The sequence below is a fragment of the Helicobacter magdeburgensis genome, assembly GCF_000765825.2.
Taxonomy (GTDB): domain Bacteria; phylum Campylobacterota; class Campylobacteria; order Campylobacterales; family Helicobacteraceae; genus Helicobacter_C; species Helicobacter_C magdeburgensis.
The window spans coordinates 1-115343 of record NZ_JRPE02000001.1; the positions used below are offsets into that span (position 1 = coordinate 1).

Sequence of the window (115343 nt, forward strand, 5' to 3'; positions counted from 1 at the left end):
AAAAAAGTTTGAAAAGTATAGTAATCAAACTTTGAGAAAAACAGAGAAAAATAAGAAAAACAACATAAATAAATGCTATAATAGAAAGAAAATAGATTTAAAGAGGTTAGTAATCGTGCAACTTAACGATTTTTCTTATGCGCGCTTTAATATGAGTGTAAGCGAGTTTAAAATACTCCTTGCTATGTTTGCAACGCTTGATTCTGTAAATCAAAGCGAATTTATAGAGCAAGAAGTTACAACAAGAGAATTAGCAGAAATTTTACAACACGAGAAAAACATAAATAACGAATCCTATTTATACGATATTATGCAGAAATTAGCTGAAAAAACCTATTTTAGCGATAATGGAGAATCTGCTATTGCTGTTCCATTTTTTAAATATATTAAAAAACAAGATGATAAAGCATTTTTAAAATTTAAATTTAATGATACGCTTAAGCCTTTTTTGCTTGAGCTTAGGCGTGATTTTGTAAAATTTAATTACACAGAAATCAAAGACTTACGAAGCTTTTATAGCATACGACTTTATATAATGCTTTTAACAGAGCTAAGGCAGAATCGGCAATGCTTGGTAATCGATTACAAGACATTGTGCGATACTTTGGGTTTGCCACGACATAGAGCCGAACGAAAAGATTTTGGAGTGTTTAATCAAAAAATCCTCACAAACTTTAGAAAAGATATGCTACTTAATGCTTTTAATGTGGAGTTGCTAGACATACAAACCGAAAAAGTAGGCAAGAAAGTAGATAAGCTTATTTTTACCTTTGATTATAAAGGAATAAATAAGCGATTAGAGGGGCAGAATAAGCGACTAATGGCGCGATATAGGAATATCGCAGATAAGGCAAGATACCTAATCGGAGAATCTCTCTCAATGGGTAAAGCAAAAGATTTTAGGAATGTGTGGAAAATCATAGACACAAGTCATAATGAAAATGGCGTTTTTATCCTTGTGGAGAACTGGAGAGCTTACCGCGTAAAAATCCCTTGCAGGGACTGGAATGCGGTAAAACATATAGAGCATTTGTGTAATACCTACAAAGCGGCTCTATATACAAGGCTTACATTTGGAGATATAGAGGCAATGAGCGCGGAGAAGCTAGAGTTATACGAAAAGGGCAAAGCCTTAAAATCACTTTTGAAATAAAGGGGCAAAAGAAATGATTATCACCATAGAAAACGCGAACAAAGAGTTTTTGAAAGCAGTGCGAGAAATGGCTAAGATTGCAAACCTCAAAGTTAAAGCCACAAAGACAGAAGCGGATTTAAGCAAAGCCGACACACAGAATCTTAAAGAGATTTACACGCAATACAAGCGCGGAGAGCTAGAAACCATAAGTTTTAAAGAGCTTGACAAACAAGCACAAGCACATTTAAAGAACTTAAGGGCAAAATATGCAAATTAGTTTCAATAAGCATTTTAGCACTTCTTTAAATGCTATTTTGGAATATATCGCACAGCATAGCCCTAGCAATGCAGAATCTTTTTATAATGAGCTTATGGCAAAAATCCACGCTTTACCCTCAAGCCCAAAAGCTTACAGAAAGAATCCACAAATCAACCAAGAGGACATAAGAGACCTTATATACAAAGGCTATGTGATACCTTTTGCCATAAGTAAAGATTGTATTACGATTCTAGCAATTTACAAAAGCAATCTTTGGAAACCTACAACCCCTAAAAAATAACCCCCCTTATTATTCTATTGTCGCTATTCGTAACACATTGAAAAATGTAGATTTGCGCAAAAAATTCACATTGAAAAAAGTAGAATAACTGCCCATTTTCACATTGAAAAAAGTAGCGCACACATTGAAAAATGTAGAATAGCAAAAATTAAGCTCGTAAAATAGGACTTTGTAAGCCTCGTAAAAAGAGTTAAAAACATCATTAGTTAAAAAGAGAGCCGCACAGAAAATTAAGACTTTGTTAAGGTATTGATTCAGTTATTCTTAATGTTTTCAACTCAAAAAACGCACACATTTTGCCCTTAAAACGCTCAAAATGTTAAAACCATACCTTACACTTACAGAATCCAATGTTTGGCTTTTAAAAGGGGAAAAAGAGTGTTTTATAGAGTGTATTACAAATTAAGCGCGGGAGGCAAAATCAACGAAGCCAAAGCCAAGCTAAAAAAAGATATAGACAATATGCAACGCGACTTTAAAAAGCCAAAGCACCATAAAAGGCGAAGCGAACGACAAGAAATGCTAAAAGAGCTACAAGAGAACCTAGAGAAGCAAATAGCAGAGCAAAGCCCCACAGAATCCGCCCCAACACAAAAGAAAGGAAAGCCATTTATGCCACCTAAGCCAAAGGCACAAGGCACACCCTTACAAAGTAAGCATTTTCAAAAGAAAGATGAAGCTATGCGCTTTATGAAACAGCATTACGAGATTATGGAAATAATGCTTATCTATAAGCACACGGATAAATACGGTTGGGAGATGATTTTTGATAAATACACGCCAAAAGACTTTTAAGGAGTAGGAAAATGAAAATCGCAAAAAAATTACCTAGTATCGCTTTTTGCTTAAGTGTGGGACTTAGCACTGCTCAAGCAAACTTTCCTGTGATTGATGTTAGCTCAATTGCTCAAAGCATATTGCAATATACGCAAATGATACAAGAATTTACAAGATACGAAGCAGAGCTTAGGGCTATGGGAATCGACACAGGCAGAGTCGGCAAAATTTTGCAAGATATAGATTCTATGAGTGATGAAATGATAAGCGGGATAAAAAAGGCAAATGAAATCCCAAGTGTTTTTACGCAAATGTTTGCAGAGATAAACGAGAATTGCGAGTTTTTAAGCAAAAATGATAAATTTAAAGAAGCGAGGGAAAAGCTAAGTAAGGGAAAATACAAAGACAAGGACGAGAAAAGCAAAGCGGTTTTAAGCTGCTTAGGAGTGCTTGAAAATCCTATGGATATGATAGACATAAAAGATGAGCTTAGAAAAAAGGCAGATGAAGCCCTTAGAAAGAAAGACTACAAGGCATACGAGGAAGCAAAAAAAGATTTACAACGCATAAAAAATACACAAGAATACATACGAAGTAAAGCCACAGACCAAAAGCTTACGCAATGGGCGGAATTTTATAAACGCTTTGATTCAGAGCAAGAGGACAAGAACAGCATTTACAACATCAAAAACATAAGAAACAAAGTAAGTAAAATAACAGAAAGTGCTAAAAAAGCGACTAACCCCCAAGAAGTAGCAAATACCACAAATGCACTTTAGAACAGATTTTACAGCTCTCTATGGTGCAATATGAAATGTCTATGAACTCAAATAATTTCATCATAGAGTTTCTAAGTAAGGAACAGGAGGAAAAAAGAGAAAAAGCAACAAGGAAAAACGAAAAAGAGCTCGTAGATAAAAGCGAAAAGGAGTTTTCAAAGCTTTTTGAAAATGATACATTCTCTAAGTTTAAAGACGAGGTAAGGTATAACGAAATAGGCTTACCCATTATGTTTGAATAGGGGGAGAGCCAATGAGTAAGAGTGAGATTCTAAAAGAATACGAGGATATTTTTAAGCGTGTAGGCAAGATTAAAGATGAATCTTTGCAGAAAAAGGCGCAATCCTTGCAAAGCTCACTTAACTTTTTTAAATCTAAACCCGCGCAAAGCTCCATACATTTTAACAGCACCAAAGGCAAAGGCGCAAGGAAAAAGCCAAGTAACGCGCGACTTGCCTACGAACACAACACGCGCACACTCAATTTTACAGACAGCAGAATCGCAAAGGCAGAAAAGAATCAAGATTTAGCACAAATAGGAAGCCCTATTTACGCGCTAGACACGCCAGAAAGAAACGAATATAAGGGCATTACAAGAGATGAATTTTTACAATTAGAGATGAGAGCGCGCGAGGACTACCGCAAAGCGTGGGGGCAATCTATGCAGAAAAAGGCGCAAATCTTTAAAGAAAGCATTGTGAATCTCCAAGAACACCACACAATGCAAGACCTAGAGAATCTAACGCAGAGGCTCAAAAAAGAATATAACTTAAATGCTTTACATATCGCAATACACCGCGACGAGGGGCATATAAATAAGCTCACGCACGAAAAGCAGTATAACTATCACGCGCACATCATTTTTTTAAATTATGATTTTACAACGCATAAAAGCGTATTTAGACAATTTAGCAAAAAGGACTTGTCGCGTATGCAAGACTTAAACGCGGAAGTCTTAGGAATGCAAAGAGGCAAAAAGCACAAGAGAGAGCATATAAACAGATACCAGCTAGACCACAAGGCAAATAAGATTCTAGAAAATATCCACAAACTTACAAAAGAGATAAAGCAAGAGCTAAAACATCATCAGAGCCAAGAATTTAACGCAGAGGCAAAACTCATAGAGTTTTTAAAGGCAACAGAGCAAGGCAAAGAACAGATTCTACAAAGCATTAATGATAGCCAAGCCCACGCGATGAATAAGCTTTTAGCACAAGCCAATAATGCAGAGCTTCCAACAGAGCAAGAGCCAAAAAAGCTTTTACGCTTAAGGAGTAAATGGCAGTATAAAGCCCAAGAGGCAGAGCAGGGCAAAGAATCGCAAACAGAGCCAACAAAACCTAAGCTTTCCCCTTTTAAATCCAAACCAACACAAAGGAGCAAGACAATGGAAAAAGACTTAAGAGAACAAGAGCTACAAGAAGCGCGAGAACAAGAGCTACAAGAAGCAGAGCAAGAGGCTTTAGAATCTAGCTTTAAAGCTTTTGAAATGGGAACAGCAAACAGGCAAGAAATGGTGCTTATCATTGAAAATCAATCCAAAGCCTTACAAAAACTTGCTAAAGAGCATAAGCTAGAAAAGCAAGATAAGCAAAAAGTAAAGGATTTTTGCGACATCGTGAAAAATAAAGAGTATTTAGAGAGAAGCGACACGGAGCTCAAAAACTTTACGCAAAACATCATAAACTATAAAAGAAAGCTAAGCGCAGAGCTAAAAGGACAAGAAATGGAGCAAGGTATTACAAAAGCCTTTAGCACCGACTTTGATTTATGCAAAACACCAAAGGCAAAAGAGCAACACGCCGAGAATATCCTTAAAAATTATGAGGAGCAGTATAAAGATATTGATAAGGCAATATCCATAATGCAAAAAGCAGAAGAAGGTATTAAAAAACAGCAGAGCCAAGAAGCAAAGATACATCAAGAGGAGAACAACGAGGCTAAAGAGCAAGAAGGAGATTCTAGCACACTTGATAGAGCAGTGAATGAGATTCAAAACTCAAGGAATGTTTTTGACTTCTTAAAGTGCTTATATGACCTAGAAAAAGGTATGTATGAGCTAGGCATAGGGAAAAAGCCAAATCCTCAAGAATTTAGCAAAAAGCTTAATGAGATGAAAGACAAAGCCCTAAGCAATGATTTTATAAAGCAGAGCCTTAATAAAATCAAAGAATGCAAGGACAAGATACAAGACTTCTCTAAGAATATAAAGCTTGAAATAGCATTCGCAAGGCAAATAAACAAAGATATTGACTTACACGATTACAGCACACACAAAGACACAAAGCAAGAATATGTAAGGCGCATTGACAAGAAATTAGAATCCGCACTCAAAGAATGCCCCAATATCAGAATAGATTACCCAAAAATGTATAAAAGGGCAGAGGAGATTACAAAGAATCGCGATAAGAGTAAAAACCAAAACAAAGGAGTAGAGAGATGATAACATTTACAAAAAAAATAATCCAACTTCAGAACGAAATTAATAGTTTAAAAATTCTTTTGGAGAAAGAGAAAAAGCATAAAAGATATTTTGAAATAGAATTAAAAAAATTAAGAACGCGATATTTTAATTCTAAACAAAGTAATCCGACAATCATAATAAAAGAATATGCAGAATAAGAAAAAATAAAATGCAAAAAGAAATTATACAAGCATACAAAACTTGTCCGAAATGGAGTGATAACGAAATGGAGGACAACAAACTAGCACCCCAAAAAAAATTTTCAATTTTTTTTAAAGTGCTGTTTGTTAAAATCTCAAAAAGGACCAAAACTTTTTTGAGATTTTTTAGAAAAGTTTGCTTGAAAATTTTTGCAATCTCTTTGATTTGTTTTTTAATCAAAGAGCCAAAACTTTTACAAACTTTTTCTCCTCCATTTCGTTATACTTTTTTTAAAAGGTTAAAATGTTATGGGTGAAACAAAAGGGGAGTTTCAATTATTTTTAATACTCTATGCAGAGTTTAAAAAAATTGAATCGGAGAGTGGGCATAAAATAATCCAAGACAAAGAGAACCCATATCATTTTTTTATTTTAGATTCTAATGAGAACTTTTTAGAAAAATTTTCATTAGAAGAATACATAAAGGAGCTACAAAATGACAATACCTCTACAAGAAAGAGCGGGGAAAGAGATAGTTATACCCAAAGAGAGGAAAGAGAGAGCGGCAGAGCCATTGGACGAATTAGAAGCACGATTGAAGAGAGAAGCAGACGAAGCAGAGCAATGGGCGAGGGAAGCCAAAGCATAGGAGCAACAAGTAATAGAGTTGGAAGAATCCATACTCTCACGCCTAGAATCAGAATCCACGAGCTCACAAAGTTAAGACAAGCCGAGCAAAAACTTACAGAGCTAGAAAGGCAGAAAGCAATCGATACATACAAGCAAATGCAACAAGATACAAGCATAAAACAGATAAACGAGCAAAATAGAGATATACAAGCAACAGAGCAGGGGATACAAGCAGAATCTACAACACAAACAAATGATTCTGCTCCCTTGCAAACACGATTAGATAGAAATTTAAGAAATTACAGCAAGAGCCAAGAAGCTAAATATCTTGTGCGTTGTAATGCTCTAGTAAAAGAAGTTAAAGACAAAGGCATTACATTAGATTCTAAAAGCCTCAAACTTTTAGAAAGTTTCAATAAAAAAGCACAAGATAAAATAAAAGGTTTAAGCAGATGAAAAACTTTTATTTGTTTTTAAGCTTTTTTATGATTAGTTACTTTTTTAATTTTTGTTTGAAAAGTGTTTTTGCTAGTAAAGCTCTACACTTTTCTAAAATATCGTAAATAAGGGGTTTATAGTGTATAATAATGGAAAAAAGTTTGAAAAGTATAGTAATCAAACTTTGAGAAAAACAGAGAAAAATAAGAAAAACAACATAAATAAATGCTATAATAGAAAGAAAATAGATTTAAAGAGGTTAGTAATCGTGCAACTTAACGATTTTTCTTATGCGCGCTTTAATATGAGTGTAAGCGAGTTTAAAATACTCCTTGCTATGTTTGCAACGCTTGATTCTGTAAATCAAAGCGAATTTATAGAGCAAGAAGTTACAACAAGAGAATTAGCAGAAATTTTACAACACGAGAAAAACATAAATAACGAATCCTATTTATACGATATTATGCAGAAATTAGCTGAAAAAACCTATTTTAGCGATAATGGAGAATCTGCTATTGCTGTTCCATTTTTTAAATATATTAAAAAACAAGATGATAAAGCATTTTTAAAATTTAAATTTAATGATACGCTTAAGCCTTTTTTGCTTGAGCTTAGGCGTGATTTTGTAAAATTTAATTACACAGAAATCAAAGACTTACGAAGCTTTTATAGCATACGACTTTATATAATGCTTTTAACAGAGCTAAGGCAGAATCGGCAATGCTTGGTAATCGATTACAAGACATTGTGCGATACTTTGGGTTTGCCACGACATAGAGCCGAACGAAAAGATTTTGGAGTGTTTAATCAAAAAATCCTCACAAACTTTAGAAAAGATATGCTACTTAATGCTTTTAATGTGGAGTTGCTAGACATACAAACCGAAAAAGTAGGCAAGAAAGTAGATAAGCTTATTTTTACCTTTGATTATAAAGGAATAAATAAGCGATTAGAGGGGCAGAATAAGCGACTAATGGCGCGATATAGGAATATCGCAGATAAGGCAAGATACCTAATCGGAGAATCTCTCTCAATGGGTAAAGCAAAAGATTTTAGGAATGTGTGGAAAATCATAGACACAAGTCATAATGAAAATGGCGTTTTTATCCTTGTGGAGAACTGGAGAGCTTACCGCGTAAAAATCCCTTGCAGGGACTGGAATGCGGTAAAACATATAGAGCATTTGTGTAATACCTACAAAGCGGCTCTATATACAAGGCTTACATTTGGAGATATAGAGGCAATGAGCGCGGAGAAGCTAGAGTTATACGAAAAGGGCAAAGCCTTAAAATCACTTTTGAAATAAAGGGGCAAAAGAAATGATTATCACCATAGAAAACGCGAACAAAGAGTTTTTGAAAGCAGTGCGAGAAATGGCTAAGATTGCAAACCTCAAAGTTAAAGCCACAAAGACAGAAGCGGATTTAAGCAAAGCCGACACACAGAATCTTAAAGAGATTTACACGCAATACAAGCGCGGAGAGCTAGAAACCATAAGTTTTAAAGAGCTTGACAAACAAGCACAAGCACATTTAAAGAACTTAAGGGCAAAATATGCAAATTAGTTTCAATAAGCATTTTAGCACTTCTTTAAATGCTATTTTGGAATATATCGCACAGCATAGCCCTAGCAATGCAGAATCTTTTTATAATGAGCTTATGGCAAAAATCCACGCTTTACCCTCAAGCCCAAAAGCTTACAGAAAGAATCCACAAATCAACCAAGAGGACATAAGAGACCTTATATACAAAGGCTATGTGATACCTTTTGCCATAAGTAAAGATTGTATTACGATTCTAGCAATTTACAAAAGCAATCTTTGGAAACCTACAACCCCTAAAAAATAACCCCCCTTATTATTCTATTGTCGCTATTCGTAACACATTGAAAAATGTAGATTTGCGCAAAAAATTCACATTGAAAAAAGTAGAATAACTGCCCATTTTCACATTGAAAAAAGTAGCGCACACATTGAAAAATGTAGAATAGCAAAAATTAAGCTCGTAAAATAGGACTTTGTAAGCCTCGTAAAAAGAGTTAAAAACATCATTAGTTAAAAAGAGAGCCGCACAGAAAATTAAGACTTTGTTAAGGTATTGATTCAGTTATTCTTAATGTTTTCAACTCAAAAAACGCACACATTTTGCCCTTAAAACGCTCAAAATGTTAAAACCATACCTTACACTTACAGAATCCAATGTTTGGCTTTTAAAAGGGGAAAAAGAGTGTTTTATAGAGTGTATTACAAATTAAGCGCGGGAGGCAAAATCAACGAAGCCAAAGCCAAGCTAAAAAAAGATATAGACAATATGCAACGCGACTTTAAAAAGCCAAAGCACCATAAAAGGCGAAGCGAACGACAAGAAATGCTAAAAGAGCTACAAGAGAACCTAGAGAAGCAAATAGCAGAGCAAAGCCCCACAGAATCCGCCCCAACACAAAAGAAAGGAAAGCCATTTATGCCACCTAAGCCAAAGGCACAAGGCACACCCTTACAAAGTAAGCATTTTCAAAAGAAAGATGAAGCTATGCGCTTTATGAAACAGCATTACGAGATTATGGAAATAATGCTTATCTATAAGCACACGGATAAATACGGTTGGGAGATGATTTTTGATAAATACACGCCAAAAGACTTTTAAGGAGTAGGAAAATGAAAATCGCAAAAAAATTACCTAGTATCGCTTTTTGCTTAAGTGTGGGACTTAGCACTGCTCAAGCAAACTTTCCTGTGATTGATGTTAGCTCAATTGCTCAAAGCATATTGCAATATACGCAAATGATACAAGAATTTACAAGATACGAAGCAGAGCTTAGGGCTATGGGAATCGACACAGGCAGAGTCGGCAAAATTTTGCAAGATATAGATTCTATGAGTGATGAAATGATAAGCGGGATAAAAAAGGCAAATGAAATCCCAAGTGTTTTTACGCAAATGTTTGCAGAGATAAACGAGAATTGCGAGTTTTTAAGCAAAAATGATAAATTTAAAGAAGCGAGGGAAAAGCTAAGTAAGGGAAAATACAAAGACAAGGACGAGAAAAGCAAAGCGGTTTTAAGCTGCTTAGGAGTGCTTGAAAATCCTATGGATATGATAGACATAAAAGATGAGCTTAGAAAAAAGGCAGATGAAGCCCTTAGAAAGAAAGACTACAAGGCATACGAGGAAGCAAAAAAAGATTTACAACGCATAAAAAATACACAAGAATACATACGAAGTAAAGCCACAGACCAAAAGCTTACGCAATGGGCGGAATTTTATAAACGCTTTGATTCAGAGCAAGAGGACAAGAACAGCATTTACAACATCAAAAACATAAGAAACAAAGTAAGTAAAATAACAGAAAGTGCTAAAAAAGCGACTAACCCCCAAGAAGTAGCAAATACCACAAATGCACTTTAGAACAGATTTTACAGCTCTCTATGGTGCAATATGAAATGTCTATGAACTCAAATAATTTCATCATAGAGTTTCTAAGTAAGGAACAGGAGGAAAAAAGAGAAAAAGCAACAAGGAAAAACGAAAAAGAGCTCGTAGATAAAAGCGAAAAGGAGTTTTCAAAGCTTTTTGAAAATGATACATTCTCTAAGTTTAAAGACGAGGTAAGGTATAACGAAATAGGCTTACCCATTATGTTTGAATAGGGGGAGAGCCAATGAGTAAGAGTGAGATTCTAAAAGAATACGAGGATATTTTTAAGCGTGTAGGCAAGATTAAAGATGAATCTTTGCAGAAAAAGGCGCAATCCTTGCAAAGCTCACTTAACTTTTTTAAATCTAAACCCGCGCAAAGCTCCATACATTTTAACAGCACCAAAGGCAAAGGCGCAAGGAAAAAGCCAAGTAACGCGCGACTTGCCTACGAACACAACACGCGCACACTCAATTTTACAGACAGCAGAATCGCAAAGGCAGAAAAGAATCAAGATTTAGCACAAATAGGAAGCCCTATTTACGCGCTAGACACGCCAGAAAGAAACGAATATAAGGGCATTACAAGAGATGAATTTTTACAATTAGAGATGAGAGCGCGCGAGGACTACCGCAAAGCGTGGGGGCAATCTATGCAGAAAAAGGCGCAAATCTTTAAAGAAAGCATTGTGAATCTCCAAGAACACCACACAATGCAAGACCTAGAGAATCTAACGCAGAGGCTCAAAAAAGAATATAACTTAAATGCTTTACATATCGCAATACACCGCGACGAGGGGCATATAAATAAGCTCACGCACGAAAAGCAGTATAACTATCACGCGCACATCATTTTTTTAAATTATGATTTTACAACGCATAAAAGCGTATTTAGACAATTTAGCAAAAAGGACTTGTCGCGTATGCAAGACTTAAACGCGGAAGTCTTAGGAATGCAAAGAGGCAAAAAGCACAAGAGAGAGCATATAAACAGATACCAGCTAGACCACAAGGCAAATAAGATTCTAGAAAATATCCACAAACTTACAAAAGAGATAAAGCAAGAGCTAAAACATCATCAGAGCCAAGAATTTAACGCAGAGGCAAAACTCATAGAGTTTTTAAAGGCAACAGAGCAAGGCAAAGAACAGATTCTACAAAGCATTAATGATAGCCAAGCCCACGCGATGAATAAGCTTTTAGCACAAGCCAATAATGCAGAGCTTCCAACAGAGCAAGAGCCAAAAAAGCTTTTACGCTTAAGGAGTAAATGGCAGTATAAAGCCCAAGAGGCAGAGCAGGGCAAAGAATCGCAAACAGAGCCAACAAAACCTAAGCTTTCCCCTTTTAAATCCAAACCAACACAAAGGAGCAAGACAATGGAAAAAGACTTAAGAGAACAAGAGCTACAAGAAGCGCGAGAACAAGAGCTACAAGAAGCAGAGCAAGAGGCTTTAGAATCTAGCTTTAAAGCTTTTGAAATGGGAACAGCAAACAGGCAAGAAATGGTGCTTATCATTGAAAATCAATCCAAAGCCTTACAAAAACTTGCTAAAGAGCATAAGCTAGAAAAGCAAGATAAGCAAAAAGTAAAGGATTTTTGCGACATCGTGAAAAATAAAGAGTATTTAGAGAGAAGCGACACGGAGCTCAAAAACTTTACGCAAAACATCATAAACTATAAAAGAAAGCTAAGCGCAGAGCTAAAAGGACAAGAAATGGAGCAAGGTATTACAAAAGCCTTTAGCACCGACTTTGATTTATGCAAAACACCAAAGGCAAAAGAGCAACACGCCGAGAATATCCTTAAAAATTATGAGGAGCAGTATAAAGATATTGATAAGGCAATATCCATAATGCAAAAAGCAGAAGAAGGTATTAAAAAACAGCAGAGCCAAGAAGCAAAGATACATCAAGAGGAGAACAACGAGGCTAAAGAGCAAGAAGGAGATTCTAGCACACTTGATAGAGCAGTGAATGAGATTCAAAACTCAAGGAATGTTTTTGACTTCTTAAAGTGCTTATATGACCTAGAAAAAGGTATGTATGAGCTAGGCATAGGGAAAAAGCCAAATCCTCAAGAATTTAGCAAAAAGCTTAATGAGATGAAAGACAAAGCCCTAAGCAATGATTTTATAAAGCAGAGCCTTAATAAAATCAAAGAATGCAAGGACAAGATACAAGACTTCTCTAAGAATATAAAGCTTGAAATAGCATTCGCAAGGCAAATAAACAAAGATATTGACTTACACGATTACAGCACACACAAAGACACAAAGCAAGAATATGTAAGGCGCATTGACAAGAAATTAGAATCCGCACTCAAAGAATGCCCCAATATCAGAATAGATTACCCAAAAATGTATAAAAGGGCAGAGGAGATTACAAAGAATCGCGATAAGAGTAAAAACCAAAACAAAGGAGTAGAGAGATGATAACATTTACAAAAAAAATAATCCAACTTCAGAACGAAATTAATAGTTTAAAAATTCTTTTGGAGAAAGAGAAAAAGCATAAAAGATATTTTGAAATAGAATTAAAAAAATTAAGAACGCGATATTTTAATTCTAAACAAAGTAATCCGACAATCATAATAAAAGAATATGCAGAATAAGAAAAAATAAAATGCAAAAAGAAATTATACAAGCATACAAAACTTGTCCGAAATGGAGTGATAACGAAATGGAGGACAACAAACTAGCACCCCAAAAAAAATTTTCAATTTTTTTTAAAGTGCTGTTTGTTAAAATCTCAAAAAGGACCAAAACTTTTTTGAGATTTTTTAGAAAAGTTTGCTTGAAAATTTTTGCAATCTCTTTGATTTGTTTTTTAATCAAAGAGCCAAAACTTTTACAAACTTTTTCTCCTCCATTTCGTTATACTTTTTTTAAAAGGTTAAAATGTTATGGGTGAAACAAAAGGGGAGTTTCAATTATTTTTAATACTCTATGCAGAGTTTAAAAAAATTGAATCGGAGAGTGGGCATAAAATAATCCAAGACAAAGAGAACCCATATCATTTTTTTATTTTAGATTCTAATGAGAACTTTTTAGAAAAATTTTCATTAGAAGAATACATAAAGGAGCTACAAAATGACAATACCTCTACAAGAAAGAGCGGGGAAAGAGATAGTTATACCCAAAGAGTGGAAAGAGAGAGCGGCAGAGCCATTGGACGAATTAGAAGCACGATTGAAGAGAGAAGCAGACGAAGCAGAGCAATGGGCGAGGGAAGCCAAAGCTTTGGAGCAACAAGTAATAGAGTTGGAAGAATCCATACTCTCACGCCTAGAATCAGAATCCACGAGCTCACAAAGTTAAGACAAGCCGAGCAAAAACTTACAGAGCTAGAAAGGCAGAAAGCAATCGATACATACAAGCAAATGCAACAAGATACAAGCATAAAACAGATAAACGAGCAAAATAGAGATATACAAGCAACAGAGCAGGGGATACAAGCAGAATCTACAACACAAACAAATGATTCTGCTCCCTTGCAAACACGATTAGATAGAAATTTAAGAAATTACAGCAAGAGCCAAGAAGCTAAATATCTTGTGCGTTGTAATGCTCTAGTAAAAGAAGTTAAAGACAAAGGCATTACATTAGATTCTAAAAGCCTCAAACTTTTAGAAAGTTTCAATAAAAAAGCACAAGATAAAATAAAAGGTTTAAGCAGATGAAAAACTTTTATTTGTTTTTAAGCTTTTTTATGATTAGTTACTTTTTTAATTTTTGTTTGAAAAGTGTTTTTGCTAGTAAAGCTCTACACTTTTCTAAAATATCGTAAATAAGGGGTTTATAGTGTATAATAATGGAAAAAAGTTTGAAAAGTATAGTTTTCATAACTAAATTATGTTATAATCCCAAAATGTCTTTCAATATCTTTTAAAGAAAACTTTAAAAATTCAAAGACTTCAAGGATTTAATAAACCAAGAATCTAATAAATTAAGGATTTAATAAACCAAGAATCTAATAAATTAAGGCAAGGGGCTAAACCAAAATGAAATATCCCTTAAATTATAAAGATGAGTTTTCGCAGACATTGCTCTTTTGGATTACGCGTTTTATCCGCTACAAGCTTACGACATTATCTAATCACCAAGTGTTAAACAAAGAGATGATTTTACAGGCGATTAACGCCCTAAGTAATGATGAGATTAGCTCCATACATCAGCTAGAATCTTTGTGTAAAAGTGTAAGAAAAGCCGGTATGATAGGGATAAACACCTACTCTACCCCACTGCTTAAGCTCTACACTTTCCTAACACAAACACAAGGGCATTTTCACACTATGGAATCTATTGATGAAGAGGTGCTAAGTGATTTTTTGAGCGTTGAGACAAGTACGCTTTCAAATGCGAGTAAGAAAAACTACCGCATCGCACTCATCGGGCTTTTTGGCTATATTGATAAGCAAAATGAGTTTGAGGGCAAGTCCTATGTCTATGACATTACGCTAAAAATCACCGCTCTGCAGGGCAAAAGTGGGCAAAAGCTCCCTGCGTATTTAAACCAAGATGAGCTAGAGCGATTTTTACAAGCCATTGATGAGGCAGAGCTTGGAGAAAAGGTTGCTGCGAGAAATAAGCTTATTATCAAACTTATCGTTTATACGGGCATTCGCGTCAGCGAGACTTTGAGCCTGCGTAGGAAAGATATATATCCGCACCTTGATTGCTATATTATTCAAATTCGGGGCAAGGGCAATAAGCCGCGTGTGGCGATGATACGCCAAAGCCACATACAAAATCTGCTTGATGTATGGCTCACACAGCGTCCATCTTTTGCCCCTTTGCACGATTTGCTTTTTTGTAATACAAAGGGCAAGGCTCTTACACAAAGCTATATCTATCAAAATGTAGAAAAGATTCTAACCCAAGCGGGAATCCGCAAGGAGAAAAATGGCGCACATATGCTGCGGCATTCCTTTGCTACCCTACTCTATCAGCAAAAACACGATCTTGTTATGGTGCAAGAAGCTTTAGGACACGCCGATTTGAATACAAGTCGCATTTACACGCATTTTGATAGTGAGCGTTTGCGTGAAGTGGTGGGCGTTATGGATACTTTGAGTGATACGAGCGAGATGAGTAACACAGGCACTTTGAGTGGGGAATCTTTGAGTGAAAAGGCGTTGGGTGAAGACGGCTTGGGTGAAAACATTACAAATCAAAAGGAGAGAGAATGAAAAATCAAGCAATAAGGCAGATTCTATATATTGGGCTTATCGGTGCGTTTGCCCTTAGCCTATGGCTGTATAATAATGAGCTGTATGGCGATGTATTTCGCTTTATGCTTATTCCGCTTGGGATTATATGGCTCATTCAAAAGCGATTTATTCCGCTTAGAGCGTTGCTTGTGAGTTGTGTTATCATCTTTGGTATTGCCTTTGGGCTGAAACTAGCCTTTAACTATGCGGCACATACTTTTATGGATTCTGCGTGGATAATGGATTTTGTTGAGATTGCAAGGCGTCCTATCAATGGCGAGTTTAAGGGATTTCCTAGCGGACATACTGCCTCTGCTTTCATCGCTGCGGCGTTGGCTTGGCGGTATTTGGGTGTGTGGTGGGGTGTGTATCTTATTATTTTGGCAGGATTTGTTGGGTATTCAAGGATTTTAAATTTATGGCACACGCCCCTGCAAGTTTGTGCTGGAGCAATTTTGGGCTTTTTTGGGACACTGCTTGTGCTAAAAACTATGAATAAATACCTTGACAAGCACTCAAGAAAAGGGATATAATCCGCCCCTTTAGATTCCGCTTAGAATCTTAAATGGGGCTGATTGGCTTTCGACAGGAGCAAAGAGGCTTAGGTGCATGTGAGCTGGTAAGCTCTAAAACTACCACAATTCATAAACGCAAACAATACAAATTACGCTCCAGCTTACGCAAAAGTAGCGTAAGTTAATCGCTTTTTGGAGCCGGTTTAAGACATTCTATTCTAGCTAGAATCTTAAGCTGTCATTCCCTGCTAGATGCTCTCCTTTCCACACCTTGAGTAAGGAGAAAAGATTTAGGTTGCTTGTGGATTTTGCCTTGGGGTGTTGGGTAGCCACAAAAAGATGTCAATGCCTACTAAACATGTAGATTCTTAAGATTATCTTACTTTTGGACTGGGGTTCAACTCCCCACAGCTCCACCATTTCCCACAATAAAAAATCAATGTGAGTTTTTAAGTATGTCAGTGAATCTGGGCGGATTTGCGGATTCTGTATGCTTTTGAGCGACACGCACTTGAGCAGGTTTTGGCACTTTTGCTACCGATAAATGGCTTATGGCAGACTTGGCAATCTTTCTTTGCTTTATCAAGGCTTTTAAGCAGTGAAACCACTTCGCTATGGGTGAGTGAGTGTTTGCAATAAGGACATTCCATAGTTTCTCCTTTTGAGCGAATATAAGGATTGTAGCAAAATAATGCTACAAAATTGCAGAATTATATCACATTTTACAAAGTGTATTGCAACATTTTATAAAATGTGATACACTCCCAGCTTTTAATCTCAAAACTAAAGGCTTTTTATGACATATTTTTCACTTTTTACCCCATTTACATCAAAACACAAATCGCACAAGATTCTAGCTCGTGTAGGAATCCGCACAGGAATCTATATAGGACTTATTTCTTTGTGTGCGAGTTATGCCCTTGCTGATGAAAGCTACTCTGCTGAAAGTCGCTCTACTAAACTCTCCCCGCTTGTCTCTATCGCTCACCCCACAAATAATGCTAACATTAGCGTGGTTGATGATAGCTTTGTCCGCAATACACAGGCGAATGATTTGCGTGAAGTGTTTGCTAAAGATGCGGAGATTCAAGTCGGCGGTAGCTCAAAAATCGCCCAAAAACTCTACATTAGGGGTTTTGAAGATAGAATGTTTCGCATAAAGCTAGATGGCATCACACAAGGGGGGAATCTCTTCCATCATCAAGGCAATTTGCTCTTTAGCCCCTATCTACTAAAAAGTATAGAGATAGAAAAGGGCTTGGCAAGTGCAGAATATGGTGCAAACGCCCTTGCTGGTGGAATCACCATTACCACAAAAAACGCCTTTGACTTACTCGGGGTAAATCGCAATTATGGGGCGTATTTTTCAATTGGCGGACAAAGCAATCGCGGCGTAGATTCAAGCGTGGCAACCTATGGCAAAATAACAAATAATCTAGGCTTACTTGTAGGCTATGACTTTAATAACACGCCCTATTATCGTGCAGGGAATGGCTCTAAAGTCCCCTCTTCGCCATTTCAAGCCCATAACGCACTTTTTAAACTCACCTTTTTGCCAAATGAAAACCACAGCCTTAATCTTAACTATCACTTCAATAAAGTAGATTCTACCGCTCCTTTTGCGGCAAATGTCATCACGGGGCAGAATCCTGCGTTGTTTGATAACGCCTTGCTTTCGCATAGTGCAAGTCTTCAGTATGCCTATGCTTTGGGAGAGAGATTTAAGCTTGAATGGAATAACTACTACTCGCACAAATCCCTTAAACTTTCATCAAAGGCTGCCGCCACAGCACAAAGTGAAGAAGAGGGTGAAATGGATTTAAGCTTACAGAATCTTGGGAGCGATTTAGTGCTAAGACATAGCTTTGGGGAGCATAGCTTTAAATATGGGCTAAACTATCAGCTTATAGCCTCTCAAGCACATAATTTGGAAGGACACGACCTAGCACACGGCAATCGTGGGAAAGAAATGGGGACGGTATATGGGGGATTTGTAGGATTTAATTTTAATATGCTAGATTCTCTAAGTCTTGATCTTGGCTCTCGTTATGATGTGTATAACTACCAAGATAAAATCTCACAAACGCACAATACTCAAGGCTTTAGCCCTTATATCTCGCTTTTTTATGCCGCTACAAATGATTTAAGCTTTAAGCTCACGCATAATTATAACACACGCGGTGCAATGCCCCTTGATGTCTCACTCCTTGCTAATCCCCACTCCCTTGTCCGCCCAAGGCTCAAAGCAGAGGGTATGTATAATACGGAATTAAATATGGACTATGACAATAGTGTGTTGAGTTTGCACGCAAGTGTGTATTATCAATATCTAAAAAACTTTATAAATAGCTACACAAATAGCGGAGCTGAACACGACCACGGAGCAGGTGGTGGAGGCACACACGCACACGAAGATATGTATAGAGCAAATACTGATGGGCATATTGAGATTCTAGGCTATGAGGCGAGTGCTGGGCTTGATTTTTCATTTATAGATTTTCATATCGGCTTAGCTCAAAGTATGCCAAAGTATAATAATAAGCTCATTACTGATACTTTTGAGTTTGCCGCTGTGAGTGGGAGAAGCTACTATGCAAGTGTGGGATTAAGACCTTTTAGCTCATTGCCGCAGTTTCAAATTCTATATTTAACACGATTTGTTGAGGGGCTTAAATATCAAGGCTACAATCTCTACTATAACGACATTGATTCTGTGGATAAAAAGGGCTATAACACACATAATATTTATGTAAGCTATGATGTGAGTAAATCTTTGAGTGTGCGTTTAGCGTTTTTGAATATTACCAACCAAACCTACACAAACCCTATGAGTCCAAGCAAAGAGCTATTTGCCAAAGGCGGTGGAACCCCCCTTTATGAGCCCGGCTTTAATACAAAACTACAAGTCGCACTCTCCTTTTAGGAAAAATAGAATCTAAAAATACATTCTTTTGGTATAATCGCCTACTTTAGATTACAAATAAGGAGTTTAATAATGAATCTCTCAAAAGTATCAGTAGGCGAAAACCCCAACAAAGTCAATGTCATCATTGAAATCCCCTATGGTTCAAATATCAAATACGAAGTGGATAAAGATAGCGGCTTAGTTGTCGTGGATAGAGTGATGTATAGTGCGATGTTTTATCCAGCAAATTATGGCTTCGTCCCAAATACTCTAGCAGATGATGGCGATCCTGTTGATGTGCTTGTGCTAAATCCCTATCCGCTTCAAGCTGGAAGTATGATTGCTTCAAGGCTTATAGGTGTGCTTGTTATGGAAGATGAAAGCGGAATGGACGAAAAGCTTATCGCTGTGCCTGTTTCAAAGATTGATCCAAGCTTTGATAAGATTCAGTGTTTAGATGATTTACCCCAAATCACACTTGATAGAATCAAAAACTTTTTTGAAACTTATAAGACTTTAGAGCCAAACAAATGGGTAAAAGTCAAAGAATACCAAGATAAAGCTACCGCTCAAGCCATACTAGATAAGTCAATCAAAGCCTACAAGGGCTAAATCCATACGCCAAAATTAAAAGGATTTTGTATGTTTCAAAAGATTCTCATTGCCAATCGTGGCGAAATAGCCGTGCGTATTATCCGTGCGTGCAGGGATTTACACATTAAAAGTGTGGCGATATATGCAAGGGCGGATAGAGACTGCCTCCACGTGAAAATGGCAGATGAATCTTATGAAATAAGCGATGATCCTTTGCGTGGATACTTAGATGCGGACTTGATTGTTGAAGTGGCACTAAAAGCCGAGGTTGATGCCATTCACCCCGGCTATGGTTTTTTAAGTGAAAACGCGCATTTTGCTAAAAAGGTGCAAGAAGCGGGGATTACTTGGATAGGTCCAGATTCTAAAACGATTGCTAAAATGGGCGATAAGAATGCGGCGCGTGAAATTATGCAAAAGAATGGAATCCCCATTGTGCCGGGAACGGAGCCGCTCAATAATTACTCAACCCAAGAGATTGCCAAAATCGCACAAAAAATCGGCTATCCTGTGATTTTAAAAGCCAGTAGCGGTGGCGGTGGGCGTGGCATACGCGTTGTTGAAAAGCAAGAGGATTTGATAGAATCTTTTAATGCGTGTAAGCGTGAGGCAATGGCGTTTTTCAAAAATGATGATGTATTTATGGAAAAATATATTGTCAATCCCCGCCATATTGAGTTTCAGATTCTAGCGGATAATTATGGGAATGTTATCCATCTTTTAGAGCGGGATTGCTCTATCCAACGCCGCCATCAAAAGCTTATAGAAATCGCACCTAGTCCGCTGATTAGCGATGACTTGCGCAGGAGAATGGGAGCTACTGCCGTAGCCGCAGCCAAAGCCGCACAATACACAAATGCCGGAACGGTTGAGTTTTTGCTTGATGAAAACAACACCTTTTACTTTATGGAGATGAATACACGCATACAAGTAGAGCACGGCGTTACAGAAGAGATAACAGGCTATGACTTGATAGGGCGACAGATTCGCATAGCACAAGGTGAGATTTTGGATTTAACCCAGCACGACATACGCCCACAAGGCTTTGCGATTGAGGCTAGAATCAACGCCGAAGATGTGGCAAATGACTTTGTGCCAAATCCGGGCAAGATTACCACCTACTACCCTGCCCTAGGACCTTTTGTGCGTGTGGATAGCTGTATTTACAAAGACTATGTGATTCCACCTTTTTATGATTCTATGATAGCAAAGCTTATTGTGAAAGCTTCAAGCTATAATCTAGCAGTGAATAAACTCTCTCGTGCTTTAAGTGAATTTACCATTAAGGGTGTGAAAACGACCATTCCATTTTTGATGAATATTTGTAATGACAAGGACTTTAGGCGGGGGCATCTTGATACTTCCTATATTGAAAGTAAGATTAAAGAGCTTATGCCAAAGCCTGAATCTAAGCCAGAAGATGATGTGGTAAGCGTCATCGCAGCAGCTTTGAGTGCAAGATATGGGGCTTAAGAGAATATGAAAAATGTCTATCAAAACACTTCACTTTTAGATAAAAGGGCTTGTGAGAAGTTTTCTCTCACACCTGAACTCCTTATGGAAAATGCCGCTAGTGCCTTAGAATCACTCATTGCTAAAATCACACATAAAGGCAGCGTGATTACTATCCTTTGCGGTGGGGGCGATAATGGCGGCGACGGTTATACAATGGCTAGGCGTCTAAGTGGGGAATACAACATTAGAATCTACCAAGTCAAAGAGCCAAAATCGCCATTATGTGTGAAAAACTATGAACGTGCAAAGTCGTGTGAAGTAAAATTTATTAAAAAGATTCTGCCCTGCGATGTCGTGGTGGATTGCATTGTAGGCAGTGGGCTTAAGGGGGAATTAACGCGTGAAATTGTAGAGACTTTACATAACGCTCAAAAAAATGCTCGTTTATGTGTGGCGTGTGATGTGCCAAGTGGTTTAAGTGAATCTAGCACTCCTGCTTTTAAAGCTCATCACACGCTTTGTATGGGAGCGATAAACCTTGCTTGTCTTAGTGATAAGGCAAAAGATTTTGTGGGGCAGATTCATATTGGGAATCTTGGCATAAGTCAAAATCTCTATCAAATCAGTTCAAATATCAAGATGCTAGAATCAAGTGATTTAAAGCTCCCACACAGGAAGATTCAAAATACACATAAAGGCGATTTTGGACATTTGGGCGTGTTTGCTGGAGAAAAGCTTGGTGCTTGTATATTGAGCGGACAAGCAGCTTTGCATTTTGGGGTTGGGCTAGTGAGCGTGATAGCAAAGCAGAATCTAAATACTTCTTCTACACCCCTTGCCTCTCTGCCCTTTACTTTAATGCAAAGCCCAGATGTGCCGCAAAATGCTACGGCATTAGCCTTGGGTATGGGGCTTGGCGTGGAAAACTCTAAACTCGTTTTAGAATCTCTTATAGATTCTGCTTCTAATGCCTTTACTTTGCCCTGCGTGCTTGATGCTGATGTGTTTCATACACCAAAGATTAAAGATTTTTTAGACACAACGCTAAGTCAGCAGAGTTTAGACTTTTCACGCGAGATTGTTCTAACGCCCCACCCAAAGGAGTTTAATGCCCTTTTACAACATTGTGGCTTGGGGGAATATAACCCTAACAAACGCATTCAATCTATGCTAGATTTTACGCAAAAATATCCACACACAACGCTTTTACTCAAAGGGGCAAATGTCTTTATCGCTAAGGGACAAGAGATTTATATTAATCCGCTTGGTTCTAATGCCCTTGCTAAAGGTGGGAGTGGCGATGTGCTAAGTGGGCTTATTGCCGCTCTTTTAGCCCAAGGGTATAATGGGCTAGATTCAGCCCTGCAAGGCACTTTAGCTCATAGCATTGCCGCACAAAAATGCTTAAAGCATATCGCAGACTTTGGACTTACCCCAAATCATCTATTACAAGCCATTAGCACACTGCGTTAAAATACATTACAAAGGATTATTATGACTGATACATTGCAAATAGGAAAACACACCTTTACTTCGCGTCTTATCGTGGGGAGTGGGAAATACAAGGATTTTGCCAAGACAAAAGAAGCGACTTTAGCAAGTGGAGCGGAGATTATCACCGTGGCGGTAAGGCGTGTGAATATTATGGATAATAAGAGTGAGAATCTGCTAGAGACTTTTAAGGACACACAGATTCAGTTTCTGCCAAACTCCGCAGGGTGTGTGAATGCTAAAGAGGCTATTACGCTTTTTCGCCTTGTGAGAGAAGCCACAGGTATTGATTTTATCAAGCTTGAGATTATTGGCGATACGCAAAAAACGCTCTATCCCGATGTGCTTGAAACGCTTAGTGCCACGGAGATTCTAGCTAAAGAGGGCTTTTGTGTGCTGACTTATACAAATGATGATCCCATTATGGCAAAAAGGCTTGAAGATGCTGGGGCAAGTGCGGTAATGCCCCTTGCTGCTCCTATTGGCAGTGGGCTTGGGATTCAAAATCGCTATAATATTGCCTTTATCAAAGAAGCCATCAAAGTGCCATTGATTGTTGATGCGGGTGTGGGTTGTAGCAGTGATGCGAGTATTGCTATGGAGCTTGGAGCTGATAGCGTTTTGACAAATACAGCTATCGCACAAGCACAGAATCCTACGCTTATGGCAGAAGCGATGAAATACGCCGTGCAGGCTGGACGCTTGAGCTACCTAGCTGGGAGAATCCCACGCAAAGCCTATGCGAGTGCGAGTTCGCCCATTGATGGAATGGCAAATCTAGGCTAGATTCTAAAAAATATGTGGTGATAGAATCTAGGCTTAAAAAATAAAATATGAAAGATAAGCTTTTTACCCAAGATACACACAAGCAGTTTGAGTTTGATGCACAAGTAGCAAGTGTATTTGACGATATGCTTGAGCGTTCAATCCCACATTACAGGGAAGTGCTGGATTTGATTGTGGATTTTTGTATGCTGAATCTAAGTGATAGGATACAAAATGTAAATACGCAATCTCCGCTTATTTATGACTTGGGCAGTTCCACAGGTAGCACACTTCTAGCCTTGTATCACGCCCTGTATAAGGAAAATAACAATATGAACGCAAAGTTTGTGGGTATTGATAATTCACAAGCGATGATAGAAAAGGCAAAGCTTAAGGCGGAGGCGTATGAGGCTAAGATTAGCTTTGAATACGCAGATTTGTTAGAATATGACTTTTTGCCCTCACGCATTATTCTTGCCAATTATATTTTGCAGTTTATCCGCCCTATGCAGCGGCAAAACCTGCTCCAAAAAATATATGATTCTTTAGAATCTGGTGGGATTCTTGTTGTGAGTGAAAAAATGACAAGCCATCATAGAATCCTTGATAGGCAGATGATAGAGCGGTATTTGCGGTATAAAAGGGAGCAGGGCTACACGCAATATGAGATAAGCAAAAAGCGTGAGGCATTAGAAAATGTGCTTATCCCATTTAGCCTTGAAGAGAATATGGCATTGCTAAAAAATGTCGGTTTTAGCGGAGCTGAAGTGCTGTTTAAATGGGTGAATTTTGGGAGTATTATTGCAATAAAATAAGTCTAAAATTTATTTTAGAATCTAAAAACCCCGTTGCGAAAGTATTTTTAGGTAGTTTCAAGGGTTGTGTAGAAACTTGCACGAGAAGCTACCTGTGGTGGTAGTGCCGATGCACAAGAAGCAAACTCCCTTGAAAATGCCAAAAAGACGATGCAGGTTGTAATTACTCGTGTCGCAGGGCGTCAATGGGATTAAGCTTTGAAGCGCGTCTTGCTGGGAGATAGCCAAACAAGATTCCAATAAAAGCAGAAAACAAAAAGGCAACAATGGCTGTTGGCACATCAAAAATAAATGGAATCTCCATATAATAGCTTAATCCAAGTGAAGCAAAAAACGCCCATATAATCCCAATCAAACCACCAAAGGAGCTTAGTGTAATAGATTCAATCAAAAACTGCATAAGCACTTCACTTTGCAACGCCCCAATCGCCATACGCGTCCCAATCTCCTTTGTGCGTTCAGTAACGGAGACTAGCATAATATTCATAATGCCAATACCCCCAACAATCAAACTCACCCCCGCTATCATACCCAAAAGCCCTGTTAGCCTTTTTGTCGTGGAAGTAAGTGTTTGCTCAATTTGCTTAGTATCCATAATCTCAAAGGAATCTTTCTCACCAACGCGGACATTCCTTACTTCACGCAAAGCCTGAGTTAAAGCAGGAAGCATTTCGCTAGAATCTGCACTATCCTTTGCCCTAAGCATTAAGCGATTGACAAAAAAGAGTGAGTTATTCCCTGAAACAGAGCGTAAAAACGCCTTCATAGGCAGTAAAATCACATCATCTTGATCATTTCCCATACCGCCCTGCCCTTTAACGCCTATACATTCACATACAATGTTATTTAAGCGGATTTTCTGCCCGAGCGGATTGCTCTCATTAAAAAGATTTTTTCGCACAGATTCACCTATCAAGCAGACATTACTCCCTACACGATATTCATTTTCTTCAAAGCCCCTGCCTTCACTGCTATCCCATTGCGTTACTTCAAAAAAGCCTTCCGTTACGCCTTGAGCCTGTGTAGTGGTATTTTGAGATTGAAACTGCAAAACAACTGAACTTTGTGAGATAGGTGCAACGGCTTGTATATACTCTTGTGTAAGGGCTTGTAACTTTTGGGCTTCTTGCAGGCTAAAATTACGGCGTAAATTTGCCCCACTTGGATTCATAGCCCTAGCTGGAAACACAAGCAAAAGATTGCTTCCTAGTGAAGAAATTCTATCTGTTATCATTTTGGTTGTGCCATTGCCTATGCTAATCATCACAACAACCGCCCCAACGCCAATAATCACGCCAAGCATTGTCAAAAATGCGCGTAGAAAATTCCGCCTTATCTGCCGAAAGGCTAACATAAAGGCATTGAGTATCATAAATCCCCCTTAGAATCCATCTCTAAAGTATCAGTAGTTATAGAATCCGCCCTTAAAGATTCAGCCTTTTGAGCGTTTAAAGTATCGCTTTGTGAATCTGCTACCAACTTACCATCTAAAAAATGCAATTCTCTCTTAGCATATCTCGCCATATCCGGCTCGTGCGTTACCATAAGAATCGTAATACCTAAACTTTGATTTAAGCTCTTTAGAATCTCCATTATCTCCACACTTCTTTTGGTATCAAGATTGCCTGTTGGCTCATCGGCAAGTAAAAAAAGTGGCTCCTGTGCGATTGCCCTAGCGATAGCCACTCTTTGCTGCTGTCCGCCACTTAATTTTGCACTTGTATGCTCTGCCCATTCTCTAAGCCCTACTTTATCAAGGGCTTTCAAGGCTATCTCTTCACGTACTGCCTTTTTCACCCCACGATACATTAGGGGCAGCTCCACATTTTCAAGTGCCGTTGTGCGGGGCAGGAGATTAAATCCTTGAAAAATAAAGCCTATATAATTGCGGCGGAGCAAGGCACGTTCATTGTGAGATAAGCTAAACACATCTATATCCCCAAAGTGATATTCTCCACTACTCCCCACATCAAGTGTGCCTAGAATATTAGCAAGGCTTGATTTGCCCGATCCACTAGGACCCATAAGGGCGACAAACTCCCCTTTATCTATCTGCAAACTCACGCCATTTAATGCTTCAAACGCACTCTCTCCCTTGCCATAAGTCTTATGTATGTTTTTTAGGACAATAAAATTATGAGATTCCATATCTCTGCCCTACTTCATATTCACATTTGTAATGATGGGCGTTGTCTCATCAATGCCACTTAGAATCTGCGTAAAACTCCCATTGCTAATGCCTAGCTCCACGCTCACAGATTCTGCCTTGCCATTTTTTAGAATCCACAAAGTCCCTGTTTTTGTATGATCTTTTTGTTTGCTATGAATCTGTGCTTTTGGGCGGGGTGGCGGAGCAAACATACTCCCAAGAGATGAACTAGTTTTTTTTACCCCCACTTTTTGCAAGGATTTATTTAAGTCAAAATACAAAGCCGAGCTTGGCACAAGCAGAGCATTTTCCGCCTTTGCGGTAATAATATCAGCCGTAGCACTCATATCGGGGCGTAAAAGCAAGGATTTATTATCCACTTCAATTTTAGCACGATAAATGACAATATTAGAGCTAGAGCTACTAGAATTACTAGAGTTTGAACTTGTTGTGCTGCCATCACCTGAACCAAAATTCACACGATTAACCTTTGCGTGAAAGATTCTATCCGGATAAGCATCAACACTAAAAGTAACCTCCTGTCCCTCTTTAACCTTGCCAATATCTGCTTCTGAAATACTCGCATACAGCTGCATTTCTTCTAAATTTTCAGCCACCTTAAATAAAGTTGGTGCTTGAAAACTCGCCGCCACACTCTGCCCTACTTCCACATTGCGAGAAAGCACAATACCATCAACGGGGGATATGATGATAGAATTTTTTAAATCAATCTTAGCACTTTCAATACTTGTTTGAATCTCCACAATGGAAGCGCGTTTAATATCCACATCAGCTCTTGCACTTGTATAATTTGTCTTAGCATTTTGTAGCTCCAAAAGTGAAGGTGAAGCTCCATTAGTCGCATTATATAGCTCTTGTAATCTATCATAATTCCACTTTTTATCCTTTAAAGTTTGCTCGCTTGCTTTGAGCTGGGCTTTAGCGGAATTAAGCTGTGCGGTGTATTTAGCAATCTGCTGATTGATACTATCAGGATTGATACGCGCTAGAATCTGCCCCTTTTTGACTTCATCATTTTCTTCTACTAGCACTTCAAGCACAAGCCCGGATATAACACTGCCGATTTCCACTTCATTCACAGGGGAAAGTGAGCCAGAAGCTGAAATGCTTGAGTGTATATCACCCCTTGTTGCGTGTGTGGTTTCAAAGCTAATTTTTTCTTCAAATAGCCACCATACAAGCCAAGAGCTTACAATGATAGCCACTAAAACAACGATGATAATGCCCCACGCTAATGGAGTAAGCTTTTTTCTTATTTTTTTTGGTTTCAATGTTTGGTAGAGATTCATTGTTTTTCCCCTTTTGATAAAGTGTCGGTTTGCGTGTTGAGTTGAGCTGAAGTATCTAACGCAAGATTCCCGCCTAATGCTTTAAAAAGCGTAATGAGTGAGAGAATTTCTTGTGTCTTTGCGGTAAAAAGCTGTGTTTGCGAAGAAAGATAGGTGTTTTCCTGCGTTAAAAAATCATTTGTATCAAGCAATCCGCGCGTATTTTTAGCCCTATTGCTTTCATAGGCTTTTATTGCTACTTCATAGGCATTTTGCGTATTTTGAGTTTGTCGTTTTTTAGATTCTATATCAAACAAAGCATTTTCAATTTCACCCAAAGCAGTGTTAATATTATTTTGCAAGGTGTAATACGCCTCTTTACTTAGCTCCTTTTGGATAAGGTAATTTTGCTTTAAAGATGTGCGATTAAGAAGCGGGGCGGTAATGGAATTTGCGATTTGAAACACAAGCGAGCCTGCCCCTGCACTACTATATAGAATCTCGCCCACAGAGCCACTTAGAGAAATGCTAGGCAATCTTGCAGCTTTTGCGTTAGTTTGCTTGTAAAGTTGGGAATGCAGGGTGTATAGGCTAGATTCAATATCGGGGCGGGAGAGCAGAATCTCACTTGGCATTTTATCTATGTAAAAAGTCGTAATTTGCGGAAAAGCATAGGCAGATTCCATAAAATCTATATGTTTATATAGCTCACCAGATTCAATATTGAGCAACACAAGCAGGGCGTTTTTATTTTGTTCAAAGGTGTAAAGTAAGCTCTCATAATTATTTTTTTGTGTCGTGGTATTTGCTACAAAGCTTTGATATGTCGCAATGTCAATAAGCCCAACTTGCAGTTTTTCTGCATTGATAGATTCTATATGTTGAAGATTTTCAAGCGTGTTTTTGGCTAAATTTAGGGCATTGGCATTTTCACGCAGTGTAAAATACAAACTTGCCACTTCGGCAATGAGTGAGATTTGTGCGTAGGCAAGGTTACTTTGAGCGGTAGCATAGTCTTTTTTACTTGATTGTCGCAGGGCATTAAGCTTACCAAATAAATCAATCTCCCAGCTCATACCCACACTTGCATTTATAGAGTTTGCACCCGGGCGAATCATCGTGCTTTGCGAAAGGGTGCGTCTATCAATATAGCTTGAGTTAAGAGAGCCATTGATTGTAGGCAGCATACTTGCTGTGTTGATTTTCACTTGCGATTTGGCTTGTTTGATACGAGATGCCATTGTTAGCACATTGGTGTTGTTTTCTAGAGCAATATAAAGCAGGGAATGAAGTGTCTTATCATCAATAAGGGCTATAAATTGTCTTAGGCTAAAAGGCTCATCATCTGTGTGATTTTGGGGAGATTCTAGATTCTGTTGCGTTTTAGAATCTTGTGAATCTTTAATAAGTGAAGGGGCGTTGCGAAATTGCTGTGGGATATGCGTTTGCGTAGCAGTCTCTTCAAGGCTTGGAATCTTGGTGCTACACCCTGCAAAAATACAAACAAGCAAGATTCTGCTAAACACTCTAAAATGCGTTTTATAATATGCTGCTTTGCCCACTAGAATCCTTAATAAAAAATAAAGCTTGGCATACTACTGAAAAAATGTGAATTTTAAGTGAAGTTGTATTTTAAAGCAAACTCTAAGTTTTAGGAGGAATGGAGCAATGAATGTCTTACATTTCCACCAAAGACTTGGACTCGGCATTAAAACGAGAGCTTGTTCTAGCAAAAACTTATAAACTCTTACTTCCTTACTTCAAAGCGTATAAGAATCCAAAAATCTTTTTGTTTCTTATGGGTTTAATTGAAAAATCATCTCTAAGAAACACACGAAGCGTAATTTTCAATATCCTAGACACTTCCTATGAGTTTGATATTTGCGAAAAAACAATCAAATCTTGGCTCAAGCAATTAGAGAATCTTAAATTGCTTAAAACACAATCTAGGAAAAATCAGCTTTATGCGGTAGAGCTTTTTGACTATGAAGCTGCAATCTCTAAGGCAGAAAATGCGGAGACAGAGCAAAAACAAACTCAAAGCACTTCATCTTGTGGAATCAATCTTCCAACTCCAACAACAGAAATGCCAACGAGATTCTACAAGAATATACAAAACATCATCAACAAAATAATCAAAACTCAAGGGCTGCAAGAGAAGAAATTTAAGCTTGATGAAGAGCAATGGAGATTAGCCCCAAATCAAACAAAAACAAAAAGCTACAAAAAGGTCATCATTGAATTTGAAAACACACATAATTCACAATTTATAGCACTTCTTACCTACGAGCAAATTACAGGCAAGAGTCTTCCTAGTCTTTCACACCCCTATCATCAACAGATCATTAGGGCGAATCTCAAAAAATCACTCAAGCTGATAGCAGCTTAATCTTAATTTCAAAGGAGAAAAAAATGAGACCAATCACAATGCAAGGACAAGATAGAAAATCTTTAGTGTTTAAATTTTTAGTTATTGCTACTATTTCAATGCTGCTCCCAGAAGTTGCACTATGTGCTGACTTGCAAAGTATGACAACAAAAATATTTGGCTGGATTAAAACTGCACTTACAGCAGTTGGAACATTGGTAATTGTTGCAGTGGGTATTTATTTCCTTAAAAATCTTGAAAGATGGAAAGAAATATTCTTAATGTGTGTAGGAATTATTGGTGCAACCCTACTTATTATGAATGCGGATACTATTTCTCGCTGGGCATTTAATTAAAGGCAAACGATGATAAAAATTAATTCAGTAGCTACCGAAAACATAAGGGAGCTGACAAAAAAAGAAAAAGTTTTGCGGCTCAACCTAAAATCTTGGGTAATTGCTATAATGAGTGGCTTAATAACACAACCACACATTGGAATTTATGCCTTTGTGTTGTTTGCTTCCATTCTTATATTTTTTTACATTGCAGAGTTTTTTGATGATGACATTGTAGATATTGCCTTATCAAATCTACAAATGAAAACAGGTATCCCAACTTATCTTCCATAGGAATAAAAATGATAAAACTTAAAACAATAGCAAAAAGAGTAAATGGCAGAATCCTAGCAAATACATTTTCCATTCTTGGACATATCATAGGCTTTGTATTTGTTGTAATGCTTGTAAGTTTTGCATACTACATAGTAATGCCAAATCAAAGTGATGTAGGTTTAGGAGCATATCAAAGCATTATAGATTCTTATGACAACAAATTAAAAAAGGTTGATGATTTTCTTGAAAAACTCTCTTTGCAAGATGAAATCATATCTCTAGAAAAAGAACTATATAGTATTAATAATGAAAATCAAACATTAACCGATAGCAAGGCAAAATAATGAATATTACAGAAAAACTTAAACACAACATCGCTAATTTGATATTCTGCCTTACCTAATCAATATTCAATATGCGAAGAGAACAATATTTCAGGAATCTATGATGAAAATTTTCTCATTACCAAAACTGAAAATTTTGTTGGAGCTATTGAACTTGAAGGTTTTAATTATAATGCTGTTACCGACCAAAGACTGATAGACTTGTCAATAGATAGGATAAATTCTCTTAACACATTAAATGATACCATAGAAGCAAGAATTGTGGTGCGTAGAAGAGAGATGACCTACAATAGAGAGTATGAAATAGATAATATCTATGCCAAAAAACTGATTAATCAGTGGGAAAATAATCAAAAAGTATTTGTTAATTCTTATATGATTATTTTTGAAACAAAGAATACAGGCACAAAAGGCTTTTTTGAAAAGAAAAAGCTTGAGATGACAACATCAATCACAGAGGATAGCGATAACAATATTACTTATGTCAATAAACTAACTATCCTTAAAGCTACCATTGAAAGATTCATACAAACGCTTTCTATCTATGAACCTAAAATGCTTAATTCCACAGATATTTTGCGTTTTTATGCTGAATATATTAATGGTGTATATATTCCAGTCAAAGCTCACAATGGACTATTAAGCGATAGCTACATAGGCAGCCTAGTGAGCTTTCATAAAGATTATTTCATACAAGATTTTAACGGACATAAAATCTTTAATCGCTTTATTGGCATTAAAGCCTACGATACAGAAGAAATAACAAGCCTTACAATCAGCAATATCTTACATTCTCATTATGAGCTTGATTTTTATTTGAGTATAGATTCTATTTCAAAAGAAAAAGCCCAAGCAAAAATCAAGCAAAAAATGAAACTTGCTCCAAGCTTTGCTAAGGCTCAATTACACGATTTAAAAGAAATGATAGATTCTGATAGGCTTTATATGCAAAACCTATCCTATACCATTCTCATTAAGGCAAAAAGCAAAGATGAGCTGAATGAAGCAAGCGGCACAATCTTAAATGAACTCAAAAATGCAGGGCTGATTGCTGTAAATGAAACACTCAATCTCCAACCCACATTTTTTAGTATGTTTCCTAACAAATCATTCCTTAATGCACGAAAACGCACACATACAAGCAAAAGTATCAGCACAATGATTCTATTTGAAAAGGAATATCTAGGCAAAACCAAAAATAGCTGGGGCGATACACCTGTTACCTTACTTAAAAATCAAAGTATGTCGCCATATCTCTTTAATTTTCACGCAGATGAAACAAAGCAGGTTGTGGGACACACTATGATTGTGGGCGGCACAGGTGCAGGGAAAACCACACTTGTTTCATTTTTAATGGCAAATCTCTTTAAATACGATATAGACTTACTTGCCCTTGATAGATTGAATGGACTTTATAGCTTTACAGAGTTTTTAGATGGGGAATACAATAATGGAGAGGATTTTTATATTAATCCCTTTACATTGCCTGATGATACAGAATCTGTAACATTTCTTACTTCTTGGCTTGTGTCAATGATAGGATTAAATCCTGAACCAACAACACAAGAAGAAGCCGAGAAACTAAAAAGCATTGAATCTGTTATTAGAAACTTGTATCATCATCTCACACCACAAGGACACGGCTTCTCACTTAAAGATGTTAAAGAAAATATCACAAAAACAAACGATCAGCATATACCTTTGCAACTTGAGAGATATTTGCAAAACCCACTTTTCAATAAAGAACACGATGCCCTAGAGTTTAAGAAAAAGCTCACTACGCTTAATATGGACTTTATCATTGAAAATGAAAAAGATGCAGGGCTTATCGCTCATTATCTCTTTCACAAAATGATATATCGTGCAAAAAACAGCAATAAAGGCTGTTTTATCTTTATTGATGAGTTTAAAAGCTATCTTTCAAACCCAACTTTTAATGAGCGAATTGCTTTGACGCTCACTCAAGCACGAAAGGTTAATAGTGTGCTTGCTATGGCATTTCAAGATATGCACCAGCTTGATAATGTTAAAAATGCAGAATCCTTTGTAAGAAACCTAGCTCATATTATCATATTCCCTACTTCAGACATTGAGATTTTTGCCAAATACAACATTCATCTTGCTGATAATGAGATTAACTTCCTTGTCAATACTGGACAAAATGAAAGAAAAGTATTGATTAAAAATCTCATAGACCCAACAAAGAGCAATATTATTGATGTGAATCTCGCACGACTTGGCAAATATCTAAAAATCCTAAGTTCAGATTCTGATACCGTTAATACTATCAAAAAACTTAAGGTTCAACACCCTAATTGGAAGGAGATGTTCTTAAATGCCTAATGTATATAACTTTATTATGGATTTATTCCAAAGTATTGCAAGTAGCTTTGGCACAAGTCTTACAGCCTCACTTGTGAATGTTTTAAAGATAAATATTCTATTTACAGCCATTGGTATGATAATTATCATTACATTTGCAGTCAAAAAAATGCAAGATAATGATCTTTTCACAATTAAAACAATGATTGCTATTGTCTTAATGCTTTGCTATCTCGCATTATTTAATTGGGCTATGCACAATCCACAAACTTATTTTCAATATTTTAGTTATCTTATAGATTATCCCTCAAATGCCATATCAAAGCAGATTCTAGGAGCAGTCGCACACATACAACCCCAAGCAAGTTCAGGGAACTTTAATGGAGGTATAGATGTGCTTATCCAACAAGCTCTTAATGTAGGCTTAAAGCTTTTAGACAAAGTCAATATAAGTATTGGCTTTACAGGTATGCAAGGCACACTCTCTCAACTCATTGCAGGACTTGTATATTTCTTATGCACCATTATTTTTACAATCCTTGTTTTGTTTATCATTATCGTAGCTTCACTTCAAGTAATGATTTGGAAAAGTTTAAGCATTCTTATTGTGGCTCTTGGATTCTTGCCTCAAACAAGAGGATTAATAGGCAAATACATAATGTTTCTTATCACACTCACAATGTATAAGCCTATGGTGCTAACTATCGCATTCTTTAATACAAAAGTTTCTGAATATGTGCTTACACAAATGCCTGATGATAGTGCATTTAAAAATGCAAGTATGATAGAAGTATCAGGACATCAAGCCACAATAGTAGGCTATATAGCTCTAGGTATTATAGGCTGCTTTATATGTGTGTTTCTAGTCAAACAAGTCCCAGATTTTCTAAGCAATATTATGGGATCAAGCACAAGTGTAGGCAAAGGTATGGCAACAGCTGCCACAGGAGCTATGGCATTAGCAACAGGTGCAGCTGCAGCAGGAAGTGTAGCAAGTGCAACATCTCCAGCTAAAGCAGCTTATCAAGCTGCAGGTGGAGGATTAGGAGGTATAGCCAATGCCGCAGCAGGTATTGCCACAATGGGCTTATCTAATAAACTAGGAGGCAACAAATTAGGAGAAAAAGCAAATGATGTAATAAATAAAAGTAAGGCAGGTAATTTTACAAATAATGCCCTCTCAAAGGGTATATCAGCAGGAACAAACGCTGTTAAAGGCTTAGGTAATAAACTTAGTGGAAAAGGATAAAAAATGAAACATATACTCACAACTCTCTGTTTAAGCTGCGTTATTTTTGCACATTTTGGATGTGCGGCTATGCGAGATTCTAAAAGATACGAAATGAAAAAAAGCCCTTGTGCTTGTCTTGACTTACCACAAACAAAAATTAATGGATAAATGTAATGAGTGAAGAGATTAAAACCCAAGAATCACAAGAAAAGTCTCAAGAAAGCTATATTGATATAGAAAACACCTTTCAAAAGACACAAGAGCAAAAACCAATGCCTAAGTATCTTGAAAGTCTCAAAAGTAAGCTTAAAAAGATGAACACGCCTCATCATATTAAGCTTGAGACAATATTTGACACGATTCAAGATGCCAATAGCGTTTTTGCTGCTGAAAAAAAGACTTATGATTTTGTTATTAATCTCAATAAATTGCTTATTGCCATTGTTGTGATTGAGCTTATACTCATTATCACTCTTTTTCCCTTAAAAGAAAAAGAGCCTTATCTCGTGGGATTTTCAAACGCCACCCAAAACTTTGTGCATATTGAAAAAGCTAATGAAACCATTACAGCCAATGAAGCCCTTATACGAAACTTGCTTGGCTCTTACATCATCAATCGTGAAACCATAAATCACTTTGATGATGAAGAACGCTATGAAGTGATTAGAATGCAAAGCACAGGCAAAGTGTGGAAAGTGTTTGAAAATATCGTAGCACAAGAAAATTCAGTCTATGGCAATAGTCATCTCACAAGAGAAGTAAAGATTGTAAATATTGCCAAATGGAAAAATGGCTATGCCAATGCCGAAGTAGCCATTACCCTGCTTTCACAGGGCATTATTCAAAGTCAAAAACGCTACAAAATCACAATAATGTATAAATTCAACACTATTGATATTGATTTTGATAGCTTACCAAAAAACCCAACAGGCTTTGAAGTGCAAGAATATGCGGTAACAGAAATTGCAACCATTAAAGAGCTTGAAGAAGAAAACAAAGTAGATCCTAAAACGCAAAAATCAAAGATTAAAAAAGCAGATAAAAGCGATAGCAACGATTTTTTAAGGCAATACCAATACAACGACAGCTCTCAAAGACAAAATAATGATCCAAAACCACAGCCGCAGAATCTACCCACACAAAGCAATGCTAATCCTATAAGCAATGAAGAGTATTCAAAGCTTACAGAAAGGGAAAAAAGGCAGATTTTGCTTAAAGAGATTCAAGAGATGAAAGAAAAGCAAAAACAAAATCAAGACAATAAGGAGGAACAGCAAAGTCAAATACAAGAATCACAATCTCAAACCCCACAAAACCAAAATAATGGGGCTAAACCAACCCCAAATCCATTTTCATAAGGAGTAACAATGATCGGTAGTATGTTAGTTGGCACAATAATTGGAGTAGGCTTTTTTACATATAAGCCACTCTTTAGCGTGTTAAAGAAAAATAAGTTTTCATTCAAGGCAGCTTACAATGATTATAAGGAAAATCAAGAGACAAAAGAAGCCTTTAAAACATTTGCAGCAACGCAAATGGATAAGGTTAAAAGGCTTGTAGGCTCTATTAATGACAAAACACAAAAGAAGTTTGGCACAAGCACACAAGACCAAGAAGATACTTCTTCTCCTAGTCAAACACATAAATTAGAACCTGCAACCCAAGATGACAATAAGGCTACACAATCTCAAAATGATAATGTAGATACAACACAACAAGACACACAAAACAACAACGAACAAGAAAATACCAACAAATCACAAGAGAATACAAATCAATCAAAGGAATAAAAATGAGAAATATTTACCGCTATCTTTTAGTTTGCATTTTTGCAGTCTCCACTTTTGCTGAACCATCTCCATTCAGTGAGCCACAAAAAAATACTTTTGTAGATGAAGATGGCTCGGTATTTGCCGATGAAGATTTTCAAAATCGTGAAGATTCAAGTAGTGAAAACAACAAAATGATGTTTTTAGATTCAGTGCAAAAGCATTTTTGGAATCCTAAACGCAAACCACAGGATAATACGGTAAATATTATCCATAGAGATGGCGACACGCATAAAATACGCACAAGATACGCAATGACAACCACTATTGTGTTTGATAATGACAAAATCGCACAAGTCATTTTTGGCGACCCACAAGGCTTTGAGCTTAAAGAGCTTGGCAAAGACAAATGGGATTTAAGTAATATTATTACTATCCGCCCAAAAATGATAGGCATAGATACAAATCTCACAGTCATTGGCGAAAGCGGCACAATTTATACTTTTTATATCTTTTCAACCCATTTTACCAATAGAAGAGACCCAGCATTCACGGTGTTTGTAAGCAAAGATAGAAGTATCAGCAAAATTGCTATGACAAATCTTGAAGAAGATGAACACAACAAAAAGGCTAAAAACAAAAATAAAAACATATATAAACGCATTGAATACGAAGCCCTAGAAGAGGATGATGGCGAATTTATCAGCATAGGCGATAGGGTAAATAAGATTCAAATAGAAAAAGCCAAAATAAAAAGGGGCTATGTCCAAGTGCCAAAAGCCACACGAAGCTGGAAGACATTATGGCTACTCAAAGAAGAAAGCCCAATGTCAGTAAGAATGATGCCAATAGATATATTCAACGACAATGATTATACCTACTTCAAATTTGATAGAGAGGATGCAATGTCTAAATTCCCTGTTCTCTTTAAAGTCGTGGATGGATATGATAATCCTGTAAATGTCAAAATCGTAGGCAACTACATCATTGCTGAAGATCTAAGCGAAAAATGGACTTTAAAAATGGGAGATGAATACATTTGCATTAGAAAAGTAGATAAGCCACTTATCGTAAAGGAAAAATTCCCTGATGAAGATGTAAGAACCATACCAAAACAACATAATGAAGAGGAAAAACAAAAAATACTTCAACTCCAAAAACAACAGCTCCAAAAGAATGCAAAGAAACAAAAGCAGGAGCAACAAAAGGCAAAACAACAAAAAAAGAGTGCGGAATCTCAAGATTCTAGCTCTCAAATTCAAAATAACAAAGCCAAAGGCACAAATGCAGGGGCAAACGAAGCAGAAATCAATGAGCAAATCTACAATAATAGTAAGCGTTTAAGGGAATTAGAGCTGTTAAAAAAGGCAAAAGAAAGAGAAGAGAAACAACAAAGGGCAAAACAATAAATGAATCTTATGGGGCTTTTAAAAAATAAGTTTTTTATTATTTTTATCATCGTTTTTGTGGGGCTGTTTATTGTTTTGGCGGCTCTAAGTGAGAATGATGAAGATATTGATGAGATTGAAACCAAATTTCCGCTTGAAGATTATTTGTTTCAAGATTCTAAGGCTAAAGAAATAGAGCAACTTAAAAAAGAAAAGGAGGAATTAGAAAATAAAAAAAATTACACGCAAATAGATGCGGATATGAAAGCAATGCAAGAGGAGTTAGCCAAGCAACAACAATTATTAGCAATGCAACAAGAATTAGAAAAGAAAAAAAGACTAATGCAGGATTTAAAAGATGCACAAGGCAACAATATAGAGCTTGATGAGAATGGTAACCCCATACTTTATGATAAAGACGGAAATAGAATCTACCTTGATGAGCAAGGCAGACCCTATACCTTAGATGAGAATGGCAATAGAAAATATCTTAAACCTGAAGAGAAGATATATTCCCAAAGTGGCGTGGAAGTCAAACGAGATGAGCAAGGCAATCTAGTTTTCTATGATAAGGATGGAAATAAGGTTATTGTAGATGATGGCAAAAGAATTACCACCGATAAGAATGGTAACAAGATTATAGAAGATGAAAATGGCAATTTTATAACACAAGACAAAGATGGCAATGTCATAGGCAGGGGAAAAAGAGACCCATTTGGGAAAGATAAAGATAAAAATTCACAAGAGAATGCAACAAATGAAAATGGAGCAAATAATCAAAAAAATCCTTATTTATTCTATGATGAGGACGGAAACCTTATAGGCGATGCCGTAGCAGTTGAAAATCAAAAGTTTGATAGCAAAAAAGCCTCTCCAAAACAACAAAAAATTAATAATTTACTTGCCTCACGCTTTGAAATGCCGCAGCCTGAAGAGCCACAACAAAATAAAGAATACGGGGTAGATAGTTTTACAAATCTAGATGCCAAAGATGAGGGATCAAATGAGCATAAATTATTAAGAACAATTACAGCAGATAGAATGATTCCTGCCTTTTTAGTGCGACCCATATCCTCACAAATAGGCGGCAATGTGGTAGCACAAGTTGAAACCAATATCTATGGAGCAATGGGGAGAGCTGTGCTTATCCCTAAAGGCTCAAGAGTTATTGGCTTTTATCAAAACAATAATAAGATAGGAGAATATCGTTTGCAAGTTATTTGGACACGCATTATCACGCCTCAAGGCATTAACATTATGCTAACAGATGCCAAAAGTGCTGATGTGAAAGGTTATAATGGCTTGGTAGGAGAAGTGCATAGCCGCAATTTTGAACGCTATGGCATACCACTTAGCCTTTCTACCCTATCAAATGGACTTCTTTTAGCGGTTAATGCTATGAATCAGAATCCAGACAACAAAACAAGCAATACAGACATTGCAAACGCATATATGCAAAGTCAAATCCTATCAGGTATGCGACAAGATGTTTCTTCAATCATTCAACGCATAATCCAAGAGCAAATTAAGATTCAGCCCATTATCACAATTAGAGAGGGATCACGAATCTTTATTGCTCCAAGTCAGGATATTTTTATCCCCATACCAAAAAACAATGAAACTCTCGCAAGATTCTTCAATGAAGTTAAAGAGGTAGAAAAACCAACTTCAGAGGAAGATCCTTATGAAGATTCCATTAGATAAAAGGAGATATTAATGAAAAAACTACTTCTAGTTTTAGTGTCAGCCCTAAGTTTAGCGTATGCTAAGATAGACATTACCCTTGAAGATGAAATAAGCTTTAGGAATGCAAGTGGCACATTGACTGCCAATATTACATACGATAATCAAAAAATGCAAGGCATTGGCACATATCGTGTCAATAACAAGAAAGTCGTCTTTAGCATTGATAGATTAAGCCAAAATGGCAGACTTTTTACCCTTAAACAACCTCCCAGCATAGTGAGGCAATTAAAAAGTGAAAATGCAAAGCTGCCAAAAGGCTCTCTTATTACATTAAAAGGGGAAAATCCTAATGAGCTTAAAGAGTTTGCAACAATATTGCAAAATGATGCTAAAGGGGAAAGCAATAATCAAGCAGCTAAAAAAGCTCAACAATCTCAACAAAGCTCAAGCCCTCAAGGCTCTCAAGGCTCAAGTGTAGGAAATATATCTGTGGGAGGGCAAACTCCCTCCGGACAGATTCCATATCTTCCTATTAGCTCAACTACAACAGGCGATGATGGCACACAAACTGATTCAAAGTGGAGTGCTCAATATTGTAAAGTGCCTGAATTTTTAGAAAATCAAATCAAATTATCAATCGTTGATAAAGATGGGAATTGTGTAGAGAAAATGGCAGTGCGAGATGATACAAAATGCGAGTATCGCTTTGATTTTGTAAATAGTAAAGCCATTAAACAAACACAATTCTACTATGTAGATAATGAAAACAAGGTGCAGACTGTGGGCGATTGCGTGGATTTAGTTGGAGATGAATACAGAGTGGATCTCTACAAAGATGACACACGATGTGAGCTAGAAACCACAGATAAAGATTATGGAGGCGGAAAGGGAAGCTTTTTTGTAACGCAGATTCTCTTTCGTGGCATTGATGGACTAATCCACGAGGCAACAGATTGTATCGCCTATGGCAATATCAAAGAAGAGCTAGTGGATTATGAAAAAAATGACAAAACCAAAAAAGCAAGAAGAATAGTCAATCAATACTATATAGATCCATACACAAAAGAGCAACACTACATTACAAAAGGCGTAAAAACTGATGCGGAGTTTGACTATGTAGAAAAAGCTTGTGGCGATTGGGAAATGGATGATGTGCTTTTACAAGGTAAGAAAAGGACAGAAATTACATTTTATGACCAAGTAGATTATAAAGAAGTGCCTGTTACAAGCTGTGATTTTTCAGTGCAAGGGGGCAAAAAGAGTGAATACATAATGAAATATCAAGATTTAAGCTCTACTTACAAAGAGAAAGAATTAAGCAGGACAAAGAAAGATTTTGATATTACAAGAGTGCATATGCAAAGTGTAAATAATAAAGCTTGTAAATGGTGTTCATCAAATTGGGATTGCAATATTACGGATAGAAAGACTAGCAAATGGACAACTACCTATGTTTTAAAAGATGTAACTTCATACAAAGTGTATTTGCGACCTGATGGTAGTGAATACAAAAAAAACCAAGATCCAAGCGGAGAAACCTTTAAAAAGACATTTAGAGAAGTAGTTATGGGGGAAAATACGATTGGGCTTGATGAAACATTCCTAAATTATTATGAGCTTAACGAGGGATTCTATGAGGATAATCAAATCAAACTTAGCAAAGAATTTAATGATTGGATTACCAATAATTATCAAAAAGGGGCAAGCTGCAGTGATATAGACAACCGATATGAAAGCTGCTCTTGCTACAACCACCAAATCCACTACAAACTACCCTAACATAAGGAGGACAAATGACATAAGAATCACATCACAGACTCGGTTTCAATAGGCAAAAATCTAAACAAAGGAGTAACAAATGGAAGAGTTAAACAACATAGCAAATAGTCGTGTATCCACAAATGAGATTAATGCTCTTATGGAGGATATTAATGTGAAAAAAAGCAAGTTTAGCACAATGATTGTGATAGAAAAGGAAGTCAAAGAGCTAAAGGCTTTACAGGACAAGGTTGAGAAAAAGTATGCACGCATTAAAAAGCTTAATGAGCAAATACAACTCTAAGGATAATTATGCGTTCAAAAATACTTGAAACCCTTTTGGGAAAGCTTGATAAATATTTATCAATGGACATCAATGAAATTGCCTTTAATCAGGAAAAAGAGCTTTGGATTGCCAAAAATGGCGTGTGGGAAAAAATTGTAGATGAAGAGTTTGATGAGCGTTTCTTGCTTAACTTCTGCGAGCAACTTGCCACTGCTAGAAACTTATTTTTCAATATTGATGTGCCGCATTTATCTTGCTCTATCCCAAATTCTAGGTATCGTGTCAATGCTTTGCACCCAAGCATTACAGCCAATAATTGCATAAGTATTAATATAAGAATCCCAAGTGATAAAAAATTCCCACTTGAGAATTTTAAGATTAATCCACAATGCCCTTATACCTATGATGACCTAAAAGGTTTCATACGAGATAGAAAAAACATACTCATAAGCGGAGGAACAGCAACAGGTAAAACAAGTTTTGCAAACTCTTTGCTTGATGAGATTCCACTTGAAGATAGGATAATCACGGTAGAAGATTCTCCTGAACTACACATTCATAATCTCAATAAAGTGCAAATCGTTGTTTCAAAAAACGAAGCCACAAACTACACTTATGAAAAAGCATTAAATGATTGTGTGCGTATGTCGCCTGATAGATTGCTACTAGGAGAGATTGATACAAGAAACACAATGCTATTTTTAAGGCTTAATAACACAGGGCATAGCGGCTCAATCAGCACACTTCACGCCAATAGTGTAGAAGATGCTATCCACGCTATTACGATGAATGCTAAGTTTAGCGGAGCAGAGGCAACAAATGAAGCGATAGTAGAATATTTTATTGCTGCTATTGATTATGTGATTCAAATTAAGAGAACGGAGCAAGGAAGAGAAGTCCATAATGTGCTTGATGTCAAAAAAGATTTAGCAAATATTCTAAAAAATAGCAAATAAGGAAACATAATGAGAGAATCTACATTCAAATCAAAATATATTACAGGAAAAAGACTAAATATACTTATCAGTAAAGATGCGTATAAAGCATTAGAAAAACAGAAAAAACAAATTAACACAACACGATATATAGAGCATTTGCTCATCAAAGCCGATGAGAATCCAGAGAGTATAGCACAAAGCTTTGATGAACAAAACAAATATCTAGATCAAATCACGCAGCTTATTAACTTCAATAAAAAACTCTATCTTGATATTAATGCCACATTTAGCAATCTTAATCAAATTGCTTATCGCTTAAATCTCGCAAATCTTAATGACCCTAACGAACTCAAAGCTCTAGCAGATAACAAAGAGTTTTTACTTGATACCAAACAGAATCTCATAGATACCAAAGAAGAGGTAATAAGCCTTAAAGAACTTCTAAAAACTTTTCTTAAGACAATGGAGAGGGCAAAAAAGAATGCTCAACCACTCTATCCTAAAGAGCAACCCATAGAACAAAAAGGAGAAGACAATGCAGTTTCTAATGAGTAAAAGATTTTATCCCTTATATTTTCTATTAGCAGTTATCAGTGTTCCTGCTACATTCTTATATTGTTTGCATATTTTCTATGCCATTAATGATTTTTGGGAGCTTATAGACTTTGCAGAACTCATTATTGATAATATTGGACAACGCAGTATGAAGTTTGATGTTTATCTCGCCATTGGAGTATCATTCTTCCCACCTATCTTTATTTTTATGTTTCTTAAACCCAAAAAGAGCCTTGATTCTCACGGCAAAGCAAGATGGGCTAATCAGCACGACATAGAAAAAAGCGATTTTCATTTAAATAAGCTTATAAAAGACTTTTTTGGCTTACTCAATCCCTTAAATTTCACGCCACAAAAATATTGGAAAGCTTTTAGGAGATTTTTGGATTTTGGATTTGTAACAACCACACCTATGCTTGATACAAACTTTAGCAGGGGCGGTTTTCTATTAGGTATTTATAAAGACTTATGGAAGCAAAGAAAAGTCTATTATGATGCCCCTCTATCAGCACTTATTGTAGCACCACCCGGAGCTGGTAAATCAGCAGCTGTGGCAATACCCAATCTATTGAATTTACCTACAAGTTGTGTGGTGCTTGATATTAAAGGAGAGCTTTGCGATCTCACAGCTGGTTATAGACAAAAGGCGTTTAATAATGAAATATACATCTTTAACCCACTAGGCAAGGATAATAACCTTAAATTTAATCCTTTTGATAATAAAATCGTAAAAAAACTAGATTTTAATGCTAAAAAACGCCTTGTAGATGAGATTGCCAATACAATATTCGTAGAAGAACAAGGCAGCGATCCGCATTGGATTGCAAAAGCAAGGGAGCTTTTTATATTCTATGCCCTTTATGATCTCTGCACCAAAAATGAAAGTAATTTTTTTGATATTGCCACAGCCCCTGTTAAAGACTATAAACCTCTCATAGAAGAAAAGTCTCCTTATTATTCAAAGCTTTGGGATTTTAATGAAAAAACTCAAAAAAGAGAGTTAAACCTTGATGCAAATCCTGAAAAGCTTTTTTACTCGCAATGTGCTGACCAAAAATATGCAGATGTTAAGAATCCTTTAAATTGGGAAGATGAAAGCTTTGAGCAGATTCAAGCCAATAAAGAAAAAGGCATTGAAACACTTGATGAAGTTGTAAGAAACTATGCAAGAGCGTGGGCAAATGCCGCTGATGAAGAGTTTTCAAGTATCAAATCTACATTTAATCGTGTAATGAGCGTGTTTGCAAGTTATCAAGTAAGAGATGCTACAAATGCTATGAGCTTTGAATATGATGACTTAAGAAGCAAGAACATTACACTCTACATTAAAATTGCACAAACTGATATTGATACGCTTAAATCGCTTATCCGTGTGCTTTTAGAATCTATTGCCAAAAATCTAATGACAAAAGAGAGTAAAAAATTAGACGAGAGAATTTATCTCGTGCTTGATGAGTTTATACGCTTTGGGAAAATGCCATTTTTGTTAGAAATGCCAGCTCTTTGTAGAAGCTATGGCATTGTGCCGCTCTATATCACACAATCCTATGGATTGATTAAAAAATACTACGGCGAAGATGATTTAAAAACAATGACTGATACCATTGCCTTTCAAATCCTTTTTAAAATGAATGATGCAGATTCTGCGGAAAATGTCTCAAAACAAATAGGCAAATACACAAGAGAAGCAAGAAGCCATAGCACCAAAGATGGAGCTATCGCATTTGGAGGCACAAGTAGCTATTCATTAGAGGGAACAGAGCTTATTACCGCTCAAGATATTTTAAATATCCCAAATGATGAAATCATTATCCTTGTATCAGGGCATAAGGCAAAGCCCATTAAAATTAAAGCTGCTTATTACTTCAAGGAAAAAGATTCTTTAAGAAAGCTAAATTGGAAGTTTGACCCCACAAATGGAAAACCTATTGAAAAAGAAAACAAACAAACTCAAATCATTGATATGAAAGAGAGGGCAATAGAATCTCAACCTACTCTACCAAATCCACAAGCAATACAAAACACACAAGAGCCACAACAACAAACCCAAAAGGAACAAGAACCACAAATCACAGAACAAGAACAAGAAGCTATAAAACAAGCCCAAGAGGAACAAGCCCTCTATGAGTATGAAAAAGCCCTGCAAGAGCAAGAAGCATTAAAAGATAAATCACAAGAGGATTTACAAAAAGAAATGCAAGCCCTCTTAGAAAAGCAACGCAAGGAATATGTCTATAAGATTGAAGATAAAGATATAAATGCAGTCTTACAAGCTCCATTGAAAAAAGATTCTTATATCCCCAAAGAAACTTTTATCAATATTCAAAAGGAAACATATACCCTGCGAGAAAATGGCTACAAACTTCAAATCACAGATGAGCTTATAAGAGAAAGAATACAAAGGATTGAGAATGATAAAGCAGAGTAACAATATAGGGCAATCCACTCCCTTAAAACAACAAGAATCCCATAAGCAAAATAAAGAGTTTTTGCAATATGCTAAAGACTTTGCAACACAAATGCAAGAGGAAGTAAAAAAAGAGCAGGTAAAACAAAATCAATCTAAGATAAAGGAGATAAAATGAAGTTAGCAAATTTTGATTTTAGGATTTGGGATAATAGAGAGCAATGTTATCTCAATGAAAATTATTTAGAAAATAGCCCATTTCAAGCTATGGGACTTGTGAAAGCACATAAAAGCTCTTTTTTTGGACACAATTTTGATAAAGTGGCTCTATTTTCTGCTGGAGAAGATAAGGAGTGTGGTTTTGGTTGGAATAGTGGAGACGATGATGATAGTTACGAGTTAGAATTATGGAGTGGTATAAGAGATAAAAATGGCAAAAAGATATACGAGGGGGATATTGTTTTGATACAAGAGAACAAAGAAGCAGAATTTTTTCCACTTTACCTAGATGATAAACATAGAAAAAGAGATATAAAGTTTCTAATCTCACAACCTTTCATAATAAAACTTACAGAATTAGAACCTTTTGTATTTGATGCCTATGATATTACTACTCAAGGAATTGCCTATCCACTAGAAAAAATTAGAGATTTTGTTTTTGAAGTCGTAGGCAATATCCACGAGAATCCAGCATTACTCCAAACAAGTCAAAATGAATAATTTCTATCTCTATATCAGCTATACCCTTGTTTTTATAGCAACACTTTTGCCATTTTTTCTATCTATTGGTATGTGCTACTCATTTTTTAGAGATAAGACACTATCTCATAAAAAAACCCATACTTCACGCAAGAAACACATAAAAGCTAAAAAAGGAAATAACAATGATAAATCGCATTAAAGCCGCATTTGGATTTAAAAAAGATAGTAATCAAGATTCTCCACAAAAAGATTCTAACAATCCACAAAATCAACAATATAAACAAAATTCAGCCAAAGATGGCAATGATTTTGCTAAGATATTACTTGAAATTTCAGAGCAGGAGCAAGCTAATGAATATGCAAATACAAACACAACAGCCACACAAGAACGCACACATTTCAATGCCAACGGAAGAGGGCTTGGAAGACTTGAGACAAGCCATACTCCTAGCACGCAACAACCCAAAACTATTAGCATTCCTAGAAGCAGAGATTCCTCCACACATAATGGAAGCAGTAGTGAAATATTCACAGCAGCTGGCAGACAGGGAAGAGCAGCTGGCAGACGAAGCGGAGCGATTAGCCGATATGGCGGAAGCATTGGAAGAAGAAGTGAGGAGTATAAGGCAATCTATCAAGAAGCGGATGGATTCACAACAGCAGAAGCTAATCAACTCTTAAGAAGTGAAGAGAAATCTCAACTTCTTCATAAACAATACCAAACTCTTACCGAGCTTATAGCAAAAAACTTAGAAAACAATAGAGAAATATCACAAGAAATCAAAAGACAGCAAGGCATAAGGGCTTACAAAGAATTCCAAAGCCTTGAATCTACAAAAATCTCCCCCCAAGAATCACACACTCAAAATAACACTTCACAACAAGATAAAAAGCCAAGTAAAAAACCCAAAACCCACACAAGATAAATGTTTTATTTTTTAAGGGATAAAATGCGTTGGAATGGCGTATTTTAGGGGTTTGTGGGCTTTGATTTGTAATATAATACACGCATAAAAACAAAAGGAGCAAAGCAATGTTAAGTAAATACAGAATCTTAAAAGGACATCTAAGAGAAAGGGGCGTTTGTTTTTTACTGCCAAGTGATGAAGCAAAAACGCTAAGTGAAATTGTAAGTGATGGGCGATGGGACAAATACGATCCTATCGTATCAGCTATTGATGAAGATGGGGACTATGTTTTAATTGATGTTAGGAATGGTGGCAATGCTGTTATGGCGACATTACAACAAGCAGAGCAATACGTATTGTAGAAGCAAATTCATAAGGAGTAAAAGATGGTAAAAGTAAATGTGGGAGCTGAAACCCATTTCTTTTTTCAAACAGAAAAAGAAATGAGAGACTTTGCAAAATCAATAGGACTGAAGATAGTGAGATATGCGAAAGAAAAATACTTTGTTGATTATGCCGATAGCGATTGCTTTTACACAGCATACAAAACAAAACACTTTAATGGTGTAATGGATTGGGTAAAAGGAAATTACGCTATCTACAAACATTATGTGAAAAAGAGCTAATGCTCTAAATTGGTAAAAGGAGAAAAAAATGAGTAAAGCAAACACAATAAGAATCGTAAATGAGTGTAAATCACAAGGACAGGATTTTGAGTTTTACCCCACAACCGATGAGATTCTCTCTTGTTTGGTGGATTATTTTAACAAACAAGACATTGACTATCAAAAAGATGGCATTAGAATAGATTCTATTTTAGATTTAGGAGCTGGTGATGGGCGAGTGCTTGAATATTTAGAAAAGCATATCAATCAAGTAGATAAATGGCGTAATGAAACTTTAAAGCCTAAAACATTCTATGCTATGGAAAAATCACAACCGCTTATTAAAGTGTTATCAAGCCCTAGCAAAAACATTACCTTACTAGGAACTGATATTTTAGAATCCACACTCATTGATAAAAGGGTTGATTTAGTCTTTTGTAATCCGCCCTACTCACAATTTGAGCTTTTTACAAAAAAGATTTTACAAGAAGCCAACGCTCATTGTATCGCCCTAGTAATACCGCAGCGATGGAAAGAGAATCTAGAGCTACAAGCAATCATTAAAGATAGAGAGCTAAAGCTTGAGATTCTAGGCAGCTTTGATTTTAAAGAAGCAGACAGGGAAGCAAGGGCTAATGTGGAGTTATTGCTTTTTACAAACAATAAAAAAGAGGATGTGCAATTTTCACAATGGCTAAAATCACATTTTCATTTAGATAATGTAATTGATGGTTATCGTTTAATGTATTATGAAAAAGAAAAGCAAGACAGGGAAGAGCGTATCTCTCAATCTCTAGTAAAGCACGATTTGGTTGCCGCTCTGCTTAATGAGTATAACGCAGAGATGAAGAAACTAGCAAAGAGCTTAGAAGCTTTGTCTTGTGTGGATAAAGCCTTATTGATGGATTTAAACATTGATAGAAACAAGCTCTTAGAAAGCATTAAGTTTAAGCTAAAAAATATAAAGAATATCTATTGGGCGGAAATCTTTGATAAGCTAGATTCCATAAGAGATAGATTCACTACACACTATAAAAAGGCAATTTGTGAATCTGTGGTGGCAGAAAAGAATATTGACTTCACGCAGGGTAATATTTATATGATTCTTATTTGGCTTATTGAAAATGCTAATGGCTATATTAAGTGTGGTATGGAGGGATTGTTTGATAGCTTTTCACAAAGGGGGAATGCTATGGAGTATAAAAGCAATCAAAGATGGCGTAAAGATGAATGGCGTTACACAAACGAGCAACTTATCAATGAGCCTAGAAAGCTTGATTATAGAATCGTGCTAACTTGTTTTGATTGGAAAGAGCTTTTAAATGATATTAGGGCTGTTGCGTTGCAATTAGGTTTTAATGTGCCAAGCACTTTTTTGCCCCATATTGAGAAGCCTCATAGTGTGGAATGGGACGAAAGTGGCTTTTATGGTAATACGCACACGATGTATTATAAAGGCGATAGGACAGAAATACTATGTGAATTTAAGCCTTATAAAAATGGCAATATACACATTAAATTTAACAAAGACTTTTTTGCTAAATTTAATATCGCTGTGGGTAAAGGCAGGGGTTGGATTAAGGATAAGAGCGAGACAAAGGCTGAGTTTAAAGGTGTGAGTGATGCACTCATAGATGAAGCGTTTGTGGCAAGTAATGGCTTGTCAATAGCTTATAGTAACCCTTTTGCTTTGTTAGAGCAATAAGGGCTAAGAATAGGAGGTAAAAATGTCAAAAAATGTATGGGTGGAAGCTGAAATTGATTTAGGAGATTTGCTAACTCGTGATTTATTAAGTGAAATTGCAGATAGAGCGGAGAGAAATCCCTCTATCCTTGATGAGTTGGAAGATACTTTGTCTCGTAGAAATGCAAGTAAGATTCTAGAGACAATCTCAAGTTTGCATTCTTGGAAGAATCAAAACTATGCAAGAGAAGTATTTGAAAGGTTGGATTCTAGTTTGAATCTTAAAGATTGGATTCTAAAAAATTATGGAGGTAACAAATGAATGAGACAAAAAAAGCTCTTTTAGAGAAACTAAACAAAGGCTTGGAAACAAGCGATAGAGTGCAAATTGCAAAAGCTTTATGTGGCTCTTTGAGATTTGATATTACAGAAGCAATGCACCAAGATAAAAGACAATACTTCCTTGAAGTAACACAAGGAGAGATTCTAGGCATTACAGATAATGGGTTAATGCTAGATTATACTTCAAGCTTTTGTGAGCCTTGTATTGCCTTGTGGATTGAAAGCAAAGAAGAAGCGGTGGAAAAGGTATGTGGGCTAATTAATCTTTTAAAGGAGAAAAAATGATTAGTTTAGAATTTGATTGCCCAGAATGTGGAAATATGAACGAGCATAATGTAAGGCTAGAAAATTATGGGGAATTTATAGACCAAGATAAAGAAACCCCATTTTTTGTGCCGGTAAATTGTGAGAGTTGCTGTGCTAGGCTACACATAAGGCTAGAGTTAAAAGTTAAAGTAGCCCCATTTACTTGCGGATAACAAGTTTAAAACAATGAGGGCTTATAGAATCTATATGAGAAAAGGAGAAAAAAGGAGTGTAAATGAAGTTAAAAGACTTTGATTTTAGGATTTGGGACAAGGGCGAAGACTAGATAGAGATAGCATAAATGGTATGAGTATTGGCGAGACAGAATATAAAGTATTCTTTGCAGATAAAAGTATGCAGACTTATGTTTGTGAATAGTAATTAAAAGCAAAGGCAATACCTAAATTAAGAAGATAAACTAAAACTATTAAGTAAGGAAAACAAAATGGATTCAATCAAATATTTCTTTTTAAACATCACTGAAGCAGAATGGCTATTTTTAAGCTTTGTGGCTTTAGCATTGTTTATATGTATCTCTTATCAAAAGATTTACTTACATAAGAACAGCAAAGAAACAAAAAGGCTAGATTTCATATTGCAATGTGGAAGTATATTTTTTGCCATAATGTTTGCAAGTATGGGAATGCTATTCACGGAAAAGGCAAGTAAGGACTATAAGCAAGAATTGCAAACTCATTATTCTAAAACAATGCTTGATTATATACAAAGCAATATGCAAGAGAGTGGCACATTTGGCTTTAAACTTTGTGATGCAACACATTATCAAGGCAAAGAATGCACGAATTATTTAAATTTCTTAGAAGCAAGTATTGTAGGCAGTCCGCATACTTTGCATAATGAAGAGATAATCCATAAAGGACATTACTACCTTGCCATATTACTATTTGGCTTTGTAGGCTTAGGAGCAATACTTTTTATGTCTCTATTGAGATTCTATCCCACACCAAAGGAGTCTAAGATGTGAAAAACCCTTTGAGTTTCTTTAGAGAAAGTGGATACAGCTTAAGCTTGTCAAAAAAAAAAAAAAACGCTATACTAAGGCGATTAAAGTAAATCAACACAACAAGGAGAATAAAAAATGAAAGTTTCAAAAGCGTTAGTAGCATTAAGTCTTATAGGCAGTTTAGCAAGTTTTACATTTGCAGATGATATAGATTCTGAAATTGCAAAGCTTAAAAAGGAAAATGAGCTTTTAGAATTACAAAAGAAAAATCAAAATCTTAAAAAAGGTAGTGGTAGCTCATCTAGCTCACAAGATGGATTGGCAAGTGAATTGACAGGGTGGTTTGTAGGAGCAGAGCTTGGGTGGAATCCGAGTGTTACAAATTATATGAAAGCGGAAATGAAAGAAACAGGTGTAACCAACTATGCAACTCTAAATTCTAGCACCTATGCCTTACCTATCAATCTAGGTTTTGGGTATCAATGGTATCCTTGGGATAATGCAGGATTCAAATTTAGGGGTTATGTAGGCTATGCAAATTATAATGCCAAAGCAGATTCTAATGAAATGAATATTTCAAATACACAATCACAAGCCATTCATTATGGACTTGAAGCAGAATATCTTTATGACTTTATTGTAAGTCAAACACATACTTTTGGACTAAACATAGGCACAGGGTATGAGTTTGGAAATTTCTTTGGACAAAAGCAAATTGTAAAAGGCAATGGGCTTACAATGACCGAAAACCTTAAATCCTACACTTCATCAAGCTGGACTTCAAGCATAGGAATCCATTACTTCTATAATATCAATCATCAGTTTGAGCTAAAATACCGCTATCGCTCGGGCTATGGATATGATGATGGAGGAAAGACAACAATAGATTCTACTGAAGCAAAATACGCTTCTACACCCAAAGGCTCAATTATCTTTGCTTACAATTATAAGTTTTAGAATCTAAGTAGCCTACCTTATCCTTGTATGGTAGGTTTTACTCATTGTTTCACATACTATCGCAATTCTGTATAAAGTAGAATACTAGGACTTATTGACACATAAACAAAAAAAATATAGAATAATCGCCAAATGGAGAGTAAGACAATGAAAGCACAACAGATAGCAGAAGCATTTTTAAATAAAATACCCATAGAAGCAGTAGAGAGTGGTGAGGGTATGCACAAGGTAAAATTGCAAAAACTCCTTTTTTTTGCACAAGAGGAGTTTTTATACAGACATAATAAACCCTTATTTGATGATAAAATAGAGGCGTGGGAACACGGACCAGTGATAAGAGAGGTGTGGAATGTATATGCTGAAATTCCACATTATATTATTAAAAGTGTCCCGCAAGTTGTAGATTTGCCACAAGAAGCACAAGAAGTGGTAGATGAGATTTGGGCAAGATATGGTGAAAAAGACACTTGGTATCTTAGGGACTTAAGCCATTCTTATGAAATATGGACAAACAAGCGAGATTCGCAGTATGATGGGCGAGGTGAGATTACATTAGATGAGATTTTGCAACACAAAAAGAAATGCGAGAGGGAGAAAAAAGAGGCAGCAGAATATATTAAAAATTTAGCAAAAGAACTTGTATGTTAAAGAAGTTTCAAAAGCACGAGTTGGATTCATTAGAGTCCGCCCTAGCCCAAAGCATAGAACAAGCACATACTCTTTTGCGGTATGATTGTGAAAAGGTATGCTTGTGTGTTTGTCTTTTAGCAGGTTATTTTTCAAATAAATTAGAGAGAAAAATGCAAGATGAGATGCTTTGTAATCTTTTTTGGAAACATATCGTAGATGAATTTCATTTTGAGATTAAAGAAAACTTGCTCTTAGAGGTTACGCAACTTAGAGAAAAAAACTTAAAGATGACATTTGAAAATTTAAAGCAAAAGTATTGTGTAGGCTAAAACTTATCTTTGACTTTTATGCACCTTGTAAAAGTCCTATGATAAAAGTTATCCTATTTTGTGTTCTTTGTTTTGAAGCATTGTAACCTACCTTGTATAGTAGGTTTTACTCATTACTTCACATTATTATCGCAATTTTATATCTTTAAGGTTTGGAAGCTTATAAAATAAAAAGCTAAGTAGGGGCTGGATAAGACTTACTCACGCCCCTTAGTTAAGCGTGAGTATTGGATAATCTAAAATCTTAGTAGCACTTGACTACTATAAAACATAGTAGTATAATGGCAACTAAGATTTGTTTGGAAATCTTATCCATAGCAACCTCCTTTATAAAGAAGTAGGTTGCAACTCAAGGGGGTGCTTGCCCCTTGAGGCAACCCCTAGTGCTATTATATCTCACTTTTCTTAACTTCAAATTCCCTTGTTTGCTTGTTTGTATTGTTTTTTTGTGATTCTCATCTCTTATTCATACACATCTTTTTCTCCCTTATATTTATGCAGTTTCTTATGATTGTAAAAATGGCTAAGATATGTAAAACTTTACTTTACAAGGATTGCCAATGCCTCTTATCATCATAGAATCACCCAACAAAGTAGAAAAGATTAAAAAAATTACAGGCTATGAAGTCATAGCTACCATAGGGCATTTTATGGACTTAAAAAGCTTTGATATTGACAAAGACTATAAGCCAAACTTTGAATATGCAGAATCTAAAAAGAAACGCATAATGAATGCTATCCAAAAAGCTAAAGGACAAGAAGTGTATATCGCCTCTGACCCTGATAGAGAGGGATATGCCATAGGCTATATGTTTTTTGAGAAAATCAAAAATGTAGCAAGTAAAATCTATCGTGCAGAATTTCACGAGATCACACCAAGTGGCATAAAGCAAGGGCTTGAGAATGCTAAATTATTTGTAGATACAAATTTTAACTATTATCAATCATTCCTTGCTCGTAGGGTGTCTGACCAACTCATAGGCTTCCTTTTAAGCCCATATCTTACAAAATCCTTGCAATATAATAAAATGCTTAGTGCTGGTAGAGTGCAAACCCCTGCTCTTGGACTTATCACAAAAAGAGAACAAGAGATTAAAGACTTTGCCGCTTTAAGTGAGGAGCAAAAACAAGAATTTGGTATTGTAGCTAATGCTAATATTGATAATAAGCTTATTAGCTTTAAACATATAAGCGATGATTTAAAAGAGTTGCGATTCCAAACACAACAAGAGGCTCAAAATGTATGTGATGAAATTGTCTCTATGGATAAGGCTTTGATTGATAAGATTGAAATAAACAATACTTCAAACAAACCTGCAAAGCCTTTTACAACAAGTAAATTGCTTAAGGCTGCAAGCAAAGCCCTATCTCTCCCCACAAAAGATATTCAAAATCTAGCCCAAGAGTTATTTGCTGCAGGGCTTATAACTTATATCCGCACGGATTCTGAATACATCTCTCCTGAATTTTTAAAAGAAATGCAAGGTTTTTATTCAAGCATATACCCTAACACATATCAATACACAGAGTATAAAGCAGGTAAAAACTCTCAAAGCAGAAGCACACGAAGCTATAAGAATTACACATTGCCACCGCTTTGAAGAATGTGAGAGCTTGTGTCAAAAGGAGAATCTAAAAGATAATCATATTGCCCTTTATAAGCTCATCTTTCAAAACACTATCCTTTCACAATCTAAACCTGCCATTTATGAAAAAATGAATGTAACACTGCGTGTAAAGATGAAAATGTTTAAAACAAGTTTCAAAAAACTTATTGATGAAGGCTATTTGGGCGTATTTGGCAAAAATGAAGCTATCAATGAAAATGGGGATAGCGAGAATGATGAGAGTGAAGAATCTCTTCATTCATTCCCTTATAAGCAAGGCGATATGATAGCCCTGCAAGATATAAGCATTAAAAGCATTAAGAAATCCGCTCCAAAACGCTATTTAGAAGCAGACTTCATAGAAGTAATGGAAAAATCAGGCATAGGCAGACCAAGCACCTATGCGACATTTTTGCCTTTATTACTCAATAAAGAATATATTGAAATCAGTAAGGATAAGAAAAGGGAGATTATTCCTACAACACTAGGAATGTCAGTAACTCAATTCTTTTCAAAGGATAATAATGCGTGGCTTTTAGATATTGCCTTTACAAGAGATATGGAAAATGAGCTTGATGAAATTGCAAATGGCTCAAAGAAGTATCTTGATTTTATGAAAACCATTCATTCAAAAATGAATTTTATGCCCCTAAAAGCAGAATCTAAAGAGAAAAAAGACTATCCCCCAAGTGAAAAGCAAATAAAGTTTTGTAAAGACATATCCACCACCCTTAATATCCCATTGCCTGATGGACTTGAAAAAGATTATCGCATTGCAAGGAAATTTATAGATGAGAATGCTTCAAAAATGCCAAAGAAAGAGAAAAAAGGATAATAAATGAAAAGAACTAAAAATCAAAGTGAATTATCATACCTTGCTTATAAACTTATTCCTATTCTTGAAAGAGAGAGGACTAAGAATAAGCAAGACTACCATTACCGCTATCTTGTAGGCACTTTGCGTTATATTCTTAACAACTTTAATGCTACACATAAAGACATTAAACATAGAAGAAAACATAATGGCTCAAGATTTAACTAAGCTCCCACTTCATCAAATCCTTATGGCTAATGGATTTACACTTCATAGAAGCAAAAGCTCAATAAACTATCCTATGCTATGCCATAAGGAGAGTGATTTAAAGCTTGTTGTGTCTAAAAAGGGTGAGAATTACCTTTATTTTAATCCTCACGATCCTTTAGATAAGGGTAATATCATCTCTTTTGCAAGAATCCACAATAAAGATATAAAAGAATTAGTAGCAAACTTTGATCAGTCTATCAAAACAGCCCCTACATACAATCACTTCTTTTGCGAATCTCAAGTTAAAATGAGTGAGATGAATGCAGCTAAGGCATATAAAAAGTTTGCCCCAGCTGAAGTGAAAGAAAACAAGCTTTTAGCAATGCGTGGATTTGATAAAGACTTTATCACTCAATATCAAGGCTGTATTAAAGAGGATTCTTATCACAATCTTATTATTCCAAATTATAAATTTCAACAACTTGATAAAGAGCTTACAAATGGACAAACAAAAGAAATGTTAGCAATATGTGGCTATACCAAACGCTTGATATTGCCAATCACACAAGATAAAATGGGCAATGCCCTTGAAAAGCCACTTAAAAACATTCAGTATGGTAGCAAAGGCATAGAGATACTAAATATCACTAAAGATTCTAAAGATATAAAGCATATCATCATTACAGAATCTATCTTTGATTCACTAGCCCTTACACAAATCAAAGATTATAGCCCAAATCAAACACTGCTCTTATCAACAGCAGGGACTTTTGGAGATGGTATCAAACAAAGTTTAAAACACTTGTTAGAGCAAGTCCCTAATGCTCAAATTATGCTTGGGTTTGATAATGATGAAAAAGGCAAAGATTTAAGTAAGAATATGTCAAATTTCATACTTGAGATAAAAAAGCAATTCCCTATCACTTACACACCTTTCAGTAAAGATTGTAATGATGATTTAAAATTGCAAAATATCACTTCCCTTAAAGAGCTTAATAAGCAAACCTATCACGATTGGATTGATTTACAAATATACAAATACAAAAGAGAGCCAAATACACAAAAGAGAGCAGATATACTTCAAAAGATTAGAAAGGCTGATAACCTTATGCCTATTCCACAAGAGAAAAAAGATATTTTTAATAAGATTCCAAAACATAAAACTATCAAATCACTCTAGAATCTTATATAAGAAGCTCTCTGTTTAACTTCATTCTTATGAAAATCTCATCTATTGAAATAGAAAAAATGCCTTTATTTTTTAAGGGATAAAATGCGTTTAAATAGCGTATTTTAGGGGTTTATGGGCTTTGCTTTGTAATATAATACACGCATAAAAACAAAAGGAGCAGAAAAATGGGTAACCGATGCGTAATCACAAATAAGGAAAAAACAAGAGCCATTTACCAACATTGGAATGGTGGGAGAGATTCTATTGAACCTTTACTTAATGTCGCAAAGGATTTAGGCAAAGGCTTTGATGGGCTTGTGGAAGTATCGGATAAGGTTTTTGATGGTGAAGAAATGAATTATGAAGAAGCAGATAAAGATAACTATGACAATGGAGTCTATGTGATAGATGATGAGTTTAACATTGTGGAAAGGAAATTTTTGAGACGGAGTGAGCAAAATTATCATAATCCGTTGTGTATGGAAATTTTCATAAGGCTTAGTTTGGAAATGGGAGCTATGAAAGAGAAAGAGATTGAAAAGATAATGTCGCTAGTAGATAACTTTGCGTTATACACTCTAAAAGGAGAGTAAAGATGAGAAAAAACAGAGCAAGAGCTATGAATCAAGAGCTAATAGCAAGGCAAGTGATGGCTTTTCTAGCCTCGCTTGAATGTAGAGATGAGTTTCTTATAAAAAAGATAAAAAGAACAAAGGAATTTAAAAGCTTTGTTTATCAAAAAGAAGTTTTGGATTGTATTCCGCAACTTCCATATTTTAAGTGTTTTTAAAAGGAGTTTGAGATGATAAAGGCACATTTAGTAAAAGAATACAGCGTTAAGTATGGGAGTGAGTTTTATATCTCACTTGATGATTTTACATCAATGCTTGAAAAAATGGAGATTGATTATTTTCATAATGATGAAAGCCCATTTGTAGAGATTGTGCAGAACGATTTACTGAACCTTGCAGAAGATAAGCTCACAAAAGCAAATGAGAATGAAAGAGAAATGCTTAAAGATTTAATCCATATTGCAAAAACATCTCGCTACACACAAACAGATGGTTATGTAAGGATAGATTGGTTTTAAGGAATCACAAATGAAAGTTACAAAACAAGACTTAGAACAATGCGTTGCATTTTTATTGCAATGCGATATTATGGCTTATCATCATAATGGAAAGGTATTTGTGGATGTAGAGAATGACACAAGCAGCCTAAGCCTTGAGATTAGCAAAGATAACATTTTACACCTATCAAGGCTATATGATGAGGGAAAATTGGCAAATTAAGCAAAGATTTGCCATAATAAACGAGAATCTAGACTAAAGGATTAACAAAATGAAGCATTTAACGCTAAGTCAAAGCTCAATGCTAGTTATTGAGAATTTTATCAATAAACATTTTCACATTAAAGATGAAACACAAAGACAAAATACCATACAAGATGGCATTCAAATGGCACAAGCTATTCTGCAAGATATAGACAATGAAAAGATTCTTACAGCCAATGAGCTTAAGGAAGAGGCTATTGAAAAAATCAAAGGCGAACTTGCCACAAAGGACTTTGTGCGTGCTGAAATCACTGAAGCTAAACAGGAACTTAAAACTCAAATCACTGAAGTCAAGCAAGAGCTAAAAGCTGATATACAGAACTTAAGACTTGAAATGGCAGAATTTAAATCAGGTATGATTAAATGGATTGTAGGCGTTGGTATATCGGCAGCTCTCATTTCAACAAGTGCAAATGCTACCCTTATAATGTTTTTACTCCAACAGCTTAAGCCCTAAATAATACAGAGCTTACACTCTTTTTATTCTTCCTTTTGTTTTCTTAGATTCACGCTCTACTTGTTTTTACTCCGCTTTTATACACATCTTTTTATCCCTTATATTTATGCAGTTTCTTATGATTGTGTTTTGTTTTAGAATTGCGATATTTTGACAAAAGGACACAATATGGCAATTACACTTGATGAGATTCAAAGCGATGAAATGATTAATGAGTTTAAGCGTTTTATGCACTTTTTAACTCCAAAAGATAAGGATATTTTTCTTAAAAAACTTATGGAGGAAATAGAAGAAGCTAAAAAGCGTGATTTTGAAGAGCAGATAGAAGCTCCAAGTGAGCAAAATACTAAAGAGCAACAGCAAACAGATGAATTTATTACAGATATGCAACAAACAATCATAGAAGAATCTCAAAATATCACTAAAGATTCCACGCAAGAGATTAAAGAAGAAGTAAATCAATCTACGCAAACACAAGAAGCCCAAGAATTAATCCAAGAAGCTAACACAGACACAATAGAGCAAAATCATCAGCCATTAGAACAAACACAAAATCTTAGCTTTGAAGATAAGATTCAAAATGCCCTTGAGAATATTGCTGAATCTCATCATAAAGAATTTGAAGAAATGGGTATTGTGCAAAACATTAAGCAAGGCGATGAAGTCTATAAAGTATATGATAATGAATTTATTCTCCCCAAAGAAGAAAAAGAGCGATTAAAGCAAGAATATGACAATGCTCCAAATAAAGAGCAATGGCAGCCAAATATCGCCTTTGATATTACACAAGCCAAAGCAAAACATCAAGATTCACAAAATTTTATTAATAGCTTTATGGAAGAAGTCAAAAATGAAATAAATCCAAATGCACGATCAATGGAGCAAGACAAGAAACTTAACCCCAATACTTACTTCACAGACCTTATAGATTGGTTTGATAAAAAGAAAATGGAAAACCTTAATATGCCTATTAGCAAGGAAGACTTTAAAAAAGAATTTTATGAGTATTGCAAAAATGGTATGAGTGAAAATGAGATGAAGATTCTGCTTATCTTGCAAAATAAAGAACCCTCAATCTTAAGCAAAGAACACAAAGATATGCTAGAACAAGGCTTAAAATATAATCTAAGCAATAATAAACTTTTAGACAAAGGCTTAGAAACAGCCATTACGGCAAGTGTAGGCGAAAATGTAACAAATAATGCAGTCAATGATTTTGTAAAGACAGCTATCAAAATGGAAAAATCAGACAACGCCCTAGATAAGCGTATGAGCGAGGGAGTAAATCAAAAAATCGCCCAAAAGATAAAAGAGCATTCCCCAAATCTCTTAACAGAGAATGCAAAAAAGCTAGATGCTATCACTAACAATAAGATAGATACTCTTACACAATCTCAATCACAAGGCAAAAGCAAAGGTAGATAATGCAAGAAAACAAAACATCTCAAAACACAAACCAACAAGATTCACAAAATCAAAATCATTCAGCCAAAGATGGCAATGATTTTGTTAGAATATTAATTGAACTTTCACAACAAAGACAGGAGAAAAGCAATGAATATGCAAATGCAAACACAACAGCCACACAAGAACGCACACATTCCAATACCCACAGAGGAGGGATTGGAAATGCTAGTCAAACTGATTTACCAAAACCGCCACAACCCCGAACAATTAGCATTCCTAGAATCAGAGATACCTCCACATATAATGGAAGCGGCAGCAGAATACTCGGAGCGGAAAGCAGAAGAGGAGGAGCGATTAACGAACGAAGCGAAACAATTAACGAACGAAGTCAAGAACTTGCGAATACAAGTGCAGAACTTCAGGCAATCACTCAAGAAGTAGCAGGATTCACACTCGCTGAAGCTAATCAGTTTTTGGAGCTACAAGATAAGCTCCAACACTATAAAAAAATCCACACAAACCTTGATAAACAAAAAGCCCTGCAAACTTACATAGATAATCAAAATATACTATCCCCTTTGGCTAACTCTTCACAGCAGCAAAAGCAAGAGGATAGTCAAATCAAAGACAATTCACAACACAATAAAAAATCTCAAAGCATAAAACATCGTAGGTAACATAAACACAAGGAGAAAAACAATGCCTAAGAAACACATCACTCTTATCTTATCAATCCTAACAGCATTTGGTATTATTGCTAGTCAATTCAGTGGCTATAATCTCGCCTATCTAAGCGGAGAAAGTATAGAAGCAAAGGTGCTTAAAATCTATGATGGAGACACAGCCACACTCTCACATAATGGCAATACGCTTAAAGTAAGGCTTTATGGCATAGATGCCCCTGAACTTAAACAAAAATTTGGCGTAGAATCTAGAAATAATCTCAAAAAACTCTGCCCCATACAATCCAACATACAGCTTCAAATAAAAGACAAAGATAAATATGGGAGAATTGTAGGCATATTAAAATGTAATAATCAAGATGCTAATGCTATGCAAGTAGCTCAAGGCTATGCGTGGGCATATAAGGAATATTCTTTAGCTTATATCCACTTAGAATTGAAAGCAAAGCTAGAATCTAAAGGCTTATGGAGTGAAGAAAACCCCATAAAACCAAGTCTATATAGGAAGCAAACATCTCAATACAAACAATGGGCAACAGCTCATATTCCACCTGAAGATTTAGAATAAGTTTTTAATTTAAGGGAATTAATGCTTGTGAATGGCGTATTTTAGGGGTTTTTGTGCTTTGCTTTGTATTATAATGCCTCTTGTCTTTAAAAGACAGATTCACAAAAAAAAGGAGTAACAGATGGAAGTTAATCAACAAGATTTAGAAAAATGTGTGTCATTCTTATTGCAACGCAATATTATGGCTTATCATCATCAAGGTAATGTGTTTGTGGATATAGAAAGTGATTGCGATGGTATTAGTGTGCAAATCACAAATGATAATATCTTACACTTTGCGGAATTGTATGATGAATCACAAAAACACAAAACTTCAATTCTTGCAATCTAATTTATACACATCTTTTTTACACAAAAAAAGATGTGTAACAATAAAATCGGCAAAATAGCTATAATCCCAGCGGGATAGTAGTCCAAAAACAAATCCCCCCTACTATCTCACAAATCAAATAAGGAGCAATAGCTATGGTGCGTTTATTGATGATTTGCATATTAAGCATTTTTCCTATGAGGGCTTATTGTTTAGGTGCTTCAATCGTGGAATCCCCCTCGCTTTTAGCCCAGCTTGTGGCTCAATATCAAAAATATGTAGAAATGATAGAAAAAGCTCAGGCTCAAGTGGATAAGCTTAATGCAATAAATGATGTAATGAACAAAGCAAATTCTCTTATGGAAAAAGATGGTTTGAAAATTGCCAATCCTATGGAAGTTATAGAAAATCTTAATAGCACAATAGAATCTATTAAATACAATGCAGAGCGGTTAAAAAGAACGGCTCAAGATTGGGATATAAGTCAAAACATTAGAAGAAGAAATTTACAAGAAAAATGTCCCTTTTTAGATTTAGAAAGCATAGATCCTGAAAGCACAAAAATAGAACTCACAAAGGTAGGAGAAGAAACACCATTACAAGCCGATATAAATGCAATGCTTACAGAATTTACAGATATTACAGCACACGATATATCCTCAATTAACAACAGCATTAAAGGTTTGCCTTTAGCAATGCTTATGTGTGAGAGATTAAAAAATTATGAAAATGCTATTAAAACCGCAGAGATAGATAATAAAATGAAAGAATCTCTTTTAAATGGAGATTTTGAAGAGTATAAGAGACAAGAGCAAGAAAAAATTAAGCAAATCGTAGCTCAAGATAAGAAAGAGCAAGAAGAAATGGAAAAAAAACTTGCCCCACTTAAAATAAGAATGGAGCAAATGAAATATTCTCTAGGAGTAACAGATCCAAGCCTAGCTTCAAAACATAATGTGGAATATTGTAGAAAAACAAAAAGCGGCGGTTGTGATCCTATCTTACTAAGCCTTGATTATGTAAAGAATAAAGAAAAAGAGATGTTAGAAAAAGCCAAAAAGAACTCTAATGGCGATAAATCCCAATCTCAAGCTGATAGAGAATTTATTATGATTGATTATTTGCGTGAAATTGCCACTCACATATCCTTTCTTAATGAAACAATGGCAATGACAGCAAATATTGTAGCAGAGAGAGAAGAAAAAATGGCAATGCAAGGTAAGAATAAGCTTGATGATGAAAGATACAAGGATAAAACACAAATTTTGCAAGAGCAAATCAATCAAAATGCAAATGCGGTGCTATTAAGTGAAAAACAACCAAAACTTGATGAATTTGGCTTCCCCTCATTCTAATAAGAGAAACTATAATGAGTTGTTACCTAGGATTAAGCAAAAGAAATGATGAATACTACACTCCTGCATATGCAGTTAAGGCATTATTGCCTTATATCAAAGAAAAAAGCACAATATGGTGTCCTTTTGATAAGCAATGGAGTGAATTTGTAAGAATCTTAAAAGAAAATAATCATAAAGTCATATTCTCTCATATAGATGAGGGAAAAGACTTTTTTCATTATGAACCACAAGAATCTTATGACTACATCATTTCAAACCCTCCATTTTCTAAGAAAAGAGAGATTTTACAAAGACTAAATACACTCAATAAACCCTACGCTATGCTTTTACCGATTAATTTACTTAATGATAATTACAGCAATGTGCTAGATTCTAGTCTTGAACTTATCATTTTTGATAGAAGAATAGAATTTAAAGGCAGAAATATCAATGGCAATCACATAAGCTTTAAAACAATCTATTTTTGTAAAAACTTCCTTAATCTCCCTCACTCTATTGTCTTTGCTCCGCTTAATAGAAATAAAGAAGATGAGAATCTTAGCTAAGGCTTTATACACATCTTTTTCTCCCTTAAAATTATGCAGTTTCTTATGATTGTAAAAATAGCTACACTTCATTATCCCAATTTTAAAAGGAGTTTCAAATGAATGAAGTTGTAGAACTTAGCCAAACAGATGCGGCACAGCTCTATGCGTATGGCGTTACTCTTATCAGTGATGATGAGTTAAGAGACAAAAAAGATGCAGAGAATCAAGCCTTGCTTGAAGAACTCAATCTTGATAATTAATTAAAGGAGAATAGTATGAGTGCAGTATATGAACAACAAAGAGAAGCTATTGCTACAAATGCGGTAGCAACAATCGCTAAAAGTATTAAGGAGCAGTATGCACCTTTTTTCAAACATCATAGTGCGGATTCCTTTCAAAGGGCGTATAATCCAAGCACAGGTAATAGCTTTGAGGGATTAAATTCTTTAATGCTAGATATTAAACAAGCAGAAAAGAAATATCCAAGTAATGAGTGGGTAAGCTTAAGTGATGCCAAGTTTTTAGGTGCAAAACTTGAAGAGATTAATGCCATTAAAGAAAATTGGCAAGACAAGGCTGTGAAAATTCAGTATATTCAAAAGAACGAATATGTGAATGTGCTGAAAAAAGATGAACAAGGCAACCCTATTCCATTGCTTGATAAGGATAATAATCAAAGAATAGGCAAGAATGGAGAGCCTTTATATCAATTTGAGATGATTACTCAAAAAGATGCAAAAGGTAATGCGGTTATCAATCCAAAAACCAATGAACCCTACCTTAAAATCAAAACCGAACTTGTGCCGCTTAAAGAGCCAAAATTGCAAACTGAGCTTATGTATAACATTGCAGAGTTTCCAAGTCTAGCTCAAAAACTTAATCAAGTCAAAGAGGTATGGAATAAAATGGCTAATGGCGAACAGGTTAATGGCAATAATATTGCAGGATTTAACAAGTTTAAAGAGCTTAATAAAGAAAAGGAGTTTTCTCACATTTACAAGAATCTCAAAAATTATGAAGCAAAAGTTTCTAAAGTCATTTTGCAAGACATAGAATCAAGACTTAATCCTGTAACCGCAGAGCAGATTCAGCAATACTTTAAAGCACAGAATCTTAAAGTGAATTATCAAGTGCCTAAAGGGCTAAATGAAAGGCAAAAACAAGAAGTGCAAAAGCTTATTGATAATGGTGCAATTAATCTAGATTCAAAACAGCAAGAGAATGCAAAAGAAGTCAAAAACACGGAGCAAAAAGAAAGTAAGGCTCAAGAGCATACACAAGAGAAAGCTCAAGAAAAGGCAAATAAACCAAAAAGTAAGGGAAGAGGCAGATAATGAATAACATCAGCATTAATGGACATCTCACAGCAGATGCCCAAATCAAATACATAGGAAGTAAAAACACGCCTTGTGTGAGTTTCTTAATAGGAAAGAATAGAAGTTTTACTAATGAGCGTGGTAATATTGAAAAAAAGGCAATGTTTTTTGAAGTGATTGTTTATGGCAATTATGCTCAAAAACTTCACCCCAGCCTTAAAAAAGGCTCAAATGCTTTTATACAAGGCTCTCTTAATTGGGAATCTTGGGAAAAAGATGGGCAAAAGCATTCTAAAGTCAATATTATCGCTCAAAAAATCTATGTCTTTCAAAAATTAGAAAATAAAGACATACAAACACAGCCAACATATATGCAAAACTCTCAAGATTCTGACAATGACAATACTGCTTCTACTAGCAATCAAATTGTTATTGATGGAGAAGAGTTTCTGCAACAAATGAATAACACACAATCTCCACAACCTTAAAATTAGCTCATATTAAGATAGGAATCCCTATCTTAATTTAAGGGGTTTAATGCGTGTGAATGGTGTATTTTGCCCCTACTCTCACTCTCTTTGCCGATATAATAACTCCAATACATTACACAAGGAGTTAAAAAATGAAACACTCACAACAAAAATCACAAACACTAAGTGAAAAAGAAATCATTACCCTTTTAGGAGAATTTTTTGTGCTTAAGGCTAAAACATATTCACAAAATTCTGTTACAGATAAGTATAAATTGGCAATTTATCTTTCAATGAAACATTCCTTTAATTCATTTGCACAGCTAGATAAATTTTGTAGTGATTGTGTGAGATTGGGACTAATAAGCACACAGAATCTTAAATGTATCACGCAATTTATAAAGCACTTTGTTACAAGGAACACGCACTTTCAGCCAACAATGCCAGAGCAAGAATATATTCATTACTTTTTTAATCTCACAAAGCGATTAAAAATTTCAACCATTAATCAACATTATAGAATGATTAGTCTATTTTTGCGGTTTTTAGCACAAAAAGGCATTAACACAATAAATCTTAAAGGGATTCATATGAGTTTCTTAAAAGATAAGAAGCTCCCCTCATTTTTAAATGATTTTCAATATAAGCAATTCTTAAATGAAGTCAAAATGCTTAAAGAGAATACTCTCAAAGATAAGATTCACAAACTTGCCCTTTTGTTTGTAGCCTACACAGGCATACGCAGGAGAGAGTTAGGACATATTTGCAAGAATGATATACAAGAAAACGCCACGCAATATATCATTAAGATTAAAGGTAAATGCTCCCAAGAGCGTTTTGTATCTATTAAAAAGAGTTTTGTGGGGAATTTGTTAAATGATCTTTTGGAGCATAGGGAGAATATGGGGCTAAATCATCAATATGTATTTAGTTATAAGAAAGATAAAGCCAATTTGCATATTCAAACCCCAATGAAACCCATTTTACAAAAAATCAAAGCGGTGCAGATAAGGGGTAATAATCTCCATTTATTGCGACATAGCTTTGCCTCATTTGTATATAGAGAATCTAGAGATATTCTTTTAACACAAAAGGCACTAGGACACGCTTCACTCAACAACACACAGATTTATGTGCATATGAATGAAGATGTGCATAATCAGGTGTCTAATTTCTTTTAATATATTAATGCTATTGTATTGTTTTGTATTATATTGTTGCTTTATTAAACAATATTATTATATTTATTTTATGTTATTATATTATGTTAGATTATTTATAATATAACATAATATTTTTATTTAAATATATTAATATTAATAATATTATGTTATAATACATATAATATAACAAAAGGAGTTTCATATGATAAACATAGATTTGCAAAATGACATTGCAGAAATCAAGCAGCCAACGAACAAAAAGGAGCTTTTCATTCTAGAATCTGAAATGATGTATATACTCGGCAATTATTTAAATGCAAAAGAAGAGTTTGAGAATAAAACTTTTGAACCACAAGAAATAATGCAAATGCTCCAAACCAAAATCATAATGGCAAAGGCATTTTTTGCAGGAATTAAAGAATCGCAAGACAAGAAAACAGCAAACCAATAAAGGAGTGAAGCAATGATAATTACCATAGCAAACCAAAAAGGCGGAAGTGGCAAAAGCACAATCGCTATTAATGCCGCTACAAAACTTTTAGAACAATCAAGTAAAGTCTTATTGCTTGATACAGATTCACAAAAAAATTGCGAGGGATTTACCAATATTAGAGAATCCCAAGAAAAACAGGATTTAAACCTGCCTTATTTTACTCTCTCTAATAGAAGTGGAGACATTACTCAAAGCTTAAAGCAAAGTGTGGAATTGTATGAATACATTGTGATTGACACAAAGGGTAGCGATTGTGTGGAGTGTAGAAAGGCTATGTTGTATGCGGACAAGCTTGTTATTCCAACAACCCCTAACCAACTTGACTTTGATGTGCTATGTGAGTTTGTGGAGAGAGTAAAGGAAGTAAAGGATTTTAATAGCAACCTTGAAGTGTATGTTGTTATTAACAAGGTAAGCCCCAATCCCTTTTTAACAAAAGAGCTAGAAGACTTTAAAGAAGCCTTGCTTGATTTATGCAAGGAAAGCTCCTTAGATGATATTCATATTTGTGAAAATATCATTTATGATAGAATCGCATATAAAAGGGCTATAAGTGAGGGCTTAGGCATTAATGAGTATAATGATGAAAAAGCAAAAAGTGGATTTGAAGCAATGTTTAAAGAAGTGCTAACTACTTCAGGGGAAAAGAATGATAGCCTATAATACAAAATTCCTAGAGATAAAAAGTTTTATCTCAACGGAACAAAATGCCTTTTTACAATCTCTTACACAAGGGATTTGTATGCAGGAATTATTAGAAACAATGCGAGATGAAAAGTCTATTATGCACAAGCTTTGCTTTGATTTCATCTACACTTCGGCAGTTATTGAGGGTAATACCTATACAAGAGGCGAGGCACAAACACTATTTGAAACACGCAAGCCTATTAGCTCTAAAAGCATAGATGAAGCCAATATGCTTTTAAATATCAAATCCGCTCTTGAGTATGTCTTAGAGCAAAAATCGCCTATGACAAAGCATAGTATTAGAGAAATTCATCAAATTCTCTCTCAAGGCTTACTGCCTAAAAAAGCTCAAGGTGGAGTAAGAAATATTGCTGTTACCATAGGCAATAGCGATTATATCCCTTTGCATAATCCCCAAGAGCTAGAAGTGCAAATGGATAAAATGCTCCAATGTTACACGCAGATTCACAATCCTTTTGATAAGGCAATTTACATTCATAACAATATTGCTTATTTGCAATATTTTCAAGATTGTAATAAGAGATTAGCAAGAACCTTGCAGAATCTAAGCTTACTTAATGATGGATTGCCTTTAATCTCTTTTAATGCCCTAAGGGCAGAAACAGAAATAAAGGCTCAATACAAGGATTGTATGCTATGCTATTATGAAAAAGGAGATGTAAAGCCTTATGCAGATTTTTTTGTAGCAGAATATACAAAAACGCTTGAAAATATCCACGCTATCCAAAATATCCACAAACAAACCCTACCTAAAACAACTAAACCCAAACACAAAGGCAAAACACGATGAAATATAATAGAAAAAACAAACTTGAGCAGATAAGTCAGCTAGAAAACAACCAAGAAGCACAGGCAATGACTACAAACACGCAAGATAATGATTTTAAAAGCTCTTTTACAAACTCTGCACCCACAAAAACACAACCCCAAATAGAACAAAAAATAGAGCAAAAACAAAGTGGTAAAAAGAGAATCTTTACTTTTTCTATCAACGAAGAGCTAATGGGCGAGATTGATGAGTTTTTAAATGAGTTTGGAGAAAGGGGAGAATCTAAAAGTAGCTTTACAGAAGAAGCTCTAAGAGCATATCTATCAATTAAAAAGGCAAATATCAAAGATCGCTTACTTGATAAAATAAAAAAACTTAATTCTTAATGCTTTTTCTTATAAAGAAAGGGAGCTTTTCTTAGTGTGAGAGACATCTTTATCTATCCCTTTACTTGCCCACTGCTTATCTTGTTTCATATCATCTTGCTTTATTGCTTGATTAGAATCTTGCGTGAGAGCATTATTTGTAGGCTTTATATGTTCTTGTGAAATCTTAGCTTGTATTTGCTCTTTAGCTCGTGTTACATTTTGTTTCTCACTTATAGTGGCAGAAGAAACAAGCTCTATGCCATATCGCTTTTGAAAACGCATAATAGCTTTAAGTGAAGATTCATAAAAATTTATTTTCTTATTCAATCTTACGGCAGCACGAGCAAAACTCATACTATCAAGCGTTCTATCTTGTTTTAAAGATTCAAGTGCGGATAAAGAATCTTCAATTTGCTTAGGCAACTTTTGCAAATGAATACGCATAAGCTCAATAATCTGCTTTTCAAACATTACTAGCTCATCTATGCTCTTTTGTTTCTTATCCCTTAAGCTTTGATTATCGCTAAAATCTATACTTGAGACAATGCCTTTATAAAAAACCAATTTTGAATAGCTAGAAGATAGCTTAAAAACATTGCTTTTTTCGTTAAAATTACTTAGCCCCTCTATGACCCCCTCATTAACATTAGAAAAATTGTTTTTAAGGCTATTCTCGCTTTTTGTGATAGCCTTTTGTGTATCTCTTAATTTTTGGCTTAATTCCACTGATAAATATTTCTCATATCCAACAAAAGACTTTACAAAAGCCTTTTGCTTCTCTTTCTCTTGAAAATTCTTTGAAAATGTATTGAAATTAGCTTCCCAATCTAAAAAATGTCTCAATGCAGAATCTAAATCCGCAAGAGCTTTTTTTAATCTTTCTTGCTCTTTAGTATCTTCTAAGATTTGTGCTTGTAAAAGTTGCTGTTTTTGGTGTAACAATGTGGGGTTTATGTTTTGCAGCATTAAAGATTCAATCTTTCTTTCTACATTGCCAAGATAAATATTTTTATTTTTAAGAGATTTAGTAACAGCGTTTAACTTTTGAGAATAGCCCTTGTGCCTATTTGAAAAGTCAAAAATTGCTCTTTTGTAGTTTGCCATAAAGCCAAGTTCTTTGCTTGAATCTTTGATTGCTTGGAGTTTCTCTAAATTATCTATCTTAGAATCCAGCATATCTTGTCTAAAACGCTTATCAAATTTCACTTCATTTGTATAATCAAGCTTCCCCCTTGAGTATGTAAAGAGATTGTATTTAAAATCTTCTCTTAGCTCTTCATAAAATTGAGCTATATCATTTTTTTGCCAAAGTGAAGTTTCTTTTTTGTAAAAATATCAGTCTTGTTTAGAATGATATGAATATGAGGCTTGTTTTGATGAGAGTGGGGTATCATTACCCATTTGTAAGTAGGAAAATAACTCTGCATAGTTTGTCGTGCAGATTCGGTAAGTGTGTCAAGGACTGATTGAGAATGTGATTCATTCAAAGAGAAAACAAGATGCAGGGCTTCATTTGTGTTGGGATTTGATGAAAAGTCTTGCTCCCAATCTCGCATAATATCATTGACATTAACAAACTCTCCCAAATAATCAATTCCCACTTGATCATCACTATGGCTAATCGTATATTCAAGGGCATTTTTTAAATGAGCCTTTTTCATATTGCCAATATTTTTGATAACAACATTTTTCTTTGCGAATGCGGAAGTGGATTGAGAAGAAAATAAAGTTTTGCCTTGTCTTATGTTTGAAACAAAAAAGCTTTTAACCTTAGAGCGATAAACTTCTTGTGTTTTTCTAGCCTTTCTAAAAGAAACATACTCAAAGAGTTTGCTCTCTTTGTAAGGATATTCAGGAGGCAATTCAAGCATTACCCTTTGAAAATCATCTGCCATTTTTTGTCCCTTATAAAAGAATAAAAGACCCCAAAGACATTTTCAATTATTGTCGCTCCAAAAACATTAGAGATTTTATAGATAAAAGGCAAAAGAAAAGCAAATAAAATCAAAAGAAGTAAAGTCAAAAATCCAAAAAAGTGCAGGATAACCCTAAGAATGTGTATAAATACTCATTCTGTCCGCACAGGGCGGAGTTTCAAGTCAATTTATCAAAAAATGATAAATTTTAGGGATACAAGGCAAAAAGTTTCCAAACTTTACTAGCAAACTTTGCAACCACACAACAAACAAAATCACAGCCAAAATTCACAATCACACAATAAGAGAAAAACAATTTCACTTTGAGTTATTGAACTTAACTTAAGAGCAAAATTTTTTATCTTTAAAGCAATCTCTCACTCACTTCAAATCATCTGTGCTTTATCTTTGAAAGCTACTATCTTACACTCGCTCTCAAAACAAAACTCATCTCTCACTTCAAGTCAAAATATTGATAACTTAGAATCTAAAATGCTTTTCACTCATTACACATAAGAAAATGAACTTGAAAGCAAATACAAAGACATTAAAATTTATTTTTTGTCTTTTTCACTTAAGAGCCTATCTCAAATTACAATCTCAATCTTTTAATCTAATTTTCTATTTTTACTCTCTAACTTAGAATCTAAAACTTATTAACCTTAGAAGCAATATGAATTTAAACTCTACTCTTTCCCTTATATATTATAATTAGAGGCGGTGGAAAATAAATTCCAAAAGTTTCAATAGCCTTTAAGAAAAGAGAGAGAGAAGCAAAGAAAACAAAGAGCTAAAAAATTTAAGGGATTGAAGTGGGATGGATTTTAAGTTGTTTTAAGGAAAAGATTTTTAGAATGGCGAGAAATTTTTTAAATCTCCTAAAGCTTACAAATTGCTTAAAAATTTAATTTTAAGTGAAGTTAAAAAAAATACAATATGCGTCCTCTCAAAATTTTACTATAAAAGGAGTGTAATGAGATATGTTTATTCAGTTTTAGTGCCATTATGGCTGATTTTAATGACTGCGTGTTCTCATCAAGGGGCTTTGCAAACTTTCAACGAACACTATTATGGTGGAGAGGATACAAAGGCTTATGAATACGCAAAATCACAAGCAGGTAAGGACGGAGATGTCTTATGGAATCTGCAAGCGGGCGTCAGTGGCTTTGGCTCATCACAAGAAGATACTGCAACTTTGCTAGAACAAGGAGAGGGATTATTTAGCAAATATGAATCTGAAGGCTTGATGGGTGGCTTATTTGGCAATGTAGGTGCTGTGCTTGTGAATGAAAATGTCAAAACCTATCGTGGTAATATCTATGAGGGCGTTTTATTTAACTACTACAAAGCATTAAATGCTATGGAACTAGGAGATTATGCTTTGGCTCGTGTAGAATTCAATAGGGTAAATGATAGACAACGCAGGGCAAAGGAGTATTTTAGAAAAGATATTAATAAAGCAATGGAAGAAAGCAAGAAGGAAAATGCTTCAAATGAGGATCTTAAAAATATTGATGCTGGACATACCAAGGAAAGCACAGCTTCTATTTTAGAATCTCAATACAGCAACCTTAAAAACTTTAATATCTATGAAGGCTTTATTAATCCTGCTGTAAGCTATGTCTCAGCTTTATTTTTTATGAGTGAGGCTGACTACTCAAAAGCGACTGATTTATACAAAGAAGCCTATGGAATCACACACGCTTATGTCATCAATCAGGACTTAGAAGTAATGAACAAACGCAAAAGGGGTGATAAAACAAAATACACTTGGTTTATTATAGAAGATGGTAAAAGTGCTTCACTTGAAGAGCTATCCATTGACTTACCTGCATATCTTGTAAGTGAAAGTGTTTTGCACGTAGGCGTGTCAATCCCACAACTGAAAGAGGGTATCCCAAGTGCAAGTTTATACCAAGCAGTGAGTTATACAGACAAGAGAGAATACAAGGCTTTTGAAGTAAGTGATACCGATGGTGTTATTGCAAATGAGTTCAGTGAAAAACTCCCTTTTATCCTTACTCGTGCTATAAGCTCTGCCATCTTAAAGGCAACGACACAAGCAACTTTAAATAATGTGGGTGGCGATCAGTTTGGTGCGGCTGGAGCGATTGTAGGCTCGCTTGTTGGAGCGGCTTATTCTGCAGCTACAAATAATGCTGATGTGCGTATTACAACAGCTTTGCCAAAGCGAGTTCTAGCTCTGCAAGTGCCAAACAACACTTCAGACTTTACACTTCAGGCTGATGGTAACACATTGTATGAAGTAAGCTTTTCTTGCAAAAAAGATACAGAAAGCGAGAAAAAAGCAAGTAATGTTATTGTTTTGTGCGATAAAAATGATAACATTCTTTACCTGCGTTCAAAAGGTAAAAATCCAACTTATCAAATTCTAAAAGGAGGAATTAATGAATAAGAAATTAGTAGCGTGTGGAGTGGCTCTAAGCGCACTTCTCATAGCTGGTTGTGGTGGCGGACCTGAATATGTAGATTCTTCAAATTCTAAGGCATATGCGAGTATGGGCTTAGACTATCACGATATTGAAAAAGCAGCAAGTGATAGTGTGCAATCGCTTCTAAGCAGTGCTCAAGTGCGTGAAATCTCACAAGGTGGGAAGAAAAGGGTCGTTATGATTTCTGGCGTAATTAATGACACTATGCAGACGATTGATACCGACCAGCTTAGTCGTAAGATTACACGCGATATGAGAAATAGCGGTAAGTTTGTGCTTACTCTAGCTCAAGGGGCAAAGACTGAAAAGGGTATTGATATGGCAAGAAATGCACGTGATAATGATGAGTTTGATCAACGCACAACCATAGAAAAAGGCAATCTAAAATCTGCCGAGCTTTCACTCTCTGGGAAAATCGTGCAGAAAAATACAAAAGTTGGCTCAAAGCAACGCACAGATTACTTTTTCTTACTCACACTGACCAATCTTAAAGATGGAACTGTTGTTTGGGACGATGAAGTCAATATCATCAAGCTTGGCTCAAACTCGTCGGTAACTTGGTAAGATTCTAAAACTTAAAAACAAAAGGAGATAAAATGAATACAAAGGCAAAATTGTTAGCAGGAAGTGTTGTAGCGGCGTTATTATTAGTTGGCTGTGGTGGCGATAATGCACTTGGCGTTGGTGGAAAAAGCATAGATAAAAAGGCTCTTAAAGCACTTAATCTTAAGGGTGCTCCAAATTGGGTGCTTAATGCTGGACAAGGCGATATGAGTGCTATTGGAGATGCGGAAATTGTAGGTGGAGATTTAGGCTTTGCGCGTAATGAGGCTCTTGCACTAGCTAGAGATGAAATCGCACGACAAGTTTCAGTAAGCGTTAAAGGCTCACTTTTAAATGCTAAAAGCAAAACTAAAAGTGATATGGGCGATGCGAGTATGCAATCTATCACAGAGCAAATTACAAAACAAAGCACAGATACAATCCTAAGTGGGACAAAGCAAACTGACACTTGGATAACTGATGATGGCTCACGCATTTTTGTTCTTGCAAAGCTTGATGAAGGTAACAAAGCAAAACTTGAAGCAAATGTAAAAAAGCAAATTAGTCAAAACAAGCTTATCCCCAATGATATGAAGCGAGAAATGCTAGAAAACCTTGATTTAAGCTCTAGTGCTGAATAAAGATTGGTGAGATATGCGACTAATAGGTATCTTAGCAATAGGAGCTGTTTTTTGGTTGGCTGGTTGCGGTGGCGATTCTCCTAAGCAACCTGCTTGGTTTGGTAAAAACGCACAAAGTGAAGCTTTTATGATTGGCTTTGGTAGTGCTAAAACGCTTGATGCTGCTAAGGCAAGAGCGTTAAGTGATATAAGCAATCAGCTTAGTGTGCAAGTGAGTTCGCAGTTCAAATCACACACACAAAGGCAAGATTCTCATATTACGCATAGTGCGAGTAATGAAGTCAAGCTTGATACGGCTGGGATTGAGCTAAGTGATGTGAGCTATGTCAAAGATGAGTTTAAAGACAATCAATATTTTGTCCAAGCTCAGATTCCAAAAGCTTCGCTCATTAAGCAGTTTCAAAACTCATTCAACAAAGAGTATGGCACTTTAAACTTTAATAGAATGTCTCAATGCAGTAATATTTCAATCAAAGACAAAACGCGTCTAGCATATGCGTTAGATAAGCTTAGTCTTTATGGAATGCTTTTGCACTCACTTGGTGTGAATACAAGGGATCTTTCAACGCTTGAAGATACACTCTCAAAAAACTCACCCTTGCCTACTGCAAGACTTCAGATTCAGGGTGCAGCGGGGGATATTGTGGCAACAGAGCTTGAAAAGGAGTTGGGAGAGTTCTACAATTTTGATGCGGAAGCGGAAAATGTGATTAATGTCAAGCTTAAGATGAATCTTGTTAATGGAAATACGATTAAAGCTGATGCGATTATGACTATTTATGATTGCCGCAAAAATGCTGTATTTACAACAAGTGTGAGCAACACACATCAAGGCAACAATATTGATGATTCTCTTAGCTTTACTGCTAAACGCATAGGTGTTCAGCTCTACAAAAAACTTCAAGAGTGGGTAGAGGGATAAAACTCTCTAGGCATTTTGAAATGGCTTCTCCTTGTGGGGAGCCAAACTGACTTCTTTTTGACTATGGCATTGCTCCAAAGATTTTAGATTTACTAACGCTCATTACAGAGACTTATCCTTACAAATTCCATACAAAACACAAATACTCTAAATCCCACCCTGCACTACTTATATTGAAGTAACTTTGTGTTTTTTTGGTTTAAATATAAAGAAGACTTCCAAACAACGCTTATCGCACTATTTAGAAAATAAAAAGCCTGAATCTATCCGTTAAGATTCTAAATAAAATTCTAAAACTTAAAAAATCCCGCCATTAACGCTATCAACAAATCTCATCTTATTCACAACAGAATCTATAAGCCCTTTCATCTCTTTGCTGTGATTGTCATTTGCGGCGATTTTTTCAAATTCATCAAAGCTTAGTTTTGAAGAATTGTTTTTAAGATAATCCATTGCCACTTTTTCATTACTATTAATCAAACCCTCTTGCTTGAGCGTCTTTGCAAGATTCTCAAAAGAAGTCTTATCTTTGAATCCACCTTCTAGCTCACCGCCAATTTCTTTAGCCTTTTTTAGCTCTTGTGATGGGGAAAATTTATCCTCAATTCTCTTGGTAATATCTGTATATTGCAGGGAATGCGTAGCCTTATCTCTATTATGGAGACTATCAACACCATTAATATCCTGCTCACTCTCTCGTGTTTTATTGGCATTTTGAGGTTGATTAGCAACATTATAAATATTAGCTAGTAGTCCTTGCACACCACCGTGATTAGCTTTTGTAATATCCACTTGTAATCTCCCACTACATAATAAAATCTAATATAAATAGAATCTAAGCAAATAACATTCCTAAAAATCCCAACCCTTGCGTGATTGATCCTGCTTTATATCTTGCCCCTCACTCTCATTTCTCTCTTCCTGTTTGCTGACATCTTGCCCTTGAGATTCTGCTGAATCTAGCAAAATCAAATAAGCCTTATCAATCTCCTTAAGGCGCGTCAAAGAAGTGTCTTGAAAGCTTTTATTAATATTTTTGTTATCAAAAATATTCTGCTTTGTTTGTTTGATGAGTGTGTGATACTTTTCATTTAAACTCGCTTTATCTAGCCTGTTTGTATCTGTAATCTCAAAAATAGCCCTAGCCCGCTCTATATCCATCTTCAGCTCATCGGCATACTCTTTTTCAAATGTGTTATATATGCTATTAAAATCATCGTTAGCTATCTCAAAATACGCTGCAATATCAATAATCTGCTCCTGTTCAGAATCTTCAAGCTTCCCATCAGCATACGCAAGAGCGAATAAAAACTCCACCACCTTCAACCGCTTCTTATACTCGCCCTTTGTCAAAGCCACATAGTTTTCACACAATTCATCAAGCTCAACATTTGGTGTTTTTTCTTTTTCAACAATCTCTTCTAGCTCTTCCTTGCTAAGCTTAGGATTCTTAGATTCAGATGCCATATCGCTTAGTATCTCATCTAAAAGCTGTTTCTCCAAAGGACAGATTTTATCATCACTCCACACCACTCGTGCAATAATCGCCGCAAGGATTGAAAACTCGTTTGATTTAATTTTACTCTCCCAAGTATCCTCCACCTGATAAGGATTATCAAAATTTATCGGTGTATTATCCGTATTACCAAAGCCAAATGATGTATTTTGTGGATTTTGGTGTAATGGGTTTTTGAGATAATCCTGCAAAGTGTTATAAAGAAAATATATCACAACTCCAGCGATAAGTAAAAGCACGATCTCCATAGTGTATTATCCTTTGTGTGAGTTTGGCAAATATTGTAGCAAATTTTACTTTAGCGTTTGTTAATACGCTTTTCAAAATCCTTTTTAAGCTTTTCTTCTTGCTCTCGCTCGGCTTTTCTCAACCGCTTAAGCTCTTCAATCCGCTCATTCTCAAGAGCGATTTTCTTTTCCCTACTATCGCGGATTCTCTGCATATATTCCTCGCGCCTTTTTGGGTCCTGATAGCGTATAGGCTTCATAAATAGCACTCCCACGATAATGAAAAAAAACACCAACGCCATTGCCGCATCTTCTCCGCCAAAGTGATACCAAGTCGCTCCAACAACCGCGGCAAGAAGAAGTTTCCAAAAAGCCTGCATTAAAACATCTCCACTTTTTGCTGATGATGGTTAAAGCCAAGTTTTTTATGATCGCTCTCTCCAAAAGCAAGGAGCAAAATTTGAGATAAAAACACAATAGGTAGAGCAATGTTATCGCGATTATACGCTTTGCAAAGCTCTATGCGTTTAGAATCTAGCAAATCAAATTGCCCCAATGAATAAGAAAGGATAAAATCCACACCCAAATCTGCCAAATCAAAAAATAGCTTTGCTCCATTATGCAACGCACTTTGTGGATTATTCTGCAAAAGATGAGTGTAATATTGCAATGCAAGTGGATTTTCAAGCATTTTTAAATCAATTTTTTCATAGATTCTGTGATTTGTGCTTTTTGGTAAATGTCCTTGATACGCCCCACGCACGATAATAGAGCTAAAGGGTGAAAATCTCTTTTGAATAAGATTGTCAAACTCCAAAGTATTAAGCAAATCGGGCAAATAGCTCATCTGCACCTTGCTATCATAGAGCAATTTAAATTGATATAAAAAATTTGTCTCAATATCACGCATAAGTGCAGAATCTGATTCTATAAGTGTCTTAGCATACAACGCATTAGCATAGGCATCTTCTTCAGCAAACACAAGTGTAGCATTAAGCGAGTTTGCTAAGGCAAGATTGTAGGCGACATTACGCACTAAAATGTCTTTTTGTGTAAATCTAGCAAAATATCCACCACAATCAGGCAAGGATTCTTTTGGTTTTAGCACTTCAAGTCCTAGTCTTGCAAACAACTCATTTGTGCTACTTAACAACGCCTTTGCATTTTCATATCTATCATATATAATATATTTCATTGCTTAGATCTCCTTTAGTGTATGCAAATGAGCAAATTGCTTATGTTTTGTAGAAAGCACAAGGCTTATAAGCTCCCACATCTCTTCATCAAGCGTATTTCCGCGTGGATACACCATATCTGCTAAATTCACAAAGTTTAAAATCCCACTTTGAGGTTGGACAATCCACTCCAAAAGCTCATTTAGCTTTTCTGGGTGGCGGGAAAGTAGCCATTTAAGATACAAGAAGAATCCATCGCCCAAATACTCATCATTACTCATTGGTGTAATAAGATTCAGTAAAAGATATTTATCTAGCTCCTCTCTTTCCTCCGCATTCAAAAAGTCCGCCCACGCAAAAAACACATCATATTTTTTTCTCAACGCCTTTTTATCCACAAGCAAATCTTTATACGCATAATACACGCTCATAGGTTCAATCTGCCATTCATCACCAAATCGCTGGGCCACATCAATCAAGTTTAGATTCTCAAAAATAGCAATACCATTAATCCTTAGTGCCAAATGCTCCATATCGCAAGCATATCCGCTAATTTCCTGCTGTAAAAATACGAGTAAGTCTCGCAAAGTTTGATTATCTTTTATCTGCAAACATAGCTTTTTGTAATAAGGCAGATAATCCACACCCGCTTCAAACGCAAAAACTTCAAGTTGCACCTTATTCATCAAAACTCCTTGTCTTGTTTAGAATCTTGTCTCAAATGCCCTGATTGTAACACATTTCATTTACACTATCCCTTAAAAGGTTAATTATTTTTTAAAAAATCTACCATTTTCTGGACTTAAAGCAAAGGCGAGATTAGACTGCTCTAACCCCTCTTTTTGGATCGATTCAATCTCTTCGAGCTCCTGTTTTGAAAGGTTATAAAAACAAGGGTGGCTTACATTTGTAAAAAGTGGAATCTCACGCAACAATTCATTATCGTGAAGTAAAATCTGCACAATCCCTTCATACTTAATATTCACAAAGCTCCCAATATTCTCACTGCCAAATCCCGCTTCAAAGCTCATACCGCTATCGTGTAGCTCTATACTCTCAAAAGTATATCCCGCTAAGACAAAAAGTGTAATATCATTAAAAGTGCTTGTGATATGTTCAGGGAGCTGGGGAGAGAAACTTGCCTTTTTCATATCGCATAGGATATTAAAATTCACGCCATTATTAAGCAAAAACTGCAAAATATCCCGCGTATGTGCGGTCATCATCGCCTTAAATTGCGGCTGAAAGAGTATCTTGTGCATTGACCAGCTCCTTAAATTCCATAAGCATTTTTTGCACTTCATTCATACCAATAAGCCAAAATTTATCGCTTTCCAAATTGAATCCAAACGCACTAATAAGCTCTTTGGGGCTTTTACTTCCGCCAAGTGAAAGAAACTCGGTATATTTTTGGATAAATTTTTCCCTATCGCGTGGTGTTTTTTGTGCCTTATACAAGCCAAATAACGCCAAAACAAGCAGCTGCCCGTAGCTATACGCATAGCAATAAAAGGGCGAATGCACAAAATGGGGGATATAGCACCACCAACTTTCATAATTTTTAGTGAGCATTAGACTATCCCCAAACATTCTTTCATTTTCTTCACGCCAGATTCTATCAAAATCCTCTGCCTTAAGTTCATCACTTGTAGCGTGGATTCTGCGTTCAAAATGCGTCATTGTGATTTGCCGAAAAAGCGTTGAAAAAATATCTTCTAACTTCCCTGCATAAAGCGGGATAAGCTCATCTTTGCTTAAAGATTTTTTTAATGTATCAAAAAGTAGCATTTCAGCAAAGACCGAAGCTGTCTCTGCCGTAGTCAGTGGCGTATCCATATTGAGATAGCCTTGCGTTTTTGACAACTCTTGGTGAATCATATGACCAAACTCGTGAGCGATTGTAAAGACATCGCGGCGAGAATTTGTGTAGTTTAAAAGCACATAAGGGTGTGCAGTTGGCACACTGCCGTGGCTAAATGCCCCTCCTCTTTTGTTTGGGGTGGGGTGGGAATCTACCCAGCCTTTTTTTAATGCCTTTGTAGCTATGTCTTTAAACTCCTTGCTAAAATCCCCAAATGCCTTTAACACAAGCTTTAATGCGTCATTGTAGCCAACTTCACTTTGGCTAGATTCTAGCGGTGCATATCTATCATAATCTTTTAATTGCTTAATGCCAAGTAACTTTGCTTTGATTTTGTAATACTCCCCAACAAGCCCATAATGTGAGCTTACGACATCAACAAGTTTATCTACACTTTTTTGCGTTGCTGCATTACTTAGATGCCGAAAAGATTCAGGGAGCTTGTATCCACGTAAGCCCTGCATAATGCTTAAATCCTTACGCACCATATTAAGAATATAGCTCAATAAATGGCGGGATTTTTTTAACTTTTTTGTAAAAATCTTTTGAGCTTCCTTGCGGACATTGCGTTTGCAATGATGTAATAGGCTTAGAATCTCCTCTTCACTTATAGTAGTTTTTAAACTCGCCTTTGACTTTTTAATCTTTTTCTGCAAGGGACTTTTATCATTTGCTTTAAGATTTGACACAGGATTTTTAAAACTCAAATGCGATAAATGCTCATCAAAAAGCCGAGAAAACGCCCCCACACCCACAGGTGAAGTGGCTAAAAGCACCTTTTCTTCTTTTAACGATAGGCTAAACTCATCTTGTTCAATGAGTTTTTGTAGGAAATAGGCATATTGTGGGCTAGATTCAATACATTCTTTTTGTTTATTTTGTGGAAGTTTGCAAAACTCTAGCTCAAAAAACAGCACGAGATTGTGAATCTGCGTTGTTTGCATTTCATACTTCGCATACACATCGCCCTGTGTGCTATCCTTAGCAAAGCCCAAAAACACATAGGTCATAACCCTTCCAATACCCTCTAAAATCTCCTCATACTCCCTAATCACCGCACAAAAATCCTGCGATTTTATCTCGCCTAATCTGCCTTCATAAGCTTTAGCAAACTGCCTAGCATTGCGTTTAAGAGAGCTCATAAATCGCTCAAGCTGTTCTTCACTCCTAAAAAGTGCTTTTAAATCCCATTCTGTAGATTCTATCATTTCATCTCCTTTTTGGATTCTATAATCGCTTAAATTTTTAGCTCTTCTGGCTCATCTTCTTGAATCAGTGTCAAAGCCTTAAGAAAGCTGAGTTTATCCATTTGCATACCTGAAGTCATATTTTTCAAAGTCAGCGTTTTTGAATTAAACTCGCTCTCACCAATAACGATGACAAACTCGTGTCCCTTAGCATTAGCATAGCCAAATTGTTTTTTAAGCTTACTTACTTCTGGATAGACTTCAATGGGGACTTTTGAGCGGCGGAAAGATTCTGCTAAAAAATGTGCGTAGCCAAAATATGTGCAATCCATACAAACAATGAGTGCGCGAGCTGAAGTTGCCTTCTTATCAAGTAGATTTAGCTCCTCTAACGCTGCCAAAAGCCTATCAATGCCGATACTCGCCCCCACACCACTCATTTTATCCTTAGAAAAGGTGCGTGTGAGATTATCATACCGCCCACCTGAACATACGCTCCCTATGCTTTTTAGGGCATTCAGCGTTGTTTCATACACAATTCCTGTGTAATAGCCTAGCCCTCTAGCGATTGAAAAATTCACACGATAAGTATCCCTATCCATTTGTAAAGGCTCTAGCACCGCATACAAGGCTTTTAAATCCTTTATGCCCTCCCTTGTATTTTCATTCCACTCTTCCATAAATGATATTTGTTTGAAAAAGCTCTCACTATCGCCCTGTTGCTTGATTGAAGTATATTCTAGCAAACTATCAGCTTGAGTGCTAGAAAGATTGAGTTCTTTTTGTAATTCCGCACTTACAGCCTCTTTACCAATCTTATCTAGCTTATCAATAATACGCAAAGTCGCATTGACATTTTGCTCCCCTACAATGCCGCAGTGCTCGCAGATTCCATTTAGGATTTTACGATGATTAAGCCAAATGGTAAATTCATCTATCCCAAGCCCCACAAGCGAAGCATATATCACTTGTAAAATCTCCGCATCACAAGAGATACTATCACTCCCAATAAAGTCAAAATCACATTGTGTAAATTCCCTATATCGCCCTCTTTGCGCTCTCTCTCCACGAAAAACATTCCCAATAGCAAAGCGTTTAAAAGGCAAATCCACTTCATTTTTGTATTGCGAGACAAAGCGTGCTAAAGGCACGGTGAGATCAAAACGCAATGCCACATCTCTATCCCCGTGGTCTTTAAAGCGATATAGCTCTTTTTGAATCTCTTCACTCCCCTGTTTCACAAGCACTTCAGCATATTCCAAATGCGGCGTTTCAATGGGAACAAATCCAAAATTCATAAACACACTACTAACCTTACTTAACAAATGAGCTTTAGCAAGAGCCTCTTTGGGTAATCTATCCTTAAAACCACTAAGTGTGCGGGGCGTGATAAGTGCCATTATAAACCTCCTAGAATAAAAAGGCAAAATTTTAACCTATTAAAATTCCAAAACTCTACATTTTTTTGGTGCGATGTTTAGATTTTTTAAGATAAATGCAAGATTTTATCTTAAAAATGTTGTATTTCGGCTATATTTTTAACTATTTTTATTCTCACATACTTTAATTTTTGAATTTTTTGGCTTTTTCTTTGCTACAATTTTGACTTTATTGCATTATGCTAATTTGTGGAGCTAGAATCTTGTTTCAATCTCATCATACAATTTATACCAAAGATGTTAAAAGCATTTTATTGCGACTGCCAAATTGGCTAGGCGATAGCGTTATGGTGTCTTCTGCGTTTGAATGGCTTAAGCTTAGTTTCCCTTGTGCTGATTTTAGTATTGTAGGCACAAAGGCGAGTTGTGGAATCTATGAGCGAGATTCACGCATTAAACATATTTTTATTGATGAGAGTAAAAAGGCTAAATCTAGAATCCTAGCCACAAAAGACTTAGCTAACGCCATAGGCAAACACGACTTAGCCATTACTTTTAGCAACACCTTTTTTTCCGCCCTACTTTTATATCTCACAAAAAGCCCTGTGCGTATAGGTTACGCAAAAAACGCTCGTAGATTCTTGCTTACCCACGCATTAAAATTACAAAAGCACGATTTACAAGGCAAAAAATATCATCAAGTGCTTTTATATCTCTCTCTCATCGCCCCGCTTTTACAAGTAAGAGAGCAGGTCGCACACACACTTTCTAGCACCCTTACAAGAACATTGCCAAATAATGCCCCAAAAGAGCCAATTTCACATAAGATTCTAATGCCAAATGAAATTCTAGAAGCCCTTTCAACAAAGCCTTTAACACTTATCTCGCACTCCATAGAAGCAGCACATTTAGCCCTCTCAAAAACAAGCCCAAGCAAACCCATTGTAGGCATAAATCCGGGTGCTGCTTTTGGAAGTGCCAAGCGGTGGGAGCAGTCGCATTTTGTAAGCGTGATAGAATATTTTTTAGATAAAGCATATCAGGTTTATCTTTTTGGATCAAGTGCTGAATCTAGTGCAAATACAGACATTGCTGACGCCTTAAAAAATCATAAAAACTTGCAGTTTTTTCATAATCTCACAGACAAAACAAATCTAAGTGAGTTAATTGACCACATTAATGCCGTGAATGTTTTTATTACAAATGATAGCGGACCAATGCATATCGCCACAGCGTTAAAAACACCCATAGTAGCCATTTTTGGACCAACAGATATAAATGAAACCGCCCCCTATACCCCAAGCCACACAGAGCAGTCTATTGCCCTGCTTCACGCTAACTTACCTTGCTCTCCTTGCAAAAAGCGTGAGTGTCCGCTAAAACATCATAATTGTATGAATCTCATCTCGCCACAAGAAGTTATCAATTCTACCATAAGAGTGCTAGAAATCAACCAAAAAAGGCTAAATGATGATAATTGACGCACATAGCTCCACACCATTACAACGCTACAAGATTTTAAGTAATACCATAACCCCCCGCCCAATCGCGTGGGTTAGCACGATTTTTCCAAATGGTGGGATAAATCTCGCACCCTTTAGTTTCTTTGCACCCATCAGCGTGAATCCGCCTATTTTTTCACTCTGTATAATGCAAAAAAGTGATGGCAGTCAAAAAGATACCTTTAGAAACATCATGCAATCAAAAAGAGCTACCATCAGTATGTGTGAGCTTTCACATTTAGAAGCCTTGCAGAATTCTAGCAATGAACTTGATTTTAATGTGAGTGAAGCGAGTGAGTTTGACATTCCGCTTGAAATTATAGAATCTAGCTATCCACCCGTGCCACAAGGGATAAAAGTCGCTTTTATGTGTGAGTTGTATGATGTGCTAGAGCTTGGCGATAGTAAGAGTGTGCTACTTGAAGCAAAAAGCTTTTATATCGCCGATGAAATTTACACGCAGGATTTAAACTTTTTGCCACAATTTATTGGACGCGTAGGGCGGATTTACAAAAGCCCGGGTAGTCAAATATTCTTACAAAATAACCACGAGAAAAAGGACTGATTATGCCCTTGGCATTGTTAAAAGATTTAGTCAAACTCCCTAGCATCACCCCGCAGGAATGTGGAATCTACACTATGATTAAGGAAAAATTTAGCCAGATTCAAACCCCGCTTTTAGAAAGCCTTGTGATTGAGCAAGAAAATAATGGCGTAAAAAACCTTTTTTACCTTTTCTATCCAAAGGGGGCTGATATAGGTGCATTGCCCCATTTGTGCTTTGCTGGGCATATTGATGTTGTCCCCACAGGGGAAAATTGGCAGTATGAGCCATTCTCTGCTAAAGAAGTAGATGGATACATCTATGGCAGGGGAACACAGGATATGAAAAGTGGCGTGAGTGCTTTTGTGAGTGCGATTTGCCAAAGTTTAGAATCTCAAAGCCTTGAAAATTGTATGCTCTCTATCCTGCTTACAAGCGATGAAGAAGGAGATGGAATCTATGGCACAAAGATTATGCTAGAAACGCTACAAAAACGCCACTTACTGCCCCATTGCTGCATTGTCGCCGAGCCTACAAGCACACATCACACAGGCGATACGATAAAAATCGGGCGTCGCGGCTCCATTAATGGTACACTCATCATTGAAGGCAAACAAGGGCACGTCGCCTATCCGCAAAAATGTCTTAATCCTATAGAATTGCTTGGGAGCAAACTTGGGCTTTTGGCTGGAGTGAATCTTGATAATGGCAATAGCTATTTTGAACCAAGCAAACTTGTGATAACCGATATTCGCGGGGGTATGGAGGTTGTGAATGTAACGCCACAGAATCTTAAAATAATGTTTAATGTGAGAAATTCTCCCTTAAGCAATGAAGATTCTATCCGCAATTATATAGAGGGTGTGCTTGACACACTGCCCTATACGCTGACGCTTAAAACAAGCTCCCTGCCCTTTATCACTGAAAGTAATACAGAGCTTGTAAAATCACTCAACGCCGTGATTGAAACAAAAGTGGGTAAAAAGGCGGAGCTTAGCACAAGCGGTGGAACAAGCGATGCGAGGTTTTTCTCTGCCTTTGGTGTCAAAGTGGTAGAACTTGGCGTCCCAAATGATAGAATCCACGCCATCAATGAGCGAGTAAAAATAGATGATATTCTCATACTGCACGATATTTTCATTGATTTTCTAGCAATTTTTAAAAAGAGTGCTAGAAAATTTGTTTGAGTTTAGAATCTACACAATCTATAAAAGGAGTTATAAATGGCAATTATCGCACAAGCTAGGACATTAGAGTGGTTTTTCAAAGCTTATCCACAGCTCAATGTCGTAAAAGAATATATCTCTCAAGCTCTCAATCCGCAAAGTGAGATTCACAAAAGAATTTCAACGCTTCAAATTCCACAATCTCAAGATAGAATTGAAGTGAGCTATCCCCTTGAATACGGTATTAGAGCCATTGAGCAGAGCTATTATCTAAAATCTGCTCAAAATGCTTTTTTTGAAACGCATAAAGCCTATTTAGACTTCCAGCTTGTGATAAGTGGCTATGAGTATATGTGTATCGGCGACAAAGACACTTTTGATGTGAAAATCCCTTACAATGAATCTAGAGATTTAATCGTGTATGAAAACACTCTACCGCAGAATCTTTGCTTAAGTAATACAAATACCAAAGGAACGCAAACACAGCAATATTCTAGCAATGATAAAAATAGAGTGCTAGAATCTTGCTATACACTCCCAAACAACGAAGCTTTAAATGCCCCTTATCGCACACATATTCTTTTAAGCAATGGAGATTTAGCTATATTTTTTCCAACTGACACGCACGCTGGGAGCTTAGAGCTAACACCTGATATACTCCCGCATTCTAAAATTGTCAAAAAAAGTGTGCTGAAAGTGCCTGTAAGCCTTATTCTTTAAGGCAAGTGGTAAATTTAAAAACTTGTAAATTAGAATCTCTAGCCAAACTCAAACTAAAATCCATAATCCCAAAACTCAATCAATCACTTGCGAGTCTGCTTTAAGTCCAAAATCTCTAAAATATGCTTTTGCTTAGAATCTTAGCTTAACTTTCCTGCATATACCCCATAAACTCCTTTTCACTCAAAGTCTTAACACCTAGATTCTGTGCTTTTTCTAGCTTACTCCCTGCCTTTTCTCCATAAATTACAAAATCCGTCTTTTTACTGACACTAGAGCTAATCTTTGCCCCCTTAGATTCTAGCATTTCAACAATCTCATCTCGCGGCTTATTCAGTGTGCCTGTTAGCACAATGCTTTTATTGTAAAAAATATGGCTTTCATCAAGCTTTAGCTGCTCAATTTTTGGACTAATAATTTCAAGCAGTTTTGCTATAAGCTCCTTGTTTGCGTGATTAAACTCTATAAGTGAATATGCCATTTCTTCCCCAAAACCATCAAGACTTAGAATCTGCTGAAAATCCACACTAAAAGTGTCTTTGCCAAAGCTTTGAGCCAATCTCTTACTTGCCCCCTCGCCTATATGCTCAATCCCAAGTGCGTTGATAAAACGCCACAGCTCCACACCTATGGTATTTTGTATGGCTACAATAAGATTTTTAGCCCTTTTTTCTTTCCAGCCTTCAAGGGCTAAAAGCTGAGATTCTTGCAGTGTGTAAATATCTAAAATACTTTGGATTAAGCCTTTTTCAAAAAGCTGAATTACAATCTTTTCGCCAAGCCCATCAATATTGAGTGCTTTTTTTGAAGCAAAATGGATAATAGATTCTATCACTCGTGCTTCACAGCTCAAATTTTGACATTTGATAAAAATCTCTTCAATCAATAGCTCCTGCTTGCACACGGGGCAATGCGTGGGCTTTGTGATAGGGATTTGTGTGCCATCACGCAATGCAGTTATAGGCTTAATAATCTTAGGTATCACATCGCCACTACGGATAATAATCACTTCATCATTTATGCGTATGTCTTTGCGTTCAATCTCGCTAAAATTATGCAATGTCGCACGAGCAATCATCGCCCCTTCAATCTCCACAGGCTCTAACTCCGCCACAGGTGTGATAATCCCCGTGCGTCCTACTTGCAGGGTAACATCTAGAATCTTAGAGCTTTTCTCCACCGCTGGAAACTTAAACGCACACGCAAAACGCGGAGCCTTAATCGTCCAGCCCAAGCTTTGCTGAATCGCTATTTCATCTAGCATTATCACCATACCATCAAGCATTATGGGATATTCATCGCGTTTTGATATGAGCATTTTATACATCTGCATAATATCATCACTCCCCTTACAGTGCGTAAGGAAAGGCACAGGAGCAAAGCCAAAATCTGTAATTTTTTGTAACGCTTCATAAAAGCTACCAAATTGAGTAAGCCCCGCCCCAATCCCCCAAGGCATAAAGCGGAGTTTGCGTTTAGCTGTGATTTTAGAATCTAGCTGCCTTAGGCTGCCAGCAGCGGCGTTTCGTGGGTTAGCAAAAAGGCTTAGATTCTGCCCCAATCGCTCATTATTAATCTTTTCAAAATCATCTTTAGCTATCACAACTTCACCGCGTATCTCAATCTCGCCCTTAAAATCAATGCTTAAAGGAATGCTCTGAATCGTCCTAGCATTGCTCGTTACAAGCTCTCCTGCAATGCCATCGCCCCTTGTAGTCGCACTCACTAAGATTCCATTGCGATATAAGAGATTGAGACTTGCCCCATCAAACTTTGGCGAACAGGTAAAGCTTGAATGCGGATAGCTTTTATAAATCCTTTCACACCACTCTTGCATCTCCACCTGATTAAACATATCTTCTAAGCTCCACATACGCTCTATATGGGAATTTTTACTAAAAGATTCTAAGGGCGTGTCGCCTACGCGTTGGGTTGGGGAGTGTGGGCTAATCAATGTTGGGTTTTGCCTTTCAAAGTTTAAGACTTGATGATACAGCTCATCATATTGGCTATCCGTGGCGATTGGGTCATCAAGCACATAGTAATGGTATGCCATTTTTGTGAGCTTTTGAATGTTTGAGCTGTATTCTTGCTGCGTCATAAGTTGCCCTTTAGATTCTAAGTTTTTAGGATTTAATGCTATTTTATGTATTTTGCGATAGAATTATAGCACTTTCATTCAAATGCTACATTTTGCAAATGCTAAGTTTTGAAAATACCAAATTTGGAGGCAGGGTTTGACACAGGGACAAAATGCAATTGACAAAACCACTTCGTTACACCTTAATAATGAAGTGCAGTTTTTATGCTTCACACTTGAAGAGGAAAAAGAGGGCACAAATCAGCTTTATGCAATGAATGTATTTAAAATCCGTGAGATTATCTACTATGATAATGAGCTAACAGAAACCGCTGGGGATAATAGCGGGATTATTCTAGGCTATCTCACGGTAAGAGATGAGACAATCCCGCTTGTGGATATGCGGCGATGGCTGTATTATAGCAAGGACAATCCTTACAGAGATTTGCGAGAATACTCGCTCAATACCGAAAAAAGCCTTGTGATTATTTGTAGTTTTTCAAACAACACCGTGGGGCTTAAGATTATGGGTGTGAAACGCATTATCCACAAAAGCTGGAATGATATTAATGTCGGCTCGGAATTTGGCATTGATGGTGATGCGAAGATCACAGCAACGACAAAATATGATGATGGCTCTGTGATACAGATTCTAGATGTGGAGCGAATGCTTACAGAAGCATTTCCTGCGGGCAATGCTGCAAATGAGCTTGAGCTTAATGACTTGCAAAGTATAGCAAGTGATAAAATCGTGCTTTTGGCTGAAGATTCTAAATCGGCGGCAAAATCCTTGCAAAGAATTATAGAAAAGCTTGAGCTAAAATACTTTAGCTTCCCTAATGGTAAAGCTTTACTTGACTACTTGCATAATCCGGGTGTGGCAGCAAAGATTGGTGCGATTATCACGGATTTAGAAATGCCTGTTGTCTCTGGCTTTGAAGTGCTAAAACGCATTAAAGAAACACCATCAACTTGCCATATTCCTGTGATTATCAACTCATCAATGAGTAGCGATAGTAATCATCAAATGGCAGAACGACTGAAAGCCGATGGCTTTATTAGTAAATCAAATCCCACCGAGATAGAACAAGCATTGCGTCAGATTCTCGTAGATATTGATTTTTAGAATCCCAACATCATATTGAAAAAGGTAAAAAATGTTAAGAACTCATTTGTGTGCAGAATTAAATGAAAAACATATTGGCAAAGAAGTGCAAGTATGTGGCTGGTGTAATACTTACCGCGACCACGGCGGCGTAATTTTTATTGACTTGCGTGATAAAAGTGGGATTATCCAGCTTGTGTGCGACCCTAATAGTCAGGCTCATAGCATTGCTTCAAGTGTGCGTGATGAATATGTGCTTATCGCTAAAGGGAAAATCCGTGCTCGTGGTGAAGGGCTAGAAAATCCAAAGCTCAAAACGGGAATGATTGAAGTCGTGCTTGAAAGCCTAGTGATTGAAAATAAATCGCCCACACCTCCCATTGCCATTGGCGATGAAAGTGTGAATGAAGAGCTAAGGCTAAAATATCGCTATTTAGATTTACGCTCTCCTAAAGCCTATAATATTTTTAAAATCCGCTCCGATGCGGCAATCGCAGCAAGGAATAGCTTACAAAAAATGGGCTTTCTTGAAGTGGAGACACCCGTTCTCACAAAGGCTACACCAGAGGGAGCAAGGGACTATCTCGTGCCTTCTCGTGTGCATTCTGGTGAGTTTTATGCCCTACCTCAAAGCCCACAGCTTTTTAAACAGCTGCTAATGATGAGTGGCTTTGATAAATATTTTCAAATCGCAAAGTGCTTTAGAGATGAAGACTTGCGTGCGGATAGACAGCCGGAATTTACACAAATTGACATTGAGATGAGTTTTTGTGAGCAAAATGACATCATTACTATGGCGGAGACATTATTGCAGGATATTTTTGCAGCCTGTGGTGAGAGCATTGAAGTGCCTTTTATGCGTATGCCTTACACCCAAGCAATGGAATCTTATGGAAGCGATAAGCCAGATTTACGCTTTGAAATGCCCCTTGTGGAAGTTGGCGATTTATTTTTAGATTCTAATAATGAGATATTTAAAAATATCGCTCAAGATTCTAAAAATAATCGCTTTAAGGCACTTTGTGTCAAAGGTGGAGATAGCTTTTTTACACGCAAAAGTTTGGGCGAGGCAGAAGAGTTTGTGCGGAAGTTTGGGGCTAAAGGTTTGGCATATATTCAAGTGAAAGAAAACGAATTGAAAGGTCCGCTTGTGAAATTTATTTCAGAATCTGCTATGAGTGAGCTTATCTCACGCGTGGGGGCGGAGCCTAATGACATTATTTTCTTTGGTGCTGGGGCGAAAAAAGTCGTGTGGGATTATATGGGGCGGTTGCGACTAAAAATCGCTATGGATATGAATCTTATTGATGAGAATATGCGGAAGTTTTTGTGGGTGGTGGATTTCCCAATGTTTGAAAAAGAAGATGGCAGGGTAAAAGCCCTGCACCATCCTTTCACAATGCCAAAAGATTTAGACAAAGATGATGTTGAAGAGATAGAATCTATTGCCTATGATGTGGTGCTAAATGGCATTGAACTCGGCGGTGGGAGCATTAGAATCCATAAAGATAGCATTCAAAAACGCGTGTTTGAGCTACTTGGGATTAGCAATGATGAAGCACAAGATAAGTTGGGATTCTTGCTTGAAGCCCTAAGCTTTGGAGCGCCACCTCACGGGGGGATTGCCATAGGTTTTGATAGACTTATTATGCTTTTGGCTAAAACACAGAGTATCCGCGATGTGATAGCCTTCCCTAAAACACAAAAGGCTACTTGTCCGCTTACTCTCGCTCCAAGTGCGGTAAGCGATGAACAGCTAAGAGAACTTCATATCCGCCTTAAAAGCTAGAATCTTGGAAACTAACACACCAAAACATAAAGGGAATGAAGTAGATTCTCATAACAGCATAAAAAACAAAGGAAGAATCTTTTCCCTGCCCTTTCTCTTTGTGCTTTATGCGGCACTCTGCATTCTTGGCATTTTAGCTTGGCGATATTTCATTACACAAACGCCACTTTTTGAACACACTTATTTAGAGCTTATGTCAAGGGGCATTATCCTTGTTTCTTATCTTTTTGTTGTGAATCTTCCTGCGTTTTTTCTTGTATTTATCCCCACATTGCGACAAAACCTTATTGTTTTTGGTGTATGCCTTGCCCTTGTTGTTGCCTTTTCTCTCACAGGGCTACCTGCTACCCTATATTTAAGCAATCAAATTTTTATGATTCCTTGGTTTGTGATATGGGAAAGCTTTGTTATAGTAAGTATTGTGTGTAATACCTTTTTCCGCAATATATCCAAGCTTAATGTATCCCTTGTGCTAGTTTCAAGCCTTAAAATCATTTTTGGCTTTTGCCTTGGCGTTGTATTTTTTATATTTTGTGTGGCATTTCAAATCTCTATCTTTGAAAAATACGACTTCACTGGCAAAAACTATGGGATACCATCTCATAAAAAAGTTCTCTTTCAAGACTTAGGATTTTAGAATCTAAAATCCGCAAAATCACGCAAATGCCATATCTCTTGCACGAGATAGAATCTCCTTAGCCCCTTTAGCAATAAAGCTTTGAGCGAGATATTTGCCAAGAGATTCTGCCTTTGCCTTGTCTTCTTCTAACATAGAATCTTCCAAACTCTCCTGCAATATTTCCTGCCCACTTGGCAATCCCACCATAGCCCTAAGCCTTAAAATCCCATTTTCATACACCGCTTGCACGCCTATTGGCACTTGACAGCCACCCTCAAGCTCTCGCACAAAGGAGCGTTCAGCACTTACGCATAACACACTTCTCTTATGTGTAAGCCTTGAGATAGTCTCAAAATATGGGCTATCCTTTCTCATCTCAATACCCAAAGCCCCCTGTCCCATAGCAGGTATCATAAAATCCAAAGGCACAATATGGCAAATCCCCATATCATTATTTTCCACATCAATGCCTAGCCGCTTCACACCCGCTTGAGCTAAGATAATCGCGTCAAACACGCCATTTTTTAGCTTTTCTAAACGCGTTTGTATATTCCCACGCAAACTTAGCGTATCCAAATCCGCACGAAAAGCTTTAATCTGCATAGAGCGGCGAAGTGAAGTTGTCCCCACCCTAGCACCTTGCGGCAAAGATTCTAAACTCTCATATTTCATACTTAAAAAACAATCCCTGCAATCCTCTCGCTCTGTAATTGCCGCCAAATCAAGCAAGGGCAGAATCTCCACAGGCACATCTTTTAAACTATGCACAGCTAAATCAATCTCTTTATTCAAAAGCTTTTGTTCTAGCTCCTTTGTGAAAAGCCCCTTGCCACCGATTTTTGCCAAAGGCACATCAAGAATCTTATCGCCTTGCGTTTTGATAATTTTAAGCTCTGAATCTAGCCCACATTCATCTTTCAAGCAATTTTTCACATATTGTGCTTGCCACAATGCCAACGCACTTCCGCGTGTGCCGATGATAAGTTTTCTATCCGCAACATTTTGCATTTTTACCCCCTTAGCTATTCCGCCCTAGAATCCCAAGCAGATTTTCAAGTATGTTTTCATCGCATTGAATTTCAAACTTTTCTAACCCCTCACGCTTAATAAGCTCTAATCGTCCCTCATTTAAGCCCTTGCCCACAATCAAAGCAAATGAAAATCCAAGTAATTCAAAGTCTTTCATCTTTACCCCAAATCGCTCATCTCTATCATCAAGCAAAACATCTATGCCCCTAGCCTTGCACTCTTCATAGATTTTTGTAGCAAACTCACTTTGTGCTATGTCTTTGACATTTGAAATAATAATGGCTAAATCAAAAACCTTAACTTCTTTTCCCCACACACAGCCTAGCTCATCGCTTTTTTGCTCCAAAATTGCCGGTAAGATTCTAGATACGCCAAAGCCATAGCACCCCATAATCAAATCCTGTGCCTTGCCGTCCTTATCCAAAAATTGTGCGTTCATCGCGTGAGAATACTTCGTGCCAAGCTTAAAAATATGCCCTACTTCAATACCCTTTGTGTAATACAACTCCCCATTACATTTAGGACACAAATCCCCCTCTTGTGTTTGAGCTAAGTCTGCAAAACTAAGATTCTCAAATGTGTCTAAATCCACACCCACAAAGTGATAATCCTTTTCATTCGCTCCACAAATAAGCCCTTTAGCTTCTCTTAAACTCTCATCAAAATAAATATGCCGACTTTGCGTGATATGCCCCAAGCCATAAGGTCCTATAAATCCAGCCTCCAAGCCACTCTCTCTTAGCTCACAAGATTCTGCATCTTCTAGGCTTAAAAAGGAGCTATCCACACGATTAATGGTGTTGAGTAATTTTGTCTCTTCAATCTCATCATCACCCCGCACAAAGCTATACACAAGCTCAAAGCTCCCATCAGCCCTTAACGCCTTTTTCACAACAGCTTTTAAAAGATAGAATCTATCTACTTTAAAAAACTCGCTTAAAGATTCTATGCTTTTCACATTTGGCGTGTAGAACCTTGCAAACTCCGCTTTTGGCGGATTCTTATCATATTTTAGCTCACTTGGACGCGGAGAGGTTCGCAAAGCCCTTGAGCTTATCTCAATATTTGCCCCATACTCGCAGTTTTTACACACTACAATCGTATCTTCCCCACAAGGAGCTAGCACCATAAATTCCTTGCTCCCACTCCCACCAATCGCCCCAGAATCCGCCTCTACAATTTTAAAATCCACACCTATGCGTTCTAAGATTCTTTTATAAGTTTGCTCCATTACATCAAACTCTCTATCCAAATCTTCAAAGCTACTATGGAAACTATATCCATCTTTCATAATAAACTCACGCCCACGCATAAGCCCAAAACGCGGACGCACTTCATCGCGGAACTTTGTATGAATTTGATAGAGATGAATGGGGAGTTGCTTATAGCTTTTCACACCATTTTTAGCAATGAAAGTTACCACCTCTTCGTGCGTAGGTCCCAGCACAAATTCATTCTCTTTCCTATCCACAAAACGCAAAAGCTCCCGCCCATACTTCTCATATCGCCCAGATTCACGCCATAAATCCGCAGGGGTAACAAAACCCATTAGAATCTCCTGTGCATTTGTCTTATCCATTTCTTCTTTGATGATGGAACGCACCTTATCAAGGAGCTTTTTTCCAAGCGGCAAAAAGTTATAAATCCCACTGCCAACCTGCTGAATAAATCCACCTCGCACAAGGTATTGATGACTTTTTAGCAGGGCATCTTTTGGGGCTTCTTTTAAGGTATTAACAAAAAGCTGTGAAAATCTCATATATCTTCCTTTACAATTGTGGTGTCTTTTTCGCATTTGTAGTTACTTAGCATAACAACTTCATCGCCAATATCAAACATACTTTTCATCGCTTCAATGATGGGATCGCCCTGATGACTTTCACTCGCCTGTCTTAGTCTCATCGTGGGATTATGCAAAAAGCTATTAAACGCCCCGTGCAGAATCTTTTCTACATTTTGACGATACTCACTTGGTAAAAATCCTTTCTTAATCGCCCTATCAAGCTCTTTAAGTGAAGATTGCTTGGCTAAATAGCGGATATGCTTGATTATAGGTTCAACACTCAAAGTCTGCAACCAAGTAAAAAAATCTCTCGTATAAGATTCTAAAATCTTATGCGCTTCTTTAGCACTCTCATCACGCGCACCCTTATGTTCTTTGATAATCTCTTGTAAATCATCAACGCAAAAAATCTCCAAATCCGCCATTTTTACAGATTCTATATCACGCGGCAGGGCTAAGTCAAACCATAAACGCTTGACTTGACTAGATTTTACCATATCTGCTTTGATAACACACTCTGTCGCACTTGTGGCACTAAAAAGCAAAGTAAAGTTATTGAGAATCTCTGCGAGATTCTCAAAAGATTCTATATTGACATTCTTAGAATCTAACTCTCCAGCAAGATTGTAAGCGTTTTGCTTTGTGCGGGAAAGCAGTGTGATTTTTGCTCCGGCATTTAATAAATGCTTACACACAAGGCGTCCCATTTCCCCACTGCCAATGACTAGGGCGTGAGTAGAATCTAGATTCTGCCCCACTTGCTTAAGCTTATGCTCTGCCATACGCACCGCTGTGGAAGCCACCGACACACTATGGGCTGAAATATCCGTCTCCTGCCGCACATTTGCCGCACATTTAAAGGCAAAGTGCATTAAACGCGTCATATCCTTACCACATAGTTTGTTGTCAAAAGAGAGTTTATAGGCATTTTTGAGCTGCCCTGTAATCTGCGTTTCACCCACCACGAGGCTATCAAGGCTTGAAGCCACACCAAAAATATGATAAATCGCATATTCATTTAAACGCACAATCGCATTTTGCTCTATGAGTATAGAATCTAAGCCTGTGTATTTTGCTAAAGTAGCGTATATGTGGCTTCTAGCTATTTTCCTATCATACATACTCACATAAATTTCAATGCGATTACAAGTGCAAAGCAAAATGCTTTCACTTATGCTTTCACTTTCATTTATTTCTTGTAAAAAGGGCAGAATCTTAGCTTGAGTGATGTTGAGCTTTTCACGCATAGCAATATCTGTATTTTTATGTGAAAAACTTATAACCATATATTGCGTTTTTTGTTCTTCTTGTCTTTGCATATCCACCCCTACACCCTTAAAATGTCCGCTCAATCATCTGCGTGATAATCTCTTGTAGTTTGGCATTATTCTCATTTGCCACAGCCATAAAGGCTTTGTTGGCATATACTTTTGCTTCATCTATGCTTTGAGAGATCGCATTGTGTTTTTGCATTCGCACTTTTATCCAAATCTCTTGCTCTTCACTTAATTCTTTTGCCCACAAATTTTGCACGATCTCACGCTCATTTTCATCTAGCTTTTCATACATAAGCATAAGCGGTAGCGTTACCTTGCCTTCCTTAAAATCACTCATTGAAGGTTTGCCAAGCGTTTTAGAATCTTGTGTGAAGTCTAAAATATCATCAATAATTTGAAAGGCAATACCTAGATTTTCGCCATAGATTCTATATATATTTTTATTTAGCCCCTTGAGTATTGCTCCGCACTCCGCTGCTGCGACAATAAGAGCAGCAGTTTTGTTTCCACACATTTTAATATAAGCTTGTTTGTCAGTATGGAATCTTGAAGCAAGTGAAACATCTTCAATCTCGCCAATGGATAGTCTCACCACCGCTGAAGAAACGCTTTGGGCTAATCGCACATCAAGGCAACTTAGCTCATAAAACGCCTTAGAATACAGCACATCGCCTAGCATAATGGCATTTTTATTCCCAAAAAGAGCGTTGATTGATGGCTTTTGCCGCCGTGTTTGTGCCTCATCAATCACATCATCGTGCAAAAGCGAGGCACTTTGAATCATCTCTATTAACGCACACGCCCTTAAAGAATCTTCACTCACACCGCTAATAGCGAGTAAAAGCTTACTTCTTAGCATTTTACCTTGACTAAGATGAGAGCTAAGATTCAGCACTTCATCATTGCCACATTCCTTGATATACATATCAATATACGCCTTAATCCGCTCCAACGCAAATTCCAAGCCCATCAATCCACTCCTTGTGAAAGATTTTCATCAAGCACAGATACGCCAAGCCCCTCAATATACAGCTTCAAATGTGCCTTCTTATCAGCAAAATCTTTAAAATACAAAAGTAGCTGCGGATCGTCTTTAAGCGTATTATCGCCCCTAGCAAGCGGGATTCTAAAAGCATTGCGTTGATAGTCTTTATATAGCACAACTTGATGATTAAACTTATCATAGCGGATATGCAACACAAGCCCTTGATTTTTAAACAATGTCCAGCGGAATTCTAGCTTTTTTTGCACATTGCCTAAGTCAAAATTCGCACTATACACCTGCTCCTTTTTAAGCTCAAGGCTCTTCTCCCAGCTCCATTGTGGAATCGCCCCATAAGCTTGTGCTATAAAAAACACAGCCCACAAAAATACAACATATACGGGTACGGGAAAGACAAACTTTACTTTATTCATAATTTCCCAATATAGTTGCCATAGAAGTTATTGCGAGATTCTGTTTGCTACTTTCTATCTCTTCTTTATGCGTCTCATCAAAATAATACGCCTTAAAGGCTTTATCTATATCTACACCCTTTTGCTCCAAAAGTGCCTCATACACCACCACGCGTTCTAATAACCGCTCTAATTCCAATCCAACTAAAGTAGGCGAAGCATTGCAAATAATCTCCTGCCACTTTTGTAATGGACTTCCCTCAAAAAACGCATCTTCCATTCTGCCCTACTCCTTTATAGAATCCAGTCTTTTTAAAACTGCTTGTGCGTGGGCGTGGAGAGATTCACATTCTGCTAACATCGCACAAGATTCTCCCATTTGCTTTAACGCATTGCGTGAAAATGAGATAATAGAGCTTCTTTTCATAAAATGCTCCACACTCAAAGGAGAAAAGAATCTCGCACTACCACCCGTTGGCAGCGTATGGTTGGGACCGGCTAGATAATCGCCAATAGGCTCACTTGAATACTCCCCTAAAAATATTGCTCCAGCGTGTTTAATAAAGGGTAAAACTTCAAATGGAGCTTTAGTGAGAATCTCCAAATGTTCGGCCGCCAAGGCATTAGCTATCTCTATGCTTTCATTTATATCACGCGTATGTATCAAAACGGAACGATTTTCAATGCTTTTTTTAGCAATCTTATAGCGAGGCATTGTAGGCAGAATCTCATCTATCTGTGCTTGGACCTTTTCAATCAAGCCCATATCATCGCTTATGAGAATGGAGCTTGCCATTTCATCGTGTTCAGCTTGAGAGAGTAAATCATAAGCCACATATTGCGGGTTTGCACTCTTATCGGCGATTATGGCTATTTCACTAGGACCTGCCACCATATCAATATTGACTTCACCAAACACAAGCTTCTTCGCACAAGCAACAAAAATATTGCCCGGACCTGTGATAACATCTGCCTTTTTCACCCCATCAATCCCATACGCCATAAGCCCTATGGCACTTGCCCCGCCGACTTTATAAGATTCTGTAATGTTGCATAAATGCAAGGCTGCTAAAAGAAGTGGATTAAGCTCATTATATGGAGCAGGAGAACAAAGCACAATCTCCTTAACACCAGCAACAATAGCAGGGATTGCATTCATAAGCACAGAGCTTGGGTAGGCAGCCTTGCCACCGGGGATATATAGCCCTGCACGCTCCATAGGTGTAAGCTTGGATCCAAGCATAGTGCCATTTGGCTCACAATCAATCCAAGTTTGCTGTTTTTGCTTTTGATGAAAGGCGTAGATTCTATCATAGGCTAAATGCAGAGCATTTTTTAAATCTTTTGGCAAATCATTATAAGCTTTGGCACACTGCGTTTGAGAGATTTGCAAATCCTGTAAGCTTTTTGCTTCCCACTTATCAAAACGAGCAATATGCCTTTGCAAAGCCCCAAAACCTTCATTTTTTATCTCTTCAAGGATACCTTGCACGATAGATGAAACCTCTCCCATATCCATCTTGCCACGCTCTAGAATCTTTGCAAACTCTTTATCAAACTCACAAATACGCGTATCAAGGATTTTCATTCTTTTCCCCACAATCAAAAAGTAAATGAGAATTATATATAGCAACTCTAAACAAACGCCCACTTACTCAAGGGCTTATCAAACAAATTCTTAAATATTCATAGCTCAATTCTATTTTTATATAGGATTTAAGATTTTGGAGTATTTGATCGTGTCAATCAACTCAATGTGGGAATTCAATCAGTTAAGATTCTAAGCACACAGCCCAGAATCTTATATTTGTTAGGAAAGGCGGATTTTAGGGCTAAATCGCACAAAAAGGCATTTTGAGAATCTGGGCTGTTCTAGAACGCCACTCGTTGAAATGCGTAATTTTATCCTCTAATGGTCGCTTATACGATGGAATCATCTCGGCAAGTTTATCTTTCCACGCACTGCTTTTCATCTCTTCACTAAAGCAACGCTCAAGCACTTGCAGCATAATATCCACAGCTGTTGAAGCTCCCGGCGACGCACCAAGCAATGCTGCCAAAGTCCCATCGCTTGAAGTGATGACTTCCGTGCCAAATTGCAAACTTCCCCTGCCCTTGCTATCTTTTTTGATAATCTGCACCCTTTGTCCTGCAAATAACGCCTCCCAATCCTCCAGCTTCGCATCAGGAAAAAACACGTGAAGCTTACGCATTCTCTGCTTGTTTGACATTAGAATCTGCTTAATCAAATAAATCGTCAAAGGCACATTATCAATACCCGCTTGAAACATAGGTAAAAAGTTACTTAAACGCACAGACATAGGGAAATCAAGCAAACTGCCGTGTTTTAAAAACTTTGTATTAAACCCCGCATACGGACCAAAAAGCAACTCTTTTTTACCCTTAATAATACGCGTATCCAAATGTGGCACTGACATCGGTGGATCACCAATAGACGCCTTGCCATATATCTTTGCATTATGCTTATCAATAACATCGCGATTTTTACACACAAGCCACAAACCACCAACGGGGAATCCACCATAACCACGACCTTCGGGTATGCCACTTTTTTGCAATAATGGAAACGACCCACCACCTGCACCTAAAAATACAAATTTTGCCTTAACTTGCTTTTTCTCTCCACTCTTTGTATCTAGCACATCTAAGAGCCAAGCATTGCCCTGCTTGATAAGATTTTGCACTTTATGATTCACATAGACATTAAAGTTATCCTTTTGGCTAAGCTTTTCTTTAAACTGCCTTACAATCTCGCCAAAATCCACATCTGTGCCTTCCTGCATATATGTCGCAGCAATGGGCTGATTCTCATCTCGCCCTTCAAGTAAAAGCGGAGCCCATTGCTTAATCTGCTCTTTATCTTCGGAATAAATCATATTTTTAAAAAGCGGACAGCTTGATGTAAGTGTCTCGTAGCGTTGCTTTAAATACGGCACGATATGATCCACCACAAAGCTTAAATGCGGCACGGGATTTAAAAAAGTCTGTGGTTCTTTTAAGATTCCAGTTTCTACACAATACGCCCAAAACTCCTTGCTAAGCTCATATTGCTGATTAATTCTTACCGCTTTTGAAATATCAATGCTACCATCTTCTTTTTTTGGTGTATAGTTTAACTCACAAAGTGCCTGATGTCCTGTCCCAGCGTTGTTCCATACCATACTGCTTTCCAACGCAACATCATCAAGCATTTCATATACACTAATATGTGCTGAAGGCTTAAGCTCTTTTAGCATTGCTGCTAATGTCAAGCTCATAATCCCTCCACCAACTAAAACTACTTCTGAATCCTCGCTCATTTCCTTGCTCCTTCCTTATATTCACGCTTTGGGCTAGGCTTATACAAGCTTAAATGCTTTGTGCGTTAGGGGATTATTACGTATTGAACCTGCATTTGAAGTTCTCTTTATGTTAGGACATTTTTGTAAATGAGTATAAAAAAAAGTAAAATAAAAGAATAACTTTGTTACCAAAATCACTTTTTTACATATTTGCTTTAGAAAAATGGGAGAATTTACCACATTTGCTGGACTCTCCCGTGAGACTTGAGAGAAGATTCTAAGGCTAAAATTAAAGCTTCACTAAATTTTTACGCCCACATACAATGTGGAAATATTCGCACTATATGACTTTACGAAGTAGCTTTTCACGCCTCTATCTAAAAGCTTCTGTGCGAGTTTTTCACTGCTTACAAAATGCTGTATAGAATCTGGCAGATACTTATATGCCGCATAGTTTTTTGACACAAGCCCACCAACTAAAGGCAAAATCTTAGAAGTATAAAATCGCATAAGAGAATCAAAAACACCCTTTTTCTCGTTATTCATAAATTCCAAAATCACAACCACACCGCCGGGCTTCAAAACACGCACAAATTCATCTAATGCTTCTTCAAGAGCCACGACATTCCGCAATCCATAAGCGATTGATAGAATATCCACACTTTGAGATTCTACATTTAATGCCTTTGCCTCGCCCTTCTCAAGTCTAAGTCTCCCCTGCTTCAGCAATGAATCCAACTTTTGATGAGCCACTTCTAGCATACCACTTGATGGGTCTATCCCCAGCAAATGTGCAATATGCTTTTGTGCCTTGTTGGCTTCATTTTGCCAATGCCAAAGCATATCGCCTGTGCCACAAGCCACATCAAGCACACATTCAATATTTTCTTTCCCCAACGCTTCAAATGCCTTTTTACACGCGCTCACACGCCAACTTACATCAATGCCTAAGCTCATCACGCGATTTGCCTTATCATAGCTTGGGGCAATCTCATCGAACATATTGACAATTTTATCTTGCTTTTCTTGTGGGGCTGTGCTGTGAAGATTCTGCTTATCCATTACATTCCTTTAATCTTTGTGCTACAAAGCCCATAAGCTCATTTATTTGAATTTGTGTTTGTTTGCTTGAAGTCCCACCTAGTGTATCCCTTGCGTTCATAGAAGATTCTAAAGCTAAGACTGCCTTTACCCCCGCCTTTATCCTAGAATCTATACTTAAAATTTCAGATTCAGCTAACTCACTTATATCCACGCCCTTATGCTCCGCATACGCTACAACCTGCCCTGTGATATGATGTGCGTCTCTAAATGCTACGCCACATTCACGCACCAAAAAATCCGCCAAATCAGTCGCACTCAAATGTCCGCATTTTGCCATTTTTGCCATATTTTCTGTATGGATTGTCATAGTTTGAATGCACTCCTTAGCAATTCGCAAAGAAATTTTCACATTTTTAATCGCATCAAACACACCCTCTTTATCTTCTTGCGTGTCCTTATTGTAGGCAAAAGGCAAACCTTTCATTACACTTAATAATCCTATGAGTGAGCCATACACTCGCCCACTTTTCCCACGCAAAAGTTCAGGCACATCGGGATTTTTCTTTTGGGGCATAATGGAGCTTCCTGTCGCATACGCATCGCTAAGGGATACAAACTTAAACTCCGCACTGCTCCATAGCACTAGCTCTTCAGCCACACGCGATAGGTGCATAGCAATCATAGATAAACTATAGAGCATATCAAGGGCAAAGTCCCTATCACTCACCGAATCCATCGCATTAAGCGTAGGCTTTGCAAAGCCAAGCGTTTGAGCTAAAAACTCCCTATCATTCCCATAAGGTGTCCCGGCTAACGCCCCACTGCCAAGCGGACAAAAATTATTCCGCTTATAATCATCTTCCAAACGCTCCACATCTCGCTTAAAGTTACACGCCCACGCTATAAGATGAAAGCCAAAGTTAATGGGCTGGGCGTGTTGCAAATGTGTCATTCCGGGCATAATGCTTTGTGTATGCTCTTGTGCAATGTCTAAAAGTGTTTGCATAAGATCCAAAAGCAAAGTTTGAATCTCTTTATTATTCCTTAGCACAAAAAGCCGAAAATCCACCGCTACCTGATCATTACGAGATCTTGCGGTGTGAAGTTTCTTACCCACTTCACCGATACGCTTTGTTAGGGCAGATTCTATTGCCATATGTATATCTTCATCACTTATCTTAAAGCTAAAATCACCAGATTCTATCTCCTGTGCGATAGATTCAAGCCCTTGTAAAATCTGTGCTAGTTCATCTTTGCTTAAGACGCCGATTTTTTCAAGCATTTGAGCGTGGGCTTTTGAGCCTTGTATATCCTCACGCCACAAAATCTTATCAAATAAAATTGAAGCATTAAACTCTTCTAAAAGTGAGCTAGATTCTAGCTCAAATCGCCCTCCCCAAAGCTTTGCCATAATTCCCTCCTAAAAAGGCTTACACACTGCTAAAAACGCAATGACAATAAGGGCGATTGTAGGAATCTCATTATAGATTCTAAAAAATGTATGTGATTTCTTACACGAGCCATTCCCTAAAGTTTTAATAAAATATCCACAAGCAAAGTGATACACCACAAGCAGCAGCACGATTGTTAGCTTGATATGAAGCCAGATTCCAGAATCTGCGGGTTTTAGCAAACTTGGACTTAAAGCTATCATCGCTACACCTGTGGCAAGTGTCAGCACCATTGCAGGCATACCGATAAATTTAAATAGCCTTATCTCTTGAAGTTTGACAATCTCCACAAAATCCGCATTATCCCTATGCGTAGCGTGATACACAAATAATCGCGGCAGATAAAACAACATAGCCATCCACGATACAAGCACCACAATATGAAACGCCTTGATATACAAATACTCCATTTTTTACTCCTTACCTAGAATCTTGCCTTTTAGAATCTTTACAGAATGTAGAAACTTAAAGGGGGCATTATACTTATTTTGAATGAATAGGCTTTATCCGCCCCACTTAAAATTTTACATTAATTTTCACTTATCAAACTTACATCTATCAAATGTCGCGCGCACACTCTCTATCCTATCCCTTTCCCCTTGCACTCGCACCTTAATGCCATTTTCCAAAAAAGTTTCTTTTCTTAGCTCAACGCCTAGCTTTTTTGCCATATACTCACATTGTGAAAGCAAGGGATATGTAGTCTCAAAACTCACAGATTCACACAAAATAAAATTCTCCAAAAGCCCTTGAGACTTTGCTCCATCTATGGCATTTTTCACCGCATTTGTATAAGCACGGACAAGCCCTCCCACACCTAGCAATGTCCCACCAAAATACCGCACTATAATCACACCAACATTAATCAGCTCTTCCCCACGCAAAACTTTCAAGCTCGGCATTCCGCTACTCCCCTTTGGCTCTCCATCATCATCAAAAGATTCTAGAATCTGATTAAACTCATTCAAATGTCGCGTAGCACTCACAAAATGCACCGCCTTAAGATGTTCTTGCTTTAGCAAAGCAAGGGTAGATTCAAACTCACTATAAGGCAGTAGAAAAGCTAAAAATTTTGACCCCTTGCTTTCAAAACTCCCCTGTATATGAGAATGCAGAGTTTTCATCGCATTACTTTCAATAAATCACGCTTTGTCATCACACAAAAACAAGTGCTACTCTAAATAATAAGTTGCCCCTGCTCCTTTTAGCTCCATTTTACCGCCCCTTTTTTTGATAGCAAACTCCCCATCAAGTGCTTTAAAAAACCAAAATTCATAATTCATTCCCTCATTCTCTTCACACATACGCCGAGATGAGCCTACTCCGCTCACTTGCAACTTTTTGCCTTTTAAAGCAAAGGTGGCAAAGTAGTTATTACACACACCCACGCCAAAAATGCGATTTTCATCAGCATCAAAGCTCATCGTAGATTTCGCACCCTCCCATATAGGCTTTAGCTCCCGCCCATCATTTAAGACAATCTTAGACACATACCATTGCTTTTTAGATTCTAAAAGATTTTCCTTATTCTCCTGCCGTAGTAAATCCACAAAGCACCCCTGCACCGACATCAAAGCCACAACAAGCACAATAACTTTCAAGCATAAATGTAAAATTTTCATTCAACAACTCCCTAGCAATAATTTTAAGTAATATTTGGAATCTAAGCCATTTGTAAGTCTGCCATTATAGAATCCCATTGCAAACAAACCCCACATAACAAAGGCAAAATATGCGTATTGACCTACATAATCACACAACCCTTTGTCGCCACGCCACGGGAAGTATGGAAGAATACATCGCTTGTGCGGTGCAAAAAAAGATTGATGTCTTTGGCTTTTCCTGCCACGCACCTATGGCATTTGATGAAGCCTATCGTATGTCTAAAGATGAGCTGCCAAGCTATTGTGAAAAGATAGAAAGCCTTAAAAGAAGCTATCAAGGGCGGATTCAGATTCTCTGTGGCTTGGAAGTGGATTATATCTCAAATAAAGAGTATCTTATAGAATCTCAAGTGCTGGAATATCCATTTGATTATCTCATCGGCTCGGTGCATTTTTTAGATAATTGGGGTTTTGATAATCCAGAGTTTATCGGTAAATACGCTCAAATCAATATGGAGCAATGTTGGGAAAAGTATCTCCACTCTATCGCACAAATGGCACAAACAGGGCTTTTTCAAATCGTTGGGCATATAGATTTATTAAAACTCTTTGGACACACACTCCCAGATTCTCAAATCCCTAATCTTAATCTTGCTTTAGAATCTATTGCCGATAATCATCTCGCCATAGAGTTAAACCCAGCCGGATTGCGAAAGCCTATCAAAGAAGCCTACCCATCAGCACAGATTTTACAAAAAGCCTATGAAAAGGGCATTCCCATTACTTTTGGTTCAGACGCCCACGCTTTAGAACATATAGGCTTTGGCTATGAAAAGCTATGTGATTTAGCCAAAAGTATCGGCTACACCCACGCCTTGTATTTTACAAACAAACAGCCCGCGAGTGTGAGAATCTAGCGGATTTTATTTGTTTCAAACCCTAATGTAAAAAAACAACAAGCTACAAAGCTTCCGCACTAAAATTTTCAAGCTTTCAACACCACAAGATTCTAGCTTTTAAGCCACCTATAAAAGCTAGAATCTCTCAAATCTCTTTTCGGCTAACTTTAAGCTAGATTAAATCTCCACCCTATCCTTACATTTTAGGCACTCACGCACTTGCTTTTTGCGATACTCCCTTTCGCACATCGCTCCACCGCATTTTTCACATTTTTGAGCAATAGGCTGAAACTTTGAGATAAAGTTACATTTTGGGTAATTTTTACAGCCAAAGAATGCTCCTTTGCGGCTAAATCTCTGCACGATCTCCCCTCCACATTCTGGACACGCCACGCCCTCCACACTCTTTGGCTCTGCCTTGTTTTGAAGCGATTTTGTATTCTTACACTTTGGATAGCCACTGCACGCGATAAACTCTCCATTCCGCCCAAACTTCTTTACCATCGGCTTACCGCATTTCTCACATTCCCCATACGCCTTAGAATCCCCTTGCTCATTCTCTTGTAGCTTAGAATTACTAGGCTTAATGTATTTACATTTTGGGTAGCCACTACACGCGATAAACTCTCCATAGCGACTTTGCCGCTGCACTAGTTCCTTGCCACATTGCGGACACATCTCGCCTGTGGGGATACTCACCTTTTGCGAAGTGATATTTTTCTTCCCAGATTCTATTTTTTTGATAAATGGATCATAAAAATCCCAAAGCACCACCTGCCAATCTATATGCTCCTGTGCGATTTCATCAAGCTTATCTTCAAGCCCCGCACTAAAATGTGAATCTACAATCTCATTAAAATTTTCTTCAAGCATAGCTGTGGCTTTAAAGGCACTCTCTTGCGGCACAAGCTGCTTTTTTTCTAGTCTCACATACTCCCTATTCACAAGCAAGGCGATTGTTGGTGCGTAGGTTGATGGACGCCCTATGCCTAGGCCCTCCATACTTTTAATAATACTCGCTTCGGAATATCTAGGGGAGGGCTCTGTGGATTTTTGCTCACTTTTCACTTCTTTTAGCACTACACTTTGCCCCTGCTTACACTCGGGCAAAAGTTTATCCTTATCATCACTCCCCATAATTTTATAGAATCCATCAAATACAAGCTTTCGCCCACTTGCTTTAAACACAATCTCATCTGTCCCATTTGAAGCAAAAAGAATATTTTGCGTCTCAAACACCGCATCTTGGCTTTGCGAAGCAAGGAAGCGATTGTAGATTAAAGTATAGATTTTTAGCTCATCGGGTTTAAGATAGTCTTTGGCAAGTTGCGGGGTAAAGGCTAGATTTGTGGGGCGGATAGCTTCGTGGGCTTCTTGGGCGGCTTTTGATTTTGTGCTGTAATTTTTAGCTTTTGTAGGGACATATTCCTTGCCATAAGTTTTTAAAAGCAGCTCCCTTGCTGAATCTTGAGCTTCCTTAGCAATATTAAGACTATCTGTTCTCATATAGGTGATAACCCCCATCGTCCCAAAGCTCGTATTTACCCCTTCATAAAGCCTTTGAGCAATACTCATCGTGCGTGTGGGCGAGTAGCTAAGCAGACTTGAGGCACTCTGCTGTAATGTAGAAGTCATAAAAGGCGGAGGGGTAGGCGTTTTCTTGCTTTTTGTGGTAATTTCTTTAATGTAAAATTGCTCTCTTTTAATATTTTCACACATCTGCTCCACAACTTTAGAATCTTGGAGTGAGAGCTTTTCAAGCTTTTGGTTATACACGATGAGTTCAGATTCTATATCGCTATTTTTTTTTCCGCCCTGTGTGGCAAAAATCGCCCCTATATTAAAATAAATTGTTGGCTTAAAAGCTTCTATCTCCCTTTCTCTATCCACAATAATTTTTAACGCCGCACTTTGCACCCGCCCAGCTGATAGCCCTTTTTGAATCTTAGAACTCATAAGTTGCGAGAGTTTAAAGCCCACAATTCTATCAAGCAATCGCCTAGCTTGTTGTGCATTCACCCTTGCCATATCAATCTTTCTAGGATTCTGCAGGGAATGTGTAATGGCATTTTTAGTTATCTCGTGGAAAACAATACGCGGAAACTCATCATAAGGACGCTTCAAAGCCTGTGTAATATGATAGCCTATCGCCTCACCTTCTCTATCTTCATCGGTTGCGATGTAGGTTGTTTTTGCTTTTTTGTGGGCTTGTTTTATCTTTTCAACAATTTCAGTGTGGTCTTTACTGATGGTATATTGTGGCGTGAAATGCTGATTTTCAATCTCTATGCCAAAACTATATTTTGGCAAATCCCTAATATGTCCTTTTGATGCAAGGACTTCATATTTATCCCCTAAAAAATGTTTGATTGTTTTTGCTTTAGCCGGTGATTCTACGATGATTAAGTCTTTCATAAGATAAGCCCCTAGTTCCATATAAAAAGTAAAAGCGGATTTTAGCACAGATTCTAAACAGAATTTCTACTAAAAAAGCAAAATGGAATCTGTAAAAATTGGAATGCCTTTTGCTTAATCGGCATAAACAAAAAAAACTTTAGCAAAGGATGCAAAAATGAGTTTTAGGATAAACACAAACATCTCCGCCCTAACTGCCCACACCATTGGTGTGCAAAATAATAGAAGTCTGCATAGCTCACTTGAAAAGCTAAGCTCTGGTTTGCGACTAAATAAAGCCGCAGATGACGCTTCAGGTATGGCGATTGCCGATAGTTTGAGAAGCCAAAGTGAGAGCTTGGGACAAGCGGTAAGAAATGCCAATGACGCCATTGGTATGATTCAAGTAGCTGATAAGGCAATGGACGAACAGCTTAAAATCTTAGATACCATTAAGACTAAAGCTATTCAAGCCGCACAAGATGGGCAAAGCACAGAGACAAGAAAGGCTTTGCAAAGTGATATTATCCGCCTTTTAGAGGAGCTAGACAATATCGCCAACACTACAAGCTACAACGGACAGCAAATGCTTTCCGGTGCATTTTCAAATAAAGAATTTCAAATCGGTGCTTACTCAAATACAACGGTCAAAGCCTCTATTGGTCCAACAAGCTCGGATAAAATAGGACATGTAAGAATGGAGAGCAGCTCATTTGCAGGGGAGGGAATGCTTGCCTCTGGTGCTGCAAACAACCTAAGTGAAGTAATGCTAAAATTCCGCCAAGTTGATGGAAAGCACGATTTTGAACTTGAAACGGTGAAAATCTCTACTTCCGCTGGGACAGGCATTGGTGTTCTCACAGAAGTTATTAACAAACACGCCGATACACTAGGGGTGCGTGCTGCGTGGAATGTTATGGCAACAGGTGATGTGCCGGTTTTATCTGGGACGGTGCGTGGGCTTGTCATCAATGGTGTAACGATTGGGAATGTTAATGATGTGCGTAAAAACGACTCCGATGGGCGTTTGCTTAATGCGATAAATTCAATCAAAGAGAGAACAGGCTGTGAGGCTTACACAGACATTACAGGGCGGATAAATGTGCGTAGCCTTGATGGGCGGGCAATTTCCATTCAAACAGAAGGCGATAGCGGTAAGGTCTTTGGTGGTGGGAATTTTGCTGGAATCTCCGGGACAGATCACGCTATTGTGGGGCGTTTGACACTCATTAGAACAGACGCAAGAGATATTATTGTAAGTGGGATAAACTTTAGCCACATAGGATTCCATTCCGCACAAGGCATTTCAGAATACACGGCTAATCTCCGCTCTGTGCGTGGAGAAATGGACGCTAATATCGCTTCAGCCTGTGGGGCAAATGCCAATGTCGCTCAAGCAAACCTGCATTTTGATGGTATTGGTGCTGGGGTTACAAGCCTTAAGGGAGCGATGGTTGTTATGGATATGGCAGAATCTGCACGGATTCAGCTTGATAAATTGAGAGCGGATATTGGTTCAGCTCAGATTCAGCTTGTTTCAACGATTAACAATGTCTCTGTTACGCAGGTTAATGTCAAAGCCGCAGAATCTCAAATCCGCGATGTGGATTTCGCTTCAGAATCTGCGACATTCTCTAAGCATAATGTTTTGGCACAAAGTGGTAGCTTTGCGATGGCTCAAGCTAATGCCGTGCAACAAAATGTTCTTAGACTTCTTCAATAGTCGCTTAAAGGATAAATATGAAAAAAATATGTTTCTCATTGTTTATTATTTGTGGCATATGTTTTTCTCAACAATCTGGCAACTTTCTCCAAAATGCAGAAAAAAAATGTAGAAAAGGGGAAGGAAGTGGGTTAGACTGCAATCTTGTGATTGAATCATATGAGCGAGGTGTTCCAGCTTATGGTATAAGAAAAAACCCAAGAAAAGCCATAGAAATAGCAGAAATATTATGTAATTCCAAGCACCATTCTGCAAGTATCTTTTGCCAAATGGAAGACAAATTGCGTGAAAAATACAATATTTGGTAGCTCACACTATGCAGGATTTTTTCTCTCTTAATCTTTCAGCTTTGGCGGTGCGTTCCCCCGCTCTTACCTTAAAGCTTAAAGATTTTACTCCAAATCAACATTATGAAGTGTTTCAAGGCAGTGATGTTTTAAATATTAATATCATTGATAAACGCACAAACACCGCTTTATTTCAACATAATCCACTTGAAGAGACAAATGCCAAAATCGCCGAGTTTGGAGCATACTCACATTATCCATATTTATATTTTTTTGGCGTAGGCAATGGTGTGCTTTTTAAGGTTTTGTTACAAAATGAGCTACTCAAACGCATAGTCGTGCTTGAGCCGGAATTAGAGCTACTTTTTATTGTGCTACATTTTATGGATTTTAGCAAAGATATTTTAGAGCAACGCATTATGTTTCTCGATGCGACAAGTGTGGATTTCACACGCATTGATATTTTATTCTCCACTAATCGCGATGCGAAAATTTACTCCAAAGTCTATGATTTGCATTTGTTTAATGCCTATTATAACGCTTATGCGGATTTATATATCAAAATCAATCAGCTTTTTATCCGTGCTATTGAGCATAGTGTCATCAGTGTGGGAAATGATAGCCGAGATTCTATTGTTGGTATTCAACAGCATATACAAAATCTCCCAAGCGTGATTCAAAGCCCGACTTTGCTTGATTTACTCGCACAGATTAAAGGCAGAGATACAGCTATTATCGTAGCCACCGGTCCAAGCCTTAGCAAACAGCTCCCACTTTTAAAGCAGATTCAAGACTATGCGACTATCTTTTGTATTGACGCTTCACTGCCTATTCTCATAAGGGAGGGCATTAAGCCTGATATTGTTTTTTCACTAGAGCGTGTAGAGCCAACGGCGAGATTCTATGAAGAGACGCCAAAGGAGGCAAGAGAGGGTATTGTTTTTGCGATTACTTCTATCGTGCATAAAAGGCTAAAAGACGCACTGCAAGGGGATTTGGTGCAATACTCGCTGCGTCCATTTGGCTATACGAATTATTTTGAGATTGCTGAATATGGGTATTTGGGTATTGGTATGAGTGCGGCAAATATGGCTTATGAGCTAGTCGCTCACGCTAGATTCAAACGCTGCATTATCATCGGGCAGGATTTAGCCTTTGGGGAAGATGGCACTTCTCACGCTAAAAATGCTGTGTATGGTGCAAATGAGATAAATCCCAAAGCCATAGAGCAAAAGGGACAAAAGGTTATGGTGGAAAAATATGGCGGTGGAGGCGAAGTAGAATCTACAATCGTGTGGAAGCTATTTTTAACATTCTATGAACGCGATATTGCTAATACCCCCTACCCCATTGAAGTGATTAACGCAACTGAAGGCGGGGCTAGAATCGCTGGGACAAAGGAGATTCCATTTGCTGAATCTATTAAACTCATTGACACTTCACATAAAAAGCAGCCTATAAAACTCACCTACCCCACGCAAGAAATGTATGAAGCAAATCTTAAAAAAGTGCGACAAAAGACACTGGATTGGATTGAGCTTGGGCTCAAAGACAAGGCATTTGTTGAAGAAGTGTTTTTGGAAGTGGCAGCACTCACAGAGCGATTTGAGCTGCTCAATAAAGAGGGGCGATTAGATGAGCTAGATTCAAAAGAGTTAGAAAAGTGCATTGATAGAATCCAAAAGGTTAAAGATTTGTTTGATGATAGGCGGTTTAGAGAATGCTTTATGGACGCGATACAATCTTATATCTTTCATCAAGAAATGGATATTGCTAAGATTCTTGTTATGCCTACAAATAGTGAAGAATCTAAGCTCATCAAACAAGCCGAGCTTATTTACGCACACAAATATTGGCTTTTCTCCCTTGCTGGTGGTATGGATAGTGTGATTGAGGTTGTGAAAAAAGCATATGAAACTTGGGAAGTGTAAAGTTTTTTTAAGATTCTCACATTTCTCATTGCAAGATACTATTATAGATTCAAACAAATGATAAAGCATAAGCCGTATAAGCACCAAAAGGCAATGCCAAAACAAAAAAACCTTGCAATAGCATAAAATACAAAAGGCGACTAGTTAAGAGGTTGGATAAGACTGCCCTGCCCCCTAGCCAAAGGGCAGAGTGTGGATAATCTTAGCGACACTTGACTACTATAAGGCATAGTAGTATAATGGTAGCTAAGATTTTGGAGTAAATCTTATCCATTCTAGTCTCCTTTATTGTAAAGTAGGCTATCGCTTAAGAGGCTGCCACCTCTTAAAGACAATCTCAAACTTTCTCTCTAATTTTCATTGTTTTTTTTGATTTTATGTTTAATGGCTATTGCGATTTTATTTTATCTCTTTAAGTTTTTCTAGACTCAAAGCTTCCTTGCTTATAAGGCTACTTCCACGAACATTATTTGCCTTATAGTCATATACTCTAAATCCCGCATTTATGGCATTCTCCCGCACTGCCCTGCTTTGGGAATAAGTGGTAATAATACCTTGTGGGTGCAAAAGATGATAAAGCAAGGCAAAATATTCCTTGCTCCATAGAGTTGGATTTTTCTTAGGACTAAAAGCATCTTGAAAAACAATGTGAAACTCACCACATAAATCCCGCTTAAGATTTTCTAAAAACACAAGTGCATCGCCTTTATAAAGATAAATTTCAAATTCCATATCGCCTATTTTCCCATCATATTGACTGACTTGCCTAGCCAATTCAAAATGCTTTAATATCTCTTCTAGCGGTAAAGTCTCGCAAATAAAAGGCGGATAGGGAAGTTCTCTTAATGTGCGAAATATATTTTCATCAATTTCTGGCGAGTAGATTTTTACCTTGCCTTTAAAGGGTGTTTTTAGAATCTGCCCGTTTAGAATCTGTTGTTGTGGAATCTGCCCTTTTGCGAGTGTGCTTAAAAGTGTCAAGGTGTTATAGCCTAAACCAAAGCATATATCAAGCACACATAAAGTATTTGAAGTATTTGGCAGATTCTCTAACGCATCGCCAAAGCACCCTACACTATGTGCTAAAGAGGGGTAAATATGCTTGTAGAGCGTCTCATTTAATGCTCCATCTTTCAAGCTATGATAGCATTCATCAAAGTCTGCATTATACGCACTCGTAGAGCCATCGGCACTTTGACGAAAACTGATTGTATTATCCATTTTATACTTTATAAAGCCAAACTTTTAAAACCAAAGGTTATTTGGTTTTTTCCTCATTCTTCACTTCATAGCCATTTTTTAGAATCCACCAGCTGAGTGCCGTGGCTTGCTCCAAGCGTTTGTAAAGTGATTTTGCTAATTCTTTATCATTATGTTGTGCTGTGCCTTCATTAAAATACTCTATCTCGCCATCTTTATTGGCGATAAATCTATCTGTGGCAATAGCAAAATACCCTAACGCACTATTTTTCTCACTCAACGCCATATTATCATTACTCACAAGCGGTGTGCCAAAGCTATGATATGTATAGCCATTTGGTGCGATGAGTTCTACAATACTTGGGGTTATATCAATGTGAGAGCCGATATTTGTAAGCTTTTTTATCTCAAGGCTTGGGGAATAGATAATGAGCGGTATAGTATTACTTGCCTTAAGTGCCGCACCCACCTTTGGATACTCTCTATCATAATGATCGCCTGTTACCACAAATAAGGAATTAGGCAAGACTTTTGAAACCTCTTCAATAAAACGCGTAATCATCTTGTCTTGATACCAAATATGCCCTATAAGGCGAGAATTCTTCTCTTTATATTTTGATGAGTTAGCAAAAAACTTTTCAATCTTTTTTAGCGAGACATTAAACTGCTCTAAAGGCACATCATAAGGCGGGTGATTAGAGGTTGTAAGTATCATATTAAAGCTTGGCTTGTTGCGTTCTTTAAAAGTATTATCACGCACGAGTGCAAAAAGATGATGATCATACGCCCCCCACAAACCTTCATAAGGTGCAGAGTAGCCATTAAGCTTTGCATTTTCAATAATTTGGGTATTGTAATAAATCTTTTCAAAGCCCTGTGTGGCGGTGTATTGATCCAACTTTTGCCAGATTCCACTTCCGCCATAATAAAAGTTATTCTTATAGCCCAAATCTTTCATAATAAAGCCCGGAGCTGTTACAAAAGGCTCTAATACGCCAAGCACGGAATTCACCGGTATTTCAGTTTGAAAAAGCCCTGTGAGATGCACATCCATACTTTTAATCGTAGAACCAGCATTTTCTAAAAATACGCCAATCTTTGCTCCGTGATTATCATTAAGAAGTGATTTTAGCCCAGAAGTCAGTCCAAGCTCATCAAATTCTTCATCAAAATGCCATTCGCTCAAGCTTTCAGCCACGATATAAAAAACATACTCTATTTTTTCTCCACTACTATTGCCAACCTTCTTTTCTAGCAAATCTTTAAGATTATACTGACTTTGTTTTGAATCTAGCTCAAAATACTCTTCTACAACCTCAAGCGGACTTTGGGAGGTATAATCGCTAAAGCGTGAGTTTGAAATCTTAGCATATCCACGATACACAAGATACAAATCCCTAAATGCCCCGGGCGAAGCCTTACGCAAAAAGGTATTTTCCACAGGCTTTAAGGCTTGATCTAAACTTATGCCCTTAAAACTAAAAGCAGAATTAATACAAATCATCATCATAAACGCGAATAGGATAAAAAGGATAAGACTAGCTAGAGCAGATTCTTTGCGTGTTGAACGAGAGCGGATAGAGCTTAGCGGATCTCTGCCATACTCACGCGTGATTTTCCCAGATATTTTTGTATATATCCACATAAACACAAGGCTAAGAAAAAGCCAAAGCAATACCTTTGAAGTAATGCCATACTGCCCACTTATGCCTGTGTGAAAAATCGCTTTTTGATCATCAAAAATAAGTCCTAGCAAATTAGCATTAAATACATCATTATAAATTTGATAAAAAACAATCTCCGAAATACCTATAAATAAAGTCAGCACAACGGCAATTAACACATATATCCACAGCACAAACCAACGAAATTCACTCCAAAAAAACAATAGCCCAAGCACAAAATATGCAAGGCTTAGTCCCGCAATATGCCTTGAATCATAACGCAATCCATTTAAAAAAGTATTCACATACTCCATATAGCTCTTAACTTCCCCAATCGCCCCGTGATACACCCCACTATACAGCACAAAACACAGCTTCATTGCAAAAAACAAAACAAACAAAAATAACGCAAATACGATTGATTTGACAAGTAGTTTTTCAAGCCACTTTCTTTCCATTCTTCACCCCACCAAAAATTCTATACACAAAGCAAAAGCCACGCCACAAAGCCAACACTATGCACCCAACCCACAAAAATGGATCAATGCAATACTCCCAAATACTCATCTCACCTAGAATCTGCACTTGGTAAGCAATGATACAAAGGATTATCCCCCAGCCTGTTAGAGCGTTCAAGCTATAGGATATAATGGATATTACGCATAAA

General features: G+C 37.0%; 123 protein-coding genes, 1 other RNA gene and 2 pseudogenes (1 of these 126 running past the window's edge). 93 read left to right on the top strand and 33 right to left on the bottom strand.

What is annotated here, in order from left to right; genetic code table 11:
* The 21 genes from LS74_RS00005 to ssrA form a co-directional block, all read left to right on the top strand.
* Positions 1 to 1153, top strand: a 1153-nt coding sequence (locus LS74_RS00005) for a replication initiation protein (RefSeq protein WP_236096722.1), incomplete at its 5' end; no start/stop codon positions are given.
* Positions 1154 to 1166: 13 nt separating this feature from the next.
* The gene (locus LS74_RS00010) at positions 1167 to 1412 is read left to right on the top strand and encodes a hypothetical protein (protein WP_034588368.1); all 246 of its coding nucleotides are present in this window, start codon (positions 1167 to 1169) and stop codon (positions 1410 to 1412) included.
* Entirely contained in the window at positions 1402 to 1695 is a 294-nt protein-coding gene (locus tag LS74_RS00015; RefSeq protein ID WP_034588372.1) for a type II toxin-antitoxin system RelE/ParE family toxin, read from the top strand. Before LS74_RS00010 ends, LS74_RS00015 begins: the two co-directional genes overlap by 11 nt.
* Before the next feature lie 378 nt (positions 1696 to 2073).
* Entirely contained in the window at positions 2074 to 2490 is a 417-nt protein-coding gene (locus LS74_RS00020; protein ID WP_034588374.1) for a hypothetical protein, read from the top strand.
* An 11-nt stretch (positions 2491 to 2501) separates the two neighbouring features.
* A complete protein-coding gene (locus LS74_RS00025) occupies positions 2502 to 3251 on the top strand; it encodes a hypothetical protein (RefSeq protein ID WP_052086466.1) in 750 nt (249 codons plus the stop codon).
* A gap of 35 nt (positions 3252 to 3286) precedes the next feature.
* The gene (locus LS74_RS11105; protein WP_052086468.1) at positions 3287 to 3493 is read left to right on the top strand and encodes a hypothetical protein; all 207 of its coding nucleotides are present in this window, start codon (positions 3287 to 3289) and stop codon (positions 3491 to 3493) included.
* Positions 3494 to 3504: 11 nt separating this feature from the next.
* A complete protein-coding gene (locus tag LS74_RS00030) occupies positions 3505 to 5694 on the top strand; it encodes a hypothetical protein (RefSeq protein ID WP_052086470.1) in 2190 nt (729 codons plus the stop codon).
* On the top strand, positions 5691 to 5873 hold the full coding sequence (locus LS74_RS00035) for a hypothetical protein (RefSeq protein WP_034588375.1): 183 nt from the start codon (positions 5691 to 5693) through the stop codon (positions 5871 to 5873). The genes LS74_RS00030 and LS74_RS00035 overlap by 4 nt, the downstream gene beginning before the upstream one ends.
* Before the next feature lie 291 nt (positions 5874 to 6164).
* The gene (locus LS74_RS11110) at positions 6165 to 6941 is read left to right on the top strand and encodes a hypothetical protein (RefSeq protein ID WP_236096723.1); all 777 of its coding nucleotides are present in this window, start codon (positions 6165 to 6167) and stop codon (positions 6939 to 6941) included.
* 121 nt (positions 6942 to 7062) lie between these two features.
* Positions 7063 to 8229, top strand: coding sequence for a replication initiation protein (locus LS74_RS00045; protein WP_236096724.1), 1167 nt, complete (start codon positions 7063 to 7065; stop codon positions 8227 to 8229).
* Between the two features lie 13 nt (positions 8230 to 8242).
* Entirely contained in the window at positions 8243 to 8488 is a 246-nt protein-coding gene (locus LS74_RS00050) for a hypothetical protein (protein ID WP_034588368.1), read from the top strand.
* On the top strand, positions 8478 to 8771 hold the full coding sequence (locus tag LS74_RS00055; RefSeq protein WP_034588372.1) for a type II toxin-antitoxin system RelE/ParE family toxin: 294 nt from the start codon (positions 8478 to 8480) through the stop codon (positions 8769 to 8771). The genes LS74_RS00050 and LS74_RS00055 overlap by 11 nt, the downstream gene beginning before the upstream one ends.
* A gap of 378 nt (positions 8772 to 9149) precedes the next feature.
* Positions 9150 to 9566, top strand: a complete 417-nt coding sequence (locus tag LS74_RS00060; protein WP_034588374.1) for a hypothetical protein — start codon at positions 9150 to 9152, stop codon at positions 9564 to 9566.
* 11 nt (positions 9567 to 9577) lie between these two features.
* Entirely contained in the window at positions 9578 to 10327 is a 750-nt protein-coding gene (locus LS74_RS00065) for a hypothetical protein (RefSeq protein WP_052086466.1), read from the top strand.
* A gap of 35 nt (positions 10328 to 10362) precedes the next feature.
* Positions 10363 to 10569 (top strand): hypothetical protein, encoded by a 207-nt coding sequence (locus LS74_RS11115; RefSeq protein WP_052086468.1) that lies wholly within the window; start codon positions 10363 to 10365, stop codon positions 10567 to 10569.
* 11 nt (positions 10570 to 10580) lie between these two features.
* Positions 10581 to 12770 (top strand): hypothetical protein, encoded by a 2190-nt coding sequence (locus LS74_RS00070; protein ID WP_052086470.1) that lies wholly within the window; start codon positions 10581 to 10583, stop codon positions 12768 to 12770.
* On the top strand, positions 12767 to 12949 hold the full coding sequence (locus tag LS74_RS00075) for a hypothetical protein (RefSeq protein ID WP_034588375.1): 183 nt from the start codon (positions 12767 to 12769) through the stop codon (positions 12947 to 12949). Before LS74_RS00070 ends, LS74_RS00075 begins: the two co-directional genes overlap by 4 nt.
* Before the next feature lie 291 nt (positions 12950 to 13240).
* Entirely contained in the window at positions 13241 to 14017 is a 777-nt protein-coding gene (locus LS74_RS11120; protein ID WP_236096725.1) for a hypothetical protein, read from the top strand.
* A gap of 321 nt (positions 14018 to 14338) precedes the next feature.
* A complete protein-coding gene (locus LS74_RS00085) occupies positions 14339 to 15526 on the top strand; it encodes a tyrosine-type recombinase/integrase (RefSeq protein ID WP_034589673.1) in 1188 nt (395 codons plus the stop codon).
* Positions 15523 to 16080, top strand: a complete 558-nt coding sequence (locus LS74_RS00090; protein ID WP_138128631.1) for a phosphatase PAP2 family protein — start codon at positions 15523 to 15525, stop codon at positions 16078 to 16080. Before LS74_RS00085 ends, LS74_RS00090 begins: the two co-directional genes overlap by 4 nt.
* A 34-nt stretch (positions 16081 to 16114) precedes the next feature.
* Positions 16115 to 16481, top strand: a transfer-messenger RNA (tmRNA) gene (gene ssrA, locus LS74_RS00095).
* 39 nt (positions 16482 to 16520) lie between these two features.
* Here ssrA and LS74_RS00100 read toward each other — a convergent pair.
* A complete protein-coding gene (locus LS74_RS00100; RefSeq protein WP_014666727.1) occupies positions 16521 to 16712 on the bottom strand; it encodes a hypothetical protein in 192 nt (63 codons plus the stop codon).
* Positions 16713 to 16858: 146 nt separating this feature from the next.
* Here LS74_RS00100 and LS74_RS00105 point away from each other — a divergent pair, with 146 nt between their 5' ends.
* The 6 genes from LS74_RS00105 to cmoA all read left to right on the top strand — a co-directional run bounded on the left by LS74_RS00105 (position 16859) and on the right by cmoA (position 24087).
* Positions 16859 to 18985 (top strand): TonB-dependent receptor plug domain-containing protein, encoded by a 2127-nt coding sequence (locus tag LS74_RS00105; protein WP_034587623.1) that lies wholly within the window; start codon positions 16859 to 16861, stop codon positions 18983 to 18985.
* A gap of 72 nt (positions 18986 to 19057) precedes the next feature.
* Positions 19058 to 19579 (top strand): inorganic diphosphatase, encoded by a 522-nt coding sequence (ppa, locus tag LS74_RS00110; protein ID WP_034587621.1) that lies wholly within the window; start codon positions 19058 to 19060, stop codon positions 19577 to 19579.
* A 30-nt stretch (positions 19580 to 19609) separates the two neighbouring features.
* Positions 19610 to 21034, top strand: coding sequence for an acetyl-CoA carboxylase subunit A (locus LS74_RS00115; RefSeq protein WP_034587620.1), 1425 nt, complete (start codon positions 19610 to 19612; stop codon positions 21032 to 21034).
* Positions 21035 to 21040: 6 nt separating this feature from the next.
* Positions 21041 to 22489 carry a bifunctional ADP-dependent NAD(P)H-hydrate dehydratase/NAD(P)H-hydrate epimerase gene (locus tag LS74_RS00120; protein ID WP_034587619.1) on the top strand — a complete coding sequence of 483 codons (1449 nt, stop codon included), beginning with the start codon at positions 21041 to 21043 and terminating at the stop codon, positions 22487 to 22489.
* A gap of 21 nt (positions 22490 to 22510) precedes the next feature.
* Positions 22511 to 23293, top strand: coding sequence for a thiazole synthase (locus tag LS74_RS00125; protein ID WP_034587617.1), 783 nt, complete (start codon positions 22511 to 22513; stop codon positions 23291 to 23293).
* A gap of 47 nt (positions 23294 to 23340) precedes the next feature.
* The gene (gene cmoA, locus LS74_RS00130; RefSeq protein WP_034587615.1) at positions 23341 to 24087 is read left to right on the top strand and encodes a carboxy-S-adenosyl-L-methionine synthase CmoA; all 747 of its coding nucleotides are present in this window, start codon (positions 23341 to 23343) and stop codon (positions 24085 to 24087) included.
* A gap of 163 nt (positions 24088 to 24250) precedes the next feature.
* Here cmoA and LS74_RS00135 read toward each other — a convergent pair whose 3' ends face one another.
* The 4 genes from LS74_RS00135 to LS74_RS00150 are packed head-to-tail and all read right to left on the bottom strand — an operon-like array spanning position 24251 to position 29087.
* A complete protein-coding gene (locus LS74_RS00135; RefSeq protein WP_034587614.1) occupies positions 24251 to 25459 on the bottom strand; it encodes an ABC transporter permease in 1209 nt (402 codons plus the stop codon).
* Complete coding sequence (locus LS74_RS00140) at positions 25456 to 26235, bottom strand: ABC transporter ATP-binding protein (protein ID WP_138128633.1); 780 nt, start codon at positions 26233 to 26235, stop codon at positions 25456 to 25458. Before LS74_RS00140 ends, LS74_RS00135 begins: the two co-directional genes overlap by 4 nt.
* Before the next feature lie 9 nt (positions 26236 to 26244).
* Positions 26245 to 27546: an efflux RND transporter periplasmic adaptor subunit gene (locus LS74_RS00145; protein WP_034587068.1), complete on the bottom strand. Its 1302-nt coding sequence runs from the start codon at positions 27544 to 27546 to the stop codon at positions 26245 to 26247.
* Entirely contained in the window at positions 27543 to 29087 is a 1545-nt protein-coding gene (locus LS74_RS00150; RefSeq protein ID WP_034587070.1) for a TolC family protein, read from the bottom strand. Before LS74_RS00150 ends, LS74_RS00145 begins: the two co-directional genes overlap by 4 nt.
* Positions 29088 to 29197: 110 nt before the next feature.
* Here LS74_RS00150 and LS74_RS00155 point away from each other — a divergent pair, with 110 nt between their 5' ends.
* The 51 genes and pseudogenes from LS74_RS00155 (at position 29198) to LS74_RS00390 (ending at position 68366) form a co-directional block, all read left to right on the top strand.
* Positions 29198 to 29914: a hypothetical protein gene (locus LS74_RS00155; RefSeq protein WP_034587072.1), complete on the top strand. Its 717-nt coding sequence runs from the start codon at positions 29198 to 29200 to the stop codon at positions 29912 to 29914.
* Positions 29915 to 29937: 23 nt separating this feature from the next.
* Positions 29938 to 30249 carry a hypothetical protein gene (locus tag LS74_RS00160; RefSeq protein WP_034587074.1) on the top strand — a complete coding sequence of 104 codons (312 nt, stop codon included), beginning with the start codon at positions 29938 to 29940 and terminating at the stop codon, positions 30247 to 30249.
* 9 nt (positions 30250 to 30258) lie between these two features.
* A complete protein-coding gene (locus tag LS74_RS00165; RefSeq protein WP_034587076.1) occupies positions 30259 to 30522 on the top strand; it encodes a hypothetical protein in 264 nt (87 codons plus the stop codon).
* Between the two features lie 8 nt (positions 30523 to 30530).
* Complete coding sequence (locus LS74_RS00170) at positions 30531 to 30848, top strand: hypothetical protein (RefSeq protein WP_034587078.1); 318 nt, start codon at positions 30531 to 30533, stop codon at positions 30846 to 30848.
* Positions 30848 to 33191, top strand: a pseudogene (locus LS74_RS00175) (VirB4 family type IV secretion/conjugal transfer ATPase). Before LS74_RS00170 ends, LS74_RS00175 begins: the two are co-directional and overlap by 1 nt.
* Positions 33184 to 34419 carry a hypothetical protein gene (locus LS74_RS00180; RefSeq protein ID WP_034587080.1) on the top strand — a complete coding sequence of 412 codons (1236 nt, stop codon included), beginning with the start codon at positions 33184 to 33186 and terminating at the stop codon, positions 34417 to 34419. The pseudogene LS74_RS00175 and the gene LS74_RS00180 overlap by 8 nt, the downstream one beginning before the upstream one ends.
* Before the next feature lie 3 nt (positions 34420 to 34422).
* Complete coding sequence (locus LS74_RS10835) at positions 34423 to 34569, top strand: hypothetical protein (RefSeq protein ID WP_167480452.1); 147 nt, start codon at positions 34423 to 34425, stop codon at positions 34567 to 34569.
* Between the two features lie 5 nt (positions 34570 to 34574).
* Entirely contained in the window at positions 34575 to 35759 is a 1185-nt protein-coding gene (locus LS74_RS00185; RefSeq protein WP_034587082.1) for a VirB8/TrbF family protein, read from the top strand.
* A gap of 9 nt (positions 35760 to 35768) precedes the next feature.
* Positions 35769 to 36191: a hypothetical protein gene (locus tag LS74_RS00190; protein WP_034587084.1), complete on the top strand. Its 423-nt coding sequence runs from the start codon at positions 35769 to 35771 to the stop codon at positions 36189 to 36191.
* A 2-nt stretch (positions 36192 to 36193) separates the two neighbouring features.
* Positions 36194 to 37579: a TrbG/VirB9 family P-type conjugative transfer protein gene (locus LS74_RS00195; RefSeq protein ID WP_034587086.1), complete on the top strand. Its 1386-nt coding sequence runs from the start codon at positions 36194 to 36196 to the stop codon at positions 37577 to 37579.
* A 321-nt stretch (positions 37580 to 37900) separates the two neighbouring features.
* A complete protein-coding gene (locus tag LS74_RS00200) occupies positions 37901 to 39262 on the top strand; it encodes a DNA type IV secretion system protein ComB10 (RefSeq protein WP_407920954.1) in 1362 nt (453 codons plus the stop codon).
* A 12-nt stretch (positions 39263 to 39274) separates the two neighbouring features.
* On the top strand, positions 39275 to 41023 hold the full coding sequence (locus LS74_RS00205; protein ID WP_236096726.1) for a hypothetical protein: 1749 nt from the start codon (positions 39275 to 39277) through the stop codon (positions 41021 to 41023).
* Between the two features lie 79 nt (positions 41024 to 41102).
* Entirely contained in the window at positions 41103 to 41306 is a 204-nt protein-coding gene (locus tag LS74_RS00210; protein ID WP_034589269.1) for a hypothetical protein, read from the top strand.
* Between the two features lie 8 nt (positions 41307 to 41314).
* Positions 41315 to 42244, top strand: a complete 930-nt coding sequence (locus tag LS74_RS00215) for an ATPase, T2SS/T4P/T4SS family (protein WP_201274691.1) — start codon at positions 41315 to 41317, stop codon at positions 42242 to 42244.
* 9 nt (positions 42245 to 42253) lie between these two features.
* The gene (locus LS74_RS00220; protein ID WP_034589797.1) at positions 42254 to 42781 is read left to right on the top strand and encodes a hypothetical protein; all 528 of its coding nucleotides are present in this window, start codon (positions 42254 to 42256) and stop codon (positions 42779 to 42781) included.
* Positions 42762 to 45209, top strand: coding sequence for a type IV secretory system conjugative DNA transfer family protein (locus LS74_RS00225; RefSeq protein WP_236096727.1), 2448 nt, complete (start codon positions 42762 to 42764; stop codon positions 45207 to 45209). Before LS74_RS00220 ends, LS74_RS00225 begins: the two co-directional genes overlap by 20 nt.
* Entirely contained in the window at positions 45193 to 45366 is a 174-nt protein-coding gene (locus LS74_RS10840) for a hypothetical protein (protein WP_167480453.1), read from the top strand. Before LS74_RS00225 ends, LS74_RS10840 begins: the two co-directional genes overlap by 17 nt.
* Positions 45363 to 45908, top strand: a complete 546-nt coding sequence (locus tag LS74_RS00230) for a YopX family protein (protein ID WP_138128639.1) — start codon at positions 45363 to 45365, stop codon at positions 45906 to 45908. The genes LS74_RS10840 and LS74_RS00230 overlap by 4 nt, the downstream gene beginning before the upstream one ends.
* A gap of 164 nt (positions 45909 to 46072) precedes the next feature.
* Positions 46073 to 46816, top strand: a complete 744-nt coding sequence (locus LS74_RS00235; RefSeq protein WP_052086516.1) for a hypothetical protein — start codon at positions 46073 to 46075, stop codon at positions 46814 to 46816.
* 107 nt (positions 46817 to 46923) lie between these two features.
* The gene (locus LS74_RS00240) at positions 46924 to 47160 is read left to right on the top strand and encodes a hypothetical protein (protein ID WP_138128641.1); all 237 of its coding nucleotides are present in this window, start codon (positions 46924 to 46926) and stop codon (positions 47158 to 47160) included.
* Positions 47161 to 47184: 24 nt separating this feature from the next.
* The gene (locus tag LS74_RS00245) at positions 47185 to 47424 is read left to right on the top strand and encodes a hypothetical protein (protein WP_034587093.1); all 240 of its coding nucleotides are present in this window, start codon (positions 47185 to 47187) and stop codon (positions 47422 to 47424) included.
* A 28-nt stretch (positions 47425 to 47452) separates the two neighbouring features.
* Positions 47453 to 49108: a class I SAM-dependent methyltransferase gene (locus LS74_RS00250; protein WP_034587095.1), complete on the top strand. Its 1656-nt coding sequence runs from the start codon at positions 47453 to 47455 to the stop codon at positions 49106 to 49108.
* Between the two features lie 22 nt (positions 49109 to 49130).
* On the top strand, positions 49131 to 49409 hold the full coding sequence (locus LS74_RS00255) for a hypothetical protein (RefSeq protein WP_034587097.1): 279 nt from the start codon (positions 49131 to 49133) through the stop codon (positions 49407 to 49409).
* Positions 49406 to 49714, top strand: a complete 309-nt coding sequence (locus tag LS74_RS00260; RefSeq protein ID WP_034587099.1) for a hypothetical protein — start codon at positions 49406 to 49408, stop codon at positions 49712 to 49714. The genes LS74_RS00255 and LS74_RS00260 overlap by 4 nt, the downstream gene beginning before the upstream one ends.
* Positions 49711 to 49908 (top strand): hypothetical protein, encoded by a 198-nt coding sequence (locus LS74_RS00265; protein ID WP_034587101.1) that lies wholly within the window; start codon positions 49711 to 49713, stop codon positions 49906 to 49908. The genes LS74_RS00260 and LS74_RS00265 overlap by 4 nt, the downstream gene beginning before the upstream one ends.
* Before the next feature lie 272 nt (positions 49909 to 50180).
* Complete coding sequence (locus tag LS74_RS00270; protein ID WP_034587103.1) at positions 50181 to 50720, top strand: hypothetical protein; 540 nt, start codon at positions 50181 to 50183, stop codon at positions 50718 to 50720.
* Positions 50721 to 50834: 114 nt separating this feature from the next.
* Entirely contained in the window at positions 50835 to 51656 is an 822-nt protein-coding gene (locus LS74_RS00275) for an outer membrane beta-barrel protein (protein WP_084584255.1), read from the top strand.
* Between the two features lie 147 nt (positions 51657 to 51803).
* Positions 51804 to 52304 carry a Panacea domain-containing protein gene (locus tag LS74_RS00280; RefSeq protein ID WP_052086405.1) on the top strand — a complete coding sequence of 167 codons (501 nt, stop codon included), beginning with the start codon at positions 51804 to 51806 and terminating at the stop codon, positions 52302 to 52304.
* Positions 52298 to 52615, top strand: a complete 318-nt coding sequence (locus LS74_RS00285; protein WP_034587105.1) for a hypothetical protein — start codon at positions 52298 to 52300, stop codon at positions 52613 to 52615. Before LS74_RS00280 ends, LS74_RS00285 begins: the two co-directional genes overlap by 7 nt.
* A 560-nt stretch (positions 52616 to 53175) precedes the next feature.
* Positions 53176 to 55057: pseudogene (locus LS74_RS00290) on the top strand (type IA DNA topoisomerase).
* A 3-nt stretch (positions 55058 to 55060) separates the two neighbouring features.
* Positions 55061 to 55264, top strand: a complete 204-nt coding sequence (locus tag LS74_RS00295) for a hypothetical protein (RefSeq protein WP_034587107.1) — start codon at positions 55061 to 55063, stop codon at positions 55262 to 55264.
* On the top strand, positions 55245 to 56426 hold the full coding sequence (locus tag LS74_RS00300; protein ID WP_034587109.1) for a toprim domain-containing protein: 1182 nt from the start codon (positions 55245 to 55247) through the stop codon (positions 56424 to 56426). The genes LS74_RS00295 and LS74_RS00300 overlap by 20 nt, the downstream gene beginning before the upstream one ends.
* A 176-nt stretch (positions 56427 to 56602) precedes the next feature.
* Complete coding sequence (locus LS74_RS00305) at positions 56603 to 57010, top strand: hypothetical protein (RefSeq protein WP_034587111.1); 408 nt, start codon at positions 56603 to 56605, stop codon at positions 57008 to 57010.
* A gap of 2 nt (positions 57011 to 57012) precedes the next feature.
* Positions 57013 to 57207 (top strand): hypothetical protein, encoded by a 195-nt coding sequence (locus tag LS74_RS00310; RefSeq protein WP_034587113.1) that lies wholly within the window; start codon positions 57013 to 57015, stop codon positions 57205 to 57207.
* Positions 57208 to 57219: 12 nt separating this feature from the next.
* A complete protein-coding gene (locus tag LS74_RS00315; protein WP_034587114.1) occupies positions 57220 to 57507 on the top strand; it encodes a hypothetical protein in 288 nt (95 codons plus the stop codon).
* A 10-nt stretch (positions 57508 to 57517) separates the two neighbouring features.
* Positions 57518 to 57709, top strand: a complete 192-nt coding sequence (locus LS74_RS00320) for a hypothetical protein (RefSeq protein ID WP_002955718.1) — start codon at positions 57518 to 57520, stop codon at positions 57707 to 57709.
* Between the two features lie 49 nt (positions 57710 to 57758).
* Complete coding sequence (locus tag LS74_RS00325) at positions 57759 to 58208, top strand: hypothetical protein (RefSeq protein ID WP_002955717.1); 450 nt, start codon at positions 57759 to 57761, stop codon at positions 58206 to 58208.
* Between the two features lie 168 nt (positions 58209 to 58376).
* Positions 58377 to 59633 (top strand): hypothetical protein, encoded by a 1257-nt coding sequence (locus LS74_RS00330; protein ID WP_034587116.1) that lies wholly within the window; start codon positions 58377 to 58379, stop codon positions 59631 to 59633.
* Positions 59633 to 60292, top strand: a complete 660-nt coding sequence (locus LS74_RS00335) for a hypothetical protein (RefSeq protein ID WP_138128643.1) — start codon at positions 59633 to 59635, stop codon at positions 60290 to 60292. The genes LS74_RS00330 and LS74_RS00335 overlap by 1 nt, the downstream gene beginning before the upstream one ends.
* Positions 60293 to 60314: 22 nt before the next feature.
* Positions 60315 to 60866, top strand: a complete 552-nt coding sequence (locus LS74_RS00340) for a thermonuclease family protein (RefSeq protein WP_034589650.1) — start codon at positions 60315 to 60317, stop codon at positions 60864 to 60866.
* A 121-nt stretch (positions 60867 to 60987) separates the two neighbouring features.
* On the top strand, positions 60988 to 61197 hold the full coding sequence (locus tag LS74_RS00345; RefSeq protein ID WP_034589652.1) for a hypothetical protein: 210 nt from the start codon (positions 60988 to 60990) through the stop codon (positions 61195 to 61197).
* Between the two features lie 176 nt (positions 61198 to 61373).
* Complete coding sequence (locus LS74_RS00350) at positions 61374 to 62531, top strand: hypothetical protein (RefSeq protein WP_236096728.1); 1158 nt, start codon at positions 61374 to 61376, stop codon at positions 62529 to 62531.
* Between the two features lie 14 nt (positions 62532 to 62545).
* Positions 62546 to 63079 (top strand): hypothetical protein, encoded by a 534-nt coding sequence (locus LS74_RS00355; RefSeq protein WP_034587587.1) that lies wholly within the window; start codon positions 62546 to 62548, stop codon positions 63077 to 63079.
* Between the two features lie 98 nt (positions 63080 to 63177).
* Positions 63178 to 63321 (top strand): hypothetical protein, encoded by a 144-nt coding sequence (locus LS74_RS10845; protein ID WP_167480454.1) that lies wholly within the window; start codon positions 63178 to 63180, stop codon positions 63319 to 63321.
* 15 nt (positions 63322 to 63336) lie between these two features.
* Complete coding sequence (locus LS74_RS00360) at positions 63337 to 64395, top strand: ArdC-like ssDNA-binding domain-containing protein (RefSeq protein ID WP_034587585.1); 1059 nt, start codon at positions 63337 to 63339, stop codon at positions 64393 to 64395.
* Positions 64395 to 64865 carry a single-stranded DNA-binding protein gene (locus LS74_RS00365; RefSeq protein ID WP_034587583.1) on the top strand — a complete coding sequence of 157 codons (471 nt, stop codon included), beginning with the start codon at positions 64395 to 64397 and terminating at the stop codon, positions 64863 to 64865. The genes LS74_RS00360 and LS74_RS00365 overlap by 1 nt, the downstream gene beginning before the upstream one ends.
* A gap of 134 nt (positions 64866 to 64999) precedes the next feature.
* Entirely contained in the window at positions 65000 to 66028 is a 1029-nt protein-coding gene (locus tag LS74_RS11125) for a tyrosine-type recombinase/integrase (protein WP_236096729.1), read from the top strand.
* Positions 66029 to 66212: 184 nt separating this feature from the next.
* On the top strand, positions 66213 to 66461 hold the full coding sequence (locus LS74_RS00375; protein ID WP_002955705.1) for a hypothetical protein: 249 nt from the start codon (positions 66213 to 66215) through the stop codon (positions 66459 to 66461).
* A gap of 12 nt (positions 66462 to 66473) precedes the next feature.
* Positions 66474 to 67166: a ParA family protein gene (locus LS74_RS00380; protein WP_034587581.1), complete on the top strand. Its 693-nt coding sequence runs from the start codon at positions 66474 to 66476 to the stop codon at positions 67164 to 67166.
* The gene (locus LS74_RS00385; RefSeq protein WP_034587579.1) at positions 67153 to 68001 is read left to right on the top strand and encodes a Fic family protein; all 849 of its coding nucleotides are present in this window, start codon (positions 67153 to 67155) and stop codon (positions 67999 to 68001) included. The genes LS74_RS00380 and LS74_RS00385 overlap by 14 nt, the downstream gene beginning before the upstream one ends.
* A complete protein-coding gene (locus tag LS74_RS00390) occupies positions 67998 to 68366 on the top strand; it encodes a ribbon-helix-helix domain-containing protein (protein ID WP_034587577.1) in 369 nt (122 codons plus the stop codon). The genes LS74_RS00385 and LS74_RS00390 overlap by 4 nt, the downstream gene beginning before the upstream one ends.
* A gap of 9 nt (positions 68367 to 68375) precedes the next feature.
* On the opposite strand, the gene LS74_RS11130 is transcribed toward LS74_RS00390, so the two are convergent.
* Positions 68376 to 69554, bottom strand: coding sequence for a hypothetical protein (locus LS74_RS11130; protein ID WP_236096730.1), 1179 nt, complete (start codon positions 69552 to 69554; stop codon positions 68376 to 68378).
* Positions 69555 to 69637: 83 nt separating this feature from the next.
* Positions 69638 to 70243 carry a relaxase/mobilization nuclease domain-containing protein gene (locus LS74_RS11135; protein ID WP_236096731.1) on the bottom strand — a complete coding sequence of 202 codons (606 nt, stop codon included), beginning with the start codon at positions 70241 to 70243 and terminating at the stop codon, positions 69638 to 69640.
* Between the two features lie 994 nt (positions 70244 to 71237).
* Between LS74_RS11135 and LS74_RS00400 the strand changes: the two genes are divergently transcribed.
* Genes LS74_RS00400 through LS74_RS00415 form a run of 4 tightly spaced genes read left to right on the top strand, consistent with a single transcriptional unit; the run spans position 71238 to position 74823 of the window.
* Positions 71238 to 72680, top strand: coding sequence for a hypothetical protein (locus LS74_RS00400; protein ID WP_138128647.1), 1443 nt, complete (start codon positions 71238 to 71240; stop codon positions 72678 to 72680).
* Positions 72673 to 73281 carry a penicillin-binding protein activator LpoB gene (gene lpoB / locus LS74_RS00405; protein WP_034588894.1) on the top strand — a complete coding sequence of 203 codons (609 nt, stop codon included), beginning with the start codon at positions 72673 to 72675 and terminating at the stop codon, positions 73279 to 73281. The genes LS74_RS00400 and lpoB overlap by 8 nt, the downstream gene beginning before the upstream one ends.
* Positions 73282 to 73313: 32 nt before the next feature.
* Entirely contained in the window at positions 73314 to 73901 is a 588-nt protein-coding gene (locus LS74_RS00410) for an LPP20 family lipoprotein (RefSeq protein ID WP_034588897.1), read from the top strand.
* Positions 73902 to 73914: 13 nt separating this feature from the next.
* Positions 73915 to 74823 (top strand): LPP20 family lipoprotein, encoded by a 909-nt coding sequence (locus LS74_RS00415; protein ID WP_236096732.1) that lies wholly within the window; start codon positions 73915 to 73917, stop codon positions 74821 to 74823.
* A gap of 297 nt (positions 74824 to 75120) precedes the next feature.
* On the opposite strand, the gene LS74_RS00420 is transcribed toward LS74_RS00415, so the two are convergent.
* The 8 genes from LS74_RS00420 to hisS form a co-directional block, all read right to left on the bottom strand.
* Positions 75121 to 75615, bottom strand: a complete 495-nt coding sequence (locus LS74_RS00420) for a hypothetical protein (protein ID WP_034588902.1) — start codon at positions 75613 to 75615, stop codon at positions 75121 to 75123.
* A gap of 60 nt (positions 75616 to 75675) precedes the next feature.
* A complete protein-coding gene (locus tag LS74_RS00425; RefSeq protein WP_138128649.1) occupies positions 75676 to 76587 on the bottom strand; it encodes a TerB family tellurite resistance protein in 912 nt (303 codons plus the stop codon).
* Between the two features lie 50 nt (positions 76588 to 76637).
* Positions 76638 to 76946: a hypothetical protein gene (locus LS74_RS00430; protein WP_002956651.1), complete on the bottom strand. Its 309-nt coding sequence runs from the start codon at positions 76944 to 76946 to the stop codon at positions 76638 to 76640.
* Entirely contained in the window at positions 76946 to 77761 is an 816-nt protein-coding gene (locus LS74_RS00435) for an HdrB C-terminal domain-containing protein (protein WP_034588653.1), read from the bottom strand. Before LS74_RS00435 ends, LS74_RS00430 begins: the two co-directional genes overlap by 1 nt.
* Positions 77762 to 77764: 3 nt before the next feature.
* Positions 77765 to 78427, bottom strand: coding sequence for a DUF5644 domain-containing protein (locus LS74_RS00440; RefSeq protein ID WP_034588650.1), 663 nt, complete (start codon positions 78425 to 78427; stop codon positions 77765 to 77767).
* An 84-nt stretch (positions 78428 to 78511) separates the two neighbouring features.
* Positions 78512 to 79003, bottom strand: a complete 492-nt coding sequence (locus LS74_RS00445) for a hypothetical protein (RefSeq protein ID WP_034588648.1) — start codon at positions 79001 to 79003, stop codon at positions 78512 to 78514.
* On the bottom strand, positions 78972 to 80807 hold the full coding sequence (locus LS74_RS00450; protein ID WP_201274694.1) for a M3 family oligoendopeptidase: 1836 nt from the start codon (positions 80805 to 80807) through the stop codon (positions 78972 to 78974). Before LS74_RS00450 ends, LS74_RS00445 begins: the two co-directional genes overlap by 32 nt.
* A 32-nt stretch (positions 80808 to 80839) precedes the next feature.
* Entirely contained in the window at positions 80840 to 82189 is a 1350-nt protein-coding gene (gene hisS, locus LS74_RS00455) for a histidine--tRNA ligase (protein WP_138128651.1), read from the bottom strand.
* Positions 82190 to 82407: 218 nt separating this feature from the next.
* Here hisS and waaF point away from each other — a divergent pair, with 218 nt between their 5' ends.
* Genes waaF through LS74_RS00475 form a run of 4 tightly spaced genes read left to right on the top strand, consistent with a single transcriptional unit; the run spans position 82408 to position 86100 of the window.
* A complete protein-coding gene (gene waaF, locus LS74_RS00460) occupies positions 82408 to 83649 on the top strand; it encodes a lipopolysaccharide heptosyltransferase II (protein ID WP_084584202.1) in 1242 nt (413 codons plus the stop codon).
* Positions 83639 to 84235 (top strand): flavin reductase family protein, encoded by a 597-nt coding sequence (locus tag LS74_RS00465; protein WP_034585469.1) that lies wholly within the window; start codon positions 83639 to 83641, stop codon positions 84233 to 84235. Before waaF ends, LS74_RS00465 begins: the two co-directional genes overlap by 11 nt.
* Positions 84236 to 84237: 2 nt before the next feature.
* Positions 84238 to 85401 (top strand): succinyl-diaminopimelate desuccinylase, encoded by a 1164-nt coding sequence (gene dapE, locus LS74_RS00470; protein ID WP_034585467.1) that lies wholly within the window; start codon positions 84238 to 84240, stop codon positions 85399 to 85401.
* A 36-nt stretch (positions 85402 to 85437) separates the two neighbouring features.
* Complete coding sequence (locus LS74_RS00475; protein ID WP_034585464.1) at positions 85438 to 86100, top strand: YhcH/YjgK/YiaL family protein; 663 nt, start codon at positions 85438 to 85440, stop codon at positions 86098 to 86100.
* Between the two features lie 145 nt (positions 86101 to 86245).
* On the opposite strand, the gene ligA is transcribed toward LS74_RS00475, so the two are convergent.
* Positions 86246 to 88201 (bottom strand): NAD-dependent DNA ligase LigA, encoded by a 1956-nt coding sequence (gene ligA, locus LS74_RS00480; RefSeq protein ID WP_034585461.1) that lies wholly within the window; start codon positions 88199 to 88201, stop codon positions 86246 to 86248.
* A 136-nt stretch (positions 88202 to 88337) separates the two neighbouring features.
* On the opposite strand from ligA, the gene LS74_RS00485 reads away from it, so the two are divergent.
* From LS74_RS00485 to LS74_RS00495, 3 genes are read left to right on the top strand one after another with little or no spacing between them, the layout of a single operon-like run.
* Positions 88338 to 89306, top strand: a complete 969-nt coding sequence (locus tag LS74_RS00485; RefSeq protein ID WP_034585459.1) for a chemotaxis protein — start codon at positions 88338 to 88340, stop codon at positions 89304 to 89306.
* A gap of 31 nt (positions 89307 to 89337) precedes the next feature.
* Complete coding sequence (aspS, locus tag LS74_RS00490) at positions 89338 to 91074, top strand: aspartate--tRNA ligase (protein ID WP_034585458.1); 1737 nt, start codon at positions 89338 to 89340, stop codon at positions 91072 to 91074.
* Positions 91075 to 91078: 4 nt separating this feature from the next.
* Positions 91079 to 91711 carry a hypothetical protein gene (locus LS74_RS00495; protein WP_052086363.1) on the top strand — a complete coding sequence of 211 codons (633 nt, stop codon included), beginning with the start codon at positions 91079 to 91081 and terminating at the stop codon, positions 91709 to 91711.
* 18 nt (positions 91712 to 91729) lie between these two features.
* On the opposite strand, the gene hemC is transcribed toward LS74_RS00495, so the two are convergent.
* From hemC to LS74_RS00560, 13 genes are all read right to left on the bottom strand, one after another.
* The gene (hemC, locus tag LS74_RS00500; RefSeq protein WP_034585456.1) at positions 91730 to 92701 is read right to left on the bottom strand and encodes a hydroxymethylbilane synthase; all 972 of its coding nucleotides are present in this window, start codon (positions 92699 to 92701) and stop codon (positions 91730 to 91732) included.
* A 10-nt stretch (positions 92702 to 92711) separates the two neighbouring features.
* Complete coding sequence (locus LS74_RS00505) at positions 92712 to 94481, bottom strand: proline--tRNA ligase (RefSeq protein ID WP_034585454.1); 1770 nt, start codon at positions 94479 to 94481, stop codon at positions 92712 to 92714.
* Entirely contained in the window at positions 94478 to 95824 is a 1347-nt protein-coding gene (gene hemA / locus LS74_RS00510) for a glutamyl-tRNA reductase (protein ID WP_034585479.1), read from the bottom strand. Before hemA ends, LS74_RS00505 begins: the two co-directional genes overlap by 4 nt.
* A gap of 16 nt (positions 95825 to 95840) precedes the next feature.
* Complete coding sequence (locus LS74_RS00515) at positions 95841 to 96734, bottom strand: polyprenyl synthetase family protein (protein WP_034585476.1); 894 nt, start codon at positions 96732 to 96734, stop codon at positions 95841 to 95843.
* Positions 96735 to 96751: 17 nt separating this feature from the next.
* On the bottom strand, positions 96752 to 97198 hold the full coding sequence (locus LS74_RS00520; RefSeq protein WP_034585451.1) for a hypothetical protein: 447 nt from the start codon (positions 97196 to 97198) through the stop codon (positions 96752 to 96754).
* Entirely contained in the window at positions 97191 to 97457 is a 267-nt protein-coding gene (locus LS74_RS00525; RefSeq protein ID WP_034585449.1) for a DUF2018 family protein, read from the bottom strand. Before LS74_RS00525 ends, LS74_RS00520 begins: the two co-directional genes overlap by 8 nt.
* A 6-nt stretch (positions 97458 to 97463) precedes the next feature.
* Positions 97464 to 98765 (bottom strand): histidinol dehydrogenase, encoded by a 1302-nt coding sequence (hisD, locus tag LS74_RS00530; protein WP_034585447.1) that lies wholly within the window; start codon positions 98763 to 98765, stop codon positions 97464 to 97466.
* Between the two features lie 244 nt (positions 98766 to 99009).
* Entirely contained in the window at positions 99010 to 100497 is a 1488-nt protein-coding gene (gene mqo, locus LS74_RS00535; RefSeq protein WP_034585445.1) for a malate dehydrogenase (quinone), read from the bottom strand.
* A 282-nt stretch (positions 100498 to 100779) separates the two neighbouring features.
* Positions 100780 to 101541 carry a bifunctional demethylmenaquinone methyltransferase/2-methoxy-6-polyprenyl-1,4-benzoquinol methylase UbiE gene (ubiE, locus tag LS74_RS00540; RefSeq protein ID WP_034585443.1) on the bottom strand — a complete coding sequence of 254 codons (762 nt, stop codon included), beginning with the start codon at positions 101539 to 101541 and terminating at the stop codon, positions 100780 to 100782.
* Positions 101534 to 102934: an argininosuccinate lyase gene (gene argH, locus LS74_RS00545; protein WP_138128653.1), complete on the bottom strand. Its 1401-nt coding sequence runs from the start codon at positions 102932 to 102934 to the stop codon at positions 101534 to 101536. The genes ubiE and argH overlap by 8 nt, the downstream gene beginning before the upstream one ends.
* A 9-nt stretch (positions 102935 to 102943) precedes the next feature.
* Positions 102944 to 103384, bottom strand: a complete 441-nt coding sequence (gene hemJ / locus LS74_RS00550; protein ID WP_002956755.1) for a protoporphyrinogen oxidase HemJ — start codon at positions 103382 to 103384, stop codon at positions 102944 to 102946.
* Between the two features lie 126 nt (positions 103385 to 103510).
* A complete protein-coding gene (locus tag LS74_RS00555; protein WP_034585305.1) occupies positions 103511 to 104098 on the bottom strand; it encodes a YigZ family protein in 588 nt (195 codons plus the stop codon).
* Positions 104099 to 104146: 48 nt separating this feature from the next.
* Entirely contained in the window at positions 104147 to 104596 is a 450-nt protein-coding gene (locus LS74_RS00560; RefSeq protein ID WP_034585301.1) for an META domain-containing protein, read from the bottom strand.
* Positions 104597 to 104706: 110 nt separating this feature from the next.
* Between LS74_RS00560 and LS74_RS00565 the strand changes: the two genes are divergently transcribed.
* A complete protein-coding gene (locus LS74_RS00565; RefSeq protein ID WP_034585300.1) occupies positions 104707 to 105495 on the top strand; it encodes a histidinol-phosphatase in 789 nt (262 codons plus the stop codon).
* A gap of 159 nt (positions 105496 to 105654) precedes the next feature.
* Here LS74_RS00565 and topA read toward each other — a convergent pair whose 3' ends face one another.
* Positions 105655 to 107892 (bottom strand): type I DNA topoisomerase, encoded by a 2238-nt coding sequence (gene topA / locus LS74_RS00570; RefSeq protein ID WP_034585299.1) that lies wholly within the window; start codon positions 107890 to 107892, stop codon positions 105655 to 105657.
* A gap of 157 nt (positions 107893 to 108049) precedes the next feature.
* Between topA and LS74_RS00575 the strand changes: the two genes are divergently transcribed.
* From LS74_RS00575 to LS74_RS00585, 3 genes are read left to right on the top strand one after another with little or no spacing between them, the layout of a single operon-like run.
* Complete coding sequence (locus LS74_RS00575) at positions 108050 to 109594, top strand: flagellin B (protein WP_002956760.1); 1545 nt, start codon at positions 108050 to 108052, stop codon at positions 109592 to 109594.
* A gap of 17 nt (positions 109595 to 109611) precedes the next feature.
* Entirely contained in the window at positions 109612 to 109902 is a 291-nt protein-coding gene (locus tag LS74_RS00580; protein ID WP_034585297.1) for a hypothetical protein, read from the top strand.
* An 8-nt stretch (positions 109903 to 109910) separates the two neighbouring features.
* Positions 109911 to 111812: a motility associated factor glycosyltransferase family protein gene (locus LS74_RS00585; protein WP_034585316.1), complete on the top strand. Its 1902-nt coding sequence runs from the start codon at positions 109911 to 109913 to the stop codon at positions 111810 to 111812.
* A gap of 399 nt (positions 111813 to 112211) precedes the next feature.
* On the opposite strand, the gene LS74_RS00590 is transcribed toward LS74_RS00585, so the two are convergent.
* The 3 genes in view from LS74_RS00590 to LS74_RS00600 are tightly spaced (at most 37 nt apart) and all read right to left on the bottom strand, a layout consistent with a single transcriptional unit that may run on beyond the window.
* Positions 112212 to 113033 carry a tRNA (5-methylaminomethyl-2-thiouridine)(34)-methyltransferase MnmD gene (locus LS74_RS00590; protein WP_034585294.1) on the bottom strand — a complete coding sequence of 274 codons (822 nt, stop codon included), beginning with the start codon at positions 113031 to 113033 and terminating at the stop codon, positions 112212 to 112214.
* A gap of 37 nt (positions 113034 to 113070) precedes the next feature.
* Positions 113071 to 115134, bottom strand: coding sequence for an LTA synthase family protein (locus LS74_RS00595; RefSeq protein ID WP_236096733.1), 2064 nt, complete (start codon positions 115132 to 115134; stop codon positions 113071 to 113073).
* Positions 115115 to 115343: the 3' end of a hypothetical protein gene (locus tag LS74_RS00600; RefSeq protein WP_034585291.1), read on the bottom strand. Its footprint extends 431 nt past the window's final position; the window shows 229 of its 660 coding nt (coding positions 432-660); its start codon lies beyond the right edge, outside the window; the stop codon is at positions 115115 to 115117. The genes LS74_RS00595 and LS74_RS00600 overlap by 20 nt, the downstream gene beginning before the upstream one ends.

Bases quoted from the DNA above. Each gene is read 5' to 3' on its own strand.
- LS74_RS00010 (WP_034588368.1), top strand. From the start codon at position 1,167: ATGATTATCACCATAGAAAACGCGAACAAAGAGTTTTTGAAAGCAGTG.
- LS74_RS00015 (WP_034588372.1), top strand. From the start codon at position 1,402: ATGCAAATTAGTTTCAATAAGCATTTTAGCACTTCTTTAAATGCTATT.
- LS74_RS00025 (WP_052086466.1), top strand. From the start codon at position 2,502: ATGAAAATCGCAAAAAAATTACCTAGTATCGCTTTTTGCTTAAGTGTG.
- LS74_RS11105 (WP_052086468.1), top strand. From the start codon at position 3,287: ATGTCTATGAACTCAAATAATTTCATCATAGAGTTTCTAAGTAAGGAA.
- LS74_RS00030 (WP_052086470.1), top strand. From the start codon at position 3,505: ATGAGTAAGAGTGAGATTCTAAAAGAATACGAGGATATTTTTAAGCGT.
- LS74_RS00035 (WP_034588375.1), top strand. From the start codon at position 5,691: ATGATAACATTTACAAAAAAAATAATCCAACTTCAGAACGAAATTAAT.
- LS74_RS11110 (WP_236096723.1), top strand. From the start codon at position 6,165: ATGGGTGAAACAAAAGGGGAGTTTCAATTATTTTTAATACTCTATGCA.
- LS74_RS00050 (WP_034588368.1), top strand. From the start codon at position 8,243: ATGATTATCACCATAGAAAACGCGAACAAAGAGTTTTTGAAAGCAGTG.
- LS74_RS00055 (WP_034588372.1), top strand. From the start codon at position 8,478: ATGCAAATTAGTTTCAATAAGCATTTTAGCACTTCTTTAAATGCTATT.
- LS74_RS00065 (WP_052086466.1), top strand. From the start codon at position 9,578: ATGAAAATCGCAAAAAAATTACCTAGTATCGCTTTTTGCTTAAGTGTG.
- LS74_RS11115 (WP_052086468.1), top strand. From the start codon at position 10,363: ATGTCTATGAACTCAAATAATTTCATCATAGAGTTTCTAAGTAAGGAA.
- LS74_RS00070 (WP_052086470.1), top strand. From the start codon at position 10,581: ATGAGTAAGAGTGAGATTCTAAAAGAATACGAGGATATTTTTAAGCGT.
- LS74_RS00075 (WP_034588375.1), top strand. From the start codon at position 12,767: ATGATAACATTTACAAAAAAAATAATCCAACTTCAGAACGAAATTAAT.
- LS74_RS11120 (WP_236096725.1), top strand. From the start codon at position 13,241: ATGGGTGAAACAAAAGGGGAGTTTCAATTATTTTTAATACTCTATGCA.
- LS74_RS00085 (WP_034589673.1), top strand. From the start codon at position 14,339: ATGAAATATCCCTTAAATTATAAAGATGAGTTTTCGCAGACATTGCTC.
- LS74_RS00090 (WP_138128631.1), top strand. From the start codon at position 15,523: ATGAAAAATCAAGCAATAAGGCAGATTCTATATATTGGGCTTATCGGT.
- LS74_RS00100 (WP_014666727.1), bottom strand. From the start codon at position 16,712: ATGGAATGTCCTTATTGCAAACACTCACTCACCCATAGCGAAGTGGTT.
- LS74_RS00105 (WP_034587623.1), top strand. From the start codon at position 16,859: ATGACATATTTTTCACTTTTTACCCCATTTACATCAAAACACAAATCG.
- ppa (WP_034587621.1), top strand. From the start codon at position 19,058: ATGAATCTCTCAAAAGTATCAGTAGGCGAAAACCCCAACAAAGTCAAT.
- LS74_RS00115 (WP_034587620.1), top strand. From the start codon at position 19,610: ATGTTTCAAAAGATTCTCATTGCCAATCGTGGCGAAATAGCCGTGCGT.
- LS74_RS00120 (WP_034587619.1), top strand. From the start codon at position 21,041: ATGAAAAATGTCTATCAAAACACTTCACTTTTAGATAAAAGGGCTTGT.
- LS74_RS00125 (WP_034587617.1), top strand. From the start codon at position 22,511: ATGACTGATACATTGCAAATAGGAAAACACACCTTTACTTCGCGTCTT.
- cmoA (WP_034587615.1), top strand. From the start codon at position 23,341: ATGAAAGATAAGCTTTTTACCCAAGATACACACAAGCAGTTTGAGTTT.
- LS74_RS00135 (WP_034587614.1), bottom strand. From the start codon at position 25,459: ATGATACTCAATGCCTTTATGTTAGCCTTTCGGCAGATAAGGCGGAAT.
- LS74_RS00140 (WP_138128633.1), bottom strand. From the start codon at position 26,235: ATGGAATCTCATAATTTTATTGTCCTAAAAAACATACATAAGACTTAT.
- LS74_RS00145 (WP_034587068.1), bottom strand. From the start codon at position 27,546: ATGAATCTCTACCAAACATTGAAACCAAAAAAAATAAGAAAAAAGCTT.
- LS74_RS00155 (WP_034587072.1), top strand. From the start codon at position 29,198: ATGTCTTACATTTCCACCAAAGACTTGGACTCGGCATTAAAACGAGAG.
- LS74_RS00160 (WP_034587074.1), top strand. From the start codon at position 29,938: ATGAGACCAATCACAATGCAAGGACAAGATAGAAAATCTTTAGTGTTT.
- LS74_RS00165 (WP_034587076.1), top strand. From the start codon at position 30,259: ATGATAAAAATTAATTCAGTAGCTACCGAAAACATAAGGGAGCTGACA.
- LS74_RS00170 (WP_034587078.1), top strand. From the start codon at position 30,531: ATGATAAAACTTAAAACAATAGCAAAAAGAGTAAATGGCAGAATCCTA.
- LS74_RS00180 (WP_034587080.1), top strand. From the start codon at position 33,184: ATGCCTAATGTATATAACTTTATTATGGATTTATTCCAAAGTATTGCA.
- LS74_RS10835 (WP_167480452.1), top strand. From the start codon at position 34,423: ATGAAACATATACTCACAACTCTCTGTTTAAGCTGCGTTATTTTTGCA.
- LS74_RS00185 (WP_034587082.1), top strand. From the start codon at position 34,575: ATGAGTGAAGAGATTAAAACCCAAGAATCACAAGAAAAGTCTCAAGAA.
- LS74_RS00190 (WP_034587084.1), top strand. From the start codon at position 35,769: ATGATCGGTAGTATGTTAGTTGGCACAATAATTGGAGTAGGCTTTTTT.
- LS74_RS00195 (WP_034587086.1), top strand. From the start codon at position 36,194: ATGAGAAATATTTACCGCTATCTTTTAGTTTGCATTTTTGCAGTCTCC.
- LS74_RS00200 (WP_407920954.1), top strand. From the start codon at position 37,901: ATGCAGGATTTAAAAGATGCACAAGGCAACAATATAGAGCTTGATGAG.
- LS74_RS00205 (WP_236096726.1), top strand. From the start codon at position 39,275: ATGAAAAAACTACTTCTAGTTTTAGTGTCAGCCCTAAGTTTAGCGTAT.
- LS74_RS00210 (WP_034589269.1), top strand. From the start codon at position 41,103: ATGGAAGAGTTAAACAACATAGCAAATAGTCGTGTATCCACAAATGAG.
- LS74_RS00215 (WP_201274691.1), top strand. From the start codon at position 41,315: ATGCGTTCAAAAATACTTGAAACCCTTTTGGGAAAGCTTGATAAATAT.
- LS74_RS00220 (WP_034589797.1), top strand. From the start codon at position 42,254: ATGAGAGAATCTACATTCAAATCAAAATATATTACAGGAAAAAGACTA.
- LS74_RS00225 (WP_236096727.1), top strand. From the start codon at position 42,762: ATGCAGTTTCTAATGAGTAAAAGATTTTATCCCTTATATTTTCTATTA.
- LS74_RS10840 (WP_167480453.1), top strand. From the start codon at position 45,193: ATGATAAAGCAGAGTAACAATATAGGGCAATCCACTCCCTTAAAACAA.
- LS74_RS00230 (WP_138128639.1), top strand. From the start codon at position 45,363: ATGAAGTTAGCAAATTTTGATTTTAGGATTTGGGATAATAGAGAGCAA.
- LS74_RS00235 (WP_052086516.1), top strand. From the start codon at position 46,073: ATGATAAATCGCATTAAAGCCGCATTTGGATTTAAAAAAGATAGTAAT.
- LS74_RS00240 (WP_138128641.1), top strand. From the start codon at position 46,924: ATGTTAAGTAAATACAGAATCTTAAAAGGACATCTAAGAGAAAGGGGC.
- LS74_RS00245 (WP_034587093.1), top strand. From the start codon at position 47,185: ATGGTAAAAGTAAATGTGGGAGCTGAAACCCATTTCTTTTTTCAAACA.
- LS74_RS00250 (WP_034587095.1), top strand. From the start codon at position 47,453: ATGAGTAAAGCAAACACAATAAGAATCGTAAATGAGTGTAAATCACAA.
- LS74_RS00255 (WP_034587097.1), top strand. From the start codon at position 49,131: ATGTCAAAAAATGTATGGGTGGAAGCTGAAATTGATTTAGGAGATTTG.
- LS74_RS00260 (WP_034587099.1), top strand. From the start codon at position 49,406: ATGAATGAGACAAAAAAAGCTCTTTTAGAGAAACTAAACAAAGGCTTG.
- LS74_RS00265 (WP_034587101.1), top strand. From the start codon at position 49,711: ATGATTAGTTTAGAATTTGATTGCCCAGAATGTGGAAATATGAACGAG.
- LS74_RS00270 (WP_034587103.1), top strand. From the start codon at position 50,181: ATGGATTCAATCAAATATTTCTTTTTAAACATCACTGAAGCAGAATGG.
- LS74_RS00275 (WP_084584255.1), top strand. From the start codon at position 50,835: ATGAAAGTTTCAAAAGCGTTAGTAGCATTAAGTCTTATAGGCAGTTTA.
- LS74_RS00280 (WP_052086405.1), top strand. From the start codon at position 51,804: ATGAAAGCACAACAGATAGCAGAAGCATTTTTAAATAAAATACCCATA.
- LS74_RS00285 (WP_034587105.1), top strand. From the start codon at position 52,298: ATGTTAAAGAAGTTTCAAAAGCACGAGTTGGATTCATTAGAGTCCGCC.
- LS74_RS00295 (WP_034587107.1), top strand. From the start codon at position 55,061: ATGAAAAGAACTAAAAATCAAAGTGAATTATCATACCTTGCTTATAAA.
- LS74_RS00300 (WP_034587109.1), top strand. From the start codon at position 55,245: ATGGCTCAAGATTTAACTAAGCTCCCACTTCATCAAATCCTTATGGCT.
- LS74_RS00305 (WP_034587111.1), top strand. From the start codon at position 56,603: ATGGGTAACCGATGCGTAATCACAAATAAGGAAAAAACAAGAGCCATT.
- LS74_RS00310 (WP_034587113.1), top strand. From the start codon at position 57,013: ATGAGAAAAAACAGAGCAAGAGCTATGAATCAAGAGCTAATAGCAAGG.
- LS74_RS00315 (WP_034587114.1), top strand. From the start codon at position 57,220: ATGATAAAGGCACATTTAGTAAAAGAATACAGCGTTAAGTATGGGAGT.
- LS74_RS00320 (WP_002955718.1), top strand. From the start codon at position 57,518: ATGAAAGTTACAAAACAAGACTTAGAACAATGCGTTGCATTTTTATTG.
- LS74_RS00325 (WP_002955717.1), top strand. From the start codon at position 57,759: ATGAAGCATTTAACGCTAAGTCAAAGCTCAATGCTAGTTATTGAGAAT.
- LS74_RS00330 (WP_034587116.1), top strand. From the start codon at position 58,377: ATGGCAATTACACTTGATGAGATTCAAAGCGATGAAATGATTAATGAG.
- LS74_RS00335 (WP_138128643.1), top strand. From the start codon at position 59,633: ATGCAAGAAAACAAAACATCTCAAAACACAAACCAACAAGATTCACAA.
- LS74_RS00340 (WP_034589650.1), top strand. From the start codon at position 60,315: ATGCCTAAGAAACACATCACTCTTATCTTATCAATCCTAACAGCATTT.
- LS74_RS00345 (WP_034589652.1), top strand. From the start codon at position 60,988: ATGGAAGTTAATCAACAAGATTTAGAAAAATGTGTGTCATTCTTATTG.
- LS74_RS00350 (WP_236096728.1), top strand. From the start codon at position 61,374: ATGAGGGCTTATTGTTTAGGTGCTTCAATCGTGGAATCCCCCTCGCTT.
- LS74_RS00355 (WP_034587587.1), top strand. From the start codon at position 62,546: ATGAGTTGTTACCTAGGATTAAGCAAAAGAAATGATGAATACTACACT.
- LS74_RS10845 (WP_167480454.1), top strand. From the start codon at position 63,178: ATGAATGAAGTTGTAGAACTTAGCCAAACAGATGCGGCACAGCTCTAT.
- LS74_RS00360 (WP_034587585.1), top strand. From the start codon at position 63,337: ATGAGTGCAGTATATGAACAACAAAGAGAAGCTATTGCTACAAATGCG.
- LS74_RS00365 (WP_034587583.1), top strand. From the start codon at position 64,395: ATGAATAACATCAGCATTAATGGACATCTCACAGCAGATGCCCAAATC.
- LS74_RS11125 (WP_236096729.1), top strand. From the start codon at position 65,000: ATGAAACACTCACAACAAAAATCACAAACACTAAGTGAAAAAGAAATC.
- LS74_RS00375 (WP_002955705.1), top strand. From the start codon at position 66,213: ATGATAAACATAGATTTGCAAAATGACATTGCAGAAATCAAGCAGCCA.
- LS74_RS00380 (WP_034587581.1), top strand. From the start codon at position 66,474: ATGATAATTACCATAGCAAACCAAAAAGGCGGAAGTGGCAAAAGCACA.
- LS74_RS00385 (WP_034587579.1), top strand. From the start codon at position 67,153: ATGATAGCCTATAATACAAAATTCCTAGAGATAAAAAGTTTTATCTCA.
- LS74_RS00390 (WP_034587577.1), top strand. From the start codon at position 67,998: ATGAAATATAATAGAAAAAACAAACTTGAGCAGATAAGTCAGCTAGAA.
- LS74_RS11135 (WP_236096731.1), bottom strand. From the start codon at position 70,243: ATGGCAGATGATTTTCAAAGGGTAATGCTTGAATTGCCTCCTGAATAT.
- LS74_RS00400 (WP_138128647.1), top strand. From the start codon at position 71,238: ATGAGATATGTTTATTCAGTTTTAGTGCCATTATGGCTGATTTTAATG.
- lpoB (WP_034588894.1), top strand. From the start codon at position 72,673: ATGAATAAGAAATTAGTAGCGTGTGGAGTGGCTCTAAGCGCACTTCTC.
- LS74_RS00410 (WP_034588897.1), top strand. From the start codon at position 73,314: ATGAATACAAAGGCAAAATTGTTAGCAGGAAGTGTTGTAGCGGCGTTA.
- LS74_RS00415 (WP_236096732.1), top strand. From the start codon at position 73,915: ATGCGACTAATAGGTATCTTAGCAATAGGAGCTGTTTTTTGGTTGGCT.
- LS74_RS00425 (WP_138128649.1), bottom strand. From the start codon at position 76,587: ATGGAGATCGTGCTTTTACTTATCGCTGGAGTTGTGATATATTTTCTT.
- LS74_RS00430 (WP_002956651.1), bottom strand. From the start codon at position 76,946: ATGCAGGCTTTTTGGAAACTTCTTCTTGCCGCGGTTGTTGGAGCGACT.
- LS74_RS00435 (WP_034588653.1), bottom strand. From the start codon at position 77,761: ATGAAATATATTATATATGATAGATATGAAAATGCAAAGGCGTTGTTA.
- LS74_RS00440 (WP_034588650.1), bottom strand. From the start codon at position 78,427: ATGAATAAGGTGCAACTTGAAGTTTTTGCGTTTGAAGCGGGTGTGGAT.
- LS74_RS00445 (WP_034588648.1), bottom strand. From the start codon at position 79,003: ATGCACAAGATACTCTTTCAGCCGCAATTTAAGGCGATGATGACCGCA.
- hisS (WP_138128651.1), bottom strand. From the start codon at position 82,189: ATGGCACTTATCACGCCCCGCACACTTAGTGGTTTTAAGGATAGATTA.
- waaF (WP_084584202.1), top strand. From the start codon at position 82,408: ATGCTAATTTGTGGAGCTAGAATCTTGTTTCAATCTCATCATACAATT.
- LS74_RS00465 (WP_034585469.1), top strand. From the start codon at position 83,639: ATGATAATTGACGCACATAGCTCCACACCATTACAACGCTACAAGATT.
- dapE (WP_034585467.1), top strand. From the start codon at position 84,238: ATGCCCTTGGCATTGTTAAAAGATTTAGTCAAACTCCCTAGCATCACC.
- LS74_RS00475 (WP_034585464.1), top strand. From the start codon at position 85,438: ATGGCAATTATCGCACAAGCTAGGACATTAGAGTGGTTTTTCAAAGCT.
- ligA (WP_034585461.1), bottom strand. From the start codon at position 88,201: ATGACGCAGCAAGAATACAGCTCAAACATTCAAAAGCTCACAAAAATG.
- aspS (WP_034585458.1), top strand. From the start codon at position 89,338: ATGTTAAGAACTCATTTGTGTGCAGAATTAAATGAAAAACATATTGGC.
- hemC (WP_034585456.1), bottom strand. From the start codon at position 92,701: ATGCAAAATGTTGCGGATAGAAAACTTATCATCGGCACACGCGGAAGT.
- LS74_RS00505 (WP_034585454.1), bottom strand. From the start codon at position 94,481: ATGAGATTTTCACAGCTTTTTGTTAATACCTTAAAAGAAGCCCCAAAA.
- hemA (WP_034585479.1), bottom strand. From the start codon at position 95,824: ATGCAAAGACAAGAAGAACAAAAAACGCAATATATGGTTATAAGTTTT.
- LS74_RS00520 (WP_034585451.1), bottom strand. From the start codon at position 97,198: ATGAATAAAGTAAAGTTTGTCTTTCCCGTACCCGTATATGTTGTATTT.
- LS74_RS00525 (WP_034585449.1), bottom strand. From the start codon at position 97,457: ATGGAAGATGCGTTTTTTGAGGGAAGTCCATTACAAAAGTGGCAGGAG.
- hisD (WP_034585447.1), bottom strand. From the start codon at position 98,765: ATGAAAATCCTTGATACGCGTATTTGTGAGTTTGATAAAGAGTTTGCA.
- mqo (WP_034585445.1), bottom strand. From the start codon at position 100,497: ATGAGCGAGGATTCAGAAGTAGTTTTAGTTGGTGGAGGGATTATGAGC.
- ubiE (WP_034585443.1), bottom strand. From the start codon at position 101,541: ATGGATAAGCAGAATCTTCACAGCACAGCCCCACAAGAAAAGCAAGAT.
- argH (WP_138128653.1), bottom strand. From the start codon at position 102,934: ATGGCAAAGCTTTGGGGAGGGCGATTTGAGCTAGAATCTAGCTCACTT.
- hemJ (WP_002956755.1), bottom strand. From the start codon at position 103,384: ATGGAGTATTTGTATATCAAGGCGTTTCATATTGTGGTGCTTGTATCG.
- LS74_RS00555 (WP_034585305.1), bottom strand. From the start codon at position 104,098: ATGAAAACTCTGCATTCTCATATACAGGGGAGTTTTGAAAGCAAGGGG.
- LS74_RS00560 (WP_034585301.1), bottom strand. From the start codon at position 104,596: ATGAAAATTTTACATTTATGCTTGAAAGTTATTGTGCTTGTTGTGGCT.
- LS74_RS00565 (WP_034585300.1), top strand. From the start codon at position 104,707: ATGCGTATTGACCTACATAATCACACAACCCTTTGTCGCCACGCCACG.
- topA (WP_034585299.1), bottom strand. From the start codon at position 107,892: ATGAAAGACTTAATCATCGTAGAATCACCGGCTAAAGCAAAAACAATC.
- LS74_RS00575 (WP_002956760.1), top strand. From the start codon at position 108,050: ATGAGTTTTAGGATAAACACAAACATCTCCGCCCTAACTGCCCACACC.
- LS74_RS00580 (WP_034585297.1), top strand. From the start codon at position 109,612: ATGAAAAAAATATGTTTCTCATTGTTTATTATTTGTGGCATATGTTTT.
- LS74_RS00585 (WP_034585316.1), top strand. From the start codon at position 109,911: ATGCAGGATTTTTTCTCTCTTAATCTTTCAGCTTTGGCGGTGCGTTCC.
- LS74_RS00590 (WP_034585294.1), bottom strand. From the start codon at position 113,033: ATGGATAATACAATCAGTTTTCGTCAAAGTGCCGATGGCTCTACGAGT.
- LS74_RS00595 (WP_236096733.1), bottom strand. From the start codon at position 115,134: ATGGAAAGAAAGTGGCTTGAAAAACTACTTGTCAAATCAATCGTATTT.